General features: G+C 25.6%; 83 protein-coding genes, 2 tRNA genes, 1 other RNA gene, 1 pseudogene and 1 riboswitch (1 of these 88 only partly in view). Of the genes and pseudogenes, 64 read left to right on the forward strand and 23 right to left on the reverse strand.

The window, feature by feature from the left end:
• The 13 genes from ACJA25_RS00215 to ACJA25_RS00275 all read left to right on the forward strand — a co-directional run.
• Nucleotides 1–94, forward strand: the end of a protein-coding gene (locus ACJA25_RS00215; RefSeq protein ID WP_406615567.1) for an FtsX-like permease family protein. It extends 8,417 nt beyond the left edge of the window; only the last 94 of its 8,511 coding nucleotides appear in the window; its start codon lies beyond the left edge, outside the window; the stop codon is at nt 92–94.
• A 1-nt stretch (nt 95) separates the two neighbouring features.
• Nucleotides 96–1,037: an ABC transporter ATP-binding protein gene (locus ACJA25_RS00220; RefSeq protein WP_406615569.1), complete on the forward strand. Its 942-nt coding sequence runs from the start codon at nt 96–98 to the stop codon at nt 1,035–1,037.
• Nucleotides 1,038–1,047: 10 nt separating this feature from the next.
• Complete coding sequence (locus ACJA25_RS00225) at nt 1,048–1,968, forward strand: alpha/beta fold hydrolase (RefSeq protein ID WP_406615571.1); 921 nt, start codon at nt 1,048–1,050, stop codon at nt 1,966–1,968.
• A 157-nt stretch (nt 1,969–2,125) separates the two neighbouring features.
• Nucleotides 2,126–3,646: a putative cysteine peptidase gene (locus ACJA25_RS00230; RefSeq protein WP_406615573.1), complete on the forward strand. Its 1,521-nt coding sequence runs from the start codon at nt 2,126–2,128 to the stop codon at nt 3,644–3,646.
• 349 nt (nt 3,647–3,995) lie between these two features.
• Complete coding sequence (locus tag ACJA25_RS00235; RefSeq protein WP_406615575.1) at nt 3,996–4,475, forward strand: hypothetical protein; 480 nt, start codon at nt 3,996–3,998, stop codon at nt 4,473–4,475.
• Between the two features lie 314 nt (nt 4,476–4,789).
• Nucleotides 4,790–5,356, forward strand: coding sequence for a hypothetical protein (locus ACJA25_RS00240; RefSeq protein ID WP_406615577.1), 567 nt, complete (start codon nt 4,790–4,792; stop codon nt 5,354–5,356).
• A gap of 322 nt (nt 5,357–5,678) precedes the next feature.
• Nucleotides 5,679–5,843: riboswitch (Lysine riboswitch) on the forward strand.
• 74 nt (nt 5,844–5,917) lie between these two features.
• Entirely contained in the window at nt 5,918–7,750 is a 1,833-nt protein-coding gene (locus ACJA25_RS00245) for a M3 family oligoendopeptidase (RefSeq protein ID WP_406615579.1), read from the forward strand.
• A 38-nt stretch (nt 7,751–7,788) separates the two neighbouring features.
• Nucleotides 7,789–10,503: an OppA family ABC transporter substrate-binding lipoprotein gene (locus ACJA25_RS00250; protein WP_406615581.1), complete on the forward strand. Its 2,715-nt coding sequence runs from the start codon at nt 7,789–7,791 to the stop codon at nt 10,501–10,503.
• Nucleotides 10,496–11,569: an ABC transporter permease gene (locus ACJA25_RS00255; RefSeq protein ID WP_406615583.1), complete on the forward strand. Its 1,074-nt coding sequence runs from the start codon at nt 10,496–10,498 to the stop codon at nt 11,567–11,569. Before ACJA25_RS00250 ends, ACJA25_RS00255 begins: the two co-directional genes overlap by 8 nt.
• Entirely contained in the window at nt 11,562–12,842 is a 1,281-nt protein-coding gene (locus tag ACJA25_RS00260) for an ABC transporter permease (protein ID WP_406615585.1), read from the forward strand. The genes ACJA25_RS00255 and ACJA25_RS00260 overlap by 8 nt, the downstream gene beginning before the upstream one ends.
• Before the next feature lie 8 nt (nt 12,843–12,850).
• On the forward strand, nt 12,851–13,972 hold the full coding sequence (locus tag ACJA25_RS00265; protein ID WP_406615587.1) for an ABC transporter ATP-binding protein: 1,122 nt from the start codon (nt 12,851–12,853) through the stop codon (nt 13,970–13,972).
• Nucleotides 13,962–16,568: an ATP-binding cassette domain-containing protein gene (locus ACJA25_RS00270; protein WP_406615589.1), complete on the forward strand. Its 2,607-nt coding sequence runs from the start codon at nt 13,962–13,964 to the stop codon at nt 16,566–16,568. Before ACJA25_RS00265 ends, ACJA25_RS00270 begins: the two co-directional genes overlap by 11 nt.
• On the forward strand, nt 16,568–17,053 hold the full coding sequence (locus ACJA25_RS00275) for a hypothetical protein (protein ID WP_406615591.1): 486 nt from the start codon (nt 16,568–16,570) through the stop codon (nt 17,051–17,053). Before ACJA25_RS00270 ends, ACJA25_RS00275 begins: the two co-directional genes overlap by 1 nt.
• A 125-nt stretch (nt 17,054–17,178) precedes the next feature.
• On the opposite strand, the gene ACJA25_RS00280 is transcribed toward ACJA25_RS00275, so the two are convergent.
• From ACJA25_RS00280 to recO, 4 genes are all read right to left on the reverse strand, one after another.
• Nucleotides 17,179–18,186 carry a glycosyltransferase family 2 protein gene (locus ACJA25_RS00280; RefSeq protein WP_406615593.1) on the reverse strand — a complete coding sequence of 336 codons (1,008 nt, stop codon included), beginning with the start codon at nt 18,184–18,186 and terminating at the stop codon, nt 17,179–17,181.
• Between the two features lie 72 nt (nt 18,187–18,258).
• Nucleotides 18,259–19,539 carry an endonuclease gene (locus ACJA25_RS00285; protein ID WP_406615595.1) on the reverse strand — a complete coding sequence of 427 codons (1,281 nt, stop codon included), beginning with the start codon at nt 19,537–19,539 and terminating at the stop codon, nt 18,259–18,261.
• Between the two features lie 134 nt (nt 19,540–19,673).
• Nucleotides 19,674–22,640, reverse strand: coding sequence for a YbhN family protein (locus ACJA25_RS00290; RefSeq protein ID WP_406615597.1), 2,967 nt, complete (start codon nt 22,638–22,640; stop codon nt 19,674–19,676).
• Between the two features lie 50 nt (nt 22,641–22,690).
• Nucleotides 22,691–23,389: a DNA repair protein RecO gene (gene recO / locus ACJA25_RS00295; RefSeq protein WP_406615599.1), complete on the reverse strand. Its 699-nt coding sequence runs from the start codon at nt 23,387–23,389 to the stop codon at nt 22,691–22,693.
• A gap of 122 nt (nt 23,390–23,511) precedes the next feature.
• Here recO and ACJA25_RS00300 point away from each other — a divergent pair, with 122 nt between their 5' ends.
• From ACJA25_RS00300 to ACJA25_RS00325, 6 genes are all read left to right on the forward strand, one after another.
• Nucleotides 23,512–23,802, forward strand: coding sequence for a hypothetical protein (locus ACJA25_RS00300; RefSeq protein WP_406615601.1), 291 nt, complete (start codon nt 23,512–23,514; stop codon nt 23,800–23,802).
• The gene (locus tag ACJA25_RS00305) at nt 23,795–25,462 is read left to right on the forward strand and encodes a DAK2 domain-containing protein (RefSeq protein ID WP_406615603.1); all 1,668 of its coding nucleotides are present in this window, start codon (nt 23,795–23,797) and stop codon (nt 25,460–25,462) included. The genes ACJA25_RS00300 and ACJA25_RS00305 overlap by 8 nt, the downstream gene beginning before the upstream one ends.
• Nucleotides 25,463–25,479: 17 nt before the next feature.
• A complete protein-coding gene (gene plsX, locus ACJA25_RS00310; RefSeq protein WP_406615605.1) occupies nt 25,480–26,478 on the forward strand; it encodes a phosphate acyltransferase PlsX in 999 nt (332 codons plus the stop codon).
• Nucleotides 26,479–27,171 carry a ribonuclease III gene (gene rnc, locus ACJA25_RS00315; protein WP_406615607.1) on the forward strand — a complete coding sequence of 231 codons (693 nt, stop codon included), beginning with the start codon at nt 26,479–26,481 and terminating at the stop codon, nt 27,169–27,171.
• A 1-nt stretch (nt 27,172) separates the two neighbouring features.
• Complete coding sequence (locus ACJA25_RS00320) at nt 27,173–27,445, forward strand: hypothetical protein (RefSeq protein WP_406615609.1); 273 nt, start codon at nt 27,173–27,175, stop codon at nt 27,443–27,445.
• A gap of 67 nt (nt 27,446–27,512) precedes the next feature.
• Nucleotides 27,513–30,479, forward strand: a complete 2,967-nt coding sequence (locus ACJA25_RS00325) for an AAA family ATPase (RefSeq protein WP_406615611.1) — start codon at nt 27,513–27,515, stop codon at nt 30,477–30,479.
• Between the two features lie 135 nt (nt 30,480–30,614).
• On the opposite strand, the gene ACJA25_RS00330 is transcribed toward ACJA25_RS00325, so the two are convergent.
• Together ACJA25_RS00330 and ACJA25_RS00335 are read right to left on the reverse strand one after the other, a co-directional pair.
• The gene (locus tag ACJA25_RS00330; RefSeq protein WP_406615613.1) at nt 30,615–31,001 is read right to left on the reverse strand and encodes an MAG1140 family protein; all 387 of its coding nucleotides are present in this window, start codon (nt 30,999–31,001) and stop codon (nt 30,615–30,617) included.
• Nucleotides 30,976–33,027 carry an Mbov_0121 family peptidase domain-containing ABC transporter gene (locus ACJA25_RS00335; RefSeq protein WP_406615615.1) on the reverse strand — a complete coding sequence of 684 codons (2,052 nt, stop codon included), beginning with the start codon at nt 33,025–33,027 and terminating at the stop codon, nt 30,976–30,978. The genes ACJA25_RS00330 and ACJA25_RS00335 overlap by 26 nt, the downstream gene beginning before the upstream one ends.
• A gap of 145 nt (nt 33,028–33,172) precedes the next feature.
• Here ACJA25_RS00335 and ACJA25_RS00340 point away from each other — a divergent pair, with 145 nt between their 5' ends.
• The 8 genes from ACJA25_RS00340 to ACJA25_RS00375 all read left to right on the forward strand — a co-directional run bounded on the left by ACJA25_RS00340 (nt 33,173) and on the right by ACJA25_RS00375 (nt 45,690).
• On the forward strand, nt 33,173–35,254 hold the full coding sequence (locus ACJA25_RS00340; RefSeq protein ID WP_406615617.1) for a hypothetical protein: 2,082 nt from the start codon (nt 33,173–33,175) through the stop codon (nt 35,252–35,254).
• Between the two features lie 177 nt (nt 35,255–35,431).
• On the forward strand, nt 35,432–36,340 hold the full coding sequence (locus tag ACJA25_RS00345; RefSeq protein ID WP_406615619.1) for a Cof-type HAD-IIB family hydrolase: 909 nt from the start codon (nt 35,432–35,434) through the stop codon (nt 36,338–36,340).
• 1 nt (nt 36,341) lies between these two features.
• Complete coding sequence (gene rnhC, locus ACJA25_RS00350) at nt 36,342–37,034, forward strand: ribonuclease HIII (RefSeq protein WP_406615621.1); 693 nt, start codon at nt 36,342–36,344, stop codon at nt 37,032–37,034.
• 63 nt (nt 37,035–37,097) lie between these two features.
• Entirely contained in the window at nt 37,098–39,551 is a 2,454-nt protein-coding gene (locus ACJA25_RS00355; RefSeq protein ID WP_406615623.1) for an MAG1360 family OppF-related protein, read from the forward strand.
• 7 nt (nt 39,552–39,558) lie between these two features.
• Nucleotides 39,559–40,806 (forward strand): tryptophan synthase subunit beta, encoded by a 1,248-nt coding sequence (trpB, locus tag ACJA25_RS00360; protein ID WP_406615625.1) that lies wholly within the window; start codon nt 39,559–39,561, stop codon nt 40,804–40,806.
• Between the two features lie 71 nt (nt 40,807–40,877).
• A complete protein-coding gene (locus ACJA25_RS00365; RefSeq protein ID WP_406615627.1) occupies nt 40,878–43,046 on the forward strand; it encodes an SGNH/GDSL hydrolase family protein in 2,169 nt (722 codons plus the stop codon).
• Between the two features lie 143 nt (nt 43,047–43,189).
• Nucleotides 43,190–45,016, forward strand: coding sequence for an MAG1210 family protein (locus ACJA25_RS00370; RefSeq protein WP_406615629.1), 1,827 nt, complete (start codon nt 43,190–43,192; stop codon nt 45,014–45,016).
• Between the two features lie 11 nt (nt 45,017–45,027).
• A complete protein-coding gene (locus tag ACJA25_RS00375; protein ID WP_406615631.1) occupies nt 45,028–45,690 on the forward strand; it encodes a LemA family protein in 663 nt (220 codons plus the stop codon).
• Between the two features lie 85 nt (nt 45,691–45,775).
• On the opposite strand, the gene rplA is transcribed toward ACJA25_RS00375, so the two are convergent.
• The 10 genes from rplA to ACJA25_RS00425 all read right to left on the reverse strand — a co-directional run bounded on the left by rplA (nt 45,776) and on the right by ACJA25_RS00425 (nt 52,747).
• A complete protein-coding gene (gene rplA, locus ACJA25_RS00380; protein WP_406615633.1) occupies nt 45,776–46,471 on the reverse strand; it encodes a 50S ribosomal protein L1 in 696 nt (231 codons plus the stop codon).
• Complete coding sequence (gene rplK / locus ACJA25_RS00385) at nt 46,471–47,085, reverse strand: 50S ribosomal protein L11 (protein ID WP_406615635.1); 615 nt, start codon at nt 47,083–47,085, stop codon at nt 46,471–46,473. Before rplK ends, rplA begins: the two co-directional genes overlap by 1 nt.
• A 210-nt stretch (nt 47,086–47,295) precedes the next feature.
• Entirely contained in the window at nt 47,296–48,210 is a 915-nt protein-coding gene (locus ACJA25_RS00390; protein WP_406615637.1) for a DpnII family type II restriction endonuclease, read from the reverse strand.
• 32 nt (nt 48,211–48,242) lie between these two features.
• On the reverse strand, nt 48,243–49,067 hold the full coding sequence (locus tag ACJA25_RS00395) for a DNA adenine methylase (protein WP_406615639.1): 825 nt from the start codon (nt 49,065–49,067) through the stop codon (nt 48,243–48,245).
• A 253-nt stretch (nt 49,068–49,320) separates the two neighbouring features.
• Entirely contained in the window at nt 49,321–50,544 is a 1,224-nt protein-coding gene (locus ACJA25_RS00400) for a trigger factor-related chaperone (protein ID WP_406615641.1), read from the reverse strand.
• Between the two features lie 73 nt (nt 50,545–50,617).
• The gene (gene rpmG / locus ACJA25_RS00405; protein ID WP_406615643.1) at nt 50,618–50,770 is read right to left on the reverse strand and encodes a 50S ribosomal protein L33; all 153 of its coding nucleotides are present in this window, start codon (nt 50,768–50,770) and stop codon (nt 50,618–50,620) included.
• 111 nt (nt 50,771–50,881) lie between these two features.
• Nucleotides 50,882–51,316 (reverse strand): hypothetical protein, encoded by a 435-nt coding sequence (locus ACJA25_RS00410; protein ID WP_406615645.1) that lies wholly within the window; start codon nt 51,314–51,316, stop codon nt 50,882–50,884.
• Nucleotides 51,317–51,375: 59 nt separating this feature from the next.
• Nucleotides 51,376–52,104 carry a hypothetical protein gene (locus ACJA25_RS00415; protein WP_406615647.1) on the reverse strand — a complete coding sequence of 243 codons (729 nt, stop codon included), beginning with the start codon at nt 52,102–52,104 and terminating at the stop codon, nt 51,376–51,378.
• A gap of 165 nt (nt 52,105–52,269) precedes the next feature.
• Nucleotides 52,270–52,461, reverse strand: a complete 192-nt coding sequence (locus tag ACJA25_RS00420) for an HNH endonuclease (RefSeq protein WP_406615649.1) — start codon at nt 52,459–52,461, stop codon at nt 52,270–52,272.
• Nucleotides 52,451–52,747: a hypothetical protein gene (locus tag ACJA25_RS00425; protein WP_406615651.1), complete on the reverse strand. Its 297-nt coding sequence runs from the start codon at nt 52,745–52,747 to the stop codon at nt 52,451–52,453. Before ACJA25_RS00425 ends, ACJA25_RS00420 begins: the two co-directional genes overlap by 11 nt.
• Nucleotides 52,748–53,071: 324 nt before the next feature.
• On the opposite strand from ACJA25_RS00425, the gene ACJA25_RS00430 reads away from it, so the two are divergent.
• From ACJA25_RS00430 to ACJA25_RS00440, 3 genes are all read left to right on the forward strand, one after another.
• Nucleotides 53,072–53,200, forward strand: coding sequence for a hypothetical protein (locus ACJA25_RS00430; protein ID WP_406615653.1), 129 nt, complete (start codon nt 53,072–53,074; stop codon nt 53,198–53,200).
• A gap of 188 nt (nt 53,201–53,388) precedes the next feature.
• A complete protein-coding gene (locus ACJA25_RS00435) occupies nt 53,389–53,598 on the forward strand; it encodes a TM2 domain-containing protein (protein WP_406615655.1) in 210 nt (69 codons plus the stop codon).
• 306 nt (nt 53,599–53,904) lie between these two features.
• Complete coding sequence (locus ACJA25_RS00440) at nt 53,905–54,234, forward strand: hypothetical protein (RefSeq protein ID WP_406615657.1); 330 nt, start codon at nt 53,905–53,907, stop codon at nt 54,232–54,234.
• Between the two features lie 71 nt (nt 54,235–54,305).
• On the opposite strand, the pseudogene ACJA25_RS00445 reads toward ACJA25_RS00440, so the two are convergent.
• A pseudogene (locus tag ACJA25_RS00445) lies at nt 54,306–54,965 on the reverse strand (MAG0920 family protein); the annotation flags it as partial.
• Nucleotides 54,966–55,142: 177 nt separating this feature from the next.
• The gene (locus ACJA25_RS00450; RefSeq protein WP_406615659.1) at nt 55,143–55,556 is read right to left on the reverse strand and encodes a hypothetical protein; all 414 of its coding nucleotides are present in this window, start codon (nt 55,554–55,556) and stop codon (nt 55,143–55,145) included.
• A 683-nt stretch (nt 55,557–56,239) separates the two neighbouring features.
• Between ACJA25_RS00450 and ACJA25_RS00455 the strand changes: the two genes are divergently transcribed.
• The 13 genes from ACJA25_RS00455 to ACJA25_RS00515 all read left to right on the forward strand — a co-directional run bounded on the left by ACJA25_RS00455 (nt 56,240) and on the right by ACJA25_RS00515 (nt 69,276).
• Nucleotides 56,240–57,157, forward strand: a complete 918-nt coding sequence (locus ACJA25_RS00455) for a DnaB-like helicase C-terminal domain-containing protein (protein ID WP_406615661.1) — start codon at nt 56,240–56,242, stop codon at nt 57,155–57,157.
• Nucleotides 57,150–57,287, forward strand: a complete 138-nt coding sequence (locus ACJA25_RS00460) for a hypothetical protein (protein ID WP_406615663.1) — start codon at nt 57,150–57,152, stop codon at nt 57,285–57,287. The genes ACJA25_RS00455 and ACJA25_RS00460 overlap by 8 nt, the downstream gene beginning before the upstream one ends.
• A 165-nt stretch (nt 57,288–57,452) precedes the next feature.
• On the forward strand, nt 57,453–59,141 hold the full coding sequence (locus ACJA25_RS00465) for a hypothetical protein (RefSeq protein ID WP_406615665.1): 1,689 nt from the start codon (nt 57,453–57,455) through the stop codon (nt 59,139–59,141).
• 14 nt (nt 59,142–59,155) lie between these two features.
• Nucleotides 59,156–59,509 (forward strand): hypothetical protein, encoded by a 354-nt coding sequence (locus ACJA25_RS00470; protein ID WP_406615667.1) that lies wholly within the window; start codon nt 59,156–59,158, stop codon nt 59,507–59,509.
• Nucleotides 59,510–59,562: 53 nt separating this feature from the next.
• Nucleotides 59,563–60,339: a hypothetical protein gene (locus ACJA25_RS00475; RefSeq protein WP_406615669.1), complete on the forward strand. Its 777-nt coding sequence runs from the start codon at nt 59,563–59,565 to the stop codon at nt 60,337–60,339.
• Nucleotides 60,318–61,463, forward strand: a complete 1,146-nt coding sequence (locus ACJA25_RS00480; protein WP_406615671.1) for a htpn — start codon at nt 60,318–60,320, stop codon at nt 61,461–61,463. Before ACJA25_RS00475 ends, ACJA25_RS00480 begins: the two co-directional genes overlap by 22 nt.
• Nucleotides 61,444–62,517: a hypothetical protein gene (locus ACJA25_RS00485; RefSeq protein WP_406615673.1), complete on the forward strand. Its 1,074-nt coding sequence runs from the start codon at nt 61,444–61,446 to the stop codon at nt 62,515–62,517. The genes ACJA25_RS00480 and ACJA25_RS00485 overlap by 20 nt, the downstream gene beginning before the upstream one ends.
• A gap of 4 nt (nt 62,518–62,521) precedes the next feature.
• Nucleotides 62,522–63,574, forward strand: a complete 1,053-nt coding sequence (locus ACJA25_RS00490; protein ID WP_406615675.1) for a hypothetical protein — start codon at nt 62,522–62,524, stop codon at nt 63,572–63,574.
• Nucleotides 63,575–63,621: 47 nt separating this feature from the next.
• Nucleotides 63,622–64,155: a hypothetical protein gene (locus tag ACJA25_RS00495; protein ID WP_406615677.1), complete on the forward strand. Its 534-nt coding sequence runs from the start codon at nt 63,622–63,624 to the stop codon at nt 64,153–64,155.
• 17 nt (nt 64,156–64,172) lie between these two features.
• Nucleotides 64,173–65,060: a hypothetical protein gene (locus ACJA25_RS00500; protein ID WP_406615679.1), complete on the forward strand. Its 888-nt coding sequence runs from the start codon at nt 64,173–64,175 to the stop codon at nt 65,058–65,060.
• Nucleotides 65,060–66,481, forward strand: a complete 1,422-nt coding sequence (locus tag ACJA25_RS00505; RefSeq protein ID WP_406615681.1) for a hypothetical protein — start codon at nt 65,060–65,062, stop codon at nt 66,479–66,481. Before ACJA25_RS00500 ends, ACJA25_RS00505 begins: the two co-directional genes overlap by 1 nt.
• The gene (locus ACJA25_RS00510) at nt 66,466–68,601 is read left to right on the forward strand and encodes a hypothetical protein (protein WP_406615683.1); all 2,136 of its coding nucleotides are present in this window, start codon (nt 66,466–66,468) and stop codon (nt 68,599–68,601) included. Before ACJA25_RS00505 ends, ACJA25_RS00510 begins: the two co-directional genes overlap by 16 nt.
• 168 nt (nt 68,602–68,769) lie before the next feature.
• Nucleotides 68,770–69,276 (forward strand): hypothetical protein, encoded by a 507-nt coding sequence (locus ACJA25_RS00515; RefSeq protein WP_406615685.1) that lies wholly within the window; start codon nt 68,770–68,772, stop codon nt 69,274–69,276.
• Nucleotides 69,277–69,363: 87 nt separating this feature from the next.
• Here ACJA25_RS00515 and ACJA25_RS00520 read toward each other — a convergent pair whose 3' ends face one another.
• A complete protein-coding gene (locus ACJA25_RS00520; protein ID WP_406615687.1) occupies nt 69,364–69,795 on the reverse strand; it encodes a hypothetical protein in 432 nt (143 codons plus the stop codon).
• 312 nt (nt 69,796–70,107) lie between these two features.
• Between ACJA25_RS00520 and ACJA25_RS00525 the strand changes: the two genes are divergently transcribed.
• The 14 genes from ACJA25_RS00525 (at nt 70,108) to ACJA25_RS00590 (ending at nt 102,885) form a co-directional block, all read left to right on the forward strand.
• Entirely contained in the window at nt 70,108–71,136 is a 1,029-nt protein-coding gene (locus ACJA25_RS00525; protein WP_406615689.1) for a tyrosine-type recombinase/integrase, read from the forward strand.
• A 34-nt stretch (nt 71,137–71,170) separates the two neighbouring features.
• A complete protein-coding gene (locus ACJA25_RS00530; protein WP_406615691.1) occupies nt 71,171–71,656 on the forward strand; it encodes a hypothetical protein in 486 nt (161 codons plus the stop codon).
• Nucleotides 71,657–71,919: 263 nt separating this feature from the next.
• A complete protein-coding gene (locus ACJA25_RS00535; RefSeq protein WP_406615693.1) occupies nt 71,920–75,540 on the forward strand; it encodes an AAA domain-containing protein in 3,621 nt (1,206 codons plus the stop codon).
• Nucleotides 75,521–77,596, forward strand: a complete 2,076-nt coding sequence (locus ACJA25_RS00540) for a hypothetical protein (protein ID WP_406615695.1) — start codon at nt 75,521–75,523, stop codon at nt 77,594–77,596. Before ACJA25_RS00535 ends, ACJA25_RS00540 begins: the two co-directional genes overlap by 20 nt.
• 6 nt (nt 77,597–77,602) lie before the next feature.
• A complete protein-coding gene (locus tag ACJA25_RS00545) occupies nt 77,603–78,589 on the forward strand; it encodes a hypothetical protein (protein ID WP_406615697.1) in 987 nt (328 codons plus the stop codon).
• Between the two features lie 5 nt (nt 78,590–78,594).
• Nucleotides 78,595–80,514, forward strand: a complete 1,920-nt coding sequence (locus ACJA25_RS00550; RefSeq protein WP_406615699.1) for an AAA family ATPase — start codon at nt 78,595–78,597, stop codon at nt 80,512–80,514.
• A 519-nt stretch (nt 80,515–81,033) separates the two neighbouring features.
• The gene (locus ACJA25_RS00555) at nt 81,034–89,148 is read left to right on the forward strand and encodes an SGNH/GDSL hydrolase family protein (RefSeq protein ID WP_406615701.1); all 8,115 of its coding nucleotides are present in this window, start codon (nt 81,034–81,036) and stop codon (nt 89,146–89,148) included.
• A 436-nt stretch (nt 89,149–89,584) separates the two neighbouring features.
• Entirely contained in the window at nt 89,585–90,073 is a 489-nt protein-coding gene (locus ACJA25_RS00560) for a hypothetical protein (RefSeq protein WP_406615703.1), read from the forward strand.
• Nucleotides 90,073–90,792, forward strand: coding sequence for an EcoRI family type II restriction endonuclease (locus ACJA25_RS00565; protein ID WP_406615705.1), 720 nt, complete (start codon nt 90,073–90,075; stop codon nt 90,790–90,792). The genes ACJA25_RS00560 and ACJA25_RS00565 overlap by 1 nt, the downstream gene beginning before the upstream one ends.
• A gap of 394 nt (nt 90,793–91,186) precedes the next feature.
• Nucleotides 91,187–98,464: an SGNH/GDSL hydrolase family protein gene (locus tag ACJA25_RS00570; protein WP_406615707.1), complete on the forward strand. Its 7,278-nt coding sequence runs from the start codon at nt 91,187–91,189 to the stop codon at nt 98,462–98,464.
• Between the two features lie 136 nt (nt 98,465–98,600).
• The gene (dnaK, locus tag ACJA25_RS00575; RefSeq protein WP_406615709.1) at nt 98,601–100,403 is read left to right on the forward strand and encodes a molecular chaperone DnaK; all 1,803 of its coding nucleotides are present in this window, start codon (nt 98,601–98,603) and stop codon (nt 100,401–100,403) included.
• A gap of 106 nt (nt 100,404–100,509) precedes the next feature.
• Nucleotides 100,510–100,899, forward strand: a complete 390-nt coding sequence (gene dcm_N, locus ACJA25_RS00580; protein ID WP_406615711.1) for a DNA (cytosine-5-)-methyltransferase N-terminal subunit — start codon at nt 100,510–100,512, stop codon at nt 100,897–100,899.
• Between the two features lie 67 nt (nt 100,900–100,966).
• Nucleotides 100,967–101,713 carry a DNA cytosine methyltransferase gene (locus ACJA25_RS00585; RefSeq protein WP_406616173.1) on the forward strand — a complete coding sequence of 249 codons (747 nt, stop codon included), beginning with the start codon at nt 100,967–100,969 and terminating at the stop codon, nt 101,711–101,713.
• Nucleotides 101,701–102,885 carry an MAG4270 family putative restriction endonuclease gene (locus ACJA25_RS00590; protein WP_406615713.1) on the forward strand — a complete coding sequence of 395 codons (1,185 nt, stop codon included), beginning with the start codon at nt 101,701–101,703 and terminating at the stop codon, nt 102,883–102,885. The genes ACJA25_RS00585 and ACJA25_RS00590 overlap by 13 nt, the downstream gene beginning before the upstream one ends.
• A 66-nt stretch (nt 102,886–102,951) precedes the next feature.
• Here the strand turns inward: ACJA25_RS00590 and ACJA25_RS00595 are convergent.
• Together ACJA25_RS00595 and ACJA25_RS00600 are read right to left on the reverse strand one after the other, a co-directional pair.
• A tRNA-Gln gene (locus ACJA25_RS00595) sits at nt 102,952–103,026 on the reverse strand.
• Nucleotides 103,027–103,029: 3 nt separating this feature from the next.
• Nucleotides 103,030–103,113, reverse strand: a tRNA-Tyr gene (locus ACJA25_RS00600).
• Nucleotides 103,114–103,298: 185 nt separating this feature from the next.
• On the opposite strand from ACJA25_RS00600, the gene ACJA25_RS00605 reads away from it, so the two are divergent.
• The 7 genes from ACJA25_RS00605 to ACJA25_RS00635 all read left to right on the forward strand — a co-directional run bounded on the left by ACJA25_RS00605 (nt 103,299) and on the right by ACJA25_RS00635 (nt 112,514).
• The gene (locus ACJA25_RS00605) at nt 103,299–106,202 is read left to right on the forward strand and encodes an MAG2960 family serine endopeptidase lipoprotein (RefSeq protein ID WP_406615715.1); all 2,904 of its coding nucleotides are present in this window, start codon (nt 103,299–103,301) and stop codon (nt 106,200–106,202) included.
• Between the two features lie 14 nt (nt 106,203–106,216).
• Nucleotides 106,217–107,203 carry an aspartate--ammonia ligase gene (gene asnA, locus ACJA25_RS00610; protein WP_406615717.1) on the forward strand — a complete coding sequence of 329 codons (987 nt, stop codon included), beginning with the start codon at nt 106,217–106,219 and terminating at the stop codon, nt 107,201–107,203.
• 38 nt (nt 107,204–107,241) lie between these two features.
• Nucleotides 107,242–107,850 carry a ribonuclease HII gene (locus ACJA25_RS00615; RefSeq protein ID WP_406615719.1) on the forward strand — a complete coding sequence of 203 codons (609 nt, stop codon included), beginning with the start codon at nt 107,242–107,244 and terminating at the stop codon, nt 107,848–107,850.
• Nucleotides 107,851–107,919: 69 nt separating this feature from the next.
• Nucleotides 107,920–110,451 carry a preprotein translocase subunit SecA gene (secA, locus tag ACJA25_RS00620; protein WP_406615721.1) on the forward strand — a complete coding sequence of 844 codons (2,532 nt, stop codon included), beginning with the start codon at nt 107,920–107,922 and terminating at the stop codon, nt 110,449–110,451.
• Nucleotides 110,452–110,464: 13 nt separating this feature from the next.
• Nucleotides 110,465–110,868: a transfer-messenger RNA gene (gene ssrA, locus ACJA25_RS00625) on the forward strand.
• Between the two features lie 33 nt (nt 110,869–110,901).
• A complete protein-coding gene (locus tag ACJA25_RS00630) occupies nt 110,902–111,207 on the forward strand; it encodes a hypothetical protein (protein ID WP_406615723.1) in 306 nt (101 codons plus the stop codon).
• Between the two features lie 17 nt (nt 111,208–111,224).
• A complete protein-coding gene (locus ACJA25_RS00635; protein WP_406615725.1) occupies nt 111,225–112,514 on the forward strand; it encodes a hypothetical protein in 1,290 nt (429 codons plus the stop codon).
• A gap of 386 nt (nt 112,515–112,900) precedes the next feature.
• Here the strand turns inward: ACJA25_RS00635 and ACJA25_RS00640 are convergent, their stop codons facing one another.
• A complete protein-coding gene (locus ACJA25_RS00640; protein ID WP_406615727.1) occupies nt 112,901–113,137 on the reverse strand; it encodes a hypothetical protein in 237 nt (78 codons plus the stop codon).
• A 290-nt stretch (nt 113,138–113,427) separates the two neighbouring features.
• Entirely contained in the window at nt 113,428–115,083 is a 1,656-nt protein-coding gene (locus ACJA25_RS00645) for an MBL fold metallo-hydrolase RNA specificity domain-containing protein (protein WP_406615729.1), read from the reverse strand.
• Nucleotides 115,084–115,343: the final 260 nt, after the last annotated feature.

Here is a 115,343-nt window from a genome sequence, read left to right on the forward strand (position 1 = left end):
AGTTATTTTCTCAATCTTTATTATTACTTCATTATTAGTTTGATTAAGCATTAATAAAATGAAACCAATTGACTTGTTAAAAGGACGGGATTAATATGAATCAAGAAACACCAACAAACATTGAACAACAAGAAGAAGAATTAGAATATTTAAGTTCTAAAAAAATAAAAGAGAAAATTAATGTTTCTAATCTTTTTGACATCATTGATAAAAACATTAAAAATAAAATTTTTAAAGTAGATTCAAAGATTCAAAAAATCCTCATCAAAGCTGCTAAAAGAAAAAGAAAAAAAGATCAATTTAAAGATCTTAAAAATGAGGAAAAAAGAGTTATCGAAGTTAAGAATGTAATCAAATATTATCTAGATGGCCAAAAAGTTTCTAGAATTTTAGAAAACATTTCTTTTTCTTTAAACAAAGGTGAATTTTCAATGATTTTCGGAAAATCAGGTTCTGGAAAATCAACATTATTAAACCTAATTTCCGGTTTAGATAGACCTTCACAAGGTCACGTAATTGTTTGTGATTCTAATTTGCCATATTTAAGTGATGTTCAACTTACTAAATTTAGACGCAAAAACGTTAGTTTCATTTTCCAAAATTACAACTTGCTTTCTAATTTAAATGGATATAACAATGTTGAAACAGGCGCTTATTTACAAAAAGATAAAAGCAAAAAAGTAGACATTATTGATTTATTTAAAAGATTTGAAATGGAAGAAGTTATTGACAAATACCCTTCACAAATGTCAGGGGGACAACAACAAAGAATTTCTATTTTAAGAGCACTTGCTAAAAATGCGGAAGTTATTTTTGCTGACGAACCTACAGGTGCTTTAGATGAAAACACTACTAGAATAGTATTAAAATACTTATATGAAGCTAACAAAGAGCAAGGAACCACTATTGTTATGGTTACCCATAACCCACTATTGGCTCCTATTGCTGATAAAGTTATTCATATTGAAAATGGTAAGATAGCTAAAATAATTGAAAATAAAGAAACAATTCATCCAAATGAATTAGATCTAGACTAGAAAAGGAGATATGCAATTTAAATATACTGAATTAGACAATGAAAAAGTTCCTCTTTGAATTGAGGATAAAAAACTAGATACTACTGTTTTATTCATACATGGAATAAACTCGAATAGTGATTTTATTGAAAAACTAAAAGAATTCGATCTTCCTTTTAATTCCATTGCAATCAATTTACCAGGAAGTAAATACTTTGGTCGGGAAGTTTCAACCCAAGACATCACTATTGAATATTGAATTCAATGTGCTAAAAAAGTTTTAGAAAGCATCAAAACCAAAAATGTAATTATATTTGCTCACTCAATGGGAGGAGCAGTAGCATTAGAATTAGCTAATGATCCAAAAGTTTCTAAAGTTATTATGCTTTCAACTATTAATCCATCAATGACCAAAACTAGCGGTTATTCAAATCTAAGAAGTGTTATTGAACCTCAAAGCAAAACTTCATTTTTGTGAGGAAAAATTATTTCTCTTGGTGCCAAAATGTTTTCAAAAGGTAGAGCGTTATTAGATTCATTTTCTTCAAAAGGAAAATGAGTTACATTACTTAGTGGTTGTGTTTTAAATAATGATTATCTTAATTATTTAGACGAACTATATTTTAAACACAAAGATAAACTAATTTTTATCATTGGTCAAAATGACAAATTAATTGGTACCGAACAATTTCTAGAATATGGTAAAAATCTTGATGTTTTATCTGTAATGATAGGAAAAAATCATTCTCCAATAAAAGATGATCCAAAAGGAATTTTTCTCTTTTTAAAATTTTTAATCAATAGCAAGAAAAGACATTGATGACAAAAACTTGGAGATTTTAGCAAAGATTACTTAGAAATTAACGAGAAACAAGATTTGCAAGAAATCGATAATAGCTTGGATATCATTGAAGAAGCAATCACTGAAATTTCAGAAAAACCAAAAAAATAAACCAAAAGATAGGTAAAATAGCACCTATCTTTTTTGTTTTTTAAGCCGAAAAAAAGCCTTAAATAAATGGAAATATTTCATTTATTTAAGATATTTACTTAAAGTAAATATAATTTTCAAGTATTTATTTAATAATGTAAAAATAAAAAGGAGAAATATGAAGATAAAAAAATTATTACCACTTGTAGCAGCATGCACTCTGTTTGTTGTTCCGACTTTGAGTACTAATTTAACAAACGAACAAAAAAAGAATGAAAACGAAACAAATTTAGAATTACTTGTTCAAACTGTAAGAAATGAAGCAAAAAGTTATTTAAAAGATTTAGAAAAAGAAATATCGATCAAAAATTGAAAAGAAATTTATATGATTGATCCTACTACAAAGGAAAAAATTGATCTATTTCTTTTTATGTTTGAAGATCGAGGTTATTGTGTTATGGAGAAAAACACGCTAATTTCAATGGAAATGAATTTTCAAACAAAAATTTCAGAAGAGGAATTTGAAAATATAGAACATTATTATATTAGTCCATTTTGAATAAAAAATCAAATAAGTAATAGAGAACCCAAACCTGCCGCATTACTTTCAACTCGTAATTTAAACCCTACCACAAATAAAAAAGAAATATCTATTGATTTAAAACTTTTAAAACAAAGAAAAGAAGAAATAGAAGAGAATTTATTAGAACACTCATTAAATAAAATTACTCCTGCTAAAAAGATACGGGAAAAAATCGAAGAAGAATGAGACCGCATCTCAGATGAATTAGCGCAGAAAGTGCCTAATTATGTTATTAACCCTGAAAAAGAAGTTGTAAAAGCTGATTATGAAGTTCCTTATTCATGATGGTTTAGAAATAATGTTAATATGTTTGGTTATGCTGAACAAAAAGATTATTATTTTGAAAAATATTGAAAACAACCCAAACCACCAAAACCTGAACACATTGAAGAAGGTAAAACGTATTATGATTCCAATGGCATGTGTATGTTAAATGCGTTATCTATGTTAATACAATATCAACACTTGTTTGTGAATTCCAAATGAATAAGTGAAGAAATGGAAAAAAAATACATAATTAGTCCTAATAAAAAAGGTTGGTATTATGATCAAGAAATTTATGAAGAAGGTAAAGACACAATTCAACTTTTAAGATGAAAAAAATTACCAGCAATTCCTTATGTTTCTCCAGGTTTTTCATTAGAATTGTGAAAACATGGGTTTGAGTATGGATTTGGTTTGAAATCACTATGAGACTTAATTAAAACATTAAAAAAATATATGTCTATCGATGTAGGGTATGATAAATATAGTTACTGAGGTTTTCCCACCTTTCCACAACAGCCCTGAAAACAACTTTATAAAGGGCACCCAATATTAATTGCTGGTACTATGTCAAATCATGAAAATGATAACAAAGCAATGAATCACGGAATTGTTGCGTATGGAAAATGATATAACAAACGGAATAGAATTCATCGCGATAAATATTTAGTTCATTTTGGTTGAAGCGATTGCTCACAAGTAGTTTTTGATTTTAGATTAACAAGAGTAATTGGAATGTACTTCACAATAATGGACAAAACCCCTAAAAAAGATAGGGTAACAAAACCATTTTTTGCTTATAAAGGAAAAATGGTTAGTGCTAAGGAATTGGCAAATGAGAAAATTGAATAAAAATAAGACGTTATTATTCTCATTAACATTGTCGTTCTTAATTATTATCTATCTTTTAGGATTTTTGAGTAGTTTTGTTTTTCCCTTAACAAGAAAAACAAAAGAACTTCTTTTTCACAATATAACATATTCAATGTTTGTTACTTTTTGAGCGTTAACAATATCAGCTAATATAATTCTTTATTTTATAAATTGTCTTTCTAATAACTTAATAAGAAAGAAAGTAAATTTCTATGTACTAAGTATTGCTTTTATTTTTATTATTGTGCCAATCTTTAGTTTTATTTTTTTTAAAAAAGACATTTCCCCAATTTATGTTAAAAATTATTTAATATCAATTAGTCTTTGAATGTCAATGTTTCCATTTGAAATATACTTTTTTGCAATAACTTTTATATACGGAATTTTTATTTGAATTGTTAGCGATATGCTTCACCAACATTTAACTTTAATTAAATTTTTACAAACTACAAAATCATTAGAACTTAATGCTTCTAAGGAAAATGAATTTTTCAAAGCAAATGAAATAATTTTTTCAACTGAAAAATTTGAAAATTCAAAATTGTTAATTGATACCAAAGACAACCAACTTTATTTTGTTGATTTAGAAAAAGCCTTAAGTAAAGAAGAAAAAGATGAATTTTCATTTTGTCTGAACATTAAAAAAGTTAAAAAAGATGCTTTGAATTTTGAAATTAGTTATACAAGCAAATCAAAAACATTAATAATAAAATGTGATTGAAATATTGAAAGTAAAAATCTAATTCTTCTTTATAACAATAATGGAAAATGGAATAATGAAACAGTAAAAATGGAGGCAAAACAGTAATGAAATATATTTGTAAAAAATTATTAGAAAATATTTTATTTTGATTTGTAATTATTTTTGCCATATTTTTCTTGTTTTTTTCATATTTTGGATATCTTTTTTCACTTTTATTTGAACCAACAAAAAATTCTAGTAATATCGAGAGAGAGTTCATTTTCATAGTGCTAGCGTTTTTTTACGGTGAATTATGAGTGCTTGTAATACCAATTTTTGCTATATATATTTTATTTATTTGAAGTACAAATTTAAAAACACATATTAAATGAGTTTTATTCAATTTTGTATTGTTGAGTTTCATTTTTAAAATTTTATTTATGCTCTTTTTTGCGGGAGAAATGGTACTATTTGATTTACAAAGATTTGTAAACATAAACTCACTTATAATTTATTTTATTTTTCAGCAATTTCATTTAGTTTTTCTTGTTTTTATTGTTTGATACAAAATACAAGCAATTAGAAAAAATAATGAAAATCAAAGATTTTTCGAAAACATTATTAAGTTAGAAAATAATGATCTTTTTGTGAACGAAACAAAAACAACTGATAAATTTATGTTATTCAAAAATGGTGATAAGAAAATATTTTTCAATTTTGAAAACGAAGAAAAAAACATAAAAGAACAAATTAAAAACATTTTAAAAACAGACCAAGTGAAAGCTAAAATGAATTTCAAATATCAATTTATTGAAAAAAATATTTCGCAAAGTAAATTTGAAATCATTTTTAAATCACAAAAACAAAAGGTAAAACTAAGTTTTGACTTGTATATAACTTCTGAAGATTTAATTTTAAAAAGAACAACAATAACCAAAAATCAATTATTAAAAGAAAAACTAGAATTTTCATTACCAGAAACTTCTCATTTATTATTAACCGCCTAAGTTTTATTAAAATAACGATTTTAATTCCCTCAATTTTCAACGAGGGAATTTTTATTTAAATTCCTTTGCGAAAATTAGGTACAGCAAAGTAATAGTTGTAAAAAACACCTAAAAAATGGAAAGAAAAATAAAATAAAAATCATTTTTAAAATATTTTATAATTTTTACATTATGTTAACAATAAGAGAAACAATGAACAAGAAGTTTAATATTAATATCATCGCTATGATTTCGATGATTATTTCAATTTAAACCTGAGTTTATTTTTCTTATCTAGTATTAAAATAAAAACAGGTGTTAATGTAATATGCCTGTTTTTTTAAAAAACTATAGAGGAGCTTTTGGAAAGAGTATATAGTGGAGCAGGCATGCAAGGAAACTATAAAAAGGTTACAAAAGCCGAGTTGTGAATGAAGCAAACATTTATGACGGTAACAAAGCATAAAAGATTGTTACTCAACAAGAATTTGTTGGTGCTATAGTTCTATAAATTTAATAAATTTTTATTATCTTTGTAAGAACTATAGGCGTATAGTTCTTTTTTGTTTTTAAAGGAGTAATATGAACCCAAAGCAATATAAAAAATATAGTGATGTACCTGAACAATATAGGTTCGATTTAGAAGATATATTACAAGGTAAAACTATTGACCAATTATTAGAAGAATATAAAAATATTTATTTAGTTAAGATTGAAAACAAAGACACAAAGTATGAAGATATTGAAAAATATTTAGCAGATATTGAAATTGGAAAACAATTAGAAGAATTGTCAAATAGGATAAATAACTATTTATCGAATGCCCACAATGTCAATTTATCTGATCCTAAAATTTTAGCTTTAATGCAAAAGCAAGAATTGTTAGAAAATGAATTATCAACAAAATTTGGTTCAGAATTAAATCGCTTTTATAAAAATATTGACAAAATGAAACAATGGAAAGAAGATCCAAGGTTAAAAAATTATAAAATCGCAATCGAAGATTCGATAGCAGAATATGAACACAAGTTAGAAGATAGTGTAGAAGAATACTTAGTAAAATCATCAATCGGAGAACCAAGTTTAGAATCTATATTTGCTATTATTACTGATAGTGAAATGGATTATGGTTATCCTAAAGATTCTAAAAACAAAGCACATAAACTAACAAGAGCTAACCAAGTTTCTTTAATGAAATCAGATGACAAGATTTTAAGGAAAAACACCAGGACAAATTGAATTAAAGCAATTTATGATCATAAAGAAAGTTTGGCTCAAATCTTATTTCAACATTTTAATCGTTTAGTTACAATTTCCAAAATTAGAAAATATACTTCAACAGTTGAAATGCTCACTAAAGATGACCAAATGACTGATGAGTTGTTACAAAAACTATTTACTAATGTTTCTAAACAAAAAACCATATTTAGTAAATTTTCAAAATACTACAAAATCTTTTACCAAAGCAAATTCAAAGAAAAATTTAATTACAAATATGATTCTTATAGAGAACTAACAAAAATTAAATCTTCTTACACTATTGAAGAAATGCAACAAATAGTTAAAGAAGCATTAAAACCATATGGTCAAGAATATAGCAACAAAATCAATGAAGCGATCGAAAAAAGATGGATTGACTATATGAGTGTTGATGGAAAGCTATCAGGAGCATATTCCATTGGTGAAAGCTATGGAATAAATAAAAAATATATTCTAATGAATTTTGATGGAGATCTTAGGTCAGTAGAAACACTAGCACATGAATTAGGTCATTCAATGCATTCTTATTTTTCAGATAAAAATCAACCAATTGAAAATTCACAATATCCAATTTTTCTAGCAGAAATAGCATCTATTTATAATGAATTAATGTTATATGACTATTTATTACAAAAATCAGATAACATCCAATTTAAATTTAAGATTTTAACTTCTATGATTAAAGGATTTATTGGTACAGTTATGCGTCAAGTTGAATGAGCAAATTATGAATTTGACCTTTATAAAGCAATCGAACAAGGTCAACCTTCTTCTTCATATGATGCGATTAGTAAAATCTATTTTGAAAATTCAAAAAAATATAGTGTTAAGAAAACTAAATACCAACCATTTGATATGGTTGCCTCAGTAGATGTGCCACATTATTATTATCACTTTTATGTTTATAAATATGCAATTGGTCAACTAGCAGCAAATTATTTCTTTGTTAAATACAAAAAAGAGGGTTCACAATTTTTACAAGAATACATTAACAACTTTTTATCTGCTGGTTGCATAGACAAACCTTTAAAAATATTAAAAAATAATGGAATCGACTTAAATGACCAAACATTTTATGAAGATGGATTTAAATTTGTCGATGATTTAATCAAACAATGAATAGAACTAGGAAAGAAAATATTTAAAATCAAATAATCATAAAATACTTATATATAAGTATAAGAAAGGTAAAAATGAAAAGAAAATTATTATGAGGATTAGGAGGAACAGTATTATCAGCAGCAGTGCTGGCTACTCCTTTTCTAGTAGCGGCAAGATGTGGAGGTATAGTTCCTGCATATCAAAATAAACAAGTTGTTATTTCATATAACTCAAAATTATCACCTGTTGGATATGGATATGATGAATCAGCGTCATATGGTTCAATGAGTCCAATAAGAGAAGAAGGACGTTCAACTGTTGAAACTTTAATAAGAATTAAAAACGAAGGTAAATTAGAAGTTCAATATAACAAAGAACTTAAAAAATATGTAGTTATTAAACCTTCTATCTGATATAGAAAACTAGCGTTAGCAGAAGCTATTGTGGTTACTACTAAAGATAATAAACAACACGTTTTTGACAATGACAAACACGAAGTAATGCCACAAAAAGATGCTACTGGTTTTTACAAAACCACTGCAGTTAAAGCAAGCTCAAAAGATCAAAAATCTATTAATGGCGAATTCTTTGAGCAATTGCTAGAAAAAGAAGAAGTTAAAGACATTAAACTAGTAGTTAGACAAGGTATCAAATGAGTGGATTCAAAGAATCAAGCTACTAAATATGAATTAAAAGCACAAGACTTTTACTACTCATGATGAAGAACAAAATTGTTAAATACTAAATTAAGACATACAAATGGTGGAACCAAAGAAATTGATGATGCAATTAGAGCAGTTTTAGAACCTAAATCACAAACATTTTCTGAAAGAAAAACTTATCCTAACGAGTACTTATTAAGCTTGAATAACATTAACTCAGAAAAATTCTTAAATGAAGAAGAGTTTATTAAAAAAGTTACATTCAATGGTCAAGAAAGAGAAACATTAGAATTCACCAAAAAAGATGAAGCTAAAAAAGGTTTATGACTAGAAACCATTGATGGATTTTTATCAACCTCATTAGAATTAGTTCCAGCACCAAGTGAATATATTAAAGAATTTGCTGCTCAACCAAAAGCAATACAAAAATTTGGTGGAACCGATCAACAATTAACAACTGCTAATGAAGTTCTTAAAAATGCTACAAACAAAGTTAAAGAATATGGTGTTTACTGATATGGTCAACATCTAGACACCACTTTATTTGTTAGTCCATACATTTATGATGGAACAAACACAAAATTAAATGAAGAAAGAATTGTTTACAACAAACATTTTTGAGATAAAGAATTTCTTGAAAGAAAAGATAAAGTAGAAACTATTGTAGTTTCACACGCTTCATCAGAAGTTGATCCAAAAATCTTCGATCAACAACAATGAGATGCTTATGAGCAAGGTTTAACAACTTACTATAAATATGCAGCATTAGATGAAAAAGTAAAGACTCAAGTAAATAGTAATCCTAAAAAATATGGTTTAACTTATAGAAAAGGTTACAACACTGATCAATTACAAATTCAATATACATTATTACCAATGGGTGTTCCATTTGTAGTGCAAGAAAAACCAGTAACTGATGCTAAAGAATATAGCTATAATGACCATTATGCAAAACTAATGTATGGTAAAACAGTTGCAGAAATTGCAGCTGGTGAAGCACCTTCTGTAGCTAAAGAGTTTGTAGGAGGAAAAGGTTTATTATTTAGAACTCTTATTAACTCAGCAATAAACTTTAACTATTTATCTAAATTTATAGATCAAAAAAACCAAGCATGAATTGCTAAAGTTGCTTCAGATGGAAAAATCAATAATGGTGAAACTACACCAAATGAAGTAGAAGACAAAATAAACGTTTACTACGGAATTAAAAATGATTACACCAAAACAGATTCTATTACTAACAAAGATAGTGAAGAATACATCATATCTCATTCAAGTAACCCATGAAGAACAAAAGTTTATGAAACCGCTAAACAAGAATTGAAAACTTTACTTGATAAGTACTATCAAGAAAATAGCATTCCACAAACCGAAAAAATAGAATGATCAGTTTATTGACCATATCTAAACTTAGGTAATGTTTATGCAAATATGTATAAAAAATATGTTGAAGCAGTTAATGAATTAGATCCAAGATTAAATGTTAAATTCTTAAACGTTACAACACAAGCAGAGTTATACAACTTAAGATTTGATGGTAAAACTAACTATAACTATCAAGCATGAGGTTATGACTATAATGGTATAGGTTCAGGTTTTGATGGTATGTCATGAGCTGGTGGTCACATCATACCTACTTTATCATTCTTAGAAGCACAAAAATCTACTACAGAAGTTACTAACATTTTTAAAGCATTCCCAGCAATTAAAACATTAGCTGAAGCATTCAAAAAATGATACGATGAAAATACTCAAGAAAAAGGTCTTAAATTCAAACCAAGTCTTCCATTTGAAAAATGATATTTATTACCTAACAAATATCTAAATGAATATTATGCGTACTTACCATTCGCTAAAGAAGACAATGGCAAAGTAGTTGTTGATACTAAAAACAACCCAGAAAGTTTCGAACCATTTGCATTATCATCAAACTTCTGAATTACTTTCCAAAAATCTAAAACTAATGAAGAATTAATTCAATTGACTCACGAATTGTCAAACTACATCGGAATCTCACCAGATACCAAGTTCTACCAATTCTCAAGTTTTTCAGAAGCGTTAATTGATCCTCATTATGTAATCCCAACAAGTCCTAGTCAAAATACTTTAAGCTACCAAGATGCGTCTATAGTAGAAAATGTTTAAGTATTTAGGTAAAAGAATTGCGTTTGCTTTCTTAGCAATGCTAGTCATTATCGTTTTCGTTTATGTACTAGTATATAAATTTGCTCCAAACCCTGTTCAAATTTCTTTACAGGATACTTGAAGTAAACTTAGTCCTGCTGAAAAAGCAACAAAACTGGATGAAGCTGGTTTCAACAAACCAGTTTTCATTAGTTTATTTATATATTTAAAAAATGTATTTTCAGGCGATTGAGGACAAACTTGAAATATTCAGAAAACACCAGAATTACCAACTATTCCTGCTATTTTCTTTAAACCTTTAAAATATTCAATTTCTATTTCTTTACCTGCGTTTTTAATCGCAGCAGTATTAGGGATATTTTTAGGTACTATTTCAGGTTATAAAAGAGGAAAAATTTTAGATACATCAATAAATAGTTTTGTTTTACTATTTATTGCTTTACCTTCATTTGTTATTGCACCTATATTTATCAATATAGGTAAAAGAATTGGATTACCATTTAAAGTTTTTCCTTTCGATGATTTAAGACAACCAATTTCTATCAGAATCTTGTCATTAATTAATCCAATTTTAGTTATTACCTTAGGTTCATTATCTAGTTATACAATTTACACTAGAAACCAGGTTATTACTATTTTAACTTCAAACTATGTTTTGATAGCCAAAACCAAAGGGTTATCAAGCACTGCTATTTTCTTTAAATATGTTTTAAGAAACATTTCTATCCCATTGGCAGCAATGTTGATACCATCATATATTTATTTACTTTCAGGAAGTATTATTATAGAAATATACTGACAAGTTCCTGGAACTTCAACAGTGTTATCGAAAGCCTTTCCTAATGGTGAAATTAACTTAATTATGTTTTCAACTATCTTTTTCACTTCTTTATCATTGATGACTGAAATATTAGTTGACATTTCATATGTAATTTTAGATCCAAGAATTACTTATGCTGAAAATAGCGGCAATAACTTGAAGTTATGATTTTCAGCATACTTACACCGTCAAAAAGAATTGAAAAAAATTGAAGCAAATATTAAAAAAGGAGTTGTAAATGAATAGTCAGCAGTTTAACCAAAAATATTCGTTATCTCCTAAATTAAACCAATATTTGAAAAGAAAAATCAATGATGCTGAATTTAAAACTACAATAGCTGGTGAACCTAAAAAAATGTGAAAGGAGACAATCAAAAGATTTTTTACTAGTCCAGTTTCAATAATTGCTATTATTATCTTTTTAACCTTGATTTTAATGGGAATTATTATTTCTTGAACTAGTCCTTTCCAAGCTAAAAAACCAATAGATAATGGGGATATTAATATTATTAGATACTTGCCTCCAGCATATCAAAAATATACGTATTTACCTTTAACTCATTCTGAAAAATTATCTAACAATGTAATTGCTAAAATTGAGCAATGAAAACAAGAATTAGATAATCCAACTTTCAAAGAATATTACAATTACTTTATTTCTTTAACTGAGTTTCAAGAAAAAGCTTTAAACAGCAACCAAGATTTAATTACTTATAATCATGTTAACTTTTTTAAATTATCAAAAGTATGACAACAATTTGTAGAAAACAAGAAAAATGGAACAATCTTAAGTTTAGACCAAATTAAACAATTAGTTAACCAAGTTGAATGAAAAACAAGTATTTTAGGTACTGATGATATCGGCGCTGATATATGAACTACTGCTTGATATTCAACATGAAATTCAATTAAAATTGCTTTAATTGTTGCTACTATTGAAACTATTATTGGTGTGGCAATTGGTGCTTATTTAGGTTACCATGCGGGTAAATGAATTGACACTATAATGATGAGATTAATCGATATCTTTTTATCTCCACCTTCATTAGTTTGATTATTATTATTCGTAACCATTTTTGGTTCAACAGATGCCGCTTTAATAATTGCTTTAATCTTTGTTGGTTGAGCAGGACCAGTAAGTAGAACCAGAATGTTTATGATTACTGTTAAAGATGAAGAATATATAACTGCTTCAAAATCAGTTGGTGCTAAAAAAGCAAGATTAATCTTTATGCATGCTTTACCAGCAATTTTAGGAAAAATTGCAACTAGTTATGTACGTACAATTCCAGCAATTATTATGTCAATTGCTTCATTAAGTTTCCTTGGATTTTTCAAATCAGAAAATAGCACTAACCTAGGTCAAATATTGATTGATGCTAATGCGACAGCAAGCAAAAACATTTGAACTTTAGCCTTACCTTGTATAATTTTATTATCACTATCATTATCACTACATTTTATTTCTTTAGGAGTTCATGATTCACTAGATCCTAGAGTTATGACTAACAAAAGATAAGGAAATTTATGGACTTAAAAATTACAGATATCAAAGAAAGCAAAAATCGAGAAGAAAATAATCTTAACACCATAGATTATGATGAATATTTGTTAGTGGTAAAAAATTTACAAGTTAGCTTTAAAACTTCAAAAAATAATTATTTAAACATTGTTATAGGAATAGATTTATTCATCAAACGTGCTGAAATTGTTGGTTTAGTTGGTGAATCTGGTTCAGGAAAATCAGTAACTTCTAAAGCGTTAATTAATGTTAATAGCAACACTTTAACTAAAGCGGACGAAATGATAATCGATAAAATCGATTTAACTAAATATAAAAAAGAAAAAGATTGACTAAAAATAAGAGGACACAAAATTGGTTATATACCTCAAGATCCTTTAACCTCTTTAAATCCAACTAGAAAAATTGGAAAACAATTACTAGATGCTTTAAACATCAATCCAGAATGAAAAGATAAATCTTACGTTGAAAAAAGAAAATATTTAATTTCTCTTTTAGAACAATTTGGAATTCGTGAAGCAGAACAAGTCTTTGAACGTTATCCTCATACTTTATCAGGAGGAATGAAGCAAAGGGTTGTAATTACTATGGTAGTTGCTTTAAAACCTAATTTAATTATTGCTGATGAACCTACAACTGCTTTAGATCCAACTGTTCAAGCATCCGTTTTAGCGTTATTCGAAGAAATTAGAAGCAAAATGGGTATCTCAATCATTTTGATTTCACACAACATTTCAGTAGTTGCTAAATTCTGTGATTATATTTATGTTATGTATGCTGGGAAAATTGTTGAAAGAGGAACCAAAAGAGATATTTTTGCTTATCCCGCCCATCCATATACTTGAGCCTTAATTTCTGCTATACCTGAAAATAGAGAAGATAAACTTTATTCAATTAAAGGAACCCCACCGGATATGTCCAATTTACCAATTGGTGATCCATTTGCTCCTAGAAATGAATATGCATTAGAATTAGACTTTCACAAAGAACCGCCTTTGATTGAAATTTCTAAAACTCATGCTGCTGCAACTTGATTATTACACCCTGAAGCACCAAAGATTGAACTTGATAAAAACCTACAAAATAAACTAGAACTATTTAGGAAAGTGTTTGAAAATGAAGAGTAAGAAACCTATTTTGCAAATTGAAAATTTAAAAAAATATTTTATCAATAATGGTTTTATAAACAAAGCTGTTGATAATGTTACTTTTAATGTGCATGAAGGTGAAATTGTAGGTTTAATAGGTGAATCTGGTTCTGGTAAAACCACAGTGGGAAGATCTTTACTAAGACTTTATGAAAATTACAATGGTTTTGTAAAACTATCTGACAAAATAATTAGTGGTAAAACTATTTCAAAAGACAATCGAAGATTTTTAAGAAAAAACATTCAAATGATTTTTCAAGATCCACACGCTGCTTTAAATGGACAAAAAAATATTTATTCAATTTTGGCTGAACCTTTAATTGTTAATAAAATTATTTCTAACCAACTTAAAGATATTTTTAAAGATTGAGATGATGTAAAAAGAATGTTTCATTATACTTTTTCTGAAAAAGTACTTAATTTGGAATTAGAAAACTTAAAAGTAATCAATGATTTATCAAAAGAATTTTTTGGTGAATGAGAAGAAAAATTCAAATCATTTGAATATGATAGTACTTCAAATTATGAAGACAACTTTAATAATTTATATGACTATCTTGAAGAAAAGCAAAATATTGAATCTGAAATTATCAACAATATGTATTCAAATCTAAATAAGATGATGGCATACTATTTTGAAAGTCAACAAGCTTATAGAGACAAAAAATTAGATATTGATGAAAATGAATATTTAGCAGCAATTGAAAATTATGAAAAGACTTTGACATTAACTAGAATGTCAAATGAAACTTATGAAGCTTTTAAAGAAATTGATCATTTAGTTATTGAATTAAAAGAAGCAATAAAAGAAAAAAAACAATTTCGTTTAGAAAACAAAAGTGCATTTTTGAACTTTCTTGGTGAATACAAAAATGAAATCAGACTAAATAATATTGCCAAAAATTCAACCTACGATCTTGAATATTGATACTACAATTTGAAACAAAAATTGCTTAACAAAAAACTTTTATTAGTTATTGAAAAGGCAAAGAAAGAATTCAAATACTTATCACTAGAACAAATCAAAATTTTGATCAAAGAATTGGAAAAATACAAAGAACTTTTTTACAAAGAAAATTTATGTATTCCACTTACCGATAGGAAAATTGGTAAAAAAATTAACAAAATTATTGAACAAAATTTCAATTTTGATTTGTCAAAATTTGTTATTGAAAACACTCAAAACTATTCATATTTAAATGACAGAATTGATAGCTTTAAAAAGCAAATTTTAGAAAAACAAATAGCATCAAAAACCTTTAAACAAAATGGTGCTACTAGCCAAGAATTAAAAGAAGCAGAAGCTAGATTAGAACAAACTGCTGCTAAACATAAAGAAGCAGTTCAAGAGTTTGTTTCTAAACAAAAATCTATAGTTCAAGATTTAAAAGAAAAAATTGTTTTAGAAAGACAATTATACGAATCTTTAAAAAACAAACAAACTTTTACAAATCAAAGATTTGATATAGAATTTAAAAACTTTTTGAAAAAATTAAATTCTGACTTACAAGAGCTTAAGGCTAAAAAACAAAAAAGTAAAGTTGCTGAATCAAGTATTTTAATTAACCAATACAAAGAAAAAGTATTTAAAAAGAAGAAAACCTTACTTTCATTTGACTACGAAAACAAATATTTAATTAAAGATACTAAAGTTATTAAATTTTTATTAGGTATTCAAGCTAATTCATTTATTAAAACCATCGTTAAGATTCCTAATAGATATATCAAAAATTTCATTTTGAAGTTTTTGATTAAAAGAAAACTTTCAAACTTATTAACTAAAACAAAAATCTATAAAGCATTAGAAGAAGTTGGATTGTTAAAACAATTTGCTTATCGTTATCCTCATGAATTTTCTGGTGGACAAAGACAAAGAATTGTTATTGCTAGAGCTTTAATTACTCAACCAAAAGTTATAGTTGCTGATGAACCGATTGCTTCTTTAGATATTTCTATTCAAGCCCAAGTTGTTAACTTATTGAAAAAGTTATGTAAAACCAAAAATATTGGAATGTTATTTATAGCACATGATTTAAGTATGATTGAATACATTGCTGATAGAGTTGAAATTATGCACTTAGGTAAAATTGTTGAAAGCGGTGAAACTGAAATTATATATAGTAATCCGGTTCATCCTTACACCATTAATTTATTTAAAGCTATTCCTAAGATTTCAAACGCAAATGAAAAATTTGAAAATATTAACTTTGAATTAGATTACTTAAAAGAACAAAGATTTCCAAATGTACCAAAATACTATAAGATAGAAACCAATCATTATATTTATGGTACCGAAGAACAATTAACTAAATGAACTAGTCAAAATTCTAACAATTTATTCATTGAACAAATTGATCCTAATACTATTGCTTCTGATTTAGTTGATAAAAATCTTCCTTATGATGGCAACATTTCTGCTAATGTAAATGAGCAAGTAAATTACACAGAAGTTATTGATTTAGATAAAACTTCTGTTGTTGAAGTTAATGATTTTGCTTTTGACAAAACAGAAGAAATAAAAGTAGAAGAAAAACCAAAGAAAACCACTAGAAGAAAAAAAGAAACTAAAAAATAATGCGTCCTTCAAAACTTTATTTTAAAGAAAGTTTTAATTTAAAATCTATCATCATTTTTGTTGTGGTTTTAGTACTATCATTAGCGTTTTGATTAGGTTCATATTTTTATGAACTAAAAGTTAAAAGCGGAAGTCAATTAAAATCTGTTGTTGACGCTTTTACTGTTTCAGGTACTTTTATAATTACTTTTTATTCATTTGTTTTAATTATTACTTCAGGATTTTTCCATCCTTTGAACACAAATAAAAAAGAGAATAAAAAGAATTTTATTACTTCTAAATATAAACAAAAAATAATGCTAGAACCTAATTTTGAAAAGAAAAAAACTTTAGAAAAAGAAATGGAAAATGAAATTTCATTACTTGATAAAAAATACGAAAGCAAATATATAACTAAAGCTAATTTCCTTTCATATTTAGGAATAATCATTGGGATAGTTTTACTATCAATTTCCTTAATCGTCTATTTAATTTATCTAAAATAAAAAGCATACCCCGGACAAAAAATTAGACTCGTAATTGAAAAATTGCGAGTCTTTTTTTTATCCTAGTTTAAAGGTTGCTTTTTTACTTTTTAACCTATTAAATAGACAAAAACAAAAAATGATAGTTATTTATTTTTGCTTCTTTTGTATAAAGATTTGGTTAATAAAACGGTGAAATCAGATATCTTGTGAAATCTAATTTTTACATTAAAACCTTCATATATTTTTAAAATTTTTTGTTCAAAGATTTGATTAATATAATCTTTGAATTTTGATTTAATTTCTTTGTTTTTGATACTTAAAAAATAAACACTAATTAGGCTCAAATGTTCCATAAAAAGAAAGTTAACCATCTTATTGATTTTTTCTAATGAAAAATCATTTTTGATATTGTTGTATAACATTTCTAAACTTAATTTATAAGCTTGGTTTATATGTTCGATTTTTTCAATAAACTTATCATCGAATGCTGATAAGGTATCGTTTCTTCTATGATAGATAATTGAATAAAGCATTAATTTTTTAAACTTTTTACATTTTGAAAAAATGTTTCCCATTTCTGCTATGTCTTCATATTTGGGTATTTTTCCAAAATCTACATCACAACTTTTTAAAAAATCTAACCTAATAAAATGACCTCAAGAAAAGGTGGTGGTTTCTAAGTAATATTCTAATGCGGTTGGTTTAATTTTTAAAGACTTAACCATATTATTAATTATTGGCTTACCAAATTTTAAATCAAATTGGTACTTGAATTGAGTTGACAAAATATCAATGTTAGGATTTAGATGCTTAACACATCTTTCAATGACTTTGTTGTTTACAAATTCATCATCGCTATCAATAAAAAATATAAATTCACCTTGAGCTTTTTCTATAAGTCTATTTCTAGATATCCCAATTCCAACATTTGTTTCTGAATCTATTAATTTAACTCTTGGATCGTTTTTCATTATTTGTTCTACTAATTCCTTGGTGTTATCAGTAGAACAGTCATTATGAAATATGATTTCTAAATTTGGATATGTTTGATTTAAGATAGTCAAAATTGTTGAACTAAAGTATTGAGCACTATTATGTAAAGGAATTAGTATAGAAACTAATGGTGAATATATTGTCTTTTTACTCTTCATATTTTTATTATACATTGGCATAAATTATTTAAGCGATTAAAAAACCCACAATTTTATGTGAGCTTTTGATTGTTATTGAACACCTACTGCAACGCCTTTATTTGAGAAGGTTTTTCCTGAATTACCAAAGATTAATTCTGGTAAGTCTGGATAATCTATAAATGGATTTCTTAAACCGCTAGTAAATTCAGCAATGGCATTATTTCTATCAATTTCTATAATATCAACTGGATCTTTTTTAACTCAATCTAAATAGCACGTTAAGAAGTTATTATTGAAATAAGGGAAAGCACTTGAGAAAACAGTATCGCCACCTTTTGACATTCCATTTCTATGAGTTGCTTGGAAATAGAAGTATGCTCTAGCAATATCACCTTTGAAATAATCAATTGGTTCACAATAATTATTATTTCACTTTGTACCGTTTAATGAGGTTGTAACACTACCATTTGAAACATAATAATGAGGTTTGTTCCCTCTTCATTCATTTACCTTTTTATCTGTAGGTCAAACAAAATGAGGATCGTGTTTAGTTGGTGTTTCTTTGTTAAATCAAGATTGAGGAATTACGTGTTCTCTATTGTACATTCAACCTTCAGCATTTGCTTGTCCGCCAGGTCTAGGATGACCTCCAGCCCCATCTCATTCACCGTGTTTAAATTCGTAAGGGTCATTGCCATTAGGATTTTCACTGTAAACATCTAATACTGAATTATTTTTTTCAAAATATTTATCTAGAAAAGCAGTTTTGTATGCTTGGTATAGATCAGCATAACTTCCAATTCCGCCTGTGTGCGACTTTTGTAATTTGAAAATCGCATCATATAATTCTTTACCGCTTTTATTTTCTAAAGAAGCATAATATTTGTTTGATGAATCATAAACTATATTGCCAACCACTATTGGAGTAGAAGGATTACCTGGGCCTCCTGGGTTATGCGGATTTTCAGGATCTATCGGTTCTTCTGGTACACCTTCAATTTTGATGCTTTGATTTAAGTAGAAGTAGCAATTAATTTTTTTATTTGTTTTCTTTTCAATTAATGTGAAAGAAACTTTTATCTTTTTTGCTACTGGATCGTATTCAACTTTCAAATTATTGTCGAATTCTGCTTCTATGGCTCCACCTTTGTAGTTTCCATTTAAACTAATGTCAAAATTATTAAAAGATAAAGCGCTTAATTCATTACTTGTATAAGTTTTATTTGGGTCAAAGTTTTTAAGTTTGAATTCAATACTATCAGCATATTCTTTTAGTTGCTTATCTTTTGAACAAGAACTAGATAAAGAAAATGGAAAAGCTGAAATTGCTGCAACAGCTAAAAAGGTAGAAAATAAATATTTAGTTTTCATAATATGGCTCCGTGCCCTAAATAACAAGGTATTTTATGATACTTTATTTATAAAGTAAATGTTGTTTATCGATTTTTTTACATATTTTTTCATTTAAAAATATTTAGCCTCAAAAGCTAAATATCTTGTAAATATTAAAAGAACGAAGGAGTTACCGGCAAGAAGAAAAAGGCTGCTGTTGCTAAGGTTAAAGTTGTTATTCACAAAATTAAACTAATAATAGTAGCATTTGTTTTCTTGCTTTGAATTGTTTGTGAACCTGAATTGTTGTCTAGCGAATCAATAATTTGTTTCTTTCTAAAAATTTCATATCTTTTTTGAATAATTATTACATTCATAAATAATAAAGCAGAAAGTAATGAAGGAATTAAAACGGTTCCTAAAGTATTAATTGAGGTTATTATTTTTGCTCATGATTTAACATCTAAGCCATTATAACCATCATTTAATAATGATTCGAATATTCCTAATGATAATCATTCTGAAGTACCAATTCCCCCAGGTGTTGGTGAAATTGAGTTAGCAGAACGAATTAATGACAATCCGGCAATCATGTTGAAATAGAATCCACCTTTTAAGTTAGGTTGTAGTATTTCACCAAAGTAAGCTAATAGTGGCAATCCGGTAATAAAGTAAGGTAGGATTTTGTAAAATAGTATTTCGAAAAATCTAAGCGGATTTCTGAAAACTAATTTCATACCTTTTCGAACTTCAAAAAGTTCACATTCGTATTTATTTCTTAGTGCATCAGCATCATAAATTTTAATAAAAGGTAATCATTCTAAAAAGATTACAAATCATTTCAAAACAAATTTTTGGAATCTTTTATGAATTGCTAAAATGAAAAAGAAGAAAGCCATCATACTATCAAAGATTAAACCTAAAACTAAAAAGCTAGTAAAGGTTTTGGTCTTGATGTTATTACCTGGGTTAGAAAATACACCCCAATAAAAGTAAATACCAATTGGAATAATAGTCATTGCTAAAACAATGTTAGCCATTTGTCACATAATGGTTGAAGAAACCATTGTAGTTAATAATTTAGAACGACTAAATTTCTTTTTTCTTAAATACCAATATGTGGCAATATCACCACCAATGGATTTAGGAGTAATGTTTTGAACAATAACTCCGATTGCAGATGAAACAAAAAGGTCATACCATTTAACTTTTTCATTTTGATAATTCATTAGTCGCTTCATTAAAAAGCTGTTGATGATTAAAGATAAAACAATTGAAAAAGGAATAATAAAGAACGAAATTCTGGTTCTTCAATCTTGGAAAATTAAATTAGCACTGGTTTTAATTAAAAATGCTAAGGAACCTTCACCACCTAAGTCATTATCTTTCAAACTAAATACAGATAGAATTAATCAAATAACAATAGCAACAAAAGCAAGAGATAGAAAACCATATTTTATATATGTAGTAACTGAATTTTTGGTGTCAAAAGTATCTTCTTTTATTTCAATAATTGTGTCTTGAATTTCCTTTTCTTCCAAAGTCATTTTCATGATGTCATCATTAGAATTACTTAAAGCACGGATATCAGTAAATATAGTTAAAGTTTTTGAATAAGGTTTATATTCATAGAAAATTGAAGCATCATTTTCAAGGGCAAATTTATAAACTTTTTTGTTATTTATGTTGATAGGATTTTCATTGTAATCCCATTTATTTGCTACTTTGTAAGAACCAAATTTTTCACTTTGTTTAGAAAAATGAATAAATCTTTGGAAGCTTTTTTCATCGATTTGGTATTGCTTTTTAATTGTATGTCTTTTTCCGTATTTATCATAAATATAGGTTAATACGTCAAATAAATTTTTATTTTCATTCTTATAGTAAGACACCATCCGCATTACTTCAAGAATAAAATTAATGGCATCAGGACAACTATTTATATTCTTATATGTGTTAAATTCATTGTGGTTAGAATAAGAAAACATAAAGGTTTTATTTTTTTGTTTTGTTTTGATTTTTTGAATCTCATTTTGGTCATTAATTTCAAATACTTCAATGTTGTTTTCTTCAGCAATTTTATTAACTAATTTGCTTGAAATCACATTTTTTATTATGTAAGGAGAATTGAATTTTTCTCTTTTTCATAATGGATCTTCATTTAATAAAAAGTTTAAATATAAAGCAGCAATTTCATCTGAAGTTAAATACTTCATCCTTCTTTTATATTTAATAGCAAAGTTGAAGCTTTTATTTCCATCGTTAATAGCAAAAATTGCATCATCTTTATTTAGATAGTTCATTGATGAGTAATTCAAAATTTTGTGACTATCAGACTGAATAAATTTTTTGTGTGAAGCAAATTTTTTAGAAGCAATTAATTTAATATTGGTATGTAATGGTTGTAAAAATGAGTTGTAAAAAAACTTATGATCTGGATATTGAATATCAATTGTAAAAGAAATCTTTTTGTTGTTAAAAAGCAAGTTGTCAGGAATATATTGTTCCTTCATTCTGTTTTGGTATTCTAAAAAAGATTTGTCATAGTTAAATGCAACACCTTTGCTAGAAAGTTCCAAGTTGAAATAATCAGTTGATTTAATTTTAGCTTGCAAAATTTGCATTTCTGAGTCGTTGAATTCTAAACCATCACTATGAAAGAAACTTATTTCAAAACCTTTGGTTGTTTCAAAGAAATTATTAAAATCAACAATTGCTAAACAGTTATTTTTGATAGAAGCAAAAGTTTTTAATGAATTTGGAATTTCATTATTTTTTTCAAAAACAATGTTTTCAAATCCAGCTTCAGTAATATTTTTCGTAAAGATATCAATATATTTTTTAATTTTCAAATTATCAGTAAAACTAATAAAAATATTCTTCTTTTCATCTTTAATGTTCTGATTTTTTAAATTAATAAAATGAATAAAAGATTTAGCAATAGCTGTCATTGTAAATTCATTGATTAAGTTAAAACCTATGCCGATTTTAGAAACAATTTTATTTTTAACAATGAAAAAATTTCTAGCAAATTCTTTATCACTAGGTTTATTATTATTGAATTTTTTGAACTCTCTTTGAAGAAGTTCATCCTTTTCTAATTGTTTCTTTCATTTGTTAAAAATAAATATATTTTTCATTTTTACCTACAGTGTTTTAATATGAATAATTATATTGTAATTGAATGGTATTATTTTCATTCTTCTCAATTAATGAAAACCCCATTGTTTTTTAGATGGTTTAATAACTCTACATAAATTCTTTGATTGGTGTTTTTTTCCACATTTTTTATGTAGTCATTAATGCTCAAAAAAAGATAAAAGCAGGATTTTAAATAATTAATTTCTTTGGGAAAAAGCTCATGCTTAGCACAAAGAAATCCCCCTTCTTTGAATGAAAAATCTGAAATTTCATTTTTTTCTTGACATTCTACACAACCGTTTACAGTAGGTTGGATACCAAAACATTTCAAAGTATTAGCAATAAAATAGGTTAGCAAAACTGCAGGATTTTCACTATTCATTAAAGGCAAAATGTCATTGTAAATTTTAAAAACTAAATGAAAATGTGAATTTATTTGTGATAAATAAAGCATTATTTTTTTTACCAATAAACCTGTATTATAGTGAAATAAGTCAATTTGAAACTTTAAGTTTGCTTTTTTAAGTTTGCTCATTTTGTTATTTAATCTAGCCTTAAAAAAAGTAAATTCAATTAAACAACCAACTTGTAAATTTGGTTTGTTTTTTGATTCAGGTTTATTAACACCTTGCGCAATCATCGAAATTTTTTCGCTAGGAGTAAGCACTTCAATGATGGAATGATCGGCATTTTCTGAATATGGTTTTATAGACAGTAAAATGCCATTTTTAATTGTTTCACTAGCCATTTGTATATATTATATTTCTAATAAATAAGTTAATAATATATAATTAAAAATATTAATTTTGTACTTTTTTGTACAATTTTATATACGAATGAATTATTCAAAACTTAAATGTGAGGCTCAAAATGCAAATTGAAGAGGCAAAAAAGATATTTATTGATGTTTTAGAATCGATGCCTGGTGTTAAAAAAATTGTCTATGAACCAGAAGAGGATAAAGACAAAAAACTACCTAATTTCCAGGTGGAGAAAACTGAAAAAGGTTTTGATTTCATGATAACTTTAATTGTTTTGTTGAGTACAAATGTAAAACAATTAGTATCACAAATTGGTGAAACTTTAAGATATGTAATGAAAAAAAATGGTGCTTACGTTAACAAACTTAATATTTTTATTGAAGGAATAACAAATGACTAGAACTAATGAAATAATGACTTGCTTTATTGATGCCAAGCTTTTTAAGAAAATTTTTATTTCTGGCGCTAACAACTTGTACAACAAGAGGAACGCCATTGATGCTTTAAATGTTTTTCCTGTTCCAGATGGTGATACAGGCGGGAATATGTCTTCTACAGCTGAATCAGCATTAAACGCAATAAAAAATGACACTTCTAACGAGTCAAATATCGGTTTTTTAACAAATCAAATTTCAAAAAATATGCTTTTAGGTGCTAGAGGAAATTCAGGTGTTATTTTAAGTCAAATTTTTAAAGGTTTTGCATTAGGTTGTGCTGAAAAAGAAAAATTAGAGTTTGCTGATTTTAAAGAAGCAATCAGATCGGCTTATGATAAAGCTTACAAGTCAGTTTTAAAACCAGTTGAAGGAACAATTTTAACAGTTATAAGAGAAGTTTATGAAAAGTTAGAAACTTTGAGTGAACAACCAATTGTTGAAATTTTTGAGCAAATAGTTCAACAAGCTAGAATTTCTTGTGACAATACTCCTAACAAGTTAAAGATTTTAAGAGAAGTTGGAGTAACTGATTCAGGTGCTGAAGGTTTATTTGCTATTTTTGAAGGGATGCTTTCTTCATTAAAAGGTAAGGACATTCAAATCTCAAACGAAAATAATCAAGTTTCAACTTGAATAAATGACAATGAAGTATATGAAGGTGAATTTGGTTACTGTACAGAATTTATTGTTGATTTAGCTAAGCCAAAGAAATTTGATAAAAGTAAATTTGTTGAAGAAGTTAATAAATACGCAACTAGTTTAGTAGTGGTTAATGATGAGAACTTATTAAAAGTTCACGGACATACTTTAAAACCAGGTAATTTATTAAACTTTGCTCAAAAGTATGGAGAATTTGTCAAGATTAAATCAGAAAATATGATGCTTCAAGCAAATGAATCAAGAAATAAAAATGACTTATTAAATAATAAAGAAACAGCCAATGAAGTTCTAAACAAAGCTACTAAGAAAAACTGTGGGATTGTTTCATGTAATTTAGGTTCAGGTTTTATTAACCGGATGAAAGAATATGGTTGTGATCAAATTATTGAAAGCGGTCAAACCCAAAACCCTTCTGCTAAAGATATTATTGACGCAGTTGAAAGAGTTAATGCTAAAAATGTTTTTGTTTTACCAAACAATTCAAACATTTTCTTAGCAGCACAACAAGCTGCACAAGTTGTAACTGATAAAAAAGTTCATATTATAAACACAAGAAGTCAAATACAAGGAGTTACAGCTTTATTGAACTTCAATGAAGAAACTTCTGTAAAAGAAAACAAAGAATTAATTGACGAAGCAATTTCAATGGTTAAGACATTAGAAATTACACAAGCAACTAGAACCACCAAAATTAATGGGGTTAAAATCAAAGAAGGACAATATATTGCTATTCATGATGGGAACATTATTTTAGCAAACAATGATTGTCTAGCTGCTGCTAAAAATGCTATAAATCAAATCATTGATGACGATGTTCAAATGATTTCAATTTATTATGGTAATGATTCTTCAGAAATTGATGCTAATGAATTAGTTAACTTTATCGATTCTCAATTTGATGTTGAAATTGATGTTATAAATGGTAATCAACCTAATTACAATTTCATAATTGGTTTTGAATAAAAAGACTTGGAGTTTATATGTATAAAATAGGTTTTGATGTAAATGGAAATGATAATGGAGTTAAAGCGGCTGTAAAAGCCACTTTAACTTTTTTAAGAAATAACAAAGATTTCAAAATTATTTTAGTAGGTAATAAGATTGAAATTGAACAATTGATTACTGAAAAAGATAAAAACTTAAATTTAGAAATCATTGATAATCCTAACGTTCCTTCTGATACAACAAATTTAAGAAATAGCTTAAAAGAAAACACCTCAATGAATCAAATTCTAGATATGTTAGCAAACAATGAAATCGATGCTTGTTTATCTTCTGGTGATAGTGGAACTTATTTAGCCTCTGCTACTTTTAGAGTTAAGAGATTAGAAGGTATTTCAAGAGCAGCTTTTATGCCTTTAATGCCAACTATTATCGGTAGAAAATTCTTACTTTTAGACGTAGGTGCCAATTTGGAAACCAAAAGCAATTATTTGTATGAATGAGCAAAAATCGCTAATGTCTATGCTAAAGTTTTATTAAACAATGATTTTCCTAGAATTTCACTTATCAATATAGGAACTGAAGAATATAAAGGTTTAGAAACTACCAAAGAAGCAGCAAAATTAATATGTGCTGATAATTCTCTAAATTATCAAGGTTATATTGAACCAAGAGATTTAATGAATGGTTTTTGTGATGTAGCAGTTATTGACGGTTATGGTGGCAATCTAGTTTTAAAAAGCTTAGAAGGAGCAATGCTAAGTTTTAAAAACTTATTGAAATCTAAAATAATGCTAAAACCAATTAGAAAATTTGGTTATTTACTTGCTAAAGGAGCATTTGTTGATGTTGCTGAAACTTTAGATTATAGAAATGTTGGCGCTGCTTGAGTAGCTGGAATAAATGGAATAGTAATCAAAAGTCATGGTGGTAGTGATGAAAAAGCATATATTGGCGCTTTAAATCAAATCAAATTAGCTTTAGAAAACGATATCTTGAACAAAGTTAAGCAAGAATTAGAACAAAAGGAAAACTAAATGAATAAACAAGTTCATGAAAACTCAATTTCTGATTTGTTAAAGAAATTCGACATTGAAATTAAGGATTATTCAATTTATCGGTTAGCCTTTACTCATGGTTCTTTTGATAAAAAAAACATTCATAACAATTACCAAAAATTAGAATTTTTAGGTGATGCGATTATTGAATTTATAGTTTCTGAATATCTATTTAAAAACTTAAGTGATTTTGATCAAGGTCAATTAACCATTTTAAGATCACAAGTTGTTAAAACACAAACTTTATCACAAATTACCCATCGATTAGGATTAACAAAATTTTGTTTAACTGGCTTTGGAATGACACACGATGAAGTTTTAAAATCAACCAAAGTGGCTGCTGATATTTATGAATCATTAGTCGCTGCAATCTTTATAGATTCAGGACTTGAAAAAGCTAAAAAGTTTGTAATAAACACATTGGAATCAACAATTAAGCAATTAAAAAATTTCGATGTTAAAGATCCAAAAAGCAAATTTCAAGAATACATACAAGGTCAAGGAATGTCGAAAAATCCTGTTCACTATGAAAATGTTAATATTGGCTCGCAAGGTTTTGAAGCTAAAGTGATACACGATGGTATTATCTTTGGAATAGGAAAAGGAAAATCAAAAAATGAAGCTGAGCAAAATGCTGCTCTCGATGCTTTAGGAAAGTTAGTAGGTAAATAATATGTTTGAATATAAAGTAGTTTTAAGTTTCAACGATCAAGACACAGAAGAAAAATTGAATAAAATGGCTAAAAAAGATTGGGAACTAGTATCAACAACAATGAAAGCAAACGTTTCTTATAGTTTTGTTGAACAATACAACAATCAAGAAGAATTCAATGAACTTTGAATGAAACACAACAAAGAAAAATCAAAACCAAATTGATACGGACAATCATTTGTTCACAAGCCAGAATACGAAATGATCTTGACATTCAAGAGAAAAATTTCTTAAATTTTATGTATAAACAATTTTTCAAATATTTATAAAATTAATACATAAATAAAATATGAGGTAAGTAATGAAATTAATAAAAATAGAAGCTCATGGTTTTAAATCGTTTGCCGACCCTATTACTCTTAATTTAGATGGTGGAGTTGCTGGTATTGTTGGACCAAATGGTTCAGGAAAAAGTAATATCAATGATGCTATCAAATGAGTTTTAGGGGAAAGAAGTGCAAAGGAACTACGTGGAGATAACATGGACGATGTTATTTTTGCAGGTTCTAAAACCGCTAAACCCTTGAATAAAGCGGTTGTTACTTTAACATTTGACAATAAAAATGCTAATAACAATATTCCCCATGAAAAAGTTACTATTTCTAGAGTTTTAGAAAGAGGAAATGGGAATAATCAATACTTTTTAAATGGTGAACCTTGTCGTCAAAAAGATATTAAAGATATTGCTATGGAAACCGGAATTGGAAAATCTTCATTAGCAATTATTTCACAAGGTACAGTTAGTGATATTGCTGAAGCTACACCAGAAGATCGTAAAGCAATTTTTGAAGAAGCTGCTGGTGTTTCAAAATATAAGTTTAGAAAGAAAGAAGCTTTATCTAAATTAGCACGTACAGAAGAAGGATTGGAACAAGTAAGATTAGTAATTTCTGAAATTGAAAGAAAACTTAATCCTTTAAGAAAACAAGCAGAAAAAGCTAAGGTTTATATTGAAAAAAATAATGAATTAAAAGCGGTTGAATTAGGTTTATTAGTTAACAACATTGAATTTTATGGAAAAATCGAACAAGATTTAATTGAAGAATTAGATGGAGTTAGTGAAACTAGAAAAGATCTTGAGAACAGAATTCATGAAGCAGAAATTAAAATTTCTCAAAATTCAACATATAAAGTTGATTTAGAAAAAGAAATTAGAATGCTTTCAGACCAATATGAATTATTAAAAAGTAGAATTGCTAATTTAGACATTTTAATTGCTAGAAACACTGAACGTCAAAGACTTATTGCTTCTGGTCAAATGATGGCTACAAATGCTGAAAAAATCTCAACTTTAAAAGAATTGTTAAATTCAACTGCTGCTAAAATTTCTTTCTATGATCAAGAAATTAAAAATGTAAATAATAGAATTTCTGAAAACAATAAAACCATTGAACAATACACTAATGAAATCAATGCTTTAAACATTAGTTTAAATAAAAACAAAAGCGATTTATTTAAATTAGAAACTCGTTACAGCATTATGAAAGAACAAAAGGAAAACAACACCTTGTTCTTTAAAGGAACCAAAACCATTTTGGAAAATAAATCATTTTTCAAAGGTCTTAAAGGAACCGTTGCTGATTTAATTAAAGTAAATCCTGAATATATAGCCGCTATTGATGCAGTTTTATCTAATGCTACTCAACACTTAGTTGTGGATAATGCTGAAACTGCTGTTAAAGCAGTTAATTTCTTAAAAGAAAATGATGGAGGTAGAGCAACTTTTGTACCTTTAACTTCTATTCAACCTAAACTAATTAGAGATGATTATGTTTTAGCAATTCAAAGCCACCCAGGATTTGTTGCTATAGCAAACGAATTAGTTTCAGTTAAACCAGAATTTGAAATCTTAAACAAATTCCTTTTAGGAAATGTTGTTGTAGCTAGTGATATTTCTTCTGCTAACAAAATTTCAGCAGTTTTAGAAAGAAAATACATGGTAGTTACTACTGACGGTGATATTGTTAGAGCTGGTGGGGTTATGGTCGGTGGTGCTAAAAACACTAACCAATCACTTTTAGGTTTTGAAGAAACAATGAAAAAAATTCAAGACTTAATTCCAGGTATTGAAGCAAAAATTAGTTCTGTACAAACTAAATTAAATGAAATTTCAAACTTCCGTCGTGAAGGTTATGAATTAGATTCACAACTTAAAAATGAAATTGCAAATATCAATTCTACAAAAATTAATTTACAAAGAGAATTTGATGATTATACTTTACAAATTAAGGAAATCTCAAATTCAAAAGAAGATTTAAAACTTTCAATTGAAAACGCACCTCAAACTGAACTTGATCGTCAAGTTCTTGAAAGTAAGATGAATGCTATATTATCTACTTTAAGAGCAAAAACAGAAAGACTTTCTGCTATCAATAGCGAAATTAATTCAACCATTACCTTAAAGAGTGATTATGAAAAAACATTAAGAAACTTGATTAATGCTTATGCTAATAAGATTGGTGAAAAAGAAAAAGCTTCAATCTTATTAGAACAATCAAGAGAACGTTTAGCAAAGCATTACAAGATGACTTATGAAATTGCTGCTCAACAAGCAAAACTTGAAATGAACAGAGATCAAGCACAAGAAATTGTTGATCAATTACGTTCAGAAATTGATGCTTTAGGTCACGTTAACTTAGAATCATTAGAAATGCTTGAAGAAGAAGAAAAAAGATTCAAAGAATTTTCTGATAGTGAAGCAGAATTATCAGCTGCTAAAGCAACTTTAGAAAGTGCTATTGCTGATATGGATAAAATTATTGTTACAAGATTAACTAACATTATCCATGATGTAAATGAAGAATTTAATAATGTCTTTAAAACTATGTTTGGTGGTGGACAAGCTAAATTACTATTTACTGATCCTAAAAACATTTTAGATTCAGGTGTAGATATTGAAGCGCAACCTCCAGGCAAAAATATTAAAAACTTAAAACTATTTTCTGGTGGTGAAAAATCATTGATTGCTATTTCATTACTATTTGGAATTTTAAAAGCAAGACCATTACCACTTTGTATCTTAGATGAAGTTGAAGCAGCATTAGATGAATCTAATGTTGTTAGATATGCTGAATATTTACAAGCATTAAAAGAAAAAACTCAATTCCTAGTTATTACCCATAGACATGGAACAATGAGTAGAGTTGACAATCTTTTCGGTGCTACTATGCAAAACCGTGGAGTTACTTCATTCTTTAGTGTTAAATTATCTGAAGCTAAAAAACTTGTTGATGATTTCCAAAAACAAGAAAACGCAAGCAAAGAATAAAAAACAACCATATTGAATACAGTTGTAGTTTGACATTGGATAAAATCTCGATGTCGGCTCAACTACTATTATATACTATTCAATTACATTTATAAACTCATAGCAATATGAGTTTTATTTTTGCTTTTTTAATGTCTAAAATTTCATTAATTCCTTAAATATTGAAGTTTTGCTATAAGACAAAATTCCATTTATAAAAGTATTGGGTATTAACTTTAAATCTCTAGGTGTGTTTAAAAAATTAATTTTTAAAACACCTTTATTAACTGAAAAATCTTTGATTTTTAAATCATAGTATTTGTCATTAAATTTTAGTATTACATTTTGATTTTTCTTAATCAAATAACTTAATTCATTTTCTGCTAAAACATTAAATTCATTCTTTTCAATAACCTCTAATTTAACTGCGACATTTTTATCAATTTCATAAGTAAAGATAAAATATAACAAACCAATAGAGAGTCCAATAATAATCAAAATATAAAATCAAATCATTTTATTTAATTTTGTTAATTTGTTCAAGTTGTACCTCCTTATTGTTAAAAATAAATTTCTTACTATGACTAATTTCAATAAATAATGCTTGGTTTTGAAAATCTTTTAAAGCAGCAAAAATTTCATTTGTTGCTTGCACATCTAGATTTTCAAAAGCTTCATCTAGAAGAATTAATGGGAATTTTTTAGTAAACAATCTCAAGATAATAATCATTTGTCTTTGCCCGCTAGAAAAGTTATTACCATTATTGCTCATATTTGTTTTTAGATCGATTTTCATTCTTGATAGCAAATTAGTTAATTTATATTTTTCTAAATTTTGATTTAATGTTGTACTTAATTCCTTATTGCCTAAGCAAACATAATCATAAATAGTGGTTTCAGGTAAATAAATATTCGGATGAGAATAAAAGATATTGTTTTTGTAATATGGTAAATGTAAATTCTTTAACTCAATATCATTGATTTTTAATGTACCTGTTGAAAGTTCAAAGTTATTAGCAATAATGTTTAAAAAAGTACTTTTTCCCGCTCCATTTTTCCCTTGAATTTGAATGTTTTGATCAATTGTGAAAAAGTTGATATCTAAAACATTCTTATTTTTTTCATAATAAAATGTTGCGTCTTGTAAAGAAATACTATTAACCTTGTCTACTAAAATTCCATTTTCAAATTGTTCAACTTCCTTAAAATTAAACACAAAATTCAATAATTTAATTTGTTCTTTAATTATGTTGTATTTTAAAAACAAATTGATAATGGTATTAAAAGGTGACAAAAAGAATGAAGTACTAGTCAAAAACATCATTAAGGTTCCTGATGACATTTTATTTTTAAAAATAAAAAGAGAGGAAACAAAGACAATTATTAAGTTTAGATTATCAACCAAGATATTTGAAACTAGATTTTTACTACTTGTAGTTTTAAAAATCTCGTACTCTTCATTTTTGTATTTATTGTAATTTTGTATTTGTCTTGAAGCAATAAAATTTTTATAATCTACATTTCCTAATTCTTTAATTGCCAAAATGTGGTCTAAGTCACTTACTCCTTTTGCTAAACTGACATGCATAAATTTGTCAAATTTTTGCTTAATGATATTTTGATATAAAAAATTAATGATTACAGAAATGAAAGCAACAAGTAAAACAATTAAAAACAATCAATAGTTAATTCAAATAAGTGCAATAGTAGAAGTTAATATAGTAAAAATATCTGACAAAATTACAAAAGTAAATGTTGATTGATAATTTGCAATCGATTCAATATAGCTCATTCGTCTAATCAAATCAGCATTATTTAATTTAAAAATATCTATTAGTCTCGAATACCGAAGTTTATAGAAAAAATATCTATTTAAATCTATCTCAATGGAGTTTTGAGATTTTTTAATAATATAACCTTTAATGTAGTCATTGATAAACCTAATAATGTTTATTCATAAAAAGCTAATAAACATTAAAATCAATAACTTTTTATGTTGGTTAGGCAAAATATAGTCAAAGACTATTTTTATAAAAAAGCTAGCAGTAAAGCTTAAAATCGTTGCTAAAAATGAAGAAATAATTAAACCAATTGTGTAGTTTTTAACATTTATTATTCCAGAAATTTTATTGCTTAATTTTTCTTCTTTTATCCCTTTGTTACTTTTTTTGCTAATAAAAGCAGCCACATTTTGATAAATCTCTTTAAGATAATTTAATTCGATAATTCTTTCTCCTTGTGCTGGATCAAGAATTAAAACTTCTTTTTTGCTAATCTTTTTCAGAATTACATAATGATGAATTCCGTTTTCTAAAATCAAAATCATTATTGGTAATTCTTTATTTTTTAAACCAATCAATGATTCTAAATCGCCTTCGCAAGCATCAAAATTTAGATTGTTTTTGTTTGCTATATCTTCTAGATTCTTTAAACTTATTCCATTAGGTCCATATGATGCTTGCATTTTTAAAAAATCGATATCAACTCATTTATCGAAGTAATAGTTGATAAATGATTGAATCACAATTAACCCACAATCTCTTACATCTTGTTGTTTTCCTATCTTCATACTTGCTTATTTTCATTTTTTGTTTTTCTTTAGAAAAAAGGAAAAAATTAACAAAAAAACACCTATTTTTTAACTAAATAAAATATCAATATTTATTATGTTTATAACTTATAATATTTTGACCAAGTAAAAAGGAGAAAGAATTATGAATAAAAATAAAAAACTAATATTAATTTCTATGGCCGCAATTACACCATTTCCTATCTTAGCAATTTCTGCTACTAGTTGTGATAACAATAAAAAGAACCTTATTGAGTTTAACCAATTGGTTAGAACTTTTCCTATCAACATTGATGTTAATAAATACACTATTGATCAAGCTTTAAATATTAACAATTATGAAATTACCTTTGATAAAAATGGTAAATTCGAACCAGAATTTAAAATAGATTCTCTTAAAATAGAAGGAGATAAAGTAATTGTAAGCTACCACTTTCATTCAAAAAAATATAACTTCGATTCTATTCCTTTAACTAAAACCTTTACTAATTTCAAAAAAGTAGTTAACCCTACACCAAACCCTGATCCAGATCCACAAGATCAACTAGAAGTAAATTATCAAGAGGAATTAGATAAAGCAGCACAAAGCTTAAAAGTAACCATCGAAAGTGAAAAATACACTATCGAGGAAGCTTTAAAATTAGAAAACTATAAATATGAATTACAATCAGAAAAACTTACTTTCGAGTTAGTTAGCCTTACTAAAAAATCTGATCTAGAAGTTGAAATGCAATTCAAATTGCAATGAAAAGAAAAAAACTTAACTTCAAAAGTTATTACTAAGACTTTTAAAGATTTCAAAACTCTTCCAATTGCAGAATGAACAGAAGCAGCAGGAATTAGCAATGGTGTTTCATTTAGCAAATTTGCTAAATTAGGTAATTTTATTAATGTTAAATCAAGCCAATCATTAGAAGAAAACTTGAAACAAATTACAAATATTTCTAATTCAGAAGTAACTCTTACAGAAACAAAAATTGTTTCATATGATGAACTCGAAGGAAAAATTGTTTTCGAAACTAATATTAAGACTTCTACAAAAGATTTTGGAAAACAAGAAATTGAACTTTCAAATATTAAATCTTCAAACATTTTTAATGATGAATTTATTGTTGCTCCAGAAATTGATAAAGAAAAATTAATCAAAGCTAAAAAACAATTTAAAGAAATACCAAGCGAACAAGCTAAAGAATATTTAAAACTTTATGCTTATGATAAAGAAAACAACAAAATCGATTTGTTTGAATTAGTGAAGAATAACCAAAGTTATTCATTTTCTAGAGAATTAGCAATCACAGGTACTGAACACGACACTGCTTCATTTGCTTTAGCTTTAAAATATAAAAAAATGGGAAGAAATGCTGCTCAACCAACAGAAGCAACAAAGACTTTTGATAAAGTGGCAATAAAAATTTCTAACACTACTTATACATATGTTGAAGTTTTAGATTACATTATGAACAATAATGTGGTTAAAAAAGAAAATGTAGAAATAAAAGACACATATGCTTCATCTTATTTACATGCTTTTAGAACTACTGGAAGAATCATTCATAATTTTTACGAAAATAAAGAAGAAAATTATTACAATGATGGCAATTCGAAAATTCAATTTAGTAATGAAACTCAAACCACAAATGACATTGAAGGTAATATAAATATATCATTTAGTTTAATGATAGAAAAAGAAGGGCGTAAATATTACTCAAAGCCAAAAGAAGTAAAAATTGAAGGTTTTAAGAAGATTTCTAGCGACACTTTTGAAAGTTTCCAATTACAATTTTTAACAAATAAAACATCTGTAGATAACTTTATTAAAAGAGTAAAACAAGAATACCTAAAAGACAACAATAAAATTTTAGATAAGAATTGACTAAAAACTAGTATGCAATATCCAGAATTTTCTATTGTAAGAACTATTGATGAAGGCAATGTGACACAAAAATTAGAAGTTCAAAATCATTCAATTTTTGCATTAAGTGCTGGAGGTAGATTATTTAGTGAATGTATAGATCCAACCGTTTTATCACAAGTTCAAATCTATAACAATGATCCAAAATTTGAATTAAATAGTGTATTTTTTGAATTAGAAGAATTAAAATTCACCAACTTCGATTCAGAATCTAAAAGAGTTAGTTTTGAACTAAAATACAAAATGAATATTTCTACATCTTCAAACAATACTATAGAACTCGAAAAGAAAGTATCATATTTTTTCAACATTTAATCCTAAAGAAGTTTTTATTAACCTGCTATCAAGCAGGTTTTTCTTTTTCGTCTTATTTTATAGTGGAAAAGAATTTTTAAAAAATGTTAAAATTATGGAGATAAAAATTAATATTGATCTATGTAATTCATTATGTATCATAAAAAATTATTTTTAAACTAAAAGATGAGGAAAAAAATGAGTGATAAAAAAGACAAATTTTTATTTGCTATTGACTTAGATGGAACACTTTTAGCATCAAGTGCTACTGGTGTTATCCATGATAAAACATTTGAAGCTATTAAAAGAGCACAAAAAGAAGGACACGTTGTTTGTGCTGTAACTGGAAGACCTTGAAGAAGTACAAAACCTATTTATGAAGAATTAGGTTTAGATACTGTTGTATGTAATTACAATGGTGCTCAAATCCACCATCCAAAAGATGAAAACTTTATTCCATACATTCACTATTTGAATTTAAATGAAATGTTATATGTTTTAGGTGACCCAGTTGTTGAAAAAGAAATTTCAAACATTGCTATTGAAGGACCAGGTTGAGTACAATTACAACACCGTGATGAAGACTTAGAAAGAGTTTTCGGATTTGCTACTAGTGCAAAATTTGTAGTTGGTATTGACATTAATAGAATTCCATTAAGACCAACAGGAATTATTTTTGATGTAAAACCTACAACTAATGTTGAAGAATTAAGAAGATATTTAAGAGCAAAATATGGAGATCTTGGAGAATTTTCATATTGGTCAAAAGGTGAAGGTTTAACTCCTGTTTTTGACATTACTAATGTTGCTGTAAATAAAGGAAGAGCTTTATCTTTATTATCTAGATATTACAAAATCGATTTAGATCATACAGTAGCAATCGGTGATGGTTTTAATGATGTACCTATGTTCAAAGTTGCTACAATTTCTGCTGCTGTTGGAAATGCGACCAAAGAAGTTAAAAAACATGCTGTTTTTAAACTAACAAAAACCAATAGAGAAGGTGGAGTTGGTGACTTCATTAATAAATTACTTGATAATCCTGAATCAATGGTTCAAAAAGCTAGAGAATCAGTAAAAGAAATGTTAAGTAAAGAAGAAAATTAAAATGATTTTCATTGATTCAAATGAAAAAGATTTAACTTTTTTAAATAACAAAAAAGTTATAGGAGTTGATGAATCAGGCGTAGGTGATTATTTTGGACCTTTATGTGCCGCTGCTGTTTATATTCCCTTACAAAATAGAAATAAAGTTTTGGAATTAGGAGTAAAGGATTCTAAGAAACTTACTGATAAGAAGATTTTGGAAATTGCACCAATATTAAAACAATTGGTTCATTTTTCAACTAACTTACTTTATCCAAAAGGTTTTAATTCCTTGGTTAAAAATAATTACAATTCCAATGCTTTAAAAATGTTTGTTCATTTAAAAACCATCAACACCCTAGAAGCAAAAGTAAAAGATTATGATTTTGTGGTTATAGATCAATATTCAACACAAAAAAGTATTGAAGGATATTATTCTTTAATGTTCAATAAAAATTGAGCAAATTTTACCGAAGTTCAAAAAAATATTATTTTAATCAAAAAAGCAGAAGATAAATGCTTAGAAGTAGCAGCCGCTTCAATTTTAGCTAGAGAATTATTTTTATTAAAAATGCAAGAAATGAATCAAAAATACAATGTAGTTTTTCCTTTCGGAGCTTCTGAAAAAGTTAAACAATTTGCTAATACTTTTTTCGAAAACAAAACTGAAGAAATGGAAAATGTTTGCAAAATGATTTTTGATATGAACAAATAATCGTTTTATTATTTGCGTAATAAATATATTTCGTAAAAAACAAAAAAATATATACTTTTAATTATGAAAAATAACAAAGAAATACTATTTAAATTTGAGCATTTATATAACTTTGTTAATATAGATGAATTTTTAAGTATACCTTTGCTAACCATTGATTTTAATAAGAAAAATGCTATTTATTTAATCGGTGAAAATCATTTGGTTGAAGATATTTCTTTAACAAATTTTTTAAAGAAAACAATCTCTTCAACTAATTATTTTATTTATGACAAACAAAATAATCTTGTTAACATTTCAACTAATATATACAGAAACTCAAATAAGATCAAATATTTTGATTTAAATAATTTAGATTCACAAGATAATGAAATACCATTATTAGCACAATTAAAAAATAACAAAAAAGTCTATAAAATAGACACAAAAAGAAAAAATCAAATCATAAAACTATTTAATGAAAACTCATATTTTGTTAAAAATGAATTGCTAAAAATTTGCTATTTATTTAACGTAAAATTAAAAGATTTTTTTAGAGAAACTCTTAAAGAAATGAGTGAAGTATTTTCAGCAATTTTTAGCCAGACTAATAAAGAAAAAGAAAGATATATTGAAAAACTACAAAACTATTTTGAATTTGTTGATGAAAAAGAAAAAGAAATTGTTGAATTAGAATTAAACTTTTTAAAAGAGATTGGAGATAAGGTCAATAAGATTTACGAATCTTCAACTAAATTAACAGATGAACAAATAGATTTTTTAGTTTATAAAAGTGAATATAGCGCTTTACAAAAAATCAAAGAAAAATCTCAAAAGAATTTACGTGAAAGTTTATTTATTAGAGATGAAAGAATGCTAATCAATTCTTTAGAAAATATGCTTGAGCAAAAGCAAGAAATTGCTAAACAATATTACAAACATATTTGGAATTCATATCTTAAAAAAGCAAAGATTTTTCATAAAAAAGCAAGCGATTTTAAGGAACTAAATTCAATGCAAAAATACTTAATTAAAAATGCATATTTGAATTTGAACTGTTATAAATTAATAAAAAAGAATTACAAAAAAATGACATACCTTTCAATTGATGATATTGATAAAATGGTAGAAAATTTGGAGTTTGAACAAAAACTTTTTAGTATTAATTTTTCAAATAAATTGAGTGCTACTAGTGAAAATAGTTTACATACTTCAATCAAAAAAAATATTGAAGAAAATTTCTATTTTTCATTAGATAGTTACATTTCTAGATCAAAAACAAACTTCGATACTATTAAAGAAAAAATTAATTCACACATTTTAAATTTGAAAAAGCACTTATTCCATAGCAGATATCAGCAACCGGAAACAAGTAAAGATTTTGAACTTAAAAAAATTAAAAGCAAAATTGACAATATCAAAGCAATTACTGAATGGAATAACAAAAATTTAAAACAAGAATATTTTAATTCTAGAAAAATTTATGGCAATGATATAAAAACAACTTTTAATGAAATTTTTAATTTTAAAAACAAAATTATTAAAAACAATAATTTTATTCTTAAATTCTTGAAAAAAATGATTTGACAAGACATTGACAATGAAACAAATGACGAATTAATTAATTTTTTAAAAGTAGCAGAAGAAAGTAACGAGTACAATAAAAAATTCAATTTTATTACTAAAATAATTAATGATGCATTTTTAAATATTGATAATATCTACAAATTAAAAAGATATATTAAAGAACATCAATTGCTATTTAAGATTTTATTTTTAGATGCCAAAACATCAGTTAAACACAAGAATTTAATTAGACCTTTTTCTTCACTGGATTATATTAATAAAATTAAGCTTTTAATAACAAGTAAAATGGTTAGTTCTCCAGAATTGTTAGTTATTAAAGATTTGGAAATAGATGACCATAATATTAAAAATGAGATTTGGCGTTCTATTAATGAATTATGTAAAAACAATAATACAACCCAATTGGTTCTAGTTAAAGAAAAAGAAATGCTAGAAAAGTTTGACAATATATTTGTAATTCATAACAATAAATTAATTGAATTTGGAACAAAAGAAGAGATTATGAATTTTCCTATTCACACTATTTTAAAGGCGAATTTGAAAAAATCTAATGTTGTTTCTAATGATATTTATTTCAATGAATATGAATATTTATACTCAAATATTTATTATGCAAATGATGAGCATTTTGTTGTTGGGCCACTAAAATGAGTAAAAGAATGGATTAAAAAATCTTCTAGAAATAGTGAAAAAATTATCGAAAACGAACTAGAAGAAACTGACAATAAAATTATTGTTGACACATTAACTCACACACAAGAAAATGAACTTTTTGATGAGACTATAGAAACCGAAACCCTAATTTTTGATTGTGATTTAAATGAAGACAATAAACAAATGTTCAATCAATATGATGGTGATAAAAGCAATAATTTTACATTAACATTAGAATTTAATAATTTAGAAAAACAAATAAACACAGACTTTGAAGACGATAATGATGTGTATTAAGGAAAAAATGAAAGATACTGAAAAACAATTAGAAAAATATTTAAATACTTTCCCAAATAACGAAGGATTTTTTGGCAAATATGGTGGAATTTTTCTCGATGATGAATTAACAGCAATTTTTAAAGAGTTAGCTAATCAATATGAAAAAATTGCTAAAAGTAAAGACTTTCAAGAAAAACTTAAAGATATAAGAAAGAATTTCCAAGGACGTCCAACAGCAATTTACTATTGTGAAAACTTAAGTAAATCTCTTGGAAAAGTAAGAATTCACATTAAAAGAGAAGACCAAAACGAAGGTGGTTCTCACAAAACCAACCACTGTATGGCTGAAGCTTTATTAGCAAAAGCATTAGGCAAAACTAAATTAATTGCTGAAACAGGTGCTGGTTCACATGGTGCTGCTGTTGCTATTGCTGCTGCTCATTTTGGGTTAGAATGCGAAATTCATATGGGTGCAGTTGACATTGTAAAACAAAAAGCAAATGTTGAAAAAATGAAAATTTTAGGTGCAAAAATTGTTGAAGTAACTCACGGAAACCAAACTTTAAAAGAAGCGGTTGATTCAGCATTTTTAGCATATAAGAAACAATATAAAAATGCTTTATATTGTATAGGTTCAGCATTAGGACCTCATCCATTTCCTAAAATCATTAGAGATTTTCAATCAATCATTGGACAAGAAGCAAAAGAACAGTTTTATTCAAAATATAATAAATTGCCTGAATATTTAATCGCTTGTGTTGGTGGTGGTTCTAATTCAATCGGTTCATTTGTTCCTTTCTTGTTTACAGAAACAAAATTAATAGGAGTTGAACCATTAGGAAAAGGTGACCAACCAGGTCAAAATGCTGCTACTTTATCTTTTGGTAAAGATGGAGTATTACATGGTTTTAAATCTATCTTATTGCAAAACGAACAAAACCAACCACTTGAAGTTTATTCAATCGCTTCAGGGCTAGATTATCCAGGTGTTGGTCCTGAACATGCTTATTTAAAAGAAAACAAGTTTGCTGAATATGTAAGTATTAATGATAAAGAAGCTATTGAAGCATTTTTAATGATGTGTTCAAAAGAAGGAATAATTCCTGCTCTTGAATCTTCACATGCATTAGCTTATGCAATAAAGTTTGCTAGACAAAATAAAGATAAAGAAGTTGATGTTTTAGTAACTTTATCTGGTCGTGGAGATAAAGATTTAGACTACATTTTGAACAATTGCCAAAAAGAAATTGAAGAATTTAGAAACAAAAAGTAAACCCAATTTTTTAATTCATTAATGAATTAATCGGGTTTATTTTTTATTTTTACACTTATAATATTCTAAATATGCAAAAAAGTTCTGTACGTCTGTTGGCTCTTGGTGATTCGATAGCACAAGGTTTTAATAGTAAAATTGGTTGTGGAAGTTGTGGCTATAAAAATGGTCAAGAATTTGTTTCTGGTTATAGTTATACTGATTATTTTGCACTTTTACTTAAAAACTATTGTTTAGAAAACAACAAAGAGCAATTTTGAAATAACTTTGATTATTACAATTTTTCTGCTTCAGTCATGAGAATCAACGATATTAGTAATCTACTAAGTCAAAACTTAGAAGCTAGTAATGATTTTTACAACTTGATCAAAATAAACAAAGATATTGAACAAATAGCAAATGTTAAAGTTCAAAACAATATTTGACAAGTTGATGATTCTTTAAGCGAAAAAGAAATTTTTACAATCAATTCAAATAGATTAATTGAACAAGTAAAAAATAGTGACGTTATTACTATTTCAATTGGTGGCAATGAATATCAATGCTCATTTCCTTTTAATTTAATAAAACGTGTTATAAATGAACCAAATATTTATAAACAACTTAAAATAAAAGAAGAATTATTTGAAGAATTAAAAAGAATTAGTCAAACAATCACTTTGCAATATAGAAAAATGTTAAGTCAAATAAGAACGCTTAATCCTAATGCTCAAATTATTTTACTTTCATACATTCCACCATTTTTATCATTTTTAGTATCTTACGAAAATATTTTAAAAAGTATTAATCCTATTGTTTATCAGGATTTATTTAAGGAAATTAATCTTATTTTAAATAAAACAATTTGTGATTCGCGAATTGATGAAAAATGTCATTATTTAAAGATTTTTAAATTTGACTTTTGAAAAAATCATACCGACATTTTGTGTGAGAACTTATTTGATGTTCATCCTACAGAATTAGGTTATAAAGAAATCGCAAGAGTTTTATTTACATTTTTTATTGATAAAAAACTTATCTTTTCAGATAGTAATTTTAAATATTTGAAAAAATTGAATAAACTTTCATTGAAAAAGCTTGATAAAAGATTTAATGAATTAGAAAAAAAACAAATCAAGATTTTTAAAATGCCAAAAAATATTAACCATATCATTTATATTTTAAGAGCGTGATTGGAAAGAAAAAATAATGTTCAAAATCCATATTTTGCTTTATTCAAAAGAGAGACAAGAGAATTCTTAAAAAATTATGATTCTAAAAATATGTTTATTCGCCACGAAGATTACACATCATTGTCATCTATATTTTTAGAAAAACTATTTTTCATTTTAAAACTTTTCCCTAGTGATTCTCAATTAACCCTTTTTATCAAAAACAATATTGCTACTGATGAAAACATTATTTATTTTTTTAAATTTTTATTTAACAACGAGACAATTTTTAAGATTTTAATCGAATGTGAAAGTATCTATAAAGCTAATAAAAAGCAAAAATTAGGAAATTATCTAAATAATATTTTTTATCAAAATAAAGAAAATATATTTCTTTTATTTAAAGATTGATTATCAACATTAACATTAGATTCTAAGCAAAATTTCAATAAGATGATAGAACTACTTAATCAAGATTTTAAAAATCACAATTCATTAATTTTGGAAGACAACAGTATGTCAAAATTAATAAATTCAATGAGTTTTTCAAAGGATATTGTTGAACAATTCGAAAAACTTACTAAATTGTTTGTTGACTTTTTACAAAATAATAACATTTGAAAAAACAAAAAAATGGATGATTTTTTCCAATATTTCATTATTGAATATGAACAAGAAATTAAAAAATTAATTAGATTTACAGTTGAGCATATAGCATTGTTTAGTATAGAAAATAGAGAAGATTTTTCATACATTATTACTAATTTTTTGAAGATAAATCAAGAAAAACTTTCATTTAAAGAATGAAAATATTTGAACAAAATAATGAACAAAATTCACTTGTTATTAAAACAAAAAAAGGTAATAAAATACATTGAAAATGTGCTTTACAAAATTTTGAAAAAACTTAATATTCACGACATAATTGATTTTAGAAAAATAACCAAATTTAAAGCTATGAAAATCATAATTAGGCAATTTTCGAAAACCATAATGTTTAATGTTTTTGGTAAAACTAACCTTAAAATTTTTAGCATTGCATGTAGAATGTTTTGACTAAAAGTTAGACATAAAATTAGAATATTTTAATGATTACTCAATTATCTCTTTTTTTAAATAAGTGTCATATTTGTCTATTTTATAGGCTAATGTGATATTTTCTATTTTTGAAAAAATAATAATAATAATATAATTATTATTGATATTTTTTTATTTATAAAGAAAGGTAATTTATGGAAAATGATAAAATCTTTGAGCCTCTAAGAGAATATGAATCTCTAAGAGAAAAGCATTCTAAAAATGTTTTAAAATATTTTCAAGATTTAGTAGATCAATCACAAGTTAATATCGACGAAAATAAAGAAACGATCAAAAAGATTAATCAAGAAAAAATAAAACTAGAATCAGCTAAAAAGGATGTAGCAAAATATTCAAATCTAAATACTTTTTTAAGTATCTTAATATCTTTAGGCGGGATTGGAATTTTGATTGGTTCATATTTTGCTTATTTGTATTCAAACACTCACACAAAAAATTATTTATTAACTAGTATATTAAGTATTATATTAGGTGTAATATTTGTCGTTGCTTTTTCTTGTGTGTTAGCATTGGTGACTATCCCTAAAAAGAAAGAAGCGGTGAATAGAAAAGAGGTGCAAGAAACTTTAGTTGAGCAACTAACGGATCAAGCAACAGAACAAATGAGACCTTTAAATTCATTGTTTGCTCATGGAATTAAAGAAAAGTTATTCTCTTTATCAATACCACTTTTACAATTAGATAGATATTTTGATAACAAAAGAATTGATGAATTGAAAACAAAATTTGGTTTTCAACACAAGGATAATAATGACACTTCTTTATTACATTTATTATCAGGTGAAATATATGGCAATCCATTTGTTTTAACTAAAGATTTAGTTCATACAATGGGTACTAAAAAATACCACGGAACATTAGTAATTAGTTGAGAAGAAACAGTTTCAACTTCAAATGGTACTTCTACTATTACAAGAACACAAACATTATGAGCAGAAGTATCTAAACCTTGTCCTTATTATGAACGCGATACTTATTTAGTATTAGGTTCAGATGTTGAACCACAATTATCATTTAAACGTGAATCACATAATTTTCATTTACTAACTGCTAGAGAAAAAGAAAAATATGTTAAAGAAACTACAAAAGAGTTGAAAAAATTCGCTGAAAAGCAAATAGGAAAAAGCAATTTTACTCTTTTGGCTAACGAAGAATTTGAATCAGCATGATATGCTAAAAACAGAAATGATGAAAAAGGTTATAGAGTTTTATTCACTCCTTTAGCACAAAAAAATCTAATGCAATTACTTTCAGATAATGGTGTTGGATTTGGGGATGATTTTATGTTTAAAAAACAAGGTAAACTTAACCTTGTTGTTCCAGAACATCTTAAGAAATTTGATATTGATTTTGACGATACAACATCATTTTATGCTTATGATTTTGATGTAATATCTAAAACTTTTTACAACTACAATATGGAATTCTTTAGACACTTGTTCTTTACTTTTGCTCCTATATTTTCAATTCCTATTTATCAACAAACTAAAACACATGAACATATTTATAAAGATGTTTATGATTCACCAAGATTGAATAGATGTGAACATGAAAGTATTATTAACAAGTTATCTCATTTATTCAAGCATGATTTATCAAAAACTGATGACATTATTAAAACAAGCTTTATTCAAAAAACAGATAAAGGTGATTTAGTTAATGTTAATTCATGAGGTTATCAAACGTTTGATAGAATTGATTATATTCCAGTTCATGGTGGTGACGGATATATACATGATGTTCCAGTTCATTGAACAGAGTACGTGAGAGTTGAACAAAATTCAACAGTAGAAATTATTCCTTTGAACAACTATAAAGTTGATAGAAATGCATGACAAGATGAATATAATAACACATTGAATACCCCAGAGCTAAGAGCAGATTTAGAAAGTGGTAAAATTTATGATGCTAAGTCATCTATTGTTAGAGTATTGAACATAGACACTAACAAGCAATTATAGATAGGAGAAATATGGCTAACGAATTAGACGAATTAAATGGTCCAAAAATGGAAGAGGGAAGAAATGTTGATGTTATAGCAAAACAAATTCCTGCTAAAGTTGGTTTTGGTTCATTATTATTTGAAATTATTTTATGATTATTCTTAATCCCAGGAATTATTTTCTTATTCAAGAAAATTGGTGCTAGAAAATATTTACAACAATTACAACAAAAAATACAACATAATGCTTCTCAAATTGATAACTATTTAGAAAATAGAGTTCAAATTATGCAAAACGTTGTAGGAATTGTTGAAAAAGCAGTTTCTTTAGATAAAGAAGTTATGACTACAGTTGCAGCATATAGAGGTGGTGTACATCCAACTGAAACAACTAGAAATGAAATTTCAAGTGGTTTGGATACTGTTATGAGAGGATTAGCAGTTCAAATTGAAAACTATCCAGAATTAAAATCTCATGCTTCAATCGCTGATGCTATGCAACAAAATGCTTATTTACAAAAAGAAATCACAGCAGCACGTGAATTATACAACGACACTGTATTCGAATGAAATAGTGCTATTTTCGCTTGACCAGCAAAAATGATTGTTGCTGCTAAAGCAGGTTATACAACAAGAATTCCTTTTATTGCTTCAAAAGAAGTAAAAGAACAAGCAAGAGCAAAATTCTTTTAATTAACCAAATTATTCAAAAAGACTCTTTTTGCAAGAGTCTTTTTTTGTTTACTTTAAAAGGCAAAATAAAAAATAGGCTTATAACCTATTTTTCAATTTTAACCTTAACACTAGGTCCCATTGTTGCACAAACAACGATGTTTTGAATGTATGCACCTTTAACTGCTGCAGGTTTTAATTTTTTAATTAAATTAATAATGGTTTGAGCATTTTCAGCTAAAGCTTCAGTTTTCATACTTGATTTACCAATAATAGTATGAATAATACCTGCTTTATCTGTACGGTAGTTTGCTTTACCTTTTTTAAGTTCTTCTACAGTTTTTTCAGGAGTAGGTGAAACTGTACCGGTTTTAGGGTTAGGCATTAAACCTTTAGGTCCTAATTTCTTTCCGTATTTTCCTAATAAAGGCATCATAGCAGGGTCTGCTACCATAACATCAAAGTCAAATTCATCTTCTTTAATTTTGGTTTCTAATGCTGGACCATCAACAACAATGTCAGCACCTGCTTTTTTAGCTAATTTTTGTTTTTCGACATTATTAGTTACAACCAACACTCTAACACTTTTACCAGTTCCATTTGGTAAAAGTACTGAACCACGTAATTGTTGGTCTGCTTTTCTAACGTCTAGATTTAGTTTCATTACAAGTTCGATAGTTGAATCAAATTTTGTATAAGCATTTTCTTTTGCTAATGAAATAGCTTTATCAAGTTCATAGATAGCGTTTTTATCAAATGAATCGTAAGCTGATTGAAGTTTTTTACCTACATGTTTAGCCATTAGTTTTCTCCTTCAGTCATTTCTTTAGCTTTAGCTTCAGCTTTTTCATCACCAATAGTTTTTACTTGGATTGATTGACCTTTAGAATCTTTTAATTTAGCTTCAGCTTCTTGAATTGCTGCTTCTTTTGCTTTAGCATTTTGCGCATCTTTTTGTGCTTTTAATGCTTGTTTTTTTGCTTCAACTACATCATTATAACCTTCAATTAAAATACCCATATTTTTTGCTGTACCAGCAATGATGTGCATTGCTTGTTCAACACTATCAGTATTTAAATCAGGCAATTTATATTCAGCGATTTCTTTTAATTGTTGCAATGTAATGGTTGCAGCAATAGTAGTTTTTGAATTTGCTGATCCTTTTTGAATTTTAGCTGCTTCTTTTAATTTGTAGCTAGCTGGTGAGGTGAATAATTTAAAATCGAATGATTTATCTTTATAAACGGTAATTTGAACTGGAACAGGTTCACTACCTCTACTACGAGTTGCGTCATTAAATGCTTTGGTGAATTCAGGCATATTGATACCAACCCCAGCTAAAGCTGGACCTGGTTTTGCTTGACCGGCATTAAATTGTAATTTAGCAACACGAACAACTTCTTTTTTAGCTGCCATGTTTATCCTTTCAATAAATGTGGTACTAATGATAATTTAGATATCTCCCACTAGTTAGAGGCAGTCTATTGTTCATTCAATAAACTGCGTTTATTATTATATAACAAAATTAAATTTTACCAAAGGGGTATCAAATGATAATATGAGATATCAATTCTAAAACAAAATGTCACTCCTTGAGTGACCACTAAAATTATATATTTGTATGTTTTAATTTAAATTAAATACTTCTTTTAATCTTTCTTCTAAATGGCCGTTTTCTATCATTTTATAGTTCATTAATGAAATATACGCTTTATTTAATTGATGTTTGCCTTCATTATCTCAACAATTTCCATCAGTTATTAAACTAAAATGAATGTTATTTTTCTTTAATTCTACACTTCTATTAATGTAGCTATCGATTATTTCTTCAGGTTTTGAACCACTAGCAAAATAGTAATTTGTTTCAATATTCATAACAACATTATCTTTTATTAAGATAAAATCAGCTTTTCTATTTGCTATATCTTGCCCAATTTTTAGTCCATATTGTTCTAACACTTTAAATTGTTTTTGAACTAACAAAGTTATATTGTATTTTTCACAAAGAGGCAAAATAGCTTTTAAGCACAAATCTTCAAATGCTGTTCCGCTTCTATTTTTTCTTCCATTAGAATCTAAACCAACTAGTACTCCTGTAACATAATCTACAACACTCTTTTTTAGTATCTTTTGGAAAAGATGTTTTAGTCCCATATTTACAAAGAAGTTGTAATATTTTTCTTTTTCATCATTACTATAACCATTTGCTGCTTTGTTTTTATCAAAAGCAAAAACCTCACATGCTCCTTTGATGTGATCGATAATTTGAAGTTTCATTTTTCCTTTTTTAATTTTGTCTCTTTCAGTTTTGCTTAAAGCAAACAATAAAGGAAAAATAGTAACTACTTCTGGTAATTTATCTAATAATTCAAAAAATTTATTTTTAAAATCTTCACAATTTATTAAAGAATTCAAAGCATTTAATTCAATGCTATTTTCACTAACTTCATTAATGTTTTCTCAATTTATAAAAAAATCATAACTTCTATTTGACTTTAGCAAATTATCAACAAACTCCTTTATCAAATTAATGTTTTCCATCATTATCTCTTTCTTTATTAAATAAACTAGTTTTAATAATTTGTAATTATTACTTCTTTTCCAACTCTATTTTTACCATCGCTATTGATGTTTCTTTTTACATCCACAATTTCTATTCTGTAATCGTTATAAAGTTCTCTAATTAGGCTAGTGTTATGATTAGTTAGCATTACAAAGCAACCTTTTTTATCTAATTCTTTAAACAGCATAGATAATCTAATGTGGTCTTTTTTCTCAAAACCTTCCTTAGTATACGATTCAAAAGAAGTAGGCTTTAAAGGTGCGTATGGACTGTCAAAGAAAATAAAATCACCAGGTTTAGCGTTTTTTAAAGATTCTTCAAAATCTAAATTTGATAGCTCTACATTTTTTAAATATTCACTAATATTGATAATGTTTGCGTTGTTGTAAGAATCACATTTTGACTTATTGTTAAAAGGAACATTGAATAAACCTTTGGAATTAACTCTATATAAACCATTAAAACATCTTTTGTTTAAAAAAATAAACAAACTAGCAGTTTCAATATCAAATTCTTCTTGTAATAATTTTTTGTTGAATTTTTCTCTTAATTCATAATATTTTTCTTTGGTAATTTCTTGGTTATCTAATTGTTTTAATGTCTCAATTAATTCGTTTGGATTTTCTTTGATGATTTTATATGAATTTATTAAGACTTTATTTATGTCATTTATGAACGCTTTTTTAGGTTTTAGATGAAACAAAATTGCACCACCGCCAACAAATGGTTCATAATAATTGTTATAGGTAGATGGTAATCTTTTTTCTATTTCTTTTATAAGTTGTCTTTTTCCACCAACTCATTTTACAAAAGGTGTCATATTAGCATAATTCATATAAATTAATTATTCTCCTTTTTAGATAAGTTGTTATATAAAACTAGATATTTTGTTCTTAACTTGTTTTTATTGTATCAAACAGCAAAAATATTTTTTATTTTGTTTTTATTGTACAAAAATAAACAATAACTTTTTACCATTCATTTATATATGTACAAAAATTTACAAATTTGAAAAAATAAAAAATATTTTTAATAATTAGCCTTTTTGATTAAAAAACTAGGATAAATATATCCTAGCAAATAAGAAGTTATTCTTCTATTAAAGCATTGATTTTAGCAAAAGATTCAGGATCAAGTTTTTCTAATAAAAAGGTTGATACTTTTTTATCTAAAATTGCTTTAGTAATTCTTTCTTCGTTGATTTTTAATTGATTAATTTTTTCTGGTGAATAAATTAAATTTATAAATCTTTTTTCTTTTTCAACTTCTTCTTTTGAAACAGAAGTAAAGTTTTTAGTGTTTTTAACAAATGAAGTAATAATATCTTTTCAAATGTTTTCTTTTAAATCAATAGATAATTCATTAATTAAAGGGCTTTTACCATTTTCAGCCATTAAGCTTTTTTGAATTTCTTTATATTTATCATCAGGTAATTTACTTAAAAAACGATCTAAATTTTCTTCTAGTAGTATTGAAAAAATATCCATATCAAATTCAAGTTCATTGTTTGATGAAAAGTTTTTTATAAATTCATTTAAAAATCTACCAAGTTCAAAATTGTAGTTAATTCACTTATTGTCTTTAGTAAAACTGCTTTTTAATTCTTTTAAGTTTTTAAATTCAGTTAAACCACTTTCATGTAAGTTTTCTTCAGTTAGAACAATATTAGTTGGTCTTTCAATTTTTAAAATAGTGATTTGAATTTTTTCTTCTGGACTTTCAGAATGAGATATAACATCATTTATTTTATGATCTATTAAATCTTTTGCTAAACCTTTTTCATTTGAATTTGCTTTAACCACAATATTATTTTTATATTCAATAAGCTCTTTACCTTGAGAGTAAGGAATAATTTCACAAGTTATAAGGTCATCATTTTTAATCATTTCTGCAACTTTTAAAATGGTGAAATTGTTTTTCATTCTTTCTCAATCTGCTTCTCTTTCTTTATCACTCATAATTTTTGGTACAAAAGAAAACTTGTATTTAAATAAATCTTGCTCTGATAATTTGTCGAAATCAAAATATTGGAATTTGATATTAAAACTACATTCATCTTGTGTCATTTTTTCGTTACTAAAATATGGTGTAAAAACATAATATTTGTTTTCATCATTTATTTTAGATTCTGCAACTACTTCATGTGCGTATCTAGTTTGAAAAAACATTAATGCTTGTGTCATTATATTGTTTGGACTAGTTTGTTTCTTTTCTTTAATAGCTGACATTAAAATATCATTTTTGATTTTTTTTCATTCTGTTGAAGAACATTCAATGTTTTTTTCTATGGTATTCAATGGATATTTTTTCATTTTTTCCTTCTTAATTTTAATTAGTAAATTAAAAGACAACTCATTAAATTAAACAAGTTGTCATTATCAAAAATTATTTCTTTTCTTTGTGATTTGTGTGCTTGTTGCATTTTGCACAATATTTACTTATTTCAACTTTTTCTGGGTGTTTTTTCTTATTCTTTTTGCTAATGTAGTTTTCCATTTTGCAATCTGAACAACATAAAGTAAAACCTTCTCTTGCCATTAGTGCTCCTTAATGTAGTTATGAATAGTTAAATTTTTATTGTACTTATTATAATATAAAAAACCTAGGTTATTTTTGTGAAAAAACTAGTTTTAAAAACATTTATCTAACTTATTTTAAATAATTTTCATAAATAGCTTTTCTATTGTTTCACAATCAAACGAAATTTGAAAGCACAAATTTCTTGTTTGCATATTGAATTTGATTGAAATTACAAATTACTAAAATATAAAATTCATTAGAAAAATCTTCAAAAGATTTAGCAGATCTTAAAATTCGAATAATTTTGTAAAAATCAAAAACTACAAAAAAGTTAATTTTTGTTCTATTTATTATCTTAAATAATTCAAAAACCTTTAAATTTTTACTGTTTTGTTCTTTCTTATTTGCTGACCTAGCATTTAAAAAATAAACATCTATATTAGTCATAAAAACAATTACAGGGTGAGAAATAGGTTTTCCATTTTTTCTAATTTTTTTACCTTCTTTGGAAAAATTAGTTTCCAGATTAAAATATTTTTCTTCTTTTTTTCAAACAAACTTCATTTCAATATCTCCTTTTTTAAGAAAGAATATTTTAATGATGTGTTATTAAATTTAAGAATCTAAAAAGAAACAAAAAGAGTGATATCTAACATAGATACCCTCTTTCTGTCTCCATTGCTGGAGATTAGCGACTTACGTACAGCCATAAAGTTATTCCTTATGAACCTTCAAGTTTTCACCTGTGTACGACGCATTTGATACAAAATAATAATAACACATTTTTTAAAAAAGAAATTTAATTTTTTTTTACTCAAATTTTCATTTAGTTTTGTAAAAATAACATTACCGGAATAACTATCTGATGAGTATTTTTGAAATAATTCTTTGGTTTTATTATTAGTTAAATTATTAAAAATTAATGAATTAATTGAAATATTGTTTTTTGTTGTTCTGAAACAACCATAATTTTTGAGGTTATATCTATTAATATGATAGTTATTTGTAAAATTAAAACATTCTCCTTCATAAATTATTGAATAGCCACTAATTAGTTTTTGTTGCAAACAGTTAGACAATCATGTGTTAGCAATTATGCAACAATCCATAATGTTATTGTAATTAATCTGGAGTTTAACAAAATCATAAAAACATTTTATTCTACAAGAGTCCCCCTCATTATAAATAGATATAGTTGTTAATTCGTTTATTGTGAATATTTTGGCAAATATTTCAGGATATTTTAAAATTGGTTGTTCTATAATGATATCTACATATCCAGAAAATAATTTTTTATTACAAATAATATCAATTTTGTCATTGTAATGTCTTTCAACAGAAGCGAGATCCATAAAATCTATTTCATCTTGATCATATAGTGTTCCATTAATATTTTCATTGTTGTTTGCTTTAACTTCATAATGATTATCAACTTTTATTATTTTAAATTTTTTATTATTGGTTTTAAATAAAGGGAATGAATTACCTTTTTCTAAATTAGTTTCAATATTAACTAACTATAAATTAGATTCATTGCTGCTTCCACCTAAAGATAATGGTTTTATATGGTCTATATTTCAACCTTTTTTTGTATTTATTCCATATAATCCTTTTGCCATTTCTCTTCCAGCAAAATCTTTTACTAAGGTATTTGATTTTCTGTATTTTTTATTTCAAAGCTTTAAACCAGTTTCTTTGTTAATTATCATCTTTAACTATTTTGTAATTTTTCTTATTTCTTACAACTTTTCAATTTTGATTATTAGCTTTGAAATGTGGATAATGATTCGATTTTTCTGCATTGCTTTTTATATTCATTATTTCTAAATTACATTCTTGATTAGTGCCTTTTTCTCATAATGGTCTTATATGGTCTATATTTCAACCTTCATTTTGGTTTTGCATATTGTAATATTCTTTTTTCATTTGTCTTCCTGAAAAATCGAATTCAATATTACTATCACTACCAAATTTTTTTTCATAATTTAATTGCATTAGTTTTGTCAATATTCATATAATAATTCCTTTCATTTTTTATAAAAATTGAATGCCAATATTCCTTAATATTAATAAAATTAAGAGTAAGCATCGATTTATTTATTTTAAAAGACATAAAAAATAAAACATTTTTTGAGTTCTTGTATACAAAGCATATATCTTTGACTCGCTGTTTAATATTTAACCAGCATATTTTTTAACTTTTAACGAAAAGTTTGTTGTTTTTTAAATAATTATTGTTTTTGGTGTTTAACACCATTAAAATTGTATATTCTATTAAAGCATTTTGACTATATTGCACTAGGTGGAAGAGGATTAGTTATGTTATTGGAAACATATTTTGTCGATCCTCTTACAAATTTCATTTTTGAACATTATTTAGAAATTAAAAAAGAATTGGATAAAGATGCTGATTCAATTATTAACATTAAGTATTCATTAAGAGAATAAGACAAAGAAAATGCTAAATAAATTGTTTTTGAGTTAGTAAGATAAATTATTAATCAAAATAAAATCATTGTTAATTTGATTGAGAATAGACAAAAATATTAAATTTTACATAATCTTATGATTAATATTGATTTATTCTTAAAATTTTTTATCATTAAAAGTATTAAACAATAAAATAAGGAGAAAAAATGTCAAATAAAAGTAGATTAGTTTTAACATTGTTATCATTCTTTTTAGGTGGTTTAGGAATAGACAGATTTTACAGTGGTAGAATTGGTCTTGGTGTAGCTAAATTATTAACTGCTGGTGGTCTTGGTATATGAGCTCTAGTTGATTTTATTTTAGCAGTTTGTGGAAAACAAAAAGATGGACAAAAACAATTAATTGAAAAATGATAAAAAACATTCTTTAATGTTTTCATTTCAAAGTTAAATATAATAAAAAATCATTTTTTACTTATTTATGCATCAATAAGTAAAAAATGATTTTTTTAATCACATACTAACGTTTAATTTTTACTTCTTTTAAAATACAATAAAAAACATGTTTTTAATCAAAAAAAATTGAGTTGTAAATTTTTTCAATATTACAAAAACTAAATATTTTATTCTCGATTAATTTTCTTTAACTTGATCTTATTATTACTTATATAATAATTAGTATAAGTTAATAAAACAAGGAATATATCTAAAAGTTAGGAAAAAATGAAAAATAAGAAAATAATTTTGTTTGCTATTTCATCAGCAGCTTTAATTGCTCCAGTTGTTCTTTCAGCTTCTTGTGAAATGACAAAAGAGAAAAAAGAATTTGAAGAAGTAGTTAAAAAAATAGAGACCAGATTTAATTCAATAAAAGAAAAAGCGCAAAAATCACCTATGTGAGCAACTATAGAACCAACATTCAAAATTCAAGAACAAGCAATAGATTTAATGAAAACTAAAAAATACAAAACAAAAGATGAATATATAGAAGCTACAAAAGCTGCAAATATATTTTTAACTAGTTTGGAACAATTAGAAAACTTATTTAAATAAAAAAACGGTTTGTCCGTTTTTTTATTTTTGTTTGATGTACTTATTATTTTGTATTTTAGAAAAATATCTTTAAACATATTGATTGATATATTTTCCTTTTCACCATAAAATGTATTATCAAAATTTAAAATAGTATTTTGATAAATAATTTTTTGCTGTTTTTCTAAAGGTAAAGATTCTAATTTTGTTGGATATTTACAATAAAATTCTTCTTTGCGAAATTTTTGTTTATATCAGTATCGCAACTTATTTTTTGAAGAACTAAAATCAAATTGCTTTTCAGAATTGTCTAAATCAATTTGTTTTTCTAAATATCTTTCATCCAGTAATTTTTGATTACTACTTTTTCACTTACAAATTTTACTAATGATCATAAGTGAGTAAATGATTTCAAAAAGAAATAAAGAGCCATTTGCAGGAACATAAATAAATAACATCTCCTTTAAAAATTCTTCTATATAAAAGTAATAAAAAATTGCGAAAAGTACCAATAATAGTGAAGCAAGCAAACAAGACAAGATAGCCAAAAGATAAAAAGTTATAATTTTTTTAAAAACAAAATTTTTAATCTTGATTTCGTTTTTTACAAAATAATTCATTGCGAATTTATAAATATAGTAATTCTTTTTATTAGTTTTTAATGAAATACAATATATGAATACCATTCAAATAGTATTAACATAAATAAAAATAATAGCTAAAATGATAATTTCTAAAGTCTTATTTAATATACATTAATAAAGTTCATTTTGTTATGATAAACAATAAAAAAAGAAAGCCATTTTTAGCTTTACAGTTCTGTGTTTTCTAATATTACAAAAAGAAAACTAGAACAAAAAAACTCGCAATTTTTCAATTACGAGTCTAATTTTTTGTTTAAAACAATCCTCTTTATTTATTTTTTAATTTTATATATAGTTTCTTTTTTGTTCGAATTGTTCATTATTTTCTTGTTCTAAACTATTAACTTTTTTCTTAAGGCCTATGTATATTAAGATAGCACCTATTCATACTAATATAGGAAAAACAAATAAACCAACCAAACACAAAATAGCACCTATTTTGTCTTCGATTCTAAAACCATTCACCATAGTAATAATTAAAAGCACAAAATTTGTTATACCAATAGCAAGAATAAATAAAGTTCCAACAACAATATTATTAATTAAAAGTCCATTTAATTGTGTTGTTCCGCCATGACTTGCGTGTAATGCTGGCAAGAAGGAAAAAACTAAAATCATTATCATAATAGGAAATGAAATTAAACTTAAGATAATGTATGCTAAAGCTATATTTGCTGCTTTTTTAAAAATTTTTTTCATATCAACCTTTCGTTTTTTATTGGTGTTAAAAATTATAATATACATTTAAAATTTTCACATTATTTAAGTGTTAATTAACAACAAAAAACAGCTTTTTTCTAAAATTAATAAGCATTAAATTAATAATTGTTTCTTTTAAAAATCTAAAAAACAACAAAGAGAATTAATTGTAAAAATCAAAAATTTTAAAAAATTCGAAAATATATATATATATATATATATATTATGTCCTTAAGTCCTCTAAAAAGGACTTTTTTATTTATCTTTTTTATCTTCTAACGGTGAATTTAAATCACATTATTTTATTTTGACAATTTGATTAAACACAAATAAATAAGATTTCTTTACCTAACACACATTTTTTAAATCTTATAAATCTATTACGCGCATTGTGGGTTATATTATATGTTCATATTATGAACATAATAATATAAACCTACACATTGCGCGCAAGAGGCGATTACAAAGTTTAACTATGTTTTTCAAGTAAATCACTAATTTAATGTATTAATCAAATTGTCAAAGTTGTTAGGGACTATATAACAATAAAGTTCCCAAAATGAAGGAATTCGGGACTATATTAACCAAAATTAGCATGTAAAGTATGTAGTCCTATCTGAAAAAAATTGACCCCCGCGATATTTAATGGGTTATGTGATTTAAAGAAAGGAAATTTTATTAAAATGAGTTCAAACATTTATGAACTTTCTAATCTGTACGAAAAATATAAAGCTATGAATGAATTAGAAAAAAGAGATAAAGAATTATTTACAAATTTTAAAACCATTGACAAATTTACTGATGGTTTAAAAAATAGACAATTATACATTTTAGCAGCAAGACCGGGGGTTGGTAAAACCACATTATTACAAAACATAATGATTAATTGTTCTAAACAATTGAAACCAGATGAATATATTTTATTTTTGAGTTTAGAATTATCAGCGGTTGACATTTACAAAAGATTTTTACAAATTGAAAGCAATTTTTTAACAAAAAATGAAATTAATAATATTAACAATTCAGAAGCAGCTAAAGAAGAATTGGAAAGAATTAAACAAAATTTTGAATCAAGAAGAATTTTAATATTTGATAATGATTCTAATGAAGTTATTAATACCAGTTATATAACGACAATGCTAAATGAACTAAAAGAAAAAAATATAAAAGTTAAAGCTTTATTTATTGATTATTTTCAACTTTTAGACAGTGATTTAATAAATTCAATCGATTATAAAGCACAGGAATATACAAGCAAACAGCTTAAACAAATAGCAAAAATGAATAATATAAATGTTTTTTGTTTAGCGCAATTAAGTAGAGAATATGAAAAACGCAAAACAGTAATTCCTACCTTTAGCGACTTAAAAGGAACAAGCAGCATTGAACAAGATGCGGACGTAATAATGTTTTTATATTCACAAGATCCAAATATATACAACAATAATTCTGTTTTAGAGTTATTTTTAACCATTGCTAAAAACAGAAATGGTTTATGTAATACATCAAGTTTTGTTTTTCACACAGAACAAGCAAAGTTTTTTGAAAAAGATAATTTTTCAATTATTTCAAAACCAAACAAAGGAACAAAAAATGAGTAAATGTATTAAATGTAAAACAACAAAAGACTTAGAGGTATGGAATGTTTATGTTTGTTGTAAAAATTGTCTTCCTGAAGTTAAACAATGAGCACAAGAATACTATCTTAAAGAATTATGTGAAATGAAATAATTAAAAGTCTTTAATTGTATCACTAGTATGTATATATTCTATTCCCCTAAAGGGAAATAGATAGATATATATACATACATACTAGTAGACTAATACAATGGCATTAAATAAGTTGAATTTCTAAATATTGACACTTAAACATAAGTTAGTAAAGAAAGAGACCTGATGAATACATTATCTGCACCACCAAAATTTACTGAAGAAAAACTTAAAGAATTATTACACTATACAGACCAAGAAGCAAACCCAACATATGCTGCTTTTAAATCCGATTGCTTTTACAAAATTTATTCAGGTGCAAAAGGTGTTTCAAAATCTTTTAGTCGAATGATTGAAACAATTTATCGTATAGTCAATGAAAATAATTTTTGTAGTGTATGGTGTAGAAATCAATTTAATCATATTAGAAACACTTTAAAACCAATGTTAGAAAAAGTTTTGTTTTATTTAGCGGAGGAACATAAACTAGATTTTAGAGAATACTTTTATGTAACTAATGAAGCAGCTTACTGGAAGTATGATGATGGAGGAATTGATAGAGCAATATATTTCCAAAATTGAGAAAAGATTCAAGCATTTCAAGGGTTTACTTTAAAGAATTCTAACTTTAGATTTGGTGAATTGGTTATAGATGAACCATTGGAAGACACAGCAGATAGTAATAAATTACCTCATGAATTAGAAGAAATATATTCATTACAAGAAGAAAAACTTCCTTTGTTAATTGCTAATACTGTTTTAAGAGAAGTATCACCAGAAGGTTTTAAAGTTAATGTAACTTTTTTGTACAACATATTTACAACTAATCACTTCTTAATTAAAAATTATCATCAAGAAGCAATAAAGATTTTGGAAGAAGATGAATCAATTAATCAAAATGTTTTAAATGAATTATTAGAACATCATTATATTCAAAGAGAAAATAAAGACTTTAGCAATCAATTAGGAATTATAGTAACTATGTTTTCTAAATACTTTATTCCTAAAAAATATTTTTCCGAAATACAACAAAAAAATTTAGATTTATTAAAACAAACCAATTATCGATTATGAGTTATTACAGTAATTGGTTTTGCATTCAACTTTGAAGATACTAAATTAAATTATTTTATGAAAAATATTATTTTTGATGAAGAAGGAAATATTAGGAAAGAAATCAAAACAATATCAAAAAATAAATTTCATCAATATTTAGTAAACAATGAGATATTAGGAATATATCATGGTTACGATCCTGGAATTCATGATAATGCGGCTTTTGTGTCTGTAGCATTACATAAAGATGGAAGAATAATAGTTATTAATGTTATTGAAGATATTAAAAAATTAATACCTAAAAATACTTATTGAAAAAACAAAGCTATAAATAACAAAATTATAGAAATAGTTAAAAAGCAAAATAAAGATATTGAAAAATATTTACCATATGGTTATAGCAACAGCAACTTTATTTTTAGTAAGACATCAATACTATTTTGCGACAATCATGCAAGTATTGAAGCACTTAATCTATTGTTTGAAGAAAATAAAATTAGCTGTTTTGCTACTAAAGCAGTAAGAAAACCAACACAACAATTTGGCATTGTAGATAGACAAATGTGACAAAAAAATATATTTGAAAACAATTTAATTAATTTTTTACCAAACAATCAAATATTACTCAAATGTTTAGCAAAACAAGTAGTAATTAAAGACACAAATAAAGCGCTAGATAAAATAGAAAAAAGAGATGAATCAATTAATTCAGAGATATACGATGTAATAAATGCTTTTGAAATGAGTTGTAGTATTTTATTTAAATACCAATATGCTATTTTGTTTCAAAACCTAGAAAAAGATAACTTTTATGAATAACTTTAAGGAGAAAAATGACAGTAGAAGAATACTTTAAAAAAAACAATTTAAACCAAGAAGATTTTAACGCTGAACAAATGCAACAAATTCGTCAAGGTCTAAAAGAAGGTCTTGACATATCTAAATACACCAACCCAAAATTCAATTATTCCCAAATGCGCGAAATTCGTTGAGGTCTCAAACAAGGTCTCGACGTGTCAAAATATGCTAAATCCAAATTCAATTGACAACAAATGTCTGAAATTCGTTGAGGTCTTGAAGCAGGTTTAGATGTGTCTTGATATGCAAAATCAAAATTTAATTGATTAATAATGTTTTTAATTCGCGCAGGTCTTAAAAGCATAAATAAGGAGAAAAAATGAGAATAAATCAATATTTTCGGCAAAACAATCTCAATGAACAAAATTTTAATGTAACTCAAATGTGACTCATTCGCGCAGGTCTTAAAAATAATCTTGACGTGTCTTGATTTGCTGACCCAAAATATGATTCACTCCAAATGTGAGAAATTTTTGTGGGTTTATCTAACAATATTAATGTCTCTTGATATGCTGACCCAAAATATGATGCGAGTCAAATGTTCCAAATTCGTGTGGGTCTTGAAGTAGGTTTAGATATATCACAATATTGTAATTCCAAATACACAGCAGACCAAATGTTGCAAATTCGTCTAGGTCTTCGAGAAGGACTTGACGTGTCTTGATATGCTGACCCTGAATATGACTGAGGTCAAATGGACGAAATTCGAAAAGGTCTTAAGCAAAAGTTAGATATCTCAAAATATACTAATAAAGAATTTGATTGACATCAAATGCGTGAAATTCGTTTAGGTCTCAAACAAGGTCTCGACGTGTCTTGATATGCTAAACCTAAATTCTCAGCAAACCAAATGGAACAAATTCGAAAGGGTCTTAAAAATAATCTTGACGTGTCTTGATATGCAGTTCCTAAATTCAATCCCAAACAAATGGACGAAATTCGTCTAGGTCTCCAAGAAGGACTTGACGTGTCTTGATATGCTGACCCTGAATATGACTGATACCAAATGTTCCAAATTCGTCAAGGTCTAAAAGAAGGTCTTGACATATCTAAATACATCAACCCAAAATTCAATTATTCCCAAATGCGCGAAATTCGTTTGGTTTTAAATGGTTATATAAAAGAAGAGGAAATTAAATGACAACGCAGGAAGCTATAGAAAAATTCAAATTAAATTTTTCTAATGAAAAAATTAAACTTAAAAAAGAAAAAATAAACTCAAAAGATCAATTTTTAAAATACGGAATACAATCAACAATTCAAACCTTATGAAGTAATTTTCCAAAGATTGAAGCAAACAATCAAAAAGAAACTAATTTTTTAATATCATCTGATAAATTATTAACTTTACAAAAGTTAGAAGCAAATTTATATGAAAAGGGAATTGCAGCATTAAGAAATAATTGATTAGTTGCTGATGTATTAGATTTCATAGAAATAAATGGAAAATTAAAATTTTTGAAAACAAGATTAGAATTTAATTCACCTAAAACTCCCATTTATATTTTTGAAACATTTGAATATAAAAATGATGTTTTAACTTTTGATTATTCGGTCATTAAATCTGACAAAGTGTCAGATCAAGAAGCTAAAGAAATTCTATTCAATTATTATGAATATAAGCCAACCAAATATATTGATATTCCATATCAAATTTTTTACAACAATACATTAAAGCAACCCGATTTAAATTTAGTTAATGGTGAATTCTTTAAGTTATTAGATAAAGATATTGAGGTTTTGATTAAAGATTCTTATTTATCAGCACCCTGAATATTTGCTATTGATAACAATGGAATCAAAAAGCAAATACAAGAAGGTCTGGAAGATTTAGAAAAAAGATTTATTGGAATATCTCCACAATTACAAATGTATGAGTTTGACCCATTAAGAATATTACAATCTAATTCACAATCACAAATTGTTATTCAAAAGATTGAAAAAAATATTAGTTGAATAAAAAAATTTGCTTTTCTAAAACAAGATTCAAATGATTTTGGTACTAAGAATATGCATAATGTAGAAGCGCAAGCATTAAATTCCGATTTTGAAGATTATATAGAGTCAAAAGCAAACTTAAGAGAATTGCAATTTAAAGAATTTTTAAATCAATTTTACCCAGATTTAAATGTTCAAAAGGTTTTAATATATGGTTCCACCGAATGACTAATTACAGAAGCTAAAAAATATGCAGTTAATTTAGATGGAAGCGTTATTAATCAAAACCAATTAATGCAATCAGAAAGCAACCAAGAGGAAGATAATGGAAATAACGAAAATTAATGAAGTTGTAGATAAATCAGTATTACAAACCTTTTACATAAAAGTTGTTCCTATATATGAATTATGCACTATTCCTGGTTCTATCAATATTATTGATTTTGATTTATCTAAATTAGAAAAAACCCAGGGAATGATTAGTGATTTATCATATAATCAAACCCCATTAAGTGAAGAAATAGATTCAGATGCTAAATATTCAATTATTTTTAATCAAAAAATAGATCTATCAAATAAGATGTTGATTTTAAAAAATGCAACTACTGAAAATGAATATTATATTGTCGAAAGTATTAATACCACTTATTCGCCAGAAAAACTAAATGAAGTTGTTAATGTTGCTGTTTGTCAAAAATTAGAGGACTATATCAATACAAAAAAATATATGGTATTTCCAAATATTATCAACGAAACAACAGAAAAGCTAGATATTGAAATTACTGAAAACTTTTTATTTCAAAAAGCATTAATTGAAGAACCTAACAAAATACAAAAAGAGCTAATTATAGATAAAAATATGTTGCCTATGTTAGTTAACCCTATTGAAGTAAATGAAGAAACTAATAAGGTTTTTATGACTTATTTATCAAAGTTTAGCAACATTGATGTAAGAGATATAAATATAGATTTAAATTATGCTATTTATTCTAAAAACCAATTAGACGAAAGATTTAAAGATTTTTTTAAAAAGATTTATGAAATATATGAAAATCAAAATTTAATATTGTCTAATTTCGCTAATAAATCAAAAGAAGAAGTTGAAAAATTTAAACAAGAAGTATATAACGGAACAAACGCTGAAGAGTACGTAAATAATGAAATAAGCTTATTAAGAAATCAAAGCAAATTTAATAAAGAACAAATAGACTTTTTAGTACTAATGTGTTCTGGTTTTCTAAAATCTATATTTTGTGTTTCTGGTGGTTTTTCTGTTTTGCATAAATATGTTCTACCTTTTTATTTTGAAATGGAAGGACAAACAATTTATTTGAAGAGTAATTTTTACGAATTAACTGGTATAGAAACAGTAAAGAAAGAATTAAAACCAAAGGAATAAAAATATGAAAATAGATACAACAAAAGATCTAATTTTTGATGATAAGTTAATTGATGAAAATGGTTATGACCCTGAAAAATATAATTTTTGATATATTCCAGTAATTGATTATTCACCAGCAAAAAAATTAAAAAATACACATGCGGTTTATTATCCTGATTTACCAATCAATTTAAAAGAGGTGAATATAGATTTAGATTATTCAAAAATAACTACTGACTTTTTGAGATATAAATTAAATTTAATATTGCCTAATAAAGTTAATTCTCCATATGCTTTGTTGTATGGAAACAAAAATTCAATTGATGAAAATGGACAAATAATAAAACCACAAAATAAACAAAAAGTATTTTTAGATCCATCAGAGTTTGAATTGAATAAAAAATATGATAATGATTTTTTAAATAATTATGTAAAAAACAAATATGGTAATGAATGAAAAGTAAGTTCAAAACCAAAAGTATATAAATGCATTGTTCCTATGGATGTGCCTTATTGAGGTCAGGGGTCAGGGATTGCTTCAGAACATTACATAAGTGTTAATAATAATGTTCCTCTTAATTTTCAAAAATGAATTCAATATGATAAACAAGCAAATTGAAAACAAGTTAATGAAGAATTTAAAAATGAATTTAAAGCAGTAGTAAAAGATCTAAATTGAAATCGGGGGAATGCACAAATAGCATTTGCTTGAATCTCAACATTTTTAATTTCACCATCTTTTGCTATATCTACAACATTAGCTCATTATTATCATGAAGTAGAAATTTCAACAATTGAGTTTTGAATAAAAAAAGAAGAAACTTCAATTATTTCTGATTATCCAGAAATTACTAAACAACTATTTAAAAATAATTTTATTTTAGATAATTCAAGTTGACAAGATGTTTCAAAATCTATTGGAGATATTGAACCATTTAAATTCACATTAAAACCATTTGAAAAATTAATCATAAAAGGTTTGTTTTTACCAAAAACAATTGAAATAAATAAAGTTATTTTTCCAATACCTTACATTAAGAATTTAACCCAATTACATATTAAATATATTAAATAAATTAAAAAGGAACTGCTGCCTTTAAAGACGGAAGAAAGTGAGTAAAAATGAATTTACTTAAAAAATTGTCTGAATTATTTGAATTAGAAGAAGCAGAAGTTTTAAAAAAATTAAATCTAAAAGAAGACGCTTCAACTAAAGATTTTAAGGAAGCACTAGGTGTTTATGGACTTTTCCTAGATAAACCAGAATTGGAAACATATATAAAAAGTAAAGTCCAAAACAAAATAAGTGAAGTAGAAAAACTAAATGAAGAATTAGAAAATAAAAATAAAACTTTACTTGATTTTGAAAAGGTTAATAAAGAATTAGAAACAAAATTTTCTAAATTAAGCGCGGAAATAAAAAATAATTTAGAAAAAGAATGAACTAATTTAAAACTACCTAAAACTGATTTAGAAGATATAAAGATTGAAGATTTAGATTTTTTAAATTTAAAGTCTGAAGTATTAAAAATTGCTAAATCAAAAAATATAACTCCTGAGATTGTTCAGCCTAAAAAAATAGATAGCATAGAAACATTAGAAAGCAATTTAAGTGGAACACAATCATACGATTTAGGAGCAAGACGAATTAAATAAAAAGGAGAAAAACTAAAATGGAATTTAAACAATATTTAACAGCTTTATTTGCTAATCAAAAGGAAGGAGAAGCATTTTCATTAGACCAAAAAACTAGAAATGAAATAAATAGCTATATAGTTCAATATTCATTAATCGGAACATTAGGAACCAATTTATCACTAGGAAGTGTTTCAGAAGCATCAGCAACTTTTATTAAAAATATAGGACAAACTTGAAATGAAAAGAAAAACCCAGGTCCTGGCGAATTTGAAAAAGGTAATTATACAAAAATTAGTTTTAATTGAAATACTCCGCAATATCAATCATTAGCATTCACACACGCAGATACTTTATTAGGAGTACCAGCAGCTGCAACAATTAAAATTGAAAAAGCATCAGCAGATTTTAATGACAATTTTGAAACTCATTGTTGATCTGAATTAGAAAAGAAAGTAAAAACAACTGATACAAATAAACAAGTAAAAGATTTATTAAGTGATTCAATTTCTGATAAAGATGTTAGAAAAGCAGTAGTTGCATTAGGAACAGCACTAACAAAACATAAAGATGATAAAGAAGGAATTAATGGAATTAAAAAATCAGACATTATAATTCATGTTAAACCCGAAGTGTTAGACAGATTAAGTGAAGCAGGTTTAGTTGGTAATTATGCTGAACAAATGTTTGTAGGTGGTCAGTATTCAATCGCGACAGTTGGAGGTTATACAGTTATAGCAAACAAGTATTTAAATGACATTGATGCAATTGCTTGCACTAATTTTACAGTTGCTTCAATGATTAACGTTAATGCTGCCAATTATGAAAGATTAGCACCTACAAATGATTATGGTATGTATTATGAAGCAATGTCATTATTTGGAATAGCATACCCTACATGTTTTAGAAGCATTTTTAATAAATAATGCTTTATTATAGTGGTAAGAGTAAAAATGCTTATCAAGTAATAAAAGCAGAACAAAAAAAGAAATTTCAAGAATTTTCATTAAAAAAAACTTGATGGTGAAAATGAGTTAGATTAATATTACAAACTGCAATCTCTATTGCTAACGCAATAATTGCAAAATTTATAGATACAGCTATTCCTGGTTTAGGTACAGCATTAGAGTTTATTGTGGATACTTTAGTAGATTTAATTTTTAACTTAATTGAAAATGAAGGAAAAATAGATTGACTAGATTTTGGAATTACAGTAGGTTTTAATAGTGTTGGTACAATAGCAAAAGGGTTTAAATTATTTAAAGCAGCACGTTCACACAATAAAGTTTTATCATTAGCAGATAATATTATTGATAATAATGTAAAGTTTAAAAAACAATTTAAAACAAATGCTAAAACATTAGCTACTTTTGGAACTGAAGAATTAGTAGAAAGCGCAAATTCAAATTACAAAGCAGTTAAAGAAACAACAGAAAAAATTTTAAAAACTTTAAATAAATCACAAGGTATTTTTAAACAAACTGCAACGCAATCAAAAAAGGTATTTGATAGTACAAATAAATTTTTAAATAAAACAACAAAAGTTTTTACTAAAATCAGAACTTTTGTTTCTTTGCTAATATCACCAAGATTTGCTGCTAAAAAAGCTATTGATTTCGCAATTAAAAAACCCAGAAAAAAGATTGTTAAAGCATTCAATAAATTTGCGAGTGAGAAAGTAAAAAAAGTATTTTTCGCAGGCAAAAAAACATTAAAAGAATCGTTAAAAAGAATTCCTTTAAATTCATCTTGATTGGATTCAATTACGATTTTACAAAGTGATAGTGTTTGAGATTTAAAAAGTGTTAATGCTGTTATCAGGTTTAAAAAATACACAAAAAAGAAACCTGTCATTTTATGACAAAAAGATTCGAAGTTAATAATGGAATTTTTAACAACCAATTCACCTGGTAAGCATTATTTAAGATATTTTGCTTGAGGTTGGGACATAGGAAAGATTTTAAGGAGATTTAATGGGTTTATCGCTTTATCAACTATTCCTTTGTTTTCTAATCTTATAAGTACAATAGCAAGCAGCTACAGGACAATAAATGCAATACATGAATCGATTAAAAAAGACAAATGACTTTGAAGCCAAGATAAAGATACATTAATTCAAGAATTTAAAAAGGGTGCTAAAGAAGGGTTACTAAAAGGGTGAAACTTTAAATACATTAGACCGATTGAAAGCTTTACAAGAAGCATTATAGAAAATAAACCTATGTACGCTATAAAAAGCACAACAAAAGCAATCAAAAAAGGGATGTTTTACAAATCATTTTCAAACACTATCAAAAATTATAGTTATTCAAAACCAAAAGGAATAAAAAAATGAAAGAAGAAATAAATAAATTAAATTTTAATATTCAGGAGTTTAAAAGTAATTATTGATATTCTAAAAAAATAGAAATACCACAATTTATTAAAAATATTCAACCAGATATTACAGAAGAAGAATTATTTAATAAATTATTATTTAATGTTTTTGAAACTTGTAATTTATTTATAAATCAAAAAATGACACAATTTTTAGAGTTAGACATTACAATAGAACAAATTACTGATATTTTAGGAAAACAAAGAGTTAAAAATTTTATTAGCTCAGTTTATACAGAAATCAAGTATAGACTAGCAAATGAAAAATTTCCTGAATTTTCACAAAGAGATAAGTTAATCACTTCAAATTTTTCACTAGCATCAGCAGGAAGAGAATTTAATAATTTTCAAAGTCTATTATCTGCTGAAGCAATTGCTTACTTAACATATCCGAGTTGAGAAGAATTAAAAATTAATATAAAAGAAGATTATTTAAATATTGTTTCAGTTATTGAAAAATTAGATATTTTTGATAAAAAAATTGAAAAATTATTAAATGATAATTTTGAATCAGATGAAAATCTTAAATTATCTTTTTCTAAATTTAAATCAGAACAAGAATTAAAAAATAATTCTATCAGTGAAAGAATTAATGATTTAAATAACAAAAAAGAAGATAACTTAAAAGAGGTTATTAAAAAATTTCTTTCTAATTATGTAAACAATGAAAATGAGTTAGGTTCTAGTGAAGAAACAAATAAGGGACTTCGAATATGTTTTGATCCCGAATCACGTGATTTTGGAATTTTTGCGAAAACAGAAAAAGACGGGGAAAGTTTTATTTCTATTTTAGGTGCAGAAGGTTTAGGGTTTATTGATTCTAATGGAATTCATTCACTTCAAGGAATAGATATTAAAAATATTAAAGAAGGGTTAGAGGAAATTAAAGAACTATCTAAAAACAAATTAACTCCTGAACATTTATTAATGTTAAATAAATTTGTTGAAACAGGAATAATTTCAGGTGAATCAAAAAATAATGAAAGTTATTTAGAAATTCAATTCACAAAAAAAGGAGACCAAGACGCTTATTTATATACTTCAAATAATAATGAAACAACAAAAATTGAACCTGGTTTAATCGAAATTGTTGAAGCTAATAATCAAGAAGAATTAGCACTAACAACTGATTATATAAAAATTAAGAAAAGAGACATTGGTGAGCAATCTTTAACATTTGAAGGAATAAAAAATGTAAATAACTTTTTTTCTTCTGCTTTAAATGTTTTTCCTGATAACGAAGGAGTATATTCGTTCAATAATGGTTTTTTATATAAAGGAAATAATGGTGTTGAAAATTCAACTATTTTTTTAGGAAGAGATTACAATGATATTTCTGATATTTTTGTTGGAGATGTACATAAAAATAATTTAGATGAGTTTTTTTCTGATCAAAATACAATTGGAGTTATTTCAAGTATTAAAAAATTAAAAGAAGAATTAAAAGAAACAAAAACTCTTATTGAAAATAATTCTAATAAAGATACCGAAACTATTGCAAGATTAACTAATTTGGCTTCAGAATTAACCGCAATTACTTCTAATAACAATTCTATTAAAAATGAATTTAATTCAATTAAAAGCAGGTTTAATGAGTATTCTTCAGAGATACAATGAGTTAAAAATAAACTACAATCTACACAATTACAAAAAAAAGAATTTTTACAACACTTATTAGATAGATTTGGGCTCGAACAAGTGGAATTTGTAAATATAGAAGAAAAAACAATTCAAGAAGTTGAACAAATTAAAGAAAATTTTGAACAATCAAATCAAGCATTAATTTTATATAAAGGTTCAGAAGATAATTTAGATTATCATTCACATGCCATTGAAAAATTAGAACTTGGAATATATGGTTATGAAGAAAGTTCGGAACTTGAACCTATTTGTTTCATAGACGCTTCATTTACCCAAAATGAAGGTGGTTATTTTTACAGAGAAACAAACTATTTCGATATTGAGCCAGATCGAAACGGAAAAGCTATTTTTGCTTCTAAAATTAAACTTGGGGTCGTATCAGCAAACGGTTCAGAAACGCTTATTCTTGACAAAGCAAAATTGACTAAATTAAAAAATTTATTAAACTAATGAAAACACTAATCTTTATTAACACTCTTATCATAATTTTTCTTTTATTAACATTAATTCTAGTCATAATAGGAATAAACTTTCCCGATTCCAACATTAGTAAATTACTTATTAAAATATTAGGACAAATCAAAATAATCAAAAACACATAAATAAAAAGGAGACAAAATGAAAATCGAATTTATTAAAGAATTATTTATTATCTTAACCCCGTTTATTGTTACTCTTGGAGGGGTGATTTCAGCTCTTTTTGTCAAGATTTATAATGCAAAACATAATTTTATAAATCTTAAACAAGAAATGGAAAAATTAGAGCAAGCAACAAAAGAAAGACAAGTTAAACATGCTGAAGAATTAGCTAAACGAGATATTGTTATTGAAGACTTAAAACAACAATTATCACAAGCTTTGAAAACTATTGAATTGCTTAAAACAAAAGTTGAAACAAAATCAGGAACTCCTTATATTGAAAAACTTGAAAACAATAATGAAGAATATAAGGCATTTTTAAGTAAAGCTCAAACAATCATTAAAGAAAAAGATTTAGAGATTGAAAGACTTAAAAACAGCATTAAAAGCTTTTCTATCGAAATAGAGCAAATAAAGAAATCTATTCAAAACCAAAAGGAACAAGAAAAGCAAAATAGTGAAACTGTTAAAGCAACAATTTACTAAAATATTATAAAAACCACCTATAAACAACAAAACAAAATCGTTGTTCATAGGTGTTTTTTATTAGAAAAAACATTAATTTTTGAACTTTTAATGAAAAGCAGCATATTTTATATTTTCATCTGTATTTAATTTTATTCAATTTTTATAAGATTTGTATAGTCTTATTAGAAACGCAAAACCTACCAAAACAAAACCAAATGGTCATATTATAGGGAATATCAGATAGAAATTGGTAAAGAGTTTATTATAATCGCATTTTATAACAAACATTACATAAATTGCTATTCATAAACCAAATAATAAAGGAATCAGCGGAATTAAAAATATTGTTATTAAATTCACTTTTAATATACATACACTAAGAAGCACAGGCAAAATTATTAAAGAAACAATAGAATAAATTAAAAATATTTTCATTCATTTAATTCTATACTTTCAATTTTTTAATCCTTCATCTCTTGCTTTTATTCATTGTTTATAATTTTCTTGTTGTTTAGCTTCTTTCTCTTTTTTCGTCATACTAAAATTATATTTTATTTTCATTATGTTATAATTTTATTGCTAAAAAAGAAAAGCATTAATCTACCTCGCCTAACTTTCATTAGCAGCTTTTAATAAAATAAACATTCACCAAAAGAAGAAAAAAAGAAAAAGAAGAGGTAGAGTCTAATAATCTATCACTTTTTTTATTTTTTAGCATAAATGGAGAAATTAATAAAAAAAGAGCAATTTCTCCATCTTATTACCTCGCGAGAAATTGCATAATTATTATACTAAAAAATTTTATTTTGTTTGATAATTTGTAATTTCCCCAATCAATAAGGAGATAAAATGAAAAATATAGAACAACTTCAAATTTTTTATGAACAATTTGAGCATTTAATCAAAACTAATAACAGAAGCTTAAAAACATTAGAAACGTATAAACAAATATTGAAAAGATTAGAAAATTGAGAAACAACAAATGAATTATTAAACCAAATTAATTTTATTTTAGATAATTCAAATTTAAGTCAAAATTCTCTTTTTTGTTATAGAGCAGTTTTTAAGGTATTTTGTGAATGGTTTTCAAAAAGAAACCGAATTTTTATTCCTTTTAGTGAAAAAGTAAATAAATACAAAATCGAAAGAGGAACAAGAAGACCGTATTCCAAAGAAGAATTAGATATATTATTTGCTGAATTGAAAAACTTTAATAATTATAAATTTGAATTAATTTTTAAAATAATGTTAACTACCGGGATAAGAGTTTCTGAATGAGAATTTATAAATTGAGATAAGTTGAAAGAAAACAATTTTGAAATAATTATTAAAACAGCTAAAAATAATAACCCAAGACCTTTTAAAATAATTTGTTCTGATAATGAAGAATTTTCAAAAATAAAAATAGCAATTGAAAAAGGTATAAAACTTAATTGAACTGCTAAAACTATTAAAAACAAATTTAACTTATTTAAAAACTTTGTAATGAAAAAGCATCCAGATTTTAAAGCTAAAATATCAGCACATATTCTAAGACATACATTTGTTACTATTTCGAGCGAAAATTCTACGATTGAAGAAATAGCTAAAGTGTTAGGACATGTTAATTCAAATGTTACAGCTTCAACATATTTAAAATTTAATTCACAATTAGCTAATAGAAAATTAACGAAAATGCAAAACACCTTAACAACTTTTGTAAATGATGAAATTATTAAATCTGATGAAGATTTGAAAATTGAAAATCAAGCTTTAAAAATTGAGTTAAAAATTTTAAGAGAACAATTAAAAGCAGCAAATGAAAATATTAAAAATTCATCTAAATTTGGATACTTTTTTAAACCTGATGAATTAGAAGAAAATTTACCTTTAAAATAGCATTAGCTATTTTTTTTATTTACAATTTAGTTATATGAAAATACCAAATTGAAAAGAATTGAAGATAAATATTAAAGAAATTTTATGAAATAATGATTTTAAGACTTTTGAAGATTTTAAAAACGCTTATAGTGGTGCTTTTTGCGCAAAATTAGGCCATTATTTGAATAAGGTGGGACAACATACCAAAAATAATTTTTCTTTCGTTTATAATGTGGTTTTTTACTATGGCTATATAAATCAAAAAAGAGAAAAAGATTTATTAAATTTATTAACTAAAAATGATTATTCTGTAAAAGTTTCATCAATGTTGCTTGATGCTATTGTAGGTGTTGATTTAATTGCAGCTAAAAACAATAAAACTTATGTTATACAAGTTAAACCAAATAATAAATTTACAAATGTTAAACACATTAAAACATATGCTAATAATAAAAATTACGAAGTTGTTTTTGCTTATAAAAATCAACAAAAGTGAATATTTATTGATGCAAATAAGCAAAATATTGCCCTTTTTTAAATTTGTGTTATCATTTAAATAGAAGATTATAAAGTCTTTGGTTAAAATTATCACCAGGGACTATATAAGAGGACTTTATTTGGGACTTAATATATATATATATATATTACAATATATTAAACAATAAAAGATCAATTGACTTAGATTACAATGTTGATCTAGGTGTTATAAAAACAGTTTCAAATAACTTTGAAAAAGATTTAAGTATTAAGAAAATAATTCTAAAACAATTAAAAAGATACTTCGATGTATCAGAAAAAAATGTGGAGGAAAAATTAGTTCAAATATTGTTAGAATTTGAAAAATTAGATTCTCATATAATAATTTTTAATCAAATAATAAGAAACGAAACAATTTTTAATTTTTTTAGAAATTTAAAATCAGAAAAAAGAATATTAAAAAACATTTCAATAGTAGGAAAAAGAAGAGACAATAGTTTATTTTTTGATACTGGTAAAAATACAGTTTCATTATTTTTTGATTTAACCTTTTCTAGAATTTTTGAATGAAAATTGACTAGAATAGAATTTTTTGACACGAATATTGAAACATTTGAAAGTGTAGGATATCCATTAAATGGCGTTTCTTTTATCGATAGAGATGAACTAACAAATATTCAAAATTTTATTAATAATGAAAATCATTATAGATCTTGCGTTACAAAGCAAGAATTAGATCGCGAAGAAATAAAATTAGGAATATTTGAAACATTTTTTGGGTCTATTGATTTGGAAAGGAAAAACAAAGAAAAAGATATCTTCATTATAAACAATGCTTTACCTGGTGATGAAAACATTTTCAAAGAAGAAATAAAAGATATTGATGAAGATAACAAAGAAGAATATGTTGTTCCAAAAAACCACAAGCTAATTTTGGTTTGCTCTAAAACAGACAACGTTAAAAAGAATTTAAAAGTTTCAAAAATGGGTAATGATGAAAACTTATTTAAAAATTGAGAATTTAAAATACATAATACCCCAATGAATGAAGAAGATTTTATTAAAGAAATAGAAGATTTTTTAATAAAAAATCAGATTCAAATAAATAACAAAGAAAAAGAAAACACTAAAATTAACCAAGAGATTACTAAATTAAATTTTGACTTACAAGATATAAAAAATTTAAACAAAAAACATCAAGAAGAATTTGATTCTTGATCTAAAACAAAGTTTGAATGAGAAGAAAAAGAATCTATACTAAAAGAATATATAGAAATTAATAAAAAGCTTAAAAAGAAAAACAACAAAGATTTAAACAAAAGATTATCAAATATTGAGAATGAATATAATCAAATAATTTCAGAATTACAAAGTAAAACTGAAGAAAACACAAATCAAACAATTGATTATAAAAAGGTCTTGGAATCTATATTTGAAGAGATAAATAATAATATAGACAATAAACGAAAAATAATTTTAGAAAACAACAACAAAAGTTCTGATATTAAGCAAATATTAGAAAAAAAGAGTAGACTTTTTGAAAATAAGCAAAAAGAAATTTTTGAATTACAAGAACAACATAAAAAATATGAAAATTTAAAGAAAACAAAGAAAGAGTTTTTTACAGAAAAAACAAAGTCAAAATTTTGCTTTTACAAAATTGAAAATAATATTAAGTCTAGTGTAAATAAACACAATCAAAACAATAATGTATCTTTATCTATTAGACCTTTTGAAGAGAATTTTGAATACCTAAATGCAAGTATCAATAATCCAGGTTTAATAACAAAAATGAAAAGATATAAATATTCAATTATTAATTCAATAAATGGTTATGTTAGAAATCCATTTATGCTTTCATCATTGTTTAGACCTCATTTTTTGAAAAATAATATTCAATTAGAAGAAACAATAAAATCAAAATGAGACTTAAATGAAAGACAAATTGAAAGTGTAAAAGGAATGATTTCAACAAATGATACCTTTTATTTACAAGGGCCTCCAGGAACAGGAAAAACACAAACAATATGTGCTACTATGCAACATTATGTTGAAAAAGATTCAAACGTATTGATCACTTCTTCAACACATGAAGCTATAAATAATTGTTTAGAAAGATTTGATGAAAAAAATAATGACAATCCGAACATTATAATTTACAAAAAATCTAAAACAACAGAAACAGAAGATGAAGAAAGAAATAAGTTTAGTACAAAAAATCTATATAAAAACTTTTTGGCCAAAATAGAAAATAAGATTAAACAGTCAAATGCTAATTCCGATAAATTTCTTGAATACAAAATAAAAATAAAAAAATTGACACAAAACACTAATAAACACTATATTCCAATCAAGTTGTGGTATAGCATATATACTCCAGATTTGTTTGACAAAAATACATTAGTAATTGACTTAAATAAAAAAATAGATAGTTTATTTAAAAATACTAGGTATGAAGAATTTTCAGAAAACTTTTACTATGCTGAACACATATTTGAAAGAGAAAATTCAATTCAAATTACTTTTGATGAAAAAGAGATTATTGAATTTATAAGAAAAGTATCGCAAAATTATAAAATTATGTTTTTTGATTTTAAAGAAATACTAAAGTTTTTAGAACAAAATACTAAACCTAATGAAAATTCTAAAATTATTGAATTATTAAAAATATACAAAGAAAATAAAAAACCAACAGACCCTATTATTGAATCAAAAGCAAGAGAATCATTTAATAAATTTATAGATGAAAATGATCTTATTAATGTTCTAGGCTTTACCACTTCTTCTGATACAAAATTAAATATTTCAAATCAAGACACAAATAGAGATATATGATTTGATTACCCTATCGATACCATAATTATGGATGAAGTTTCTAAATCATCAACTCCAGAAATTTTATCAAGAATAAACATTTCGCATAAATTTATAATGTGTGGAGATTATAAACAATTACCACCTGTTACTGATTTTAAAGATGATGAGTCATTTTTAGAAGAGATATTTGAAAATGATGACGAACAAAAAATTAGTATAGAATGGGGGGTGAATACATCGAAAGAATTCGTTGACAAAGTAAATGAATTATTTATTACTCCATTTTTCAAAAATCAAATATCAAAAATTAAGAAAATTAATGTTACTAGAAATAAAAACTTTAATTTTCTTAATCAACAATATAGATTTAATTCAACCATTCAAGGTTTAGTAAATCTATTTTACAAAGGCGAAGAAGAGCTAAAAACAATACGTAAAGATAATGAATTTGAAAACTACAAATTTTTAAATGATGACAAAAATAAAATTTTTTATATTGACACTTCTTGTTTAGCAAATTCTTATTGTAACCTAATAGGAAAAGCAGAATCCGATTCGTTCGATCAAAAAGAAGTTTTGTGTATAAAAGAATTTGAAAAATATAAAGAACCTCTAGATTCACTATTTAATCAATACAATGCTTATATAGATATAAAAATAGTTAAAATGCTTGTCGAAAAAAATTCGCCTGAATCTTTGAAAGACAAAATTGGAATTATTTGTTTAACTGTTTCTCAAAGAAAAATTGTTAAATTTTTACTAGAAGAATCTGAATTGAAAAAATTAAATATAAAGGTTAATACTATCGATAACTTCCAAGGACGAGAAAAAGAAATAATAATAGTAGATTTTGTTAGAGCCAAAAATAGGTTTGTAAAAAATAACAAAATTGAAAAGCTTGATAAACGTAATTTAGACTTTTTAGTTGAAGAAGAAAGAATAAATGTAGCAGCTTCAAGAACAAAGAATATGTTATTTCTTGTGGGAGCATTTGATTACTATCATCAAATTGAATCGACATTTAAGAGAAGAAGATTACTAATCGAATATATTTTGTGAGGAGAAAACCAAAGACCTAACACTAAATGACTAGAAGGAAAAACAATTTATGATGAAAAAGAATTTTAAATTACCCTTACCGTTTCAAAAAACTCATATTAAATATATAGAATCATCCGAAACCGAATTAGAAGAACTCGATTTGTTATTTTTGCTAGCACTATACAAAAATAAAGATAATTTAGAAGAAAAATTAATTGAAACAATTAGAAAAGAATTAGGTCTAAACAAAAAATTTAATGAATTCATTATTGAAAAAATCAAGAATCTAGTTAATGAAGAATATTTTAAAATTACAGATGCAAGTGATGATGACTGTTCAAAATTGTTCATAGGTAATGTGAAATTGCATGAGCTAATTTTGAATAAATTTGATAATAATAATCCAACAGGAATCAAAAAGGAACAAAAACAAAAAGAAATTATTTTTATTAAATCATTTATTGATGAAATATTAGATTCCAATAACAAAGAAAAAGATATTTTTATTGAAAATGCTAAAAATCAAATAACAAAAGATGAAATAAGAAAAAATTTTCCACTAAATCCTAATGAAAAAATTTTGCTTGATTACAAAGGCGAAATTATTGCGAATTTTTTAGAAAAAAACAAAGATTTATTTTTTTCAGAAATTTTAGCATCAGATTTTTGTTTATTAGATGACAAAGAAATAGAATTTGAATTTAGAGCAGTTGATCAAAAAACTATTGAAATATTGTCTAAAAACAAAGTTGAAAATGCCATTTTAGAAAAAATAGAAAAAGAGAAAAAATTTGATTATTTAAAAAGATATATAGCAGAAAAATCTTTTAATGAATTTGACGATAGTTTATTTAAAAATGTAACTAAACTAAAAAATAAACAGATTGAAGAAATAGACAAAATCCTAGTTTTATATGAAAAGTATGATGAAGCAACACAACAAATTGAGTTGTCACAAAAAATAGAGAAACTAGAAAGCAAAAATTTATTTTATTGAAATGAAAAAATTTACGAAATTTGTCAAATTAATATAGATTTAAAAACAATAGGTAATTATCTAATTTCTAGTGATATACCATTATTCTACGCAAGAGAACTATCTACAATTGAAAGAGAAAAGATTTATCAAGAAATAGTAGAAAAAACCGTAAATGATATTTTATCCAATGAAACTAATGAATATGATGATATTCAAGAATTAAATGATTTAGTAATTGAAAATAGAATAATAAATAAGCTATATGAAAAAGTAAAAGAGCAAAAGCTAGCGCAATTTTTAAAAATACTAGATTTTCTATTGGAACACAACAAATATAATTCGGACAAATTTTTCCAAAATACAAATTATGAATTTTTTATAAGCAATATAAATTCATATCAAATAAATGAATATACAGAATTATGAGATTTATATAAAAACATAATTGAAGATCAATTTGACAATGAAAAAATTAAAAAATATGTTTTTGAGAAAATTGAAGATTTTGAAAAAAATTCACCTAAGTGTTTTGAATGAATAATTAAAAAATACAACATCAACCCAGAGTTTGAAGAAAATTATCATTTTATTAAAAACACAAACCTATATAAAAAATTCAAAAACATAGAACAAGACATAAAAGATGATATTAATTTGATAGAAAAAATTGATGGTGATGAAGAAAATATTGATCTAGATAGCTTTGATAAAAAAATAAGCGATTATTCAATAGACATTGGAAAAAATTTAATGGGATTTGAAATAAGCAAATTTAATCAAATGAAAAAAAGTCTCGAAACATTAAAAAACAAAAATGTTAGTTGACTAGCTGAGTTATATAAAAAAACAATTAATACTAGTTGAGAAGAAATTGAAGCAAATATGGTTAAAATGTTTGGAAAAATAAAAGACAAAAATTTTTATGAAAAATATATAGAAAAAATCTTGGAAATTACAAAAGAAAAGGAACATCGAAAACCATTACTTGAGCTTAAGAAAATAAGAAATGAATGAACACATGAGAGCATTATGAAAAAACAACAATTTTGTTTATTTGATCTCAAAAAAGCACAAGACAATTATCGAGAATTAAATTACTTAGTTAAAAAATGCAAAGATATTATTGAGGAATGCAAAAACAAAAAAGCAAATATGAAAGGATAAAAAATAATGAGTCATCAAGTTACTGTAAGCGTCAGTTTATCAAAATATGATAAAGAAGAAATATCTCTAATTTGTCAAGAAGCAATTCAAAAAATTGAAGCTATTAATAATTTAAATAATGAAGGTGTTAAAAAATTTTTAATAGGTGAAATTAAACGGTTAAAAGAAATTGAAAAAAACAAAGATTTAAGTTTTTCAACAACTCAAGGAAATGAAAAAAACGCTATAGAAAATTTTAAAGATCAATTGATTAAAAATGTTTCAAACTTACTATCTAGCATAACAAATGAAAAAATATATAGCTCTTTTGAATATTCTGAAAGAAATGAATTAAATATAAGTAGTTGGATTAACAATTATGGTAATTTATTCATTAAAGCAGTTGAAGTACTAAAAAACGAAGGAAAGAATTTAACCGATGAAAATATATCAAAAATCATTGATAAAATAGTTACACAAAATGCTGATGAAGAGTTTAAAAATAAAGCAACAATTACAACAATCAATGATATTGAAACAAAATTTAGCCAAAGTAAAAAAATTAAATTCTTCTTTAAGAATAATTTAAACAAACTTAATAATTACCAAGAATTAAATGAATTTAACATTTATTTAAATTCTAAAGAATACACATATAAAAAAATGTTGCACTTAGAGAAGATTGTTGCAACAGGTTTAAAAGAAGCAAGATCATATTTTTTACAAGGCGAAATAGAAAGAGATGTTGATCAATTTGGTAATTTTTTCTTTATTTATCATTTTAAAAATAAAGCGAATGAAACATTTAATTTAAGGATAGATGAAAATCTCATAATAACCTATAAAATAGGTGATTACAAAGATCATTGTTGTGAACAAACAAGTTCAAAATTATGAGAATATTTGAAAGAACATGAAGTAAATATACTTTCAACAAAAATAATAAGAAGTTTTACAAATCAAAAACCTCTATACAAAAGTATTTCAAAAATTAAAGAAAAGGTAGCAAATTAATTATTATGTCATTTATAGATTCGATTAATAAACAATTGAAAATTAAACTCAACGCAAAAAACATTTTAATTTTTAAAGGGAATACCCAAGATTTTGTTTTTCCCAAAATTTTTGATATTGATTTTAATGAAGATTTAGATAGCACGATACCTGAACATTCTTATCAAAATTTTTCAGAATATTTAATAATGTTTTTAAGTTCGCAAAAATATAAAAATATTCTCTATTATTCTCCTTCATTTACAAACGCTGAAATTGAAGACGGTAAAATAAAAATCAAAGATAGCGAAGAAGAACAAGACGAATTTAATAACAATCCAGAAATTTCTATTGGTGATTTCATTGGAAAAATATCTGCTAGATTAGAAACTCATATTAAAGAACCAAGGAGCATCAGTAATATAAAAGAAGCTTACATTATTGATATGTCTGAATTTATATTTAGTGAGAAAAATCAAGAAACAACTTTTAATCAAATTGCTCGTTTGATTGGATTATTAACAAATTTTTATAATCAATCACCATTAAACTTTCTAGATTCGAAAATTAAACTTATTTTTATAACGAAAAATAGCGAATTATTCTCATCCATTATTTTTAAAAATAATGAAGAAGTTCAATATATAAATGTTCCTAAACCAAGTAAAGATGAAAGAAAAAAATTCTTTCAATATATGAAACCTCTAATAAAAAGAGCTATTCCTGATTTTACAGAAGATTCAGAAATATTTAATCAAGCAATTTCTATTACTGATTCTTTATCTTTTAGAGAAATATTGCAATACATAAAAGTGTTACAAAAAAACAATATAAATCAAGAAGATGAAAAAAATAAAATTAAAGATTTTAAAAGCTTAAGTAGATTAATTAACTTTGATAAAAAAGAATCAGAATGAGAAAATATTGAATATAAAAGCATTGCTGCATTGGAAGAAAAATTTAAATCAAGAGTTTTAGGACAAGATGAAGCAATATCTGCTATTAAAAACACTTTAATAAGATCTTTTGTAGGTTTACAAGGTGTAGTTCAATCTGGTGATTTAGTAAATAAACCAAGAGGAATATTATTTTTAGCAGGCCCAACAGGGGTTGGTAAAACAGAAATTGTTAAAACTTTTAGTGAATTTATTTTTGGTAGTGAAAGCAAAATCATTAGATTTGATATGTCAGAATATAACCATGAAGAATCAGATCAAAAATTAATTGGTTCTGCTCCAGGATATGTCGGTTATGAAGCCGGCGGGCAATTGACCAACGCTGTATTAGAAAAACCTTTTTCAATTCTATTGTTTGATGAAATTGAAAAAGCAAACGGAAAAATTTTAGATAAATTTTTACAAATTTTAGAAGATGGTAGATTGACTTCATCAAAAGGTGAATTAGTTAATTTTTCTGAAACCTTCATAATCTTTACTTCTAATATTGGTGCTGATGCAAAGCTAGACACAAAAGACAAGCAAGCAATAAGAGAACATTACAAAAAATCAGTTATTGATTACTTTAATATAAAACTAAATAGACCTGAAATTTTAAATAGAATTGGAATTAAAAACATAGTTCCTTTCAATCCTATAACCAAAGATGACAAAGCAATATGTGAAAGTATTATTACTAACAAAATAAGCAAAATCATAAAAGTGTTAAAAGAAAAAAGATATTCTATTGTTGCTAAAGATGAAAAACAAAATAAAAATGTATCAGATTTTATCATTAGCAAATTCAATAGTGTTTTAGGAGGAAGAGGATTAGTTATGTTATTGGAAACATATTTTGTTGATCCACTTTCAAATTTCATTTTTGAAAATTATTTACAAATTAAAAAAGAACTAGACAAAGATGCTGATTCAATTATTAACATTAAATTTGCATTAAAAGAACAAGATATAGAGAACAGCAAAAGAATTGTTTTTGAACTAGTTAAATAAATTAGCAATAAACATACTTTTCATTTCTGACTTAAAATAACAAAAAGTGCCATTTTCCCCTTGTTTAAAGGTAAAAAAGTAAAAAATGGCACTTTTTATTACATACTAATTTTAGAAAATTAAGCAAATATACAGCTGCTAAATTTTTAAATCATATACTTAGGAAAAAACATTGTTATTAAAACGATAAAATGCCCAGAAGTTAAAAGCTAAAATTAATCTATTGTTAATAAAATAGGTTTTAAATTTTTAAAATTTAACATCTAATTCTATTAATTGATATGACATCATTTTTAAATCCTTATTAAATAATTTTTATTGCTTATTTTTTGTTTTTATGTTTTTTAACCAAAAGATTAAACTATCTAAAAAGTGTCTTTTTGTCATTTTTAAGGTTAAAAAACTGATTTTTTGCTAAAAAGTGGAAAAATATAAAAAAATGCATTTTCTATAAATTTCTTTATAATGTAAGGGAATAAAATTTGTCTTTTAAAGATGAGTTTTGGAGGATTCCCTATTATGGAAAAATCTAAATTAACAAAAAAGAAAAAAATCATCATTGCTTCCTCAGTTTTATCAGCACTTGCTTTAACAGGATTAGGTGTAGGTTTATCTTTTATACCACGTAAACAAAAAACCATTCTTCCTGATCCAGGAAGAAACGGAATACCAAACAATGATAAAATAATTCCGCCATTACCAGAACCCATCCCAGTTCCTCCTGTTTTACCAGGTGAAAAAACAGAAGAAGAAGAACAACTAAGTCAACAAAAGAACCAATCTTCTAATTTAATTAGAAAATATGAAAGAGTTAAATACCTAGCATTAGGAGATTCAATATCTGCTGGTTTTTCAGGTGAATTACCTAAAGATTATCCAGGTGAATTAAAAGATCACAAAGTTGTAGGTATTTCATTCCCTGCTTATTTAGCTCATTTCATTAATCAAATTTCAAAAGATAAATTGCAAAGTTTTGATAACTTTGCTGTTTCTGGATCAACTATTGTAGATTGAATTGATTTACTACAAGTTGAATATTCTAAAAATGAAATAGAGCAAAAACACTATGAACTTTCACAAACCAATGGTTTAAAGCAAAAGTTTAATGATTTGGAAAAAACCAAAACAGAAATTATTAATAAAATAAAAGAATCTAATTTAATAACTATCACCTTAGGTGCTAATGATGTTATTAAAATTTTATCAACCTTAGCATTAGAATTAGATTTAACTAAAATTGTTGATGAATTTATAGAAAAAGGTTCGATTTCACAACAAACTTTAATTTCAGATTTATTACCTAATGTAACTAAAATCTTAACAACAATTAGAAGCTTATTACAATCTCGTTTGGTTGCTCTTTCTAATCATATTAAAAAAATAAATCCTAAAGCAAATGTGATTTTGGCAAGTTATCCTTTACCAATGCAAAGATTATTGTTAATGGTAAATGAAATTCTTCCTCCTCAAGTTCAAAGTATTATTTCTATTGATAAGCTATTTTCAAAATTATTAACTGAAAAAATTAAAGAAAGTGCAATTAAAACTAATATCAATTTTGTTAATGTTTATGACTTTGAATTTTGAAATGAATTTCAAGAAAAATTAACCCCAATGGCATTAGATATTCACCCTTCATTTTATGGGTATAAAAAAATGGCAATGGAGCTATTTTTGAAAATATCATCAGGAACAAAATTCACATATGATGTTGCTAAAAAATATGGAATCACTAAAAAACATTTTAATGATTTAACACTTGATGTTAGTGACCAAAATGAGTGAATAATAGAATTACCTAGTCAAAATGTTGATTATATTTATTCTCAAATTTTTACAAATGATTTTGAAAAATTCCTATTTCAAGATGATGAATTAATTAATCAATTCAAAGACCAAATTGATGCCAAAAATTTTGGTAAAAGAATTACTGAAGAAGGTGCATTTAGTATTTTTGCCACATTTAAAAATGCCATATTTGCTATTTTTAAAAACCCTAAATATTTAGAAATTGATCCTCAAAGACATTTAGCTAACTTTTTTGAAAAAGAAAACGGTAAGAATATTATTTTGTTGGAAAAATGATTTAGCAATAGTAAATTCTTTATTGATGCAATTAACAAAATTCAAAGTGATATTACTACCAAAGATTGAGATGGTGACGGAAAACCGGGTGTTAAAAAATTAAAGATAGAATATTTAAAATTAATTTTTGCAGAAGTTTTTGATCAAAACCAAATTTTTAAACTTGTTAAAGAATTATTAACAAGTGATTTTGCTACAACCAATTCTGATGATTTGACCAAAACCATTACTAGTTTCTTTGTTTCACTTTCTCAAAATCCAAAAATTGAATCTTTAATCAAAGGAAGCATTCAAAAAGCTTTACCAGAAAGTGTTGAAAAATACATTTCTAAAAAAGATTTACAAGTGTTAGCGGTTAAATTATTTAAATCAAATCATTTACCAAAAATAGTTGAAAAATTTGTAAATGGTATTTTTACTCTTAAATCAAATCATCCTGAAAAGTTTGAGTCAGCAAATACCTTTGAAGACTTAACTAAAATCCTTTTTGCTAAAGAGAATAATTTCACTGATTTAATTAACACCTTAAATTCATTAGTAATGGATCTTATTAAAGACCAAGAAGTTAAAGAAATTTTAATTAAAACTACTTATTCAATAATTGAAAAGCAATATCCTTCATTTTTAAAAAATACAAATGAAGAAGAACTTAAAAAAGTTATTTTAGGTTTAATCAATTCATCAACTACAATATTAGAAAATAATCAAGTTTTACCTATTGTTTTCCAAGAGATATTTTCAGAAGTTGCTTCTAACGGATTTAACTTTAATATAGGTAATTTAGTAAAAAATTCAAGTGAAAAAATTGGTGAACATTTCAAGAAATTAGACTATGGAAAATTGATTTTAGACACTGGAAAAATAATTGCTAATAATCAAGAATTACAACAAAATATTGCAACATTTAAAACATTTGCAACTAACATTTCAAATTATGTTTTAGAAAAATTCGAGGTTAAAAAAGAATTTGAAAGCATTTTAAAAGTCAAAGCAAGTTCATTCTTTGATAATGAACAAATTAAGCTTTTATCTAACATTTTAATCAAAGAAGAAAATATTCAAATGTTTATTGATTATGTTCTAGATTTAACAATCAATAAAAAAGAAATCTATAATGAATCACAAACTCCAAAAGAATTGTTTGATAAACTATTTGACAATTCGAGTTCAAATAATTTAAATAATTTTGTAACCAAATTTGTAAACAAGATTTTTGATTATCCAGAAACTTCACAATTGATTAATTCATTATCTTCAAAGTATGGATTAAACAAAGATATTGCACAAGAACAATTTACTTCAATGATTAAGAGCTTGCTTGATTTCGTTTTAGAACAAGATAAAGAATTAAGCATCAGTACTGATTTAGTAAAAACTATATTTACTTCTTTATTAAGTTCTAACTTTAGTGGATTTGATGTTGAATTAATTTTAAAATCATTTACAAGTAAGTTAAATGAAATGATTGCTCCTAATAATTTAATTAAATTAATTAAGTCAATCTTAACAAATGATAAATTAAGACAAAATGCTGCAAATATTGAAAAGTTTTTAAACAACTTAACTTTATTTGTTGTAAATAAACCAGAATTAAAATCAACAGTCGCAAGCAATATTAGTTCTCTTTCATATACTAGCGTTGCTGACTATTTATCACAAGAAGAATATACAAAAATTATTGAATTTTTATTAGGGGATCAAGATTTACATTCTATCTTAAGTAAGTCAATTAAAAATATGTTATCTCTTAATAAAGATAAAGTAAATACAATCAACACCTTTAATGATTTAGTAAAAGTAATTTTTGAAGATAGTCAAATCACAAGTGACTTAAAATCATTTGTAACTAAATTTATTAATAAATTAATTAAAGAACCAAAAATCCAAAACATTATAGGAAATGTTCTTTACAATGTTGCTAAAAAACATTCTAACATTGTTCAAAATGTTGAACAAGAAAAATTCAATTCGCTTGTTGTTGCTTTACTAGGTAAAATTAAGACTCTTGATCAAAACCATCAATTAATTGCCGCTATTTGTCAAATAGTATTTGACCAATTTAAAGATAATGGGTTAGAATTTAAACTTGATCAAATTAATGAACAAATTTTAAAAGTATTAAAAGAAAAGTTCGGTTCACCTGAACAATTAGAAAAATTTACTTTAGAAGTATTTAAATTATTTGCTAATGACCCAATTTTCAAAAAAGAAGCTAATGTAATTAAAGTTTTAGTTTCAAATATTTTTGCTTTCACAAGTGAAAAACTTGTCTTAAAGCAAAAAGCAGAAGAAGCAATTGTTCCTTATTTAAGAACCTTTATGGAAGAACAATCTGCTAAAAAAGTAATTGAGATCTTATTTAAACCAGAAATTAGTCAAGAAATCTTTGGTTATGTAATTGATGTTATTTTTACAAGAGGTTCAGAATATGTTTCTGCAAATTCAGTAAAAGAATTATTAGCAAATATCTTTAAAGATCCTCAAAATGATTTAGGTTTATTGGTTTCTAAATTATTATCAAAAATTTCAAATTATCCAGAAACTCAAACAATATTAAAAGAAATATTACAAAAGAATAATTTAGCTACAGATTTAAGCGATGAGGATATTAAAAAACTCACAAGCAATTTATTGTCAGTTATTTTTGAATATGATAAAAAAGAAAAGATAATAAATAATTTTGTTGAAAAATTATTAGTTTCCTTGATAGATCAAGGTTCAAGTTTTGACATAAAAAATGAATTGGTTAAAATTGTTGAAGAACTAAGACTAAGATTTACTAATGAAGAAAAAGCAATTGACTTTATTAAATTCTTGATAACTAATCCAAATATCAAAGAAATTTCAACACCTTTACAAAAATTAATCTTAAATGTTTATAACAAGATAATATTTGAAGAATCAACAAAAGGCAAAATCATTGATACTATTTCTAAATCTTTAGCTAATTTATTAGAAACTCCTGACCAGGAAGAAACAATTAAAAAGGTTTCAACATTTGTTTTTGAAAATGAACAAATTAAGAAATTTTTCTTAAAAATTATTGATTTAAGTATCAATGCTTTTACAACAGAAGAGTTAAAAGATGTTAAAACTTATTCTGATTTATTAAAAGTTATTTTTAGCAAAGAAAATATTAAGACTACTTTAACCACTGAAATCAAAACTACTTTTGATATCTTTGTTAAAAATGAAAATTGTAAGAAAGTATTTGCAAAAATCATTGTTAAAGTTGTTGGCAAAAAATACAATGAAATTTTCGAAGGTATTGATACCAACAAAGTAGAAGAAATTGTTTTATCATTATTCAATTTCGTTCCTATTATTGAAAATAAATTAGAAGCTATTCAATTACTTTCAGAATCGCTTTATGATAATTTAGGCAAAAATGGAACTAAATTTAATATTGAAGAATTTATGACTTCATTGTCTTCAAAATTAAAAACAAAAGTTGAAAATAAAGAATTAATGGTTTCATTAGCAACTGAAATTATTAAGTTAATTCCTCAATCTCCAAAATTAAAAGAAAATCAAGAATCGATTAAAAAATTGCTTGTTAACATTTTGAAATTCTCAAATAAAGAATTGAAATTAAATGAAACAATAATTGAAAAAATTAAAGATTTAGAAATTGTTAAAGACTATATTGGACAAGAAAATATCAAAACATTAATCCAAGCAGTCTTAAAAGACAAAAATTATGAAGCAATTGTCGATTTTGCTATAAAAGCTATTATTGAAAATGCAGAACATTATCAAAATCTAAACACCACTGATGAAATAATTGATAAACTTTTTGAACATAATAATATTTATGAATTGATTGAAAAATTAATCAAAAATACTTTTGAAAATAATCAAATAGATACAACAATTACAGCAATTTTCAAAAAGTTAGAATTAACAAACGGAATTGAAGAAGCAAAAGTTCCTGATTTAGCAAAAAATATAATTTTAGGTTTTGTTGAATTAGATAAAGAAACAGACTTTAATTATTTAAGTAGTTTATTGAAAACTTTATTTAAAGGTTTAGTATTAAAAGGAAAAGACTTTAAGATTGAAGATGAAATAGCAGATTTTGCTCAACAATTAAAAACTAAATTTACTGACACAGTTCAAATTGTTAAGTTATTAAAGGTCTTAGCTTCTAAGCAACCAATTAAAAATTCGGTAGAACAAATCCCAACACTAATAAAGAATTTAGTTATTTTTGTAAGCAAAAAAATTAATTTACCTGAATTAACTTACAGTAAAATACCTGAAAAATTTAGTAAATATCTTGACAAAGAATCATATATTAAAATCTTTAACAAGATTATTGAAGAACCAAATGTGTATGCTTTAGTTGAACCTTCAATTAAAGATATGATTACAAATAATCATAATTATGTTTCGGTAAAAGACTTTAAAGATATTTTTAAAGTATTCATTGGAAAGAATGAATCTACCTATAAACTAGACGAAAAAATCAAAACATTATTAACAACTATTGCTAATTATGAAGAAACTCAAAACTTATTTGCTTCATATTTAACTAATTTAGCAAATGATTATGGATTTGATTTTAAAGATGAAGCTAACCAAAAATTCTTTAAAGATTTAGCTAAGAACATTCCAAATGTTTTAGATAAATTAGGATTAATTACCAACATTGTAAACTTTGTAAAAACTAATGTTGATTTACTTTCAGAACCAATTGATTTCTTTGACAAATTAAAAGATTCGGTTGTAAGTTTAATTGATTTTAAAGATCCAAAAATACTAATCGGTATATTTGGTATGGACTTTATGGAACAACATAAAGATACAATCACCAATGATATTGATAGAATGATTACTACTTTTGCTCAAAATCCAGAAACAGTAGATAAGATTTTAGAAAAATCTAAGATTGATGAAAAATATAAAAACTTCCCTAATGGTAAGCAAGAGTTTGCTAACTTATTAAAGACTATTTTAAAATCTGAAGATTTAAAACAAATATTACTAAGTTTTGCAAATCAATTGATTGAAAAAAATAGTGATTATAGTTCATTTACTCTTTGATCACAAGTAATTCACAAGTTCTTAAATACTACTGATGCTCTAAAAATCAAAGATGCAATGAAAAAACTAATACCAGAAGCGCTAAACAATTCTAAGTTCATCAGTATGTTCTTAGGCGAAACTATGGGTAACTCATTAGTTCTAAAAGGTTACAATGAAGATGCTGTTAATAGAGTAAGACCATATATGAGTAGATTCTTAGATAGTTTCTTCAAAGGTGTTGTCAAGACGGATATTCTAGGAATAATTATTGATGGAATATTTGAAAATGTTAAGAATTTAAGACCTGATGAAAAGATTATTGAGCACTATTTACAAGATGTAAAAACAGTTGCTATTAAAGGAGCAATCAAATTTATATCAAATGGTGATGATACTATCTTAGTTACAAAAGTAATGGACGAACTAGAGAAAAATGATAGATCAAAAACTGTTTTTGAAAATGTAGATCCAGAAGCATTTGCTCATTTTATTAACTTCTTCTTTAGACATTCAAAACTAACTGGTGATGATAAGAGTTTATACGGTTCATTATTTGCTGACAATTACAAAAATGAATTGAAAAAGCATCCCGAACTTGTTAAACAAATTGAAGAAAGAACTATCTTCCCAGATCCTGATGATGGTTTTATAATTTCGGGAATGAGATCAAAAACTGTTTTTGAAAATGTAGATCCAGAAGCATTTGCTCATTTTATTAACTTCTTCTTTAGACATTCAAAACTAACTGGTGATGATAAGAGTTTATACGGTTCATTATTTGCTGACAATTACAAAAATGAATTGAAAAAGCATCCCGAACTTGTTAAACAAATTGAAGAAAGAACTATCTTCCCAGATCCTGATGATGGTTTTATAATTTCGGGAATGAGATCAAAAACAACTGAAACATTAAATATTAAAGTTGATCCAGGAAGCATTTGACAATTATTGTTTAAATACAATAAATTATTAGGCAAATTGAAAAATATAATTTCTCACATCTTTAGACCATTAGCAAAAGAATATTGAAAACAAGTTTCTTACAATAGATTTGTTTCAATTGAAAGCGCAAAAAGAGCTTATTCATATAAAGCAGCCCAAAGATTGTATGCTGGATTAATGTCAGCTATTATTAGTAACACAGTTGATAAAGCGTTAGTTCCAACCAAAACAATGGTTAATACAATTGAAGAGGGAGTAACTCAAGCATTTAGAGATGAATTTCTAACAAATCAAGAATATAGGTCTAACATAATGAATAAATATAAAGATAAATCTAAATTACGTTATATTTATCTAACTGAAAATTATGAAGTTAAAGATTGACATTTAAGCGGAATGATAGAATCGTATAGTTGGTACAATAAACTTTATGATTCTTCATATGAAAATTCAACACATAGCATCCATAAATCCGATTGAATAATCTACTATCAATATTATTACAATGGACAAGATTCAATGATCGATGTACCAAATATTATTCAAATTGCTAAAGCACTGAAATATGGAAAAATCTAACTTCTAATAAAGAAAAAACTTATGATATCCAAAAGAAAATCATAAGTTTTTTTATTGCGATTTTAAGTCAATTAATGGCGCCATTAGCTTTGAAAAATATGTTTCATATTGCTTAAATTTTTAGGAAAAAAGCGTGACATTTTGTTTTAGAATAAATAAGCTTTTTAAGCATAATATTTTTCTTATTAGTCTATAAAATAGAATAAAACAAATTTTTTTATTAATTAAAATTTTAAAAGGAAAAAATAAGGAATGTAAATTAGAAATTTAAAATCATTTTTTATGATATATTAAATTTAATAAGTGAAAATTAAGGAGAAAAAATGGCACATTCAATAGCATCTGCTTTCACAAAAAACAAAACAGATGAACTATACACACCAAAAATTTTAGTAGACGCTATATATATATATATATATATAGGCTAGTAAATAAGTTGAGAAAGAAATTAAATAGAGAACCAATTATTTGATTGCCTTTCGATACAGAGGAAAGTGAATTTGCTTATTTTTGTAGAGAAAATAATTTTAAATATGTTTCTTCTCATATATGGGAAGACAAAGACTTTTTTAAATATGAACCAGAATTGTGAGATATTGCTTTATCAAATCCACCTTTTTCAAAAAAACTTGATGTTTTTAAGAGATTAAATTCTTTGAAAAAACCTTGAGCAATGTTAGCGAATATAATGTGTCTAAATTATCAGGAAATTGGACATTATTTTGCTGATAATCCATGCCAAATGTTAATAGTTGATAAAAGAGTTTCTTTTAACGGAAATCAATCTTCATTTAATACTTCGTATTTTTGTGGTAATGACTTTTTACCAAAGGATTTAATTTTTGTTCATATAGATAATAACAATGCGTTAAATAATTTTGTACCTTCAAGAATGATAAAAGAATCAAAAAAGGAGGATAAATAATGTCTAACTCAGAAAAGTTGTCAGAAATCCAAAAAGAACAAGTTCATGGAGGGCAAGGTTTAACCATCGATTCAGAAAAACAAGAAAATGAACTTAAAAAAGCAGTTGAATCTATTTTAAAAAGTTTAAATGAAAAATTCCCTTTTCTAGAAATAAAAATAGAAAGTTCGATTAATTTAAAAGAGATTGTTGAAAAATTAAAGCAAAAATTCCCAGAAGAAGAATGGATTTATACTTTTGAAAGTAGTAATATAAAACCAGATGGCGGAATTCTATTTATAAAGAATTTTCAAGAAGATATCTTTTTACCAATATTAATTTCTGAAGCAAAAAAGCAAGGAACAAATGACAAAATTAAAGAAATAACAGGTAAAACACAAGCTTGTGGTAATGCTATTGAGAGGTTAGGAAAAAATGTTATCGGTTTAAGAACATGATTAAAAGATGAGAAAATTTTTCCTTTTGTTTGTTTTGGATATGGTTGAGATTTTAATAGTAAATCAACAATTTTAGATAGAGTAGTAACAATAGCAGAATACGGTGAATTAAATAAAATTTATTTAATGGATACAGAACATACAAAAAGAGGTTGTTTCTACTTTAAAGAAGAAAAATGAAGTATTGAAGAAATGAAAAAAGTTTTATTAAATATTAGTCAAAGAGCAATATTTTACTATTTTTCAAAATACGGAGAAGATTCTTTCCGGAAAGAAAAATAATCTTTTTAAATAACAAGGTAAATGTTGTTTACAAAACTTGATCATGTTGGTTAATTTAATTTCATTTAAGATTTTTAATTTTTATTTATTACTCTATTTGCAGCAAATAAAAAAATGTGTTTTTTTTAAAGTTTAAGTCAATTATGGTTGATTTTTACCATATTATTCTTATATTTATATTTTCATATTTTCCGAATTGTTCTATAAATAAGGGGAATATGTTTTTTTATTTTCAATTTCTAAAATATTCAATAATGTTTGAATGCTTTTCTAAGCCTATTATTAATATATTAAATATTGTTTTATAATTGTAGCGACATTTTAACATCATTTTAAACGAACAATATGGATTGAAGAATGTTAAGCATAAAAACGTGGAGTATTTTTATAAATTATGCAACAGAACACAAATGAAAATAAAAAATCAAAGAAGAAAAAAATAATCATTCTTTCTTCTGTTTTTTCAGCATTAGCTTTAGCTGGTTTAGGAGTAGGTATTAGCTTTATTCCTTTCAAAAAAACAAAGAATAGTGATTTTGACAAAGGTGGAGCCGTTATTCCTAAGCCACCTGTTGTTGTAGAACCACCAGTAATACCTGATCCAATTTTACCTATTGATCCAATAGAAGATCCTGATGCCAATTTAGTACAAAAAAGAGATCAATCAAGCAATCTTATTAGAAAAGACCAAAAGGTAAAATATTTTGCTTTTGGAGATTCTATATCTGCTGGTTTTTCGGGTGAATTACCAAAAGATTATCCGGGAGAATTTAAGGATGGAAAAGTAACTGGTGCTTCTTTTCCAGCATATTTAGCTTCATTTATTAGCAAATTATCAGAAGGTAAATTAGAAAGTTTTGACAACTATTCTGCTTCTGGTTCTACAATTGTTGATTGAATGGAACTTTTAGGTATTCAATATGACAAAAATGATGCTGATGAAGTTAATTACTATGCTACATCAGTTACAGATAAACTAGATTATTTTGTTAAAAATAAATTTAATGGTGATAAAGCCAAAGCTAAAGAGGAAATTCTTAAGAAAATAAAAGAATCTAATTTAATAACCATTACTTTAGGTGCGAATGATGTAATCCAATTATTAATTAAATTAATAATGGATACAGATATTTCAAAAATTATTTCTGAATTTATGGATAAAAACACTCTTTCGCAAGAAACTTTATTAAAGGAAATTACTCCTAAAGTTCTTGAAGTTATGAGAGTGGTAAGAACCTTATTACAAAAACGTTTAGCAACTATTTCAAAAGAATTAAAAATCATTAATCCAAAAGCAAATATTGTTTTTGCTAGTTACCCTTTACCAATGCAAAGAATTTTATTAATGATTAATGATATTTTACCTGCTAGCATTAAAGACATAGTTTCAGTAGATAAAATACTTGCTAACTTATTAACTGAAAAAATTAAAGAAAGTGCTATCTTACACAAAAACAATTTTATTAATCTTTATGATGCAGATTATTGAAAAGAACATCAAGAAAAATTAACACCAATGATTTTGGATATTCATCCATCTATTTTTGGTTATAAAAAAATGGCAATTGAATTATTTATCAAAATGTCAGCGGGTGTTGATTTAAGTTATAAAGTTGCTAAAAAATATGGAATTACTAAAAACCATTTTGATAACTTAAGTTTTAGTACTAAAGATCAAAATGATTGAATTTTGGAAATGCCTACTAAAACTTCTGATGAAACTTTTGAAAAAATATTTGGAACAAACAATGATGAATTTATGTTCAAATCAAAAGATGACATATATGAAAGTGTTAAAGATCAATTAGATCAAAATCATTTTGGAAAAAGAATGAATGATGATGCTACTTTTGGAATTGTTGCATCTTTAAACATTACTATTAAAAACTTATTTAAAAATCCAAAGTATCTTGAAATCGATCCAGATAAACACTTAGCAAATTTCTTTGAAAAAGAAAATGGTAAGAATTTAGATTTATTCCAAGCATGATTCCAAAAAAGTAATTTTTTAGCTAATGCAATGAATAAGATTCAAAAAGACATTACTTCAAAAGATTGAGATGCTGATGGTATTGTTGGAACTAAAAAAATTAAACCAGAATATTTAAAACAAATCATTACTGAAATATTTGATTACAATCAAATCTTTACATTAGTTAAAGAATTAATAGGAAGTGATTTTGCTACAAGTAATCACGCAGAATTTGCTGATGTACTTTCAAAATTTTTAACTAGCTTACCAAAAAACCCAATGGTAGTTCAATTGTTAAAAGCAGGAATTCAAAAAGGATTGCCACAAAATGTTGAAAAATACATTTCAAAAACTGATTTAGAAACTTTGGTGTTAAAAGTTTTAAATTCTTCAAACCTAAGCGATGTTATTAAACACTTTGTTGATAGTATTTTTGCTTTAAAGAAAAACCAAGGTGAAAAATTTGCTAATGCTTCAACCTTTGAAGAATTAGTTAAAGTTATCTTCGATAAATCAAACAATTTTAGTGATTTGACTAAATCAATGGAAAAATTGATTATTGAATTAACACAAGATAATGCTATTAAACCAGTTTTAGCAAGAGTTTTAAAAACATTTGTTAAAACAACTTACCCTGATTTAGTAAAAGGTATAACAGATGAACAAACCACAAAATTAATTTCTGGTTTAATCAATTCTTCATCATTGTTCGTTGAAAAATTTGAAATTTTACCTATCGTATTCCAAGAAGTATTTGCTGAAGTCGCAACTCATGGATTTAAATTTGACATTGGTAATTTCACCAAAAACGTATCTACCAAAATTTCTACTCACTTAAAATCGTTAGAATATGGAAAAGTAGTTTTAGGCTTTGGAAAAATTATTGCTCAAAACCAAGAATTAAAAGAATCAATAGATTCTATTAAAACATTAACTCAAAACCTTTCAACATTCTTAAAAGACAAATTTGGTCTTGAAGCTCTTTTAACTAAAATGTTAAAAGAAAATGCTTCTGCTTATTTAGATGAAAATGAAATTTCTTTAGCAGTTAAAGTTTTTTTAAACAAAGAAAACATTACTTTATTCACAGATTATTTATTAGAATTAACAGTTAAAAATAGTGCTATTTACGAACAATCAAATACTCCACAAGAATTGTTCGATAAATTATTTGATAAAGATAGTTCTGCTAATATCAATTCATTTGTTTCAACCTTTATTAATAAGGTATTTAATTATCCTGAAACACAACAATTAATTCAATCATTGGCTAAAAAACATAAGTTTAATGAAGGTATTGAAGAAGCTAAATTCAACCCAACTATTAAAGCGTTATTAGATTTTGTTTTAAAACAAGACAAAGAATTAGATATTAGTTCAAGTACAGTTAAAGCATTATTTGCTTCTTTACTAAAATCTAATTTTTCAGAATTTAATATCAATGAAATTATTACTTCACTAAAAACTAAATTTGCTAATTTTGCTGACCCAGCACAAATTATCAAGATTCTTAAATCAATGTTAATGGATGATGGTTTAAGAAACCATAAAGAAGAATTAGAAAAATTAATTAATAATATTGTTAAATTCATCTTATCAAAAGAAGATATCAAAAAGAGTTTAGCAAACAATGTTAGTGAATTTTCACATCAATATGTTAAAGACTTTTTAACAAAAGAACAATTATCAAAACTTGTTTACTTTGTTATAAATAACGAAGATGTTTTTGCTCTTGCTTCAAAAACTCTTAAATATATGTTTAAACAAGATAAAGCAGAAATTGAAAAAATTCAAGACTTTAATGATTTAGTTAAATTAGCTTTTGCAAAAGATCAAGAAATTGCAAACAAATTAAAACCATTTGCTAAAAAGATTATTAATTCTTTATTATCAAATAAAGAAATTTCAACAGTTGCTGTTAATGCTTTATACAAAGTATTACAAGACAAAAGCACCATTGTTAAAGATGTTGACAAAGAAAAATTTGCAAAAGTATTTGGTGCATTATTAACTAAAATTCCAGTTGTTGATCAACAAATTGGTTTATCTGAAATTTTAATTGAACAAACCACCTTACAGTTAAAAACAAACGGTTTGAAATTCAATATGTCTGAATTTTCTACCAAAGTATTTGAAGCATTAAAAACTAAATTTGCTGATCAAAACAAATTAAAGAAAACATTATTAGAAATTGTTAAGATTTTTGCTCAAGAACAAGAATTCAAAAATGAAGTTGAAACAATAGGTAAAATCTTTGAAAACACTTATGATTTTGCTGCTACAAAAACAGATTTAATTTCAAGTACAATCAAAGACTTTTTAAAACCTTTTGGAATTGAAGAACAAGAATTAAAAACAACCATTCCTGCTTTATTACAAGATAAGGAAATTAGAGATTCATTAGTTTCATTTGTTAAATTATCAATTATTTCATTAACTTCTCAAGAAGCACAAGCAATTAATTCATTTAATGAAATCATTAAAAAAGTATTTAGTAAACAAGAAAATAATGACAAACTAATTGCTATAACTAAAAAATTATTTACAGCAATTGTTAAAAATGAACCAATTGTTAATGCAATTTCAAAAGTAGCTCAAAAAACTTTAAGAGATAAATTACCAGAGATTTTAAAAGACACTCAAGATGCTAATGTAGAAAAACTAATTGCTTCATTATTTAAATTTGTTTCTTACTTTGATAGCAAATTAGAATTAGTTGGTTCTTTTGCTAAAGTTATGTGTTCACAATTAGGTAAAAATGGTAAAAATCTTGATCCAAAAGTAATTTTTGCTGCCTACTATAAGGAATTAGAAAACAAATTCAAAGACAAAGAATTTGTTGCTACTTTTGTTGTAGAAATACCAAAAATGATTAAACAAAACCAAGAGTTTGTTAACCAAAAAGAAACTTTAAAAACCATTTTAACCAACACAATTAAATATGCTGTAGATAAATTCAAATTACAAGAAACAATAGTATCTAAAGTTTCTCCTTTAGTTTCTGAATATGTTGAACAAAAAGATGTTGAAACCATTGTTAAAGGATTATTAAAAGAAGAAAACTACAAAGATATCTCTGAATTCTTTGTAACAGGAATTATTGACAATCTTGATCATTATCAAGATGCAACAACCCCAAGTGATTTAATTGATAAGTTATTCGAAAAGAATAATATTTATTCATTGTTGGATAAGATCGTAAAAACATTAGTTGATGATGAAGAAGTTAAAAAATCATTTGTTAATGTATTTAAGAAATTAAAATTAGATTCTAATTTAGATGATGAAAAAATTAAAAAAGTTGCTTCCAATTTACTATTAGGTTTAATTGAATTAGAAAAAGATGGCGAATTCAATTTCTTGAAGAATTTCTTAAAAACATTCTTAAAGAGTTTAACTGATAAAACAGTTCAGTTTAATCCAAAAACAGAAATTGATAAATTTGTAAATGAATCAAAAACTAAATTTACAAATATGGAAGAAATTGTTAAATTGGTTAAGGCTTTAGTGTCAAAACCACAAATAAAAGAAATTTCTGAAGATTTTCCTACATTATTAAAAAATATATTCTTATTTGTTCGTGACAAATTTAAATTAGATGAAGTTGTTTTCGGAAAAATTCCTGCTTCTTTAAAAGACGAAATTAAAAAAGAGGAATTTTCAAAATTGTTTAAACGTTTAACAGAAGAATCAGCATTATATGATTTAGTAAATCCTATGATTAAAGATTTAATAATAAATAGTGATCATTATGTTTCTTCAAAAACAATATTAGATCTTTTAAAAACCTTCATTAATCACAATAAAGCTACATTTAATTTAAAAGACAAATTAAAAACATTAATCACTAATATTTCTAAATATGATGAAACAGGAGAAGTAGTTAGTCAATTAATTATTTCTTATGCTAAGAAATTTGGTTTTGAATTTGATGATGACAAGAACAAAAAATTATTTAAAGATTTAACAAAAGATTTACAAATAGTTTTAGACAACTTTGGATTTGTAGAAAAATTTGCCACATATATTGAATCAAATAATGATGTGACTTTTGCTCAATTACTAGAAGGTATTAAAAACACTTTATTTAGTGCATTAGATTACAAAAACCCCCAAACATTTATTAAATTGTTTGAATTACAATCTATTAAAGACAATAAACAAACAATAATTGAGGATATTGAAAAAATTGTAACAGCATTTAGTTCAAAACCTGAATCTGTTGATAAAATTGCTGAATTAGCAAAATTTGAAGAAAAATTTGGAAAAATTGCTGGAGCAGTAGAAGAACTTAAAAAATTATTAAAATCTGTTTTAGGTTCAAATGATTTTAAAGAAATATTTAAAAACTTAATAGATGAATTTGTTGACAATAGTAGCAATTATAAAGATGCTAATTTATGATCAAAAGTTATTCATAAATTCTTAAATAGTACAAAATTCGATACTACAAAAGTGGCGTTAAAGAATATGATCACTTCTGCGTTAAAAGATTCGAAATTTGTTGGTCTATTCCTAGCAGAAACTTTAGGAAATTCATTTATAGCTAAAGGCATTAATTTTGATGCTGTATCTCATAATCAAAAATATTTTGCTAACTTCATAGATACCTTTATTAAAGGCGTTCTTAAAACCGATTTACTAGATATTATTCTTGATAATGTTTTTGACAACATTAAAAGCTTGCAACCCGAAGAAAAGAATATTGCTGATTACTTTGCTGACGTAAAAACTGTTGCGATAAAAGGTGCAATTAAATTTATTACTTCTAAAGATGATCAAACTATTTCAATTAAAAAAGCGATTGAAGAGCTATCAAAAGAATCTAAAGGAACAAATACAAGAAGATCAGAAATTGTATTTTCAAATGTTGATTCTGAATCATTTGCTAGAGTAATTAACTTCTTATTCTGACATTTAAAAGCATCTGATGGTTCTTCACAATTATATTCAACCATTTTTAATAGTAAATTTGGAGAAGAATTAAAGAAATACAAAGAAAGAGTTGCTGAAATTGATCAACAGACATTTTTACCAGATAAAGATGATAGATCTATTTTTCCAGCACCAATGGGTTCTAGAACCACAGAAACTTTAAATATCAAAGTTGATATGAGTGAAATGTTAAGTCTAATAGGAAAAATTGATGAACTTCAAAATATCATCACTGATGTCTTTACCCCATTAGCAAAACAATTTTGAGATGAAGTTGCTTCAAATAACTATCAATCTTCGGAAAGCGCTAAGAAATCATTTGCATATAAAGCTGCTCAAAGAATTTATACAACTTTAATGATAATGGTTATAAATAATTCATATGCTAATATTAGTTGACAAATTTTAGTTGGTCCTGCTGTTGCATTAGCATCATCTAAAATTGAGGATGCAATAAATGCTGCCTTTGTTAAAACTCTTACAGGTGAAAAATTAGCATTGCTAAAATCAAAATATAATGGTGAAGCATTACGTTATGTTAATCTAACAAATAGTTACACAGTTAGACCATACTATTTAGCGGGTATGAAAAAATCTAGAACAGGCGATAAATATGCTTCATACACAAATTCTAAACATGATGTTCATAATACAGACTGAATAATTTATTATTCATATTATTACAAAGAAAAAGATCCTATTTTAAAAGGCGAAGCTAATATCATCCAAATATTAAAAGCATTAAAATTTGGTAAATTAGAATAATTTATTAAAACTAGCCAGAAAATGGTTAGTTTTTTTTACCAAAAAATACTAAATTAAAAATTTAGCACTTTTATGCTTAGAGTGCTAAATTATGTGGTAAACTTATATATACATATTAAAAAAACGAGGAGAAAATATGGCAAAAGAAATAATTTTAGGGATTGACTTAGGAACAACCAACTCTTGTGTTTCTATTATAGAAAATGGACAACCTGTAGTATTAGAAAACTTAAATGGAAAAAGAACTACTCCTTCTGTTGTAAGTTTTAAAAATGGTGAAGTAACTGTTGGTGAAGTTGCTAAAAGACAAATTGAAACCAATCCAGATGCTATTGCTTCTATTAAAAGATTAATGGGAACTAGCAAAACAGTTCATGCTAATGGAAGAGATTACAAACCAGAAGAAATTTCTGCTTTAATTCTTGAACATTTAAAAGCATATGCTGAAAAGAAAATAGGTAAAACTGTTTCTAAAGCAGTTATTACAGTTCCTGCTTACTTTGATAATGCTCAACGTGAAGCAACCAAAAACGCAGGACGTATTGCTGGTTTAGAAGTTATGCGTATTATTAACGAACCTACCGCTGCTGCATTAGCTTTTGGTGTTGATAAAACAGATAAGAACTTAAAAGTTCTTGTATATGACCTTGGTGGAGGTACATTCGACGTTTCTATTCTAGAATTAGAAGGTGGTACATTCGAAGTTCTTTCTACTTCAGGTGATAACAACTTAGGTGGGGACGACTGAGATAACGAAATCGTTAAATGATTAATTGAAAAAATTAAATCAGAACACAAATACGATGCTTCAAAAAACAAAATGGCTATGGCAAGATTAAAAGAAGCTGCTGAAAAAGCTAAAATTGATCTTTCATCACAATCTGTTGCTACTATTTCATTACCATTTTTAGCAGTAGCTGAAACCGGAGAACCAATCAACGTAGAATTCGAATTAAAACGTAGTGAATTCGAAAAAATGACAGCACCATTGGTTGAAAGAACACGTAAACCTATTGCTGATGCCTTAGCAGAAGCTAAATTAAAAATTAAAGATTTAGATGAAGTTCTTTTAGTTGGTGGATCAACACGTATTCCTGCTGTTCAAGAATTAGTTGAAAAAGTATTAGGTAAAAAACCTAACCATACAGTTAACCCTGATGAAGTTGTTTCTATGGGTGCTGCTATTCAAGGGGGGGTTTTAGCTGGTGAAATTAGCGATGTTTTACTATTAGACGTTACTCCTTTAACATTAGGTATTGAAACAGCTGGTGGTATTTCAACTCCTTTAATTGATAGAAACACAACTATCCCTGTAACTAAATCACAAGTATTTACAACTGCTGCTGATAACCAAACAGAAGTTACCATCCGTGTAGTACAAGGTGAAAGACCAATGGCAAGAGATAATAAATTGCTAGGTCAATTTAACTTAGGCGGTATTAGACGTGCTCGTAAAGGTGAACCACAAATCGAAGTAAGCTTTAGCATTGACGTTAATGGTATTACTAAAGTAACTGCTAAAGATGTTGACACTGGAAAAGAACAATCAATTACCATTAAGAATTCATCAAAACTTTCAGAAGCTGAAATTCAAAAAATGATTAAAGAAGCAGAAGCAAACCGTGAAGCTGATGAAAAACGTAAAGAAGAAGTTGAAACTGTTGTTCGTGCTGAATCATTAGTAAACCAAATGGAAAAAATGATTAAAGAATACGATGACAAATTAACTCCTGAACAAAAAGAAGAAGCTAACAAAGAAATCGAAAGCTTCAAAGCTTTAATCAAAGAAAAGAACATTGAAGAATTAAAAGAAAGAATTTCACAATTCGAAAGCTTAATTGCTACAATGGCTGATTCTGCAGAAAACCCAAGTTCAACAACCACTGCTGAAGAAACTACAACTTCAACAGAAGCTGAAGAAGAAGTTATTATTGAATAATAATTTGATTTAATAAATCAAATAAATTACACTCATAAAAAAATTATGAGTGTTTTTTATTGCTTTTTAATACAAGGTTAAAAATACTACGCGCTATAATAATTTAATGAAAACTATTAGGTTATACGAATCATTTGCTGGAATTGGTTCACAAGCTAAAGCCCTAGACAAAATTGCAAAAACAAAAAATATTAATGTAGAAAAAATAGGTGTTTGTGAATTTTATATTGATGCCATTATTGGTTATATTAGTATCCATTATGGTAATCTAGAACAAGAAAAGCAAATGTCAAAAGAACAAATGGTACAAATATTAAACCAACATCTTTTTAGTTCTAATAGTAAAAGTATAGTATCAAAAGATTATTTCAACCGCATCAATGAAAACAAACTAAGACAAATTTTCCCTTATCTTTATGCCTTTGTAAATCAACAATATTTACATAGTAAAAACCTTCACGGGGGGGGGGACATACCAATATTCAAATACAACTAGTATAACTAACTTAGAAGTTTTACCACCGAATATTGATATTTTTACCTATTCATTTCCTTGTCAAGATATTTCTCAACAAGGTAAACAAAAAGGAATTAATAAAGACACAAGATCAGGTCTTTTACTTGAAGTAGAAAGAATCTTAGAAAATAATAAAAATAACTTACCTAAAGTTTTACTTTTAGAAAATGTCAAAGCATTAGGTAGCAACAAATTTAAAGGTCAATTTTTAAATTGAATTGACAAGCTAAACAAATTAGGTTATGTTTCAAATTGAAAAATAGTAAATTCAAAAGACTATGGAAGCGTTCAGAATAGAGAACGTGTTTTTTGTGTTTCAATTCTAAAACAACATTTGAAAAAACCTTTTGTCTTTCCCAAAGCAAAAACAAGCAATAAACAACTAAGTGACATTATTAAATTCACAAAAGATGACAAAACTCTAGACTTATTAACTAAATATTCAAGAACTGAATTTAAAAAAACCAAAGCCGGAATTATTAAAGCAGCTTTAAAAAATTACACTAAATTCAACTCTGAAAATTATATTTATTCCATTAATGGTACTGGACCAACTTTAACAGCATCTGGTGCTAATAGCAGAATCAAATTCTATTCACAAGAACTAAACATACTTCGCTACATAAAAGAATCAGAAGCCTTTGAATATATGGGTTTTGACTTTCAAGATTATTTAAAAGTCAAAAACACAAACCTAGTTAGTGCTTCAAAAATGCTATTTTTATGTGGTAATTCAATAAGTGTTGAAGCGCTAGAAGAAATATTTAAGGAGATAATAGAATGTCTAAATTAATAGAAATTGCTAAATATTCATATGAATTTGCTACCAAAAAATCAAAAACAAAATCTGCTAGTTGTAAAGGTACACTACACTTTTTTGTTAATCAATTAAATGGTTCAATACTAAAATGATATGTAACTTTTTCTGAAGTTAATTTAGATCTTTTAACTACCGAAAGTTGATTCGGATTAGAAAACTCTAACTTTAGAGCTAGAGAATCACTGTTTAAAGCTGTTTTTGGAAATGACACTTGTCAAAAAGCGCGAACAAAAGAAAACAGAAATGAAATAAAAGAACTAGAAAACGATGAATTAATCAAACTCAATAAATGATTTAGACAAAATTACAAAAGTACTTTTAAAAATATTATTGCAATATTGTCTGGTAATAACCCAACAGGTAGTTTTTCAAGTCCTAAAAATGCACAAGTACAAATAACTAATGAAAAAAATATATCTACTAATGAAGCAGGTAATTTTATAATGTTCTTTGACCAAATTAAAGATTTAACTTATTCTTATATTGATCAAATAAATGAAGATGTTCAAGAAGCTAAAGAAACATACATTGAATTTATAAAATCTAGTTGTGATGAAAATAAGGAACCAATTTTTGCTTTTTTAAAAAATATGTTTGTTTTGTTAACAAAAGAAGAGCAAAAAACAAGAGAAGAATTAAAATCCTTACAAAATAAAATTAAAAATGTAATAGGCAAATTGATTCTAGAAAAACAAAAAGTTTTTGCAAAAATTAATACTTATAGAAATAGTGCTAGCAAACGAAAAGTACAAGTTTTTACAATTGACAATTCCAACATCAAACCTGAAAATGCTCATATTAAAAATGTTAGCGATATCAAAAATGAAATATGAAACAAAATTTTACAATTAGTAAAAATTAATGATAAAAAAATTGGACTCTCAAACTTAAACACAGATAAATTTCTTGAAAAAGCAAAACAAGAAATTGATTGTGATGATAACCTTTTAAATCTAACTCCTAATGTTCATCAAATGTTTGATAAAAATGTTTTTACTTATGATTCAGAAAACGGAAAAATTATTTGGTCTCAAAATGCTAAAAGTACAGAAATTGAAAAAAACTTTGAAAAAATTCCAGACCAGTTTTTAACTAAAGAAAGAAAAAAGTTTTTAAAGCAAAGAAATAATTTATTACAAAAATAAGAAAAAAACTTGTAATCGGGAATTTACAAGTTTTTTTAGCTATTACAATTGAGTCAATGAATGATTTGGCTGCCCCAGTTAGATTCGAACTAACGCGTGTCGGTACCAAAAACCGATGCCTTACCGCTTGGCTATGGGGCAAAATGGTGGAGGGGGAGGGATTCGAACCCCCGAACCGTGAGGAAGTGGGTTACAGCCACCCGCGTTTGGCCGCTTCGCTACCCCTCCATTTGCTTTTAAAAATAAGCATATTTATTATAATATAAAAAATAAAAATACTTATTAAAAGTAAAAAAAGAATTAAAAAAATATTTTTAATATCTTAATTATTTTTTAGTTTACTAATATTTTGTATTAATATTAATAGAGCCCAGAGCACATTATTTGTATATAATGCTATCAAAGGAGTTATTATGAAAAGAAAGAGTTTAAAATTTTTACTTACACTTTCAGTTTTTTCTTCTTTAAGTTTTATAACAAGTTTATCTGTTGCTTGTAAAACAGATAAGCATAAAAAAACACAAGATTTAAAACCTAAAATTGAAGATGAATTAAAAAAAGTAAAAATAGATTTAAAATCTAATATTGATAAAAATGCCATTAAATTTGAAGACGTTAATTCTTCAATGTTTGACATTTTTGGATACAATGACAAATTTTTTAAACATGAAATAGTTTTACAAAGAGATGCTCAAAATTCAAAAATAATCATTAATGCTTATTTAGTAGACAAAGAAACTAATCAAAAAACTACTAACTTTATCACACAAGAATTTATTTGACCTACTACAAAACCTAGCGAACCTGAACCTGAAAAACCAGAGGATCCAGAAAAGCCTGTAGATCCAATTCAACAAGAAATTGCTGAAATGGACAAAAGTATTGACCAAATTAGCATTTCTTTAAAAGCTAATTTATTAGCTAGTCAAATAGATTTTGAACAAGTGTCACCAAATGAATTTGAAGTTAAAAATTACGATAGTTCTAAATATGAAGTTCAAATGGAATTTTTCAAAGAACAAGCTACTAAAACAGTAACTATTAAAGTTTGATTATATAAACCAAATACTACAATTAAAAGCAAAAAGTTTAAACAAGCTTCATTTGGTAACTTTTTAATAGTTAAAACAATGGAACAAGAAGTAGAAAGCCTTCAAATTTCTACAAATGTTGAACCTTTCAATATTCTTTTAAAAGATTTTAGCGAACAAAATATTTTAGTAAACAATTACACTAAAGAAAAATATGACACTAAAATTGAATTACAAAAAAATGAAATTTTTAATGAACTTGAAGTTAAAGTTTATCTAAAAGATAAAACTACTTCTGCTATCAGCAAAAATTATAAATTCCTTAAATTAACTGGTTTTAAAAACAAACAAGAAAATGAATTTTCATTCAATGGTGAAAAATTATATAAACCAGAAGAAAATTCTGATTTGTTTAAAGACAAACACATTTTTTCTAAACAAACATTAACAACCCAAAGTCCAAAACAAATTTGATATCAAACTCCTTTATATAAAGCTTCTTTGAACAATTTTTTATGAACATTAAAAAATTACAACAATGGTCAAGGAATTGATTTTAATAATTTTGTATCTGTTGAAGAAAGCAAAAAAATGTCTGATGAGTTTTTCAAAAACTTAACAAACGTTGGTATTTATGGAGATTACGGTTCATCAGATGCTGAAAAGATTAAATACTTTAATCAAAATTTTTCATCTGAATTTATGATGAAACAGAAGTACTTAGAAAATTTTCAAGAAGCAGAAGCAACAAATGCACAAGAAAAAACAATTAATTTAGAAGAAATTGTTAAAAAGAATCCTTTTGGATTTTTACCATCAAATTTAAGTCAATTTTTATACTTTTTAAAACTTAAAGATATTGAGAATATTTTTTCCATTAGCAACTTAAAAGAAATTAAAGTTAATTTTGATGATGGACAAGGAACCATAGAAATTTTATTAACAACTACTAATGGTCAAAAATACATCATCAAATTAAAATCAAACACAAGTGATTATTTAAAAAGCGATAATGATTTTCATCAATATATTTATGAACGTTCTTTTAGTTTAAATACTCGTTCATGACAATATCAAAGACATCCTTATATTAGTAGTGAATTTTCTTTGCGCTTTTCTGATACCGGCGGTACAGCTTGACTGATAGATAGAATTCCAAATGAGGAATTACAAAAACAAGGAAAATATGAATTTTTAGTAGCTACAAATATTCATGTTGCCACAACAAATGAAATTTTTGATAAATCACTTACATTTATCGACCCTTATGTTGAAAGCGTAGCTTCAAAAAATTGATATGGTGGTTTTTGACATTCTACTGATAAAAAAGAAACTGTTTATGCTGAAAATAATATTAAATATGAAATTATTAATAATTTAAAACCCTTAAACGAAAGACAAGGAAGATTTATTTTTGGTAAACCAGAATCTCCATTTGCTTTAAGTGCTGCTGGTACAGAAGTAAAATATCAATGAGGTACAAATGCTTGAGAACAATATTTAGATATGAATTGATATACTCCTAGATTTATTTCTTCAGGTGTAAAAAGACAAAAAGCAGATGCTGAAACATATTTATATGATATTGATTCACAAACTAGAATAGGAAAAACCAAGAATGCTGGTGCCGATTTTGTAGTTTTAAAATTACAAATGACAGAAAGTAATGTGCAATCATTATTTCCAAATTTATATTCTATTTTAAATAAACCTGAAGAAGCTAATTGATATGTTGGTGTAGGAAAAGATGAAGAATTTCTTCCAATGCAAACTCAATATATTGGTGGTTTTCCTCAAGATATTGTTAGTTATAAAATCAAATACAAAAACCTTAAATCAACAGGTGGTTATGTAGTTACTAAAAATAGAATAATTCCTGATTCTGCTATAAATAGCATTTGAACTAGATATAATGAAGCAGAAAACAAAGATTGAAATTCTACATTTGATAAATGAAAAAGATATATAAAACCATATAGAAATGATATCCCGCACGGAATGGCAAAACAAACAATTATGCAATTGTCAATGTTGCAAAATTTAACTGATCAAGAAGGTCATTTAACTGGTGGTTCAAGTGGTTCAATGTGTATAGATTCAAAATTTAACCTTGTTGGTATAAATTATTTAGAAACATCGTCTAATGATAATAAATATTATGGTAACACTATTGCTTTATTTAATTCACAAACTCCTTTTGAAAATTTTGAAGGAAGTATAAGAAAAGAAATTTTAAATAAATTAAAGAAAGAAAATCTTAAAACTGTTAAATTAAACAATAATTAAATTTGAAAGGTCATATGTACAAACCTAAACTAAATATTAAAGAAACTCAATTAGCAATACAAGATTTAAAGTTTGCTTTTACAAAGCAACTTAATAAAAACTTAAATCTTGTTAGAGTTTCTGCTCCTTTATTTGTTGATTCACATTCAAAAATAAATGATGGATTATCAGGAGAAAAACCTGTGTCTTTCAATCCGAAAAATCAACCTGATATGTCTTTCGAAATTGTTCATTCATTAGCTAAATGAAAAAGAATTGCACTTAAAAAATATATGTTCGATATTTATGAAGGTATATACACAGACATGAATGCGATTAGAAGAGAAGAAGATCTAGATGAAATTCATTCATATTATGTGGATCAATGAGATTGAGAATTAGTAATTAGAGAACAAGATAGAAACATTGACTTTCTTAAAGGTGTCGTTAATAAAATTTACAATTCAATTAGATATGTTGAAAATAAATTGAATTTTACCTTTCCAGCATTAAAGAAAAAATTACCAGAAAAAATATTTTTTATTACTGCCCAAGAACTTGAGAACATGTATCCAAATTTAAGTATTGAACAAAGAGAATTAGAAATTTGTAAAAAACACAAAGCAGTTTTTATCATTGGCATTGGTAATAAATTAGCAAAATCAAACATTCCTCATTCAAAACGTTCATTCGATTATGATGATTGAAATCTAAATGGAGATATGATTTTTTATCACGCTGAATTAGATAAAGCATTAGAAATATCATCTATGGGAATTAGAGTTAATGCTAAATCTTTAATGGATCAAAAAGAAAAAATGAATGTAAGTGATGCTGATTTACGTGAATATCATAAAAGTATTTTAGAAAACAAACTTCCTTTTACTATCGGCGGAGGAATTGGTCAAAGTCGTTTATCAATGTTTTTATTAGAGAAAAAACACATTGGTGAAGTACAAGTAGGTTTTTGACCAGAAAAAGATTTAGAAAACTTAAAACAAGAGGGAATTAAATTACTATAATTTTTGTATTTTACTTATTTATAGGTTAAAACGTTAAAATGAATTGAATAGAAAACGAATTACAAAAAGAAAATAAGTTAAAAATAATTGGCTGTGATGAAGTGGGGCGTGGTTGTTGTGCCGGCCCATTAGTAGTTGCAGCTGTTTTATTTCCTACTGGTTATCAAAATGACCAAATATATGATTCTAAAAAATTATCTGACAAGCAAAGACGTAAACTCGTTTCAATCATTCAAAAAGATGCAATTGAATATCACTATCAAGTTATTTCTTCCAAAATGGTTGATCAATTAAATCCTAAAAATGCTTCCATTTTTGCAATGGAAAATGCAATTAAAAGTTTTACAAATATTCCAGATTTGGTTCTAACTGATTTTGAAAAAATTACTTGTGAATATGAACAAATTAATTTGATTAAGGGAGATCAAAAAAGCATTTCAATAGCTGCTGCTTCCATTTTAGCAAAGGTTTATAGAGATGATTATATGATTGAATTAGCAAAAGAATTTCCTAAATATGGTTTTGAAAAGCATAAAGGTTATTGCACAAAAGACCATGAACAAGCTATGGGTAAATATGGTTTAATAAATGAGCATCGAATTACATACAAGAATGTTGCAAAATATTTAAAGAATAAGCAAAACTAAGGGTTATTAATTTATTCTTTAAAGAGTTTTAGCAATACATTACATATATTAATATAAAATATAAACATTATGAAATTATTTAATTTTAAATCAACTGAAATGAGAATTGCTGAAAAGACCCTTAAAAAAATTAATGAATTAGGTCCATCAATTTCTTTACTTTCCGATAGAGAATTACAAAACAAAACTATTGAATTTAAAAATAAACTAAAAGAAGGTTATTCGCTCGAATCAATAAGAGCGGAAGTTTTTGCTGTTTCTAGAGAAGCAACAGATAGAATTTTAAAGAAAAGACCATTTGATGTGCAAATGTTAGGTGGAATTTTATTAGATTTAGGTTCAGTAGCAGAAATGAAAACAGGAGAAGGTAAAACCATTACTTCTATTGCTCCTGTTTATTTAAATGCTTTAACTGGTAAAAATGTAATTGTTTCTACCGTTAATGAATACCTATCAGAACGTGATGCCTTAGAAATGGGTCAAGTTTTTAATTTTTTAGGAATGACAGTTGGAATTAATAAAGCACAAATGGAACCAGAAGAAAAAAGAGCAGCTTATTCTTGTGATATCACTTACAGTGTCCATTCAGAATTAGGTTTTGATTATCTTAGAGATAATATGGTTAGCCAATTAAGTGAAAAGGTTCAAAGAGGTCTTTATTTTTGTTTAGTTGATGAGGTAGATTCAATTCTAATTGATGAAGCCAAAACCCCTTTAATTATTTCAGGTGGCCAAGCTGAAAGCACTGAAATTTATTATGTTGCTGATCAGTTTGTAAGAACTTTAACTCCAGATGATTATGCGATTGATGAAGAATCAAAAGCAATTACTTTAACCCATGATGGGATTGAAAAAGCAAACAAGTTTTTTAATATAAACAACTTATATGATATTGAAAACTCAGAACTTGTACATAGAATGCAAAATGCTTTAAGAGCACATAAAGTAATGAAAAATAATGTTGAATATATTGTTAGAGATGGAAAAATTGAATTGGTTGATGCCTTTACAGGCCGGATTATGGAAGGTAGAGCTTATTCAGAAGGTTTGCAACAAGCTTTACAAGCAAAAGAAATGGTTGAAATTGAACCAGAAACCAAAACTTTAGCAACTATTACTTATCAAAACTTTTTCCGTATGTTTAACAAACTTTGTGGAATGACAGGTACAGCCAAAACTGAAGAATCTGAATTTATTAATATTTACAACATGCGTGTAAACGTTGTTCCTACAAATAGACCATTAATTAGACAAGATTTACCTGATTCAATTTATGGAAATGCAAGAGCCAAATGAGTTGCTGTTGTAGAAAAAATTAAAGAGTTATACGAAAAAAAACAACCAGTTTTAGTAGGAACTGCTCAAATTGAAGAATCAGAATTACTACATAATTTACTATTCCAAGCTAATATTCCTCATACTGTTTTAAACGCTAAACAAAATGCACAAGAAGCAGACATTGTTTCACAAGCTGGTCAAGTTGGTGCAGTTACTATTGCTACCAATATGGCCGGTCGGGGAACTGATATTAAACCAAGTCCTGAAGCAATTGAATTAGGCGGATTATATGTTTTAGGAACAGATAAAGCAGAAAGTAGAAGAATTGACAACCAGTTAAGAGGACGTTCGGGTCGTCAAGGTGATCCGGGAGTTTCAAAATTCTTCCTTTCAATTGATGATCAATTGATGCAAAGATTTTCAAACTTCCAAATGATTCAAGAAGCCTATGGAACTGAAGGTGATGAGGAAATAACTTCAAAAAGTTTACAATCATTTTATAATCAAGCACAAAAGAAAATTGAAGGATTGAACTATGATTCACGTAAATCTGTTTTAGATTATGATGATGTTATTAGACAACAAAGAGATTTATTTTATGCTCAAAGAGATTTAATTCTATCAAATGAAGACATTGAATTTGTAATTGTAAAAATGATTATCAATGCTTGTTTTTCACTAGTATCTAACCATAGATTTAGAGAAAAAACAGGATTGTTTAAATATGCTGAATTTGTTGAATTCTTAAACAAAAAAGTTTTAGGTAGAGCAATTGATTATAAGTTTTCTTTTGAAGAATTAAAAGTTATCAAAGAAGATGAACTACCTGAATATATAACCGAAAAGTTAGTTGATTTATATAGAGATTGAAGACAAAGAATTAAAACTAGTTTTAATGAAAACTATTGTTTTGATATTGAAAAAAACGCTGTTTTAGATGTAGTTGATCAATTTTGACAAAACCATATCGATGCTATGGATAAATTACGTTCAAATGTTAATTTAGTTCAATATTCACAAAAAAATCCTTTCCAAGTTTATACCGAAGAAGGAACAAAGAAATTTGAAAAAATGTTAAAAGACATCGCTTTTGAAGTTATTGTTAAATTATTTGACAATGATGTTTTAGAAACGGCAAGTATTCCATTTGAAATTAGACAAGATCCTATGTTTGAAAACTTACAACAAATATTAGTGCTTGATGAAAATCTATCAAGACAAGAACAATTAGATATTTTAATTCAAACATACAAAAGTTTAAAAGATTCTAGTGAACAGCCAACAATTGAACCAGCTACCGAAGAAGCTAAAAATAATGTATAATGTAATTGTTTGTGGGGGTGTAATGGCTTCGACATGCAATAGATATTTATTAAATCAGTGGTCTTGTAAACCTAAATACTTCTAGGCTTTTTAAGTGCAAACACTAAAAAAACCAGTGAATATGAAGAATATTCACACCTTGCTTTTGTAAACCAAAACCAAGTTGCTTCAAATCTTGTTTTTGCTTAATTGCTAAACAAGTCGTTTGGTAAAATTTCTCGGTTTTATTAAATGGGTTTTAGAGATAAGTTATAGTAAAACATCTTAGCTATAATGAATTAACGATGTCGTGATTATTAGAGTTTTTGAAAAATTTGTATTTTAATTTTCGTTAAGCCTAAAATTTTTCTAAACTGTAAAAAGTTTAGTAAATAGTTTGTTGTGTGGACTCGGGTTCAACTCCCGACATCTCCACCATTTTTTATACCTTTTTTGGTAAAATTTAAAAATATGAATAATGAAGAAAATAAATTAGAAAATAAGCAAACAGGATCACAAGATATCAATAATAGCCAACAAATGGAATTTAATAAAACTGAAGTTATTGATTTAGATGATATTTCTCGCTTATCTAAAGAAACCTTAGATATAAAGGTTAAAGAAGTAATGAAGGAATGCTTTAGCGATCCCAAAGTTCTAAAATCTTATAGAAAACGTAGAACTAACTCTACTATTATTTTGATTGTTTTTGCTTTAAGTTTAATTGCAGCTTTAACCGTGCTTATTTTGTTAGTTTATTTTTACTCAAAAAGATAAAATAGGTCGAGTTAAGTATGAAAAATAATCATAAATATCAAAATTTTGAACTTAAATACGTTATCAAAGGAGAACAATGAGATCAAATTATGTCTCTATTTCCTGATGATGAATTTTCTAATTTTAGATTAATAGAAAAAGAACAACAAGCTGCATTTATTATTTCGCATGCTTTTAATTTAGGTTTTTTTAAAGAACAAATAGAAAATACAATTAAAGAAAACAATTTGATTTATGTTCCTGATTTTATTAGAAATATAGACATACTAATTGTTGATTATAGAAAGCAAATCCAATGTAGATATATGATTTTTGGTTTGACCGATTTCGATGCTACTCAAAATCCAGAACTTTATTGAAATAAAGTTAAAATAGATCAAATCAATCAACAAGAAGTTCAAAACCAAATTGATGTTTTTAAAAAGTATTTTATTAGTAAAGAAGCTTCTACAAATCCGGATCGGATTGTTACTGCTGATGATGATGTTGAATATGAAATGTTTTACATTGACAAAAAAACTCGTGAAGAAAGCATTTATTTCCCTAGATCTAAAATGAAATTATTTGCCTCAGAAAGAAAAAGCGATTTTTTAATTGGGATGAGAGCAAATGAACCAAAAATTATTGATCAAAATTTTAAAGTTAGAACACCTCATGGTGACGAATTAGTATTAAATGTGTTTGCTACTGTAACCAAAATTATTGACAATAAATTATTACCTCTAACAGAAAGTAATATTAAAAGAGCAAATTCAAAAAAGACTATCAAAGACATTGTACAAGAGCAAACAAATGAGTATTGTTTAGATTTATACTCAAATATAGTAAGACAAACCCTAGAACAATTAATTGACACATTTGGTACTATTAATGAGGTTAAAAATGTTTTACCAACATTCGCTTTATTTGATACCACTTTATTTGGAACTGAATTAGAAGTAGATGATTTAAATGTGATTGTTGATCAGAACTTTATTGAAGAACACGATAGTAAAAGTTCTAAAATGTACTATTCAATATTTTTAAGACAACACAAGAGAATGCTATTTTATAGATTCCAAAATGCTTTGTTTGAAAATCAAAAAGTGAATTTAAAATTAGCAATTGAAGACAAAATGTTAGAAATGGCTTTTAAAAATAAATCACTATTTTTAATCGATGAAGCAATAGAATTCCACTCAGAACAAGAAGCAATACAATTTGAAAAAGACCTTTTATTATTTATTTCAAGAGTAATTTTTAACATTAAAAAGTACAGAGCGGATATATATAGTTTTTTAACATTTTTAGAAAAGAAGATAAATTAACTTTCGGACTTAAAAGAATAAAAAAATCATTTTGACCTTATTTATAGACTAATAAGGAAAAAATGATTTTTTATTTACATACTAATTTTAAGTGTGCTTTAAATTAGTTTTGTTTGTTTTGTGTTTAAAAGCTTTCTTCATTTTTAATTTAATTAATGTTTCTATTTTATGTTTTTAGCGCAACTAACAAAAGTAGCAACAATAACAGCACAAAGAGTAATAGTGTATAAAGCTTATATTAGGTCATTTTTTCTTTATAAATTATTTTTTATTTATTAAAAACTAGATATTAATCTTTATTTAAGAATTGCTCTTCAATATTAAAAAATTAAAATATAAAAAAGTGATTGTAGCTTTAAAAAAAGTTAAGAAAAAATTCACAAAATTTATTTTTCTTGTGAATTTTCAATTTCTTTCTTGTGGAATGATTCTAATCTATCAAGTCTTTCTAAAATTGGTTTAATTTTTTCATCAAATTTTTCATCAAACTTCTCATCAAACTTTTTGTCAAATTTTTCATCAAACTTTTGATCAAAAATTTCAATTACATCTTGCCTTGACAAAGTGTTTTCTTTAATAATCTTAATCAATTCTTTGATACTTAATTTTCCGACTTCACCCATTTCTTCTCCATACTTTGGTGTTTTAGGGACAACCAAAACTTTTTTGTTTTTACACTCGATTACAATCTATATACTTTGTTATCAATATTAAATAAAGTATATTGTATATTTTTAATTAGAAGAACTTTAAACAGCATATTTTTTAGTGTTTCACAGTTTTTGATTTTTATCTCAATATCACTTTTAGTTTCGGACTTAAAAGAATAAAAAAATCATTTTCACCTTATTTATAGACTAATAAGGAAAAAATGATTTTTTATTTACATACTAATTTTTAACACTTTAGTATATTATTGAACACCGGTAAAAGTAACAATTACCATTGGTTCTTTATCCATAATTTTGAATATTTTTTTTCTAATAACTTTTCTAGCTCTTTCTTGAATATCTTTGATACCGGTAAAAGTTTCGGTTAATAAGATATTAGAAATAATTGATTTTATCAATTCAGTAGTTGATTTTTTTTCTTCTTTGGTTATTACACCAACGTAATTAACTTGAAGTTTTCCTTCTAATTTTTTAGTTTTAGAATTATATAAAGCACTAATTAAAATAACGCCTTCTCTACCTAAAACTTCTCTTTCAGCAATTACTTCCGAAGAAATATCGCCAATTCCAAAACCATCAATGATGGTATCTCCAACTTCTTTTACTTTTCCACTAGTTGAAGATAATTTGCCATCAATAAAATGAGCAACTTTACCATTTTGTAAAATAAGTGAGTGCTTTTCATTAAGCGTTAATGCTTCTCGCATATATTTGCCAGCGTCCACTAAATATCTATATAGTCCTTGTACTGGAATAACATATTGTGGTTTAATAGTTTTTACTAGATTAATTAAATCCTCTCTAGCAGGTCTATGACGATAATATTCATCTTGATTAACTTCAACGATTTTTGGAGTAATTCTTGCTACTTCATCCAAAGCAACGGCTAGTAAAGATTCTAAACCGTTAATAGGAGGAGCAATCATAATTACTAAATCAGAAGGTTTTAAGGTTAAAAATACATCGTTTTTATCGGTTATTCTTAAAAAACGTGAATAAAGTCTTTCTACTGCTCCTGTAATTAAAATTACAGCGTTTTCGGTTTTGTTAGAAAGCTTGTAATCAATGATTTCAGGGAATTCAACCTTGGGGTGAATTTTTCTGATTAAATAAAGCAATTGTCCATAAGTTTTTCCATATGCTACTACTGGTCTTTTATGTTTTTTAGCTAAATCTAAAATAGAATTAATAGCTACCATTTCTTCATCGTATGCTCCAACTATAATTCTTTCATTAGGTTTTGCTTTTTCAAAAGCTTCTTTTACAGAACTAGGGATACCAATTTTTGTAATAGCTCTTCCTGAATGGTTAGCCATTCCTGAATCAACCATTAGCGCTAATACTTTTCTATCTTTGATTATGTTTTCTTTAATTTTATTGAAGTTCAAATTCCCATAAAAACCTAAATTGCCTTCAACAAAATTACTTAAAAATAAGATATCTCCATCTTTGGTTACAAAATCCAAACCAAAATGACCAGGCATTGAACCTGCTAAATCAAAGGTGTTAATAGTTACATCATTTATAGTTAATGGTTTATTAATTAGTTCGATTTTATAATTTGGTTTATCGATTTTATACTTGCTTAATCTATCTAAAATTAAGATCTTGTTAAATGCTGAAGTGTAAATTGTAACATCAGGAATTTGCATTAAAAATCATGGTAATGCTGAAAAGGTTTCGTTCTTAACATCGGTTATAAATAAGCCTTTGATCTTGTTTTTGTTTTTAACTAGATAACTAAAATTAGGTATTAAAGTATCAACACCATTGTTTGAATTGATTGGTACTTTAGCTCCGGTGTTAATAACAAAAATGTCATTTTCATACTCTAAAACATAACAGTTTTTACCATTTTCATCTAGTCCGCCCAAAGCGAAAATATTTATATTAGCCATATTACCTCATTTTTATTAAACATATTAATATATTGGAAGAATGTTATTTATTATCACTGCAATAATAAATTAAATTTATTATAAAGTATTTTACTATTAATAGAATATTAATTTGTATCTTATACTTATATTTTATAATAGTAAACAAAGATATTTTTTTACAAAAATAAGGCCATTTTTATAACAAAAATAAAAAAAATGCTTCAAAATAATGGGTTTTTGTGTATTAAGTTTTTTTATTTATTTTACTTCTAAAATTT

Origin of the sequence: Mycoplasmopsis hyopharyngis (assembly GCF_045276885.1) — a bacterium.
Lineage (GTDB): Bacteria > Bacillota_I > Bacilli_A > Mycoplasmatales > Metamycoplasmataceae > Mycoplasmopsis > Mycoplasmopsis hyopharyngis.